78 protein-coding genes, 1 pseudogene and 1 riboswitch are annotated in these 91,868 nt (G+C 74.5%); of the genes and pseudogenes, 35 read left to right on the top strand and 44 right to left on the bottom strand.

The window, feature by feature from the left end; translation table 11 throughout:
- On the bottom strand, nucleotides 1-135 hold a 135-nt coding region (locus tag AC2TEW_RS31650; protein WP_484626776.1), incomplete at its 3' end, for an acyl-CoA dehydrogenase family protein.
- A gap of 115 nt (nucleotides 136-250) precedes the next feature.
- Between AC2TEW_RS31650 and AC2TEW_RS31645 the strand changes: the two genes are divergently transcribed.
- A complete protein-coding gene (locus tag AC2TEW_RS31645; protein WP_484626771.1) occupies nucleotides 251-991 on the top strand; it encodes a TetR family transcriptional regulator in 741 nt (246 codons plus the stop codon).
- A 163-nt stretch (nucleotides 992-1,154) separates the two neighbouring features.
- On the top strand, nucleotides 1,155-1,535 hold the full coding sequence (locus tag AC2TEW_RS31640) for a Zn-ribbon domain-containing OB-fold protein (protein ID WP_484626770.1): 381 nt from the start codon (nucleotides 1,155-1,157) through the stop codon (nucleotides 1,533-1,535).
- Between the two features lie 96 nt (nucleotides 1,536-1,631).
- Here AC2TEW_RS31640 and AC2TEW_RS31635 read toward each other — a convergent pair whose 3' ends face one another.
- Complete coding sequence (locus tag AC2TEW_RS31635; RefSeq protein WP_484626769.1) at nucleotides 1,632-2,123, bottom strand: hypothetical protein; 492 nt, start codon at nucleotides 2,121-2,123, stop codon at nucleotides 1,632-1,634.
- Nucleotides 2,124-2,315: 192 nt separating this feature from the next.
- On the opposite strand from AC2TEW_RS31635, the gene AC2TEW_RS31630 reads away from it, so the two are divergent.
- Nucleotides 2,316-2,651: a tetratricopeptide repeat protein gene (locus tag AC2TEW_RS31630; RefSeq protein ID WP_484626775.1), complete on the top strand. Its 336-nt coding sequence runs from the start codon at nucleotides 2,316-2,318 to the stop codon at nucleotides 2,649-2,651.
- 120 nt (nucleotides 2,652-2,771) lie between these two features.
- Here AC2TEW_RS31630 and AC2TEW_RS31625 read toward each other — a convergent pair whose 3' ends face one another.
- Nucleotides 2,772-5,867, bottom strand: a complete 3,096-nt coding sequence (locus AC2TEW_RS31625) for a putative bifunctional diguanylate cyclase/phosphodiesterase (RefSeq protein ID WP_484626768.1) — start codon at nucleotides 5,865-5,867, stop codon at nucleotides 2,772-2,774.
- A gap of 329 nt (nucleotides 5,868-6,196) precedes the next feature.
- Between AC2TEW_RS31625 and AC2TEW_RS31620 the strand changes: the two genes are divergently transcribed.
- Both AC2TEW_RS31620 and AC2TEW_RS31615 read left to right on the top strand, forming a co-directional pair.
- Complete coding sequence (locus tag AC2TEW_RS31620; RefSeq protein ID WP_484626767.1) at nucleotides 6,197-9,442, top strand: amino acid adenylation domain-containing protein; 3,246 nt, start codon at nucleotides 6,197-6,199, stop codon at nucleotides 9,440-9,442.
- Nucleotides 9,439-10,212 (top strand): leucyl/phenylalanyl-tRNA--protein transferase, encoded by a 774-nt coding sequence (locus AC2TEW_RS31615; protein WP_484626766.1) that lies wholly within the window; start codon nucleotides 9,439-9,441, stop codon nucleotides 10,210-10,212. Before AC2TEW_RS31620 ends, AC2TEW_RS31615 begins: the two co-directional genes overlap by 4 nt.
- Here AC2TEW_RS31615 and AC2TEW_RS31610 read toward each other — a convergent pair.
- From AC2TEW_RS31610 to AC2TEW_RS31590, 5 genes are all read right to left on the bottom strand, one after another.
- Nucleotides 10,134-11,504, bottom strand: a complete 1,371-nt coding sequence (locus AC2TEW_RS31610) for an MFS transporter (RefSeq protein ID WP_484626765.1) — start codon at nucleotides 11,502-11,504, stop codon at nucleotides 10,134-10,136. The genes AC2TEW_RS31615 and AC2TEW_RS31610 overlap by 79 nt on opposite strands.
- 86 nt (nucleotides 11,505-11,590) lie before the next feature.
- Nucleotides 11,591-12,793 carry a metallophosphoesterase gene (locus tag AC2TEW_RS31605; protein ID WP_484626764.1) on the bottom strand — a complete coding sequence of 401 codons (1,203 nt, stop codon included), beginning with the start codon at nucleotides 12,791-12,793 and terminating at the stop codon, nucleotides 11,591-11,593.
- 203 nt (nucleotides 12,794-12,996) lie between these two features.
- Complete coding sequence (locus AC2TEW_RS31600) at nucleotides 12,997-13,656, bottom strand: hypothetical protein (protein ID WP_484626763.1); 660 nt, start codon at nucleotides 13,654-13,656, stop codon at nucleotides 12,997-12,999.
- Nucleotides 13,657-13,726: 70 nt separating this feature from the next.
- A protein-coding gene (locus AC2TEW_RS31595; RefSeq protein WP_484626762.1) for an IS5 family transposase occupies nucleotides 13,727-14,601 on the bottom strand; the annotation gives its coding sequence in 2 pieces (ribosomal slippage) (nucleotides 13,727-14,211 and nucleotides 14,211-14,601; 876 coding nt in all).
- A gap of 146 nt (nucleotides 14,602-14,747) precedes the next feature.
- Entirely contained in the window at nucleotides 14,748-16,421 is a 1,674-nt protein-coding gene (locus tag AC2TEW_RS31590) for a hypothetical protein (RefSeq protein WP_484626761.1), read from the bottom strand.
- Nucleotides 16,422-16,988: 567 nt separating this feature from the next.
- Between AC2TEW_RS31590 and AC2TEW_RS31585 the strand changes: the two genes are divergently transcribed.
- From AC2TEW_RS31585 to AC2TEW_RS31575, 3 genes are all read left to right on the top strand, one after another.
- A complete protein-coding gene (locus AC2TEW_RS31585) occupies nucleotides 16,989-17,771 on the top strand; it encodes an aggregation-promoting factor C-terminal-like domain-containing protein (protein ID WP_484626760.1) in 783 nt (260 codons plus the stop codon).
- Between the two features lie 200 nt (nucleotides 17,772-17,971).
- Nucleotides 17,972-18,964 (top strand): glycosyltransferase family 2 protein, encoded by a 993-nt coding sequence (locus AC2TEW_RS31580; protein ID WP_484626759.1) that lies wholly within the window; start codon nucleotides 17,972-17,974, stop codon nucleotides 18,962-18,964.
- Between the two features lie 54 nt (nucleotides 18,965-19,018).
- A complete protein-coding gene (locus tag AC2TEW_RS31575; protein ID WP_484626758.1) occupies nucleotides 19,019-21,883 on the top strand; it encodes an FAD-binding and (Fe-S)-binding domain-containing protein in 2,865 nt (954 codons plus the stop codon).
- Nucleotides 21,884-21,982: 99 nt separating this feature from the next.
- Here the strand turns inward: AC2TEW_RS31575 and AC2TEW_RS31570 are convergent, their stop codons facing one another.
- Entirely contained in the window at nucleotides 21,983-23,176 is a 1,194-nt protein-coding gene (locus tag AC2TEW_RS31570; RefSeq protein ID WP_484626757.1) for a transglycosylase family protein, read from the bottom strand.
- Nucleotides 23,177-23,271: 95 nt separating this feature from the next.
- Nucleotides 23,272-24,612, bottom strand: coding sequence for a C40 family peptidase (locus tag AC2TEW_RS31565; protein WP_484626756.1), 1,341 nt, complete (start codon nucleotides 24,610-24,612; stop codon nucleotides 23,272-23,274).
- A 366-nt stretch (nucleotides 24,613-24,978) separates the two neighbouring features.
- On the opposite strand from AC2TEW_RS31565, the gene AC2TEW_RS31560 reads away from it, so the two are divergent.
- Both AC2TEW_RS31560 and AC2TEW_RS31555 read left to right on the top strand, forming a co-directional pair.
- Nucleotides 24,979-25,395, top strand: a complete 417-nt coding sequence (locus AC2TEW_RS31560) for a PaaI family thioesterase (RefSeq protein ID WP_484626755.1) — start codon at nucleotides 24,979-24,981, stop codon at nucleotides 25,393-25,395.
- Nucleotides 25,396-25,503: 108 nt separating this feature from the next.
- Nucleotides 25,504-26,409 carry an SGNH/GDSL hydrolase family protein gene (locus AC2TEW_RS31555; protein WP_484626754.1) on the top strand — a complete coding sequence of 302 codons (906 nt, stop codon included), beginning with the start codon at nucleotides 25,504-25,506 and terminating at the stop codon, nucleotides 26,407-26,409.
- 76 nt (nucleotides 26,410-26,485) lie between these two features.
- On the opposite strand, the gene AC2TEW_RS31550 is transcribed toward AC2TEW_RS31555, so the two are convergent.
- Nucleotides 26,486-26,908, bottom strand: a complete 423-nt coding sequence (locus AC2TEW_RS31550; RefSeq protein WP_484626753.1) for a CBS domain-containing protein — start codon at nucleotides 26,906-26,908, stop codon at nucleotides 26,486-26,488.
- Between the two features lie 126 nt (nucleotides 26,909-27,034).
- Nucleotides 27,035-28,045: a slipin family protein gene (locus tag AC2TEW_RS31545; protein ID WP_484626752.1), complete on the bottom strand. Its 1,011-nt coding sequence runs from the start codon at nucleotides 28,043-28,045 to the stop codon at nucleotides 27,035-27,037.
- 93 nt (nucleotides 28,046-28,138) lie between these two features.
- Between AC2TEW_RS31545 and AC2TEW_RS31540 the strand changes: the two genes are divergently transcribed.
- A complete protein-coding gene (locus AC2TEW_RS31540; RefSeq protein WP_484626751.1) occupies nucleotides 28,139-28,894 on the top strand; it encodes a uracil-DNA glycosylase in 756 nt (251 codons plus the stop codon).
- A gap of 192 nt (nucleotides 28,895-29,086) precedes the next feature.
- The gene (locus tag AC2TEW_RS31535; protein WP_484626750.1) at nucleotides 29,087-29,641 is read left to right on the top strand and encodes an SMI1/KNR4 family protein; all 555 of its coding nucleotides are present in this window, start codon (nucleotides 29,087-29,089) and stop codon (nucleotides 29,639-29,641) included.
- Nucleotides 29,642-29,733: 92 nt separating this feature from the next.
- Here AC2TEW_RS31535 and AC2TEW_RS31530 read toward each other — a convergent pair whose 3' ends face one another.
- The 4 genes from AC2TEW_RS31530 to AC2TEW_RS31515 form a co-directional block, all read right to left on the bottom strand.
- Nucleotides 29,734-30,033, bottom strand: a complete 300-nt coding sequence (locus AC2TEW_RS31530; protein WP_484626749.1) for a hypothetical protein — start codon at nucleotides 30,031-30,033, stop codon at nucleotides 29,734-29,736.
- Nucleotides 30,034-30,109: 76 nt separating this feature from the next.
- On the bottom strand, nucleotides 30,110-31,009 hold the full coding sequence (locus AC2TEW_RS31525) for a CHAD domain-containing protein (protein WP_484626748.1): 900 nt from the start codon (nucleotides 31,007-31,009) through the stop codon (nucleotides 30,110-30,112).
- Between the two features lie 48 nt (nucleotides 31,010-31,057).
- Nucleotides 31,058-31,444 (bottom strand): hypothetical protein, encoded by a 387-nt coding sequence (locus AC2TEW_RS31520; RefSeq protein ID WP_484626747.1) that lies wholly within the window; start codon nucleotides 31,442-31,444, stop codon nucleotides 31,058-31,060.
- Entirely contained in the window at nucleotides 31,441-32,094 is a 654-nt protein-coding gene (locus AC2TEW_RS31515; protein WP_484626746.1) for a hypothetical protein, read from the bottom strand. Before AC2TEW_RS31515 ends, AC2TEW_RS31520 begins: the two co-directional genes overlap by 4 nt.
- A 348-nt stretch (nucleotides 32,095-32,442) precedes the next feature.
- Between AC2TEW_RS31515 and AC2TEW_RS31510 the strand changes: the two genes are divergently transcribed.
- The 3 genes from AC2TEW_RS31510 to AC2TEW_RS31500 all read left to right on the top strand — a co-directional run bounded on the left by AC2TEW_RS31510 (nucleotide 32,443) and on the right by AC2TEW_RS31500 (nucleotide 34,675).
- Nucleotides 32,443-33,090, top strand: coding sequence for a hypothetical protein (locus AC2TEW_RS31510; protein WP_484626745.1), 648 nt, complete (start codon nucleotides 32,443-32,445; stop codon nucleotides 33,088-33,090).
- A gap of 117 nt (nucleotides 33,091-33,207) precedes the next feature.
- Nucleotides 33,208-34,014, top strand: coding sequence for a DsbA family protein (locus tag AC2TEW_RS31505; RefSeq protein WP_484626744.1), 807 nt, complete (start codon nucleotides 33,208-33,210; stop codon nucleotides 34,012-34,014).
- Between the two features lie 4 nt (nucleotides 34,015-34,018).
- Entirely contained in the window at nucleotides 34,019-34,675 is a 657-nt protein-coding gene (locus AC2TEW_RS31500) for a vitamin K epoxide reductase family protein (protein ID WP_484626743.1), read from the top strand.
- 53 nt (nucleotides 34,676-34,728) lie between these two features.
- Here the strand turns inward: AC2TEW_RS31500 and AC2TEW_RS31495 are convergent, their stop codons facing one another.
- Both AC2TEW_RS31495 and AC2TEW_RS31490 read right to left on the bottom strand, forming a co-directional pair.
- On the bottom strand, nucleotides 34,729-35,550 hold the full coding sequence (locus AC2TEW_RS31495; protein ID WP_484626774.1) for a chitosanase: 822 nt from the start codon (nucleotides 35,548-35,550) through the stop codon (nucleotides 34,729-34,731).
- A 471-nt stretch (nucleotides 35,551-36,021) separates the two neighbouring features.
- Nucleotides 36,022-36,795, bottom strand: a complete 774-nt coding sequence (locus AC2TEW_RS31490; RefSeq protein WP_484626742.1) for a ricin-type beta-trefoil lectin domain protein — start codon at nucleotides 36,793-36,795, stop codon at nucleotides 36,022-36,024.
- Nucleotides 36,796-37,003: 208 nt separating this feature from the next.
- Between AC2TEW_RS31490 and AC2TEW_RS31485 the strand changes: the two genes are divergently transcribed.
- The 4 genes from AC2TEW_RS31485 to AC2TEW_RS31470 all read left to right on the top strand — a co-directional run bounded on the left by AC2TEW_RS31485 (nucleotide 37,004) and on the right by AC2TEW_RS31470 (nucleotide 46,899).
- Nucleotides 37,004-40,153, top strand: a complete 3,150-nt coding sequence (locus AC2TEW_RS31485; RefSeq protein ID WP_484626741.1) for an AfsR/SARP family transcriptional regulator — start codon at nucleotides 37,004-37,006, stop codon at nucleotides 40,151-40,153.
- A gap of 365 nt (nucleotides 40,154-40,518) precedes the next feature.
- Nucleotides 40,519-41,832, top strand: coding sequence for an ATP-grasp domain-containing protein (locus tag AC2TEW_RS31480; RefSeq protein WP_484626740.1), 1,314 nt, complete (start codon nucleotides 40,519-40,521; stop codon nucleotides 41,830-41,832).
- Nucleotide 41,833: 1 nt separating this feature from the next.
- Nucleotides 41,834-43,081, top strand: a complete 1,248-nt coding sequence (locus tag AC2TEW_RS31475) for an MFS transporter (protein WP_484626739.1) — start codon at nucleotides 41,834-41,836, stop codon at nucleotides 43,079-43,081.
- A gap of 608 nt (nucleotides 43,082-43,689) precedes the next feature.
- Nucleotides 43,690-46,899 carry an ATP-binding protein gene (locus AC2TEW_RS31470; protein WP_484626738.1) on the top strand — a complete coding sequence of 1,070 codons (3,210 nt, stop codon included), beginning with the start codon at nucleotides 43,690-43,692 and terminating at the stop codon, nucleotides 46,897-46,899.
- A 61-nt stretch (nucleotides 46,900-46,960) separates the two neighbouring features.
- On the opposite strand, the gene AC2TEW_RS31465 is transcribed toward AC2TEW_RS31470, so the two are convergent.
- Nucleotides 46,961-48,325 carry an aminotransferase family protein gene (locus AC2TEW_RS31465; RefSeq protein WP_484626737.1) on the bottom strand — a complete coding sequence of 455 codons (1,365 nt, stop codon included), beginning with the start codon at nucleotides 48,323-48,325 and terminating at the stop codon, nucleotides 46,961-46,963.
- Nucleotides 48,326-48,557: 232 nt separating this feature from the next.
- Between AC2TEW_RS31465 and AC2TEW_RS31460 the strand changes: the two genes are divergently transcribed.
- Nucleotides 48,558-49,742 carry an LLM class flavin-dependent oxidoreductase gene (locus tag AC2TEW_RS31460; protein WP_484626736.1) on the top strand — a complete coding sequence of 395 codons (1,185 nt, stop codon included), beginning with the start codon at nucleotides 48,558-48,560 and terminating at the stop codon, nucleotides 49,740-49,742.
- Between the two features lie 82 nt (nucleotides 49,743-49,824).
- Nucleotides 49,825-50,820, top strand: a complete 996-nt coding sequence (locus tag AC2TEW_RS31455; protein WP_484626735.1) for an alpha/beta fold hydrolase — start codon at nucleotides 49,825-49,827, stop codon at nucleotides 50,818-50,820.
- A gap of 101 nt (nucleotides 50,821-50,921) precedes the next feature.
- On the opposite strand, the gene argJ is transcribed toward AC2TEW_RS31455, so the two are convergent.
- The 5 genes from argJ to AC2TEW_RS31430 form a co-directional block, all read right to left on the bottom strand.
- A complete protein-coding gene (argJ, locus tag AC2TEW_RS31450; RefSeq protein ID WP_484626734.1) occupies nucleotides 50,922-52,103 on the bottom strand; it encodes a bifunctional glutamate N-acetyltransferase/amino-acid acetyltransferase ArgJ in 1,182 nt (393 codons plus the stop codon).
- Between the two features lie 218 nt (nucleotides 52,104-52,321).
- Nucleotides 52,322-53,296, bottom strand: a complete 975-nt coding sequence (gene cs1, locus AC2TEW_RS31445; protein ID WP_484626733.1) for a clavaminate synthase Cs1 — start codon at nucleotides 53,294-53,296, stop codon at nucleotides 52,322-52,324.
- Nucleotides 53,293-54,243, bottom strand: coding sequence for an agmatinase (speB, locus tag AC2TEW_RS31440; RefSeq protein ID WP_484626732.1), 951 nt, complete (start codon nucleotides 54,241-54,243; stop codon nucleotides 53,293-53,295). Before speB ends, cs1 begins: the two co-directional genes overlap by 4 nt.
- 57 nt (nucleotides 54,244-54,300) lie before the next feature.
- Complete coding sequence (locus AC2TEW_RS31435; protein WP_484626731.1) at nucleotides 54,301-55,830, bottom strand: asparagine synthase-related protein; 1,530 nt, start codon at nucleotides 55,828-55,830, stop codon at nucleotides 54,301-54,303.
- Nucleotides 55,831-55,832: 2 nt separating this feature from the next.
- The gene (locus AC2TEW_RS31430; RefSeq protein ID WP_484626730.1) at nucleotides 55,833-57,548 is read right to left on the bottom strand and encodes a thiamine pyrophosphate-binding protein; all 1,716 of its coding nucleotides are present in this window, start codon (nucleotides 57,546-57,548) and stop codon (nucleotides 55,833-55,835) included.
- A gap of 570 nt (nucleotides 57,549-58,118) precedes the next feature.
- Between AC2TEW_RS31430 and AC2TEW_RS31425 the strand changes: the two genes are divergently transcribed.
- From AC2TEW_RS31425 to AC2TEW_RS31405, 5 genes are all read left to right on the top strand, one after another.
- Nucleotides 58,119-59,138 carry an aldo/keto reductase gene (locus AC2TEW_RS31425; RefSeq protein WP_484626729.1) on the top strand — a complete coding sequence of 340 codons (1,020 nt, stop codon included), beginning with the start codon at nucleotides 58,119-58,121 and terminating at the stop codon, nucleotides 59,136-59,138.
- Between the two features lie 208 nt (nucleotides 59,139-59,346).
- Nucleotides 59,347-59,802, top strand: coding sequence for a nuclear transport factor 2 family protein (locus AC2TEW_RS31420; protein WP_484626728.1), 456 nt, complete (start codon nucleotides 59,347-59,349; stop codon nucleotides 59,800-59,802).
- A gap of 97 nt (nucleotides 59,803-59,899) precedes the next feature.
- Nucleotides 59,900-61,099 (top strand): PLP-dependent aminotransferase family protein, encoded by a 1,200-nt coding sequence (locus AC2TEW_RS31415; RefSeq protein WP_484626727.1) that lies wholly within the window; start codon nucleotides 59,900-59,902, stop codon nucleotides 61,097-61,099.
- A 92-nt stretch (nucleotides 61,100-61,191) separates the two neighbouring features.
- Nucleotides 61,192-61,698 (top strand): flavin reductase family protein, encoded by a 507-nt coding sequence (locus AC2TEW_RS31410; protein WP_484626726.1) that lies wholly within the window; start codon nucleotides 61,192-61,194, stop codon nucleotides 61,696-61,698.
- Between the two features lie 317 nt (nucleotides 61,699-62,015).
- Nucleotides 62,016-64,121 (top strand): MMPL family transporter, encoded by a 2,106-nt coding sequence (locus AC2TEW_RS31405; RefSeq protein ID WP_484626725.1) that lies wholly within the window; start codon nucleotides 62,016-62,018, stop codon nucleotides 64,119-64,121.
- Between the two features lie 54 nt (nucleotides 64,122-64,175).
- Here the strand turns inward: AC2TEW_RS31405 and AC2TEW_RS31400 are convergent, their stop codons facing one another.
- Nucleotides 64,176-64,661 carry a GNAT family N-acetyltransferase gene (locus AC2TEW_RS31400; protein WP_484626724.1) on the bottom strand — a complete coding sequence of 162 codons (486 nt, stop codon included), beginning with the start codon at nucleotides 64,659-64,661 and terminating at the stop codon, nucleotides 64,176-64,178.
- A gap of 23 nt (nucleotides 64,662-64,684) precedes the next feature.
- Complete coding sequence (locus tag AC2TEW_RS31395; RefSeq protein ID WP_484626723.1) at nucleotides 64,685-65,089, bottom strand: ankyrin repeat domain-containing protein; 405 nt, start codon at nucleotides 65,087-65,089, stop codon at nucleotides 64,685-64,687.
- Nucleotides 65,090-65,389: 300 nt separating this feature from the next.
- Between AC2TEW_RS31395 and AC2TEW_RS31390 the strand changes: the two genes are divergently transcribed.
- The 3 genes from AC2TEW_RS31390 to AC2TEW_RS31380 all read left to right on the top strand — a co-directional run bounded on the left by AC2TEW_RS31390 (nucleotide 65,390) and on the right by AC2TEW_RS31380 (nucleotide 68,073).
- Nucleotides 65,390-65,584 (top strand): hypothetical protein, encoded by a 195-nt coding sequence (locus tag AC2TEW_RS31390; RefSeq protein ID WP_033817540.1) that lies wholly within the window; start codon nucleotides 65,390-65,392, stop codon nucleotides 65,582-65,584.
- Between the two features lie 119 nt (nucleotides 65,585-65,703).
- On the top strand, nucleotides 65,704-67,353 hold the full coding sequence (locus tag AC2TEW_RS31385) for an FtsK/SpoIIIE domain-containing protein (RefSeq protein ID WP_484626722.1): 1,650 nt from the start codon (nucleotides 65,704-65,706) through the stop codon (nucleotides 67,351-67,353).
- 345 nt (nucleotides 67,354-67,698) lie between these two features.
- Nucleotides 67,699-68,073 (top strand): RNA polymerase-binding protein RbpA, encoded by a 375-nt coding sequence (locus tag AC2TEW_RS31380; RefSeq protein WP_033821386.1) that lies wholly within the window; start codon nucleotides 67,699-67,701, stop codon nucleotides 68,071-68,073.
- Nucleotides 68,074-68,205: 132 nt separating this feature from the next.
- Here the strand turns inward: AC2TEW_RS31380 and fxsA are convergent, their stop codons facing one another.
- The 4 genes from fxsA to AC2TEW_RS31360 all read right to left on the bottom strand — a co-directional run bounded on the left by fxsA (nucleotide 68,206) and on the right by AC2TEW_RS31360 (nucleotide 72,698).
- Nucleotides 68,206-68,796: an FxsA family membrane protein gene (gene fxsA, locus AC2TEW_RS31375; RefSeq protein WP_484626721.1), complete on the bottom strand. Its 591-nt coding sequence runs from the start codon at nucleotides 68,794-68,796 to the stop codon at nucleotides 68,206-68,208.
- 39 nt (nucleotides 68,797-68,835) lie between these two features.
- A complete protein-coding gene (gene lnt, locus AC2TEW_RS31370) occupies nucleotides 68,836-70,485 on the bottom strand; it encodes an apolipoprotein N-acyltransferase (protein ID WP_484626773.1) in 1,650 nt (549 codons plus the stop codon).
- A gap of 137 nt (nucleotides 70,486-70,622) precedes the next feature.
- Nucleotides 70,623-72,227, bottom strand: a complete 1,605-nt coding sequence (locus AC2TEW_RS31365; protein WP_484626720.1) for an amidohydrolase — start codon at nucleotides 72,225-72,227, stop codon at nucleotides 70,623-70,625.
- A 30-nt stretch (nucleotides 72,228-72,257) separates the two neighbouring features.
- Nucleotides 72,258-72,698 carry an Lrp/AsnC family transcriptional regulator gene (locus AC2TEW_RS31360; RefSeq protein WP_199520361.1) on the bottom strand — a complete coding sequence of 147 codons (441 nt, stop codon included), beginning with the start codon at nucleotides 72,696-72,698 and terminating at the stop codon, nucleotides 72,258-72,260.
- 299 nt (nucleotides 72,699-72,997) lie between these two features.
- Here AC2TEW_RS31360 and AC2TEW_RS31355 point away from each other — a divergent pair, with 299 nt between their 5' ends.
- Entirely contained in the window at nucleotides 72,998-73,447 is a 450-nt protein-coding gene (locus tag AC2TEW_RS31355; RefSeq protein ID WP_484626719.1) for a hypothetical protein, read from the top strand.
- A 31-nt stretch (nucleotides 73,448-73,478) separates the two neighbouring features.
- Here the strand turns inward: AC2TEW_RS31355 and AC2TEW_RS31350 are convergent, their stop codons facing one another.
- Entirely contained in the window at nucleotides 73,479-74,642 is a 1,164-nt protein-coding gene (locus tag AC2TEW_RS31350) for an acyl-CoA dehydrogenase family protein (protein WP_484626718.1), read from the bottom strand.
- A gap of 219 nt (nucleotides 74,643-74,861) precedes the next feature.
- On the opposite strand from AC2TEW_RS31350, the gene AC2TEW_RS31345 reads away from it, so the two are divergent.
- Nucleotides 74,862-75,461, top strand: a complete 600-nt coding sequence (locus AC2TEW_RS31345) for a uridine kinase family protein (RefSeq protein WP_484626772.1) — start codon at nucleotides 74,862-74,864, stop codon at nucleotides 75,459-75,461.
- 318 nt (nucleotides 75,462-75,779) lie between these two features.
- Nucleotides 75,780-77,840, top strand: a complete 2,061-nt coding sequence (locus AC2TEW_RS31340) for an AAA family ATPase (RefSeq protein ID WP_484626717.1) — start codon at nucleotides 75,780-75,782, stop codon at nucleotides 77,838-77,840.
- Nucleotides 77,841-77,909: 69 nt separating this feature from the next.
- Here AC2TEW_RS31340 and AC2TEW_RS31335 read toward each other — a convergent pair whose 3' ends face one another.
- The 9 genes from AC2TEW_RS31335 to AC2TEW_RS31295 form a co-directional block, all read right to left on the bottom strand.
- The gene (locus AC2TEW_RS31335) at nucleotides 77,910-78,953 is read right to left on the bottom strand and encodes a hemolysin family protein (protein ID WP_484626716.1); all 1,044 of its coding nucleotides are present in this window, start codon (nucleotides 78,951-78,953) and stop codon (nucleotides 77,910-77,912) included.
- A complete protein-coding gene (locus AC2TEW_RS31330; RefSeq protein ID WP_484626715.1) occupies nucleotides 78,950-80,284 on the bottom strand; it encodes a hemolysin family protein in 1,335 nt (444 codons plus the stop codon). Before AC2TEW_RS31330 ends, AC2TEW_RS31335 begins: the two co-directional genes overlap by 4 nt.
- Before the next feature lie 204 nt (nucleotides 80,285-80,488).
- On the bottom strand, nucleotides 80,489-80,926 hold the full coding sequence (locus tag AC2TEW_RS31325; protein WP_484626714.1) for a PH domain-containing protein: 438 nt from the start codon (nucleotides 80,924-80,926) through the stop codon (nucleotides 80,489-80,491).
- A 77-nt stretch (nucleotides 80,927-81,003) separates the two neighbouring features.
- Nucleotides 81,004-81,852, bottom strand: coding sequence for an ATP phosphoribosyltransferase (gene hisG / locus AC2TEW_RS31320; protein WP_033823376.1), 849 nt, complete (start codon nucleotides 81,850-81,852; stop codon nucleotides 81,004-81,006).
- 54 nt (nucleotides 81,853-81,906) lie between these two features.
- Nucleotides 81,907-82,179, bottom strand: coding sequence for a phosphoribosyl-ATP diphosphatase (locus AC2TEW_RS31315; protein ID WP_484626713.1), 273 nt, complete (start codon nucleotides 82,177-82,179; stop codon nucleotides 81,907-81,909).
- 124 nt (nucleotides 82,180-82,303) lie between these two features.
- Nucleotides 82,304-82,789: a 6,7-dimethyl-8-ribityllumazine synthase gene (ribH, locus tag AC2TEW_RS31310; RefSeq protein ID WP_033823378.1), complete on the bottom strand. Its 486-nt coding sequence runs from the start codon at nucleotides 82,787-82,789 to the stop codon at nucleotides 82,304-82,306.
- A 67-nt stretch (nucleotides 82,790-82,856) separates the two neighbouring features.
- On the bottom strand, nucleotides 82,857-84,122 hold the full coding sequence (locus AC2TEW_RS31305) for a bifunctional 3,4-dihydroxy-2-butanone-4-phosphate synthase/GTP cyclohydrolase II (RefSeq protein WP_484626712.1): 1,266 nt from the start codon (nucleotides 84,120-84,122) through the stop codon (nucleotides 82,857-82,859).
- Nucleotides 84,119-84,772: a nicotinamide mononucleotide transporter family protein gene (locus AC2TEW_RS31300; RefSeq protein ID WP_484626711.1), complete on the bottom strand. Its 654-nt coding sequence runs from the start codon at nucleotides 84,770-84,772 to the stop codon at nucleotides 84,119-84,121. Before AC2TEW_RS31300 ends, AC2TEW_RS31305 begins: the two co-directional genes overlap by 4 nt.
- Nucleotides 84,769-85,431, bottom strand: coding sequence for a riboflavin synthase (locus tag AC2TEW_RS31295; protein WP_033823381.1), 663 nt, complete (start codon nucleotides 85,429-85,431; stop codon nucleotides 84,769-84,771). Before AC2TEW_RS31295 ends, AC2TEW_RS31300 begins: the two co-directional genes overlap by 4 nt.
- A gap of 170 nt (nucleotides 85,432-85,601) precedes the next feature.
- Nucleotides 85,602-85,729, bottom strand: a riboswitch (FMN riboswitch).
- A 185-nt stretch (nucleotides 85,730-85,914) separates the two neighbouring features.
- Here AC2TEW_RS31295 and AC2TEW_RS31290 point away from each other — a divergent pair.
- Entirely contained in the window at nucleotides 85,915-86,580 is a 666-nt protein-coding gene (locus AC2TEW_RS31290; protein ID WP_484626710.1) for an MSMEG_1061 family FMN-dependent PPOX-type flavoprotein, read from the top strand.
- A gap of 192 nt (nucleotides 86,581-86,772) precedes the next feature.
- Here AC2TEW_RS31290 and AC2TEW_RS31285 read toward each other — a convergent pair whose 3' ends face one another.
- Nucleotides 86,773-87,099 (bottom strand): hypothetical protein, encoded by a 327-nt coding sequence (locus AC2TEW_RS31285; RefSeq protein WP_484626709.1) that lies wholly within the window; start codon nucleotides 87,097-87,099, stop codon nucleotides 86,773-86,775.
- 498 nt (nucleotides 87,100-87,597) lie between these two features.
- On the opposite strand from AC2TEW_RS31285, the gene AC2TEW_RS31280 reads away from it, so the two are divergent.
- Both AC2TEW_RS31280 and AC2TEW_RS31275 read left to right on the top strand, forming a co-directional pair.
- Nucleotides 87,598-88,878, top strand: coding sequence for a glycosyltransferase (locus AC2TEW_RS31280; protein ID WP_484626708.1), 1,281 nt, complete (start codon nucleotides 87,598-87,600; stop codon nucleotides 88,876-88,878).
- 362 nt (nucleotides 88,879-89,240) lie between these two features.
- Nucleotides 89,241-89,624 (top strand): GNAT family N-acetyltransferase, encoded by a 384-nt coding sequence (locus tag AC2TEW_RS31275; protein WP_484626707.1) that lies wholly within the window; start codon nucleotides 89,241-89,243, stop codon nucleotides 89,622-89,624.
- A gap of 73 nt (nucleotides 89,625-89,697) precedes the next feature.
- Here AC2TEW_RS31275 and AC2TEW_RS31270 read toward each other — a convergent pair whose 3' ends face one another.
- The 3 genes and pseudogenes from AC2TEW_RS31270 to AC2TEW_RS31260 form a co-directional block, all read right to left on the bottom strand.
- Nucleotides 89,698-90,768 (bottom strand): S-adenosylmethionine:tRNA ribosyltransferase-isomerase, encoded by a 1,071-nt coding sequence (locus AC2TEW_RS31270; protein ID WP_484626706.1) that lies wholly within the window; start codon nucleotides 90,766-90,768, stop codon nucleotides 89,698-89,700.
- A gap of 1 nt (nucleotide 90,769) precedes the next feature.
- Nucleotides 90,770-91,549: an SDR family NAD(P)-dependent oxidoreductase gene (locus tag AC2TEW_RS31265; RefSeq protein WP_484626705.1), complete on the bottom strand. Its 780-nt coding sequence runs from the start codon at nucleotides 91,547-91,549 to the stop codon at nucleotides 90,770-90,772.
- A 219-nt stretch (nucleotides 91,550-91,768) separates the two neighbouring features.
- Nucleotides 91,769-91,868 (bottom strand): annotated as a pseudogene (locus AC2TEW_RS31260) (transglycosylase family protein); the annotation flags it as partial.

Genomic DNA, 91,868 nt, shown 5'->3' with positions numbered 1-91,868 from the left:
CTCCTGCGGGAACCGCCCCTGCTCGTCCACCTCCGCCGCGAACGGAGCGATCTTCGCCTCCGACAGCGCACGCACCGTCTCCCGGAGCATCTCGTGCTCCTCACTGAGCCGGAAGAGGTCGAAGTCCTGACTCATGATGGGACGCTCCTTAGAGGGGGTGGCACTCAGTACCCCTGATTATGCACACTCAGTGCCGTTCGGGCACCCTCCGGGCGCGGTCACCGGGCCGTCGCGGTGCTACCGTCCCCCCATGAGCGAGGCGCGGGAGCAGGAACAGGTCCAGGGCACGGGCACGGCGGCGGGAGGGCGGCCGACCACCCGGGACGCGCTGATCGAGGCGGCCTTCCGGCTCTTCCTGGAGCACGGGTTCGAGCAGACCACCATCGACGACATCACCGCGCAGGCCGGGGTCGGGCGGCGCTCGTTCTTCCGCTACTTCCCCTCCAAGGAGGACGTGGTCTTCCCGGACCACGAGGGCGCGCTGGCCGAGATGACCTCCTTCCTGGACGCCGCCCCCGACAGCGGCGACCCGGTGGTCCAGGTCTGCGACGCCGCCCGCCTGGTGCTGCGGATGTACGCGGCCAACCCGACCTTCTCGGTCGAGCGCTACCTGCTCACCCGCAAGGTGCCCAACCTGCGGATCCACGAGCTCTCCGTGGTCTGGCGGTACGAGCGCACACTCGCCGCGCACCTGCGGGCCCGCTACTCGGCCCGGTCCGACGGCGCACTGCGCGCGGACGTGGTCGCCGCCGCCGTGGTGGCGGCTCACAACCACGCGCTGCGCACCTGGCTGCGCACCGGCGGCGCGGGCAACGTGCGCGAAGCGGTCGACCTGGCACTGGAGTTCGTCATCGACACCTGGGGCGAACAGGCCGGCACCGGGGACGGGGACGGCGCCGGGCCGGCCGAGGACGTGGTGGTCCTGGTCGCCCGTCGCGGCACCCCGATGTGGCGGGTGGTGCAGGGGATCGAGAGCGCACTGGACGGCTGACCCGCCCCGGCAGGGGGGTGGAGAGGCCGAGGGCCGACCGGAGGGAACTCAGTGCCTTTACACGGGGCACTGAGTGCCATATCTTCCTGAGCAGCATCCGCAGGGAGGAGCCGGAGATGCCCGGAGTACGGAACCGCTCGGCGACGGTCCGCGGCGGTGCACGATGACGCCGTCCACCGCGTTCGCCCCCGCCGGTCCGCTCACCAGCCCCACCGAGGGTGAGCCGGCCCTGCACTACCACCGCTGCCGCTGGTGCCAGTCGGCGATGCCGGCCGGCGCCCTGCTCTGCACGGTCTGCGGCTCCGCCGACCTGACCACGGAGCTCAGCGCGGGCACCGGCAGCGTCCGGCGGCTGCTCCGGCCGACCCGCCGCGGCCTCTACCCGGGCCGCCCCTACCTGGTCGCCCTGGACGAGGGATTCACCGTCCAGGCCGGGGTGATCGGCGGCCTGCCCGGCGCGGTACCGGTCGGCGCCCGGGTCCGGCTCGCGATCCGGGACGACGAGGGACGGCTGCTCACCTTCCGGCTCTGCGCCACCTCGTGACGGACCCGCGGCCGGGCCCGGCGCGGCGCGCGACGGGTCCGGCTGCGGGTGCGGGTCGGGCTGCGGGGCCGGGTGCGACGGCTGTCGCGGGCGCCGCTACTGCAGGTCGATGACCAGGCCGTAGACCTCCTGGGCGACCCGGCAGTGCTCGCTGGGCGCGCAGTCGGCGACCGCCCGGCCGTCCGCCGCGTGGTCCAGGGTCAGCTCGTACTGGCCGGCCTCGGTGCGGTAGGTCGCGGTCGAGCGGCCCGTGTAGGCCACCGGGAACTGGGTGTTGGCCGGGACGCGGCCGAGGAAGGTGGCCGGGCCCGTGCTGGACTCCAGCATCGCGTCGCCCGGTGCCGTGTTGCGGATGAGCACCGCCTGGCCGACCGAGGGGACGACACCGAGGCCGGGGCCGGAGCCGTCGTTCGAGCCGACGGTGTTGTCGCGGCCGGCGTTGAAGATGTCGTCCCCGGCGACCTGGTTGTTGTCGCCGATCACGATGGTCCGGGTGGTGCCCGGTGCGTCGGCCGCGGCGATGCCGGGCAGACAGGACAGTCCGGTGACGGCGAGCAGGACCGCGGTGCGCCCGAAGGTTCGATTCATGCCATTCCTTTCCTCGGCTGTGTGATGGCGACAGTAGGTTCCGGCCGCTCGGCTCCGACGGACGTTCGGCCAGCCGGGGGCGTGTTGACGGCGGGGCCCGGCCGGGCCGGGAATGCCGAGAAGTAGGTGAATGTTCAACCGATCGCCCGACAACGCTCGACGAGAGGAGCCGGAGTGGACACCGGAGTGAACATGGTTGGCCGCGAGGAGAGCACGGCGGAGCGCTGGGCCCGCGCCGAGCTGTTCTTCGACTCCAAGCACTACGCGGAGGCCGCCCGGATCCTCACCGAGGTGGTCGACGAGGTACCGGGGCAGGTGGCGCCGCGGCTGCTGCTGGCGCGTGCGTACTACCACTCCGCCCAGCTGCGGCGGGCCGAGGAGCAGCTGCGCGAGGTCCTGGAGATCGACCCGGTCGAGCAGTACGCCCACCTGATGCTCGGCCGCACCCTCCAGCGCCAGGGCCGTGCCACGGAGGCGGCGACCTCCCTGCGGCTGGCAGCGGCGATGTCGGGCGACCCCACGGCCTGACACCCCGCGGGGGACCTGCGCGGAGCGGAAGGTACGGCGCCGTACCTCCGCCCCTCGCGCAGTTCCCCGCGCCCCGCAAGAACGCCCCTGAAGAACGCCCCCGCCCGAGGGCTCCGGGGATCAGGGCCTGCGGGTGGGGAGTTCGGCCGGGGCGGCGTCCTCCCGGACCAGGGCGCCCGCCTGTTCGACGGTGAGCGGGCGGGCGAACAGGTAGCCCTGGCCGAGCGGGCAGCCCATGGCCGCCAGCAGGTCACGCTGGGTGCTGTTCTCGATCCCTTCGGCGATCACCTGGACACCGAGCGTGTCGGCGATCCGGGTGATGCCCTCGACCAGGGCGAACTGCTGCTGGGAGAGCCCGAGACCGTCGATGAAGGACTTGTCGATCTTCAGGACGGAGATCGGGAACTCCCGCAGGTAGCTGAGCGAGGAGTACCCGGTGCCGAAGTCGTCGATGGCGATCCGCACCCCGAGCCCGCGCAGCGCCTCCATGTCGGTCCGGACCCGCTCGTCCCGCCGCATCAGCACGCTCTCGGTCAGCTCCAGGATCAGCGTCCCCGGCTGGATGCCGCTGGTCTCCACCACCTGGCGGACGATGTCGACGAACCCGGCGTCCCGGAACTGGCGGGCCGAGACGTTCACGCTGACCCGCAGCGGCCGCCGTCCGGCGCCGTCCCGGCGGGCCGAGGTGAGGCGCTGCCAGGCGGCGGCCTCGGCCGCGGCCCGCTCCAGTACCCAGGCGCCGAGCGGGACGATCTGGCCGCTCTCCTCGGCCAGCGAGATGAACTCCTCCGGCAGCACCATGCCGCGGCGTTCGTGCGGCCACCGCACCAGTGCCTCGAAGGCCACCAGCCCGCCGTCCGTCAGGTCGACGATCGGCTGGTAGTACAGCGCGAAGGCGGACTCGGCGATGGCGGTGTCCAGGCTCTCGTTCAGCTCGTGCCGTTCGACCAGGCCGACCTGCAGCGCCGGCTGGTACTGGCACCACTGCCGCTTGCCGGACGCCTTGGCGGAGTAGAGGGCGAGGTCGGCGTGGGTGAGCAGTTCGGCCGCGTCCACGCTGTCCTCGGTGGTGGCGACGCCGACGCTGGCCGCCACCCGGACGGTGCCGGAGCTGAGCCGGAACGGTTCCTCGAAGGCGTTCAGCACGGCGTCGGCGGTGGAGCCGACGTCCTCCGGTGACAGGGCGTCCTCGACCAGCACCGCGAACTCGTCGCCGCCGAGCCGGGCCGCGGTGTCGGAGGTGCGCAGCGCGGTGGAGACCCGCAGGGACACGGCGACCAGCAGTTCGTCGCCGACCGCGTGGCCCTGGGTGTCGTTGACCACCTTGAAGTCGTCCAGGTCGAGGAAGAGCACGCCCATCACGGTGCCGCGGCGTTCGCTGCGGGTGAGGGCGTGGCCGACCCGGTCCTGGAACAGCACCCGGTTGGCCAGGCCGGTGAGGGAGTCGTGGAAGGCCCGGTGGGTCAGTTCGCGTTCCATCTGCCGCTGGTCGGTGACGTCGCGCAGGGTCAGGACGAGGCCGCCGACGGTCGGGTCCTCGCGCAGGTCGTTCCAGCGCACCTCGACCTCGATGACGCTGCGGTCGCTGCGCAGCAGCCGCCAGTGCTCGCGCTGTTCGGACTGTTCCCTGGTGCGCATCCGGGCCAGGGCCTGGTTGAGCCGGCGGCTCTCCTCGGGCGGGATCAGCTCGTTGAGCCGGACGCCCTCGAGGTCGGTGTAGCCGAGCACGCGCTGGGCCGAGGAGCTGGCGTAGCGGATGCCGTCGTCGGGGTTGAGGATCAGGATCACGTCGGAGGCGCTCTGCACCAGGGTCCGGAAGTAGGCCTCGCTGTTGCGCTGGCTGATCTCGCGGGTCAGCATGACGCGTTCGACGGCCAGCGCGGACTGGGCGGCCAGGATGTCGAAGGTGCCCCAGAGCGAGGTGAGCTGGTGTTCGGTGCCGCCGACGATCAGGACGCCGATCAGCGGCTCGCCGATCGGCCGGTTGTCGAGGGCGAGCGGGCAGATCAGGGCGTTGGGCAGGCCGGCGAAGTGGCGTTCGAGGTCGGAGCCGAGCTCTTCGACCGGCAGCAGGCGGCTGCCCTGGAGTTCGCGGTCGGGTGGGATCCGCAGCACCATCTCGCTCTCGCCGTGCCGTACCCGCAGGCCGCCGTCGGCGCGTACGCCGAGCAGGGCGGAGCGGCCGGGGGCATGCGGCATCAGTGCGGTGGCGGCCGACCGGACCGCCTCGGAGACCTCGTCGAAGGTGACCGATCCGGTGAGTGATGCCCCGGTCACCCGCAGTGTCCGTTCGCGGGCGACGGCGTGCCGGTGCACCAGGACGACGGATCCGAGCCGGGCCAGCACCAGCAGGAACAGGACGGCGGAGAAGGCGCCGATCACGCCGGCGTGGCTGGCGTCGCCGCGGGAGAGGTCCACCAGCAGCATCGCGGGGGCGATCATCGAGGCGCCGGCCAGCAGGGCGAGGCGGCCGCCGGAGATGTCCGGCTGCTGGGTCGGGATCGGCCGGGTGAGTTCGACCATCGAGGGGTGCAGCGCGGCCGCTCCCCAGGCGCAGTAGAAGACGGCCCAGCCGAGGTCCACCGGGCTGCCGATGCGCCACGTGCCGTGCAGCTGGATCAGCCCGTACGCGACGTCGGCGACCAGCATGCCGAGCACGCCGACGGCCAGCAGCCACAGGGCCTTGCCCTTGCCGCCGCGTGGTACCAGCAGTCGCATCAGCATCGCCAGCACCAGGACGTCACCGAGCGGGTAGGCGATCGAGACGGCCTTCTGGAGCCAGGTGAGGTCGGGGTTGCGCTCGTACGGGACGATCAGGTAGATCCAGGCCAGCAGGGCCAGGCCGACGGTCAGGATGAGCGCGTCGATCATGGAGCCGCGGTCCTGCTGGGCGGTGCGCCAGCGGATGAAGCCGTAGATGCCCACCGCCGTCAGCAGGTATTCGGCGAGGTAGAACGCGTCGAACACGGACGGGAAGCCGTACTGGTGCAGGTACTCGGTCTGGATGACCTGCACCACCTCGCCCGCGGTGAAGCTGAGGTTGCCGGCCGCGAGGAGGTACCAGTACTGCGGGTGCGCCGGGCGGTTGAGCCGGGTGCCGATGACGATGGCCGCGACGCCGGAGAGGCCGATGCCGGTCCACCAGATGATCCGTTCGTCCGGATTCTGGTAGTAGACCAGCGTGAGCACGGCCATCCAGCCGAAGTAACAGGCCATCAGGCGTTGCCTTCGACGTGTCAACCGAGCTACCCCCTTCGCCCCGAGGCAGGAGTTGGGTGGGTCGATGCACGAGGAGTGGCCGCCGGCGACGCGGCGGCGGGGAGCACTGCGGCTCCGCGACAAATGCGTCTCAATGATACCCAGGGCCATTCGGGTGCCTATAGTCGAAAGTATCGGGGCCGGCCCGGGTCCGCACAGGACGGGCCGGACAGCACGCACGCGGCACCCGTACGCCGGTGCAGCAGCCTCACCGGCGCACTCCCGCCGGTGCCCTGGCGGAGCAACAACCGCCGCCTCCCTGTCACCGCACTGCGAGGTCATGGCCGGTGGACCAGCCGAACCGCTCCCAGCAGCCCCACTCCGGGCCGTTCAGGGTGCTCGCCAACGACGAGGCCGTCCACGCCCTGTGGCCCGACGACCTCCCCGTCCCCGCCGGGTGGCGCACCGTCGCCGGACCGGCCCCCGAACAGCAGTGCCTACGCTCGGTGGCCGAGCTGTGGACCGATCTGCGGCCGGCCGGCCGCCGGGCCGGCGGCGTCACCGTGCACGGGCTGCTGCGCCGGCAGGCCGCCCGGACGCCCGACGCGACCGCCGTGGTGGCGGAGGACGAACGGCTCAGCTACCGCGAGCTGGACCGCCGCTCCGACCGCCTGGCGCACGCGCTGCGCGACGGCGGGGTCACCGCCGACACCGTGGTGCCGGTCTGCCTGGAACGCAGCGCCGACATGGTCACCGCGCTGGTCGCGGTGCTCAAGGCCGGGGGCGCCTTCCTGCCGCTCGATCCGGCGCACCCCTCGCACCGCCTGCGGCGGCTGGTCTCGGACGCCGGCGCCACCCTCGCGGTGACCAGCGCCGAGCAGCGGGGGCGGCTCGGCCTGCCCGCGGTGCTGGCGTCGGACTACCGCGGCCCGGGCGGTTCCGTCTCGGCCCCGGCCGACACCACGGTGCCGGACGACCTCGCGTACGTGGTGTACACCTCCGGCACCACCGGCACCCCCAAGGGCGTCCCGGTCAGCCACCGCACCATGGCACTGACCGTCTCCCGGGCCGCCGAGGCGTACGGGCTCTCGCACCGGGACCGGGTGCTGCAGCTGGGCGCGCTCGGCTTCGACACCTCGCTGGAGCAGATCTTCGCGCCGCTGCTCAGCGGTTCGACGCTGGTCCTGGGCGGCCGGATCACCTGGGCGCCGATCGAACTCGCCAGCCGGATCCTGGAGCTGGGCATCACGGTGGCCGACCTGACCCCGGCGTACTGGCACCGGTTCCTGGACCTGATGACGGAGGGTGCCCGGCCGCCCGCCTCGCTCCGGCTGATGATCGTCGGCGGTGACACCGTGCACGCCGAGGACTGCCGGACCAGTCTGCACCGGCTGCCGGCCACCCAGCTGCTCAACGCGTACGGGCTGACCGAGGCCGGGATCACCTCCACCATCTGCGAGATCCTGCCCGGCATGCTCGCCGCCCCGGCGCACGCGCCGGTCCCGGTCGGGCGGCCGCTGCTCGGCACCTTCGTGCACGTGCTGGACCCGACCCTGCGGCCGGTGCCGCCGGGCCGCCGCGGCGAGGTCTTCCTCGGCGGCCAGGGCCTGGCCCGCGGGTACTGGCGCCAGCCCGAGCTGACCGCGGAGCGCTTCCTGCCGGAGCCGTACGCCGGGGACGCGGGCACCCGGATGTACCGGACCGGCGACTCGGCCCGCTGGCGCCCCGACGGCAACCTGGAGCTGCTCGGCCGCACCGACGACCAGGTCAAGGTGCGCGGCTTCCGGGTCGACCCGGCCGAGGTGGAGGCGCACCTGGCCGAACACCCGGCGGTCGGGCTGGTCACCGTGCTGGCGCCGGAGCACAACTCGGGTGCCAGGGCGCTGACCGCGTACTACACCCGGGGCGACGGCACCGGGCCGGACTTCCGGGAGTTCCTGGCCGACCGGCTGCCGGACTACCTGGTCCCGACCGCGTACGTCCCCGTCGAACGGATGCCGCTGACCCCGAACGGGAAGATCGACCGGCGCGAGCTGGCCAATGTCGGCCCCGCCGCGTCCGGACCCGGTGCCGTCCGCCCCGGCCAGCGCGGCGCCGGCGGCAACGGCGGGCGCGGCCGCGAGCAGGCCGCCGAGCACGGACTCGCCTACCTGTGGGCGCAGTTGCTCGACGTCGACACGGTGGCGATGGAGGACGACTTCTTCGAGCTGGGGGGCAATTCGCTGCTCGCGATGGAGATGCTGGCCCGGGCGCGGATCATGTTCGGCATCGGCGTGGACCGGATCCGGGACCTGACCCGGGCGCTGCTCACCGACCCGACCCTCGGCGCCTTCACCGCGGCCCTGCACACGGCCGGCCAGGGTCCGGCCGGGACGCTGGCCGGGCAGCGGATCGACTTCACCGGCGAGGCCGAACTCGGCTTCCCGGTCCGGCGTTCCGGCGAGCGGGCGGCCCGGCCCGAGCAGCCCGCGGAGATCCTGCTCACCGGCGCCACCGGGTTCTGCGGCGCCCATCTGCTGCACACCCTGCTGACCACCACCGACGCCACGGTGCACTGCCTGGTCCGGGCCCCCGACCAGGAGCACGCGCTGGAACGGATCCGGGCCGCCCACCAGCGCTTCCTGCGGCGCGACCTCGACCCGGCCCGGGTCCGGCCGCTGGTCGGCGACCTGGCCGAACCGCTGCTGGGGCTCAGCCGCACCCGCTTCGAGCAGCTGGCCGGCACCGTGGACGCCGTCCACCACCTCGGCGGGCAGGTCAACTTCCTCTACCCGTACCACCAGTTGAGGGCCGCCAACGTGGCCGGCACCCGGGAGGTGATCCGGCTGGCCGGGCACTCCCGGGCGGTCCCCGTGCACTACCTGTCGACCATGGCGGTGCTGGCCGGCTTCGGCGCGGCCGGTGTCCCCGAGGTCAGCGAGGACACCCCGCTGGACCATCCGGAACACCTCTCGGTCGGCTACGTGGAGAGCAAGTGGGTGGCGGAGGCGCTGCTGCACAACGCGGCGGCGGCCGGGCTGCCGGTGTCGGTCTACCGGGTCAACGACGTCACCGGCGACCTGGTGACCGGCACCATGAACCTGGGCACCGAACTGTGCGCGCTCATCAAGTACTTCACCGACAGCGGCGAAGTCCCGGAGGTCGAGCTGCAGTTGGACTTCGTCCCGGCCGACTCCTTCACCCGCGCGCTGGCCCACCTGGCGGGCAACTCCCCCGCCACCGGGCAGGTCTACCACCTGACCAACCCCAACCCGGCGATGCTCCCGGTGCTGGCCGAGCGGCTGCGCAGCCGCGGCCGCCGGGTCGAGGTGCTGCCGTACCACCGCTGGGTGCGCGGCCTGGTCTCGTACGCCTCCTCGCACCCGGAGCACCCGATCACCCCGTTCGTACCGCTGTTCGTCGACCGCGGCGAGGGGACCGCGATGTCGATCAGTGAGATGTACTTCCGGCCGACCTTCCCGCTGTTCTCCCGCGACCGGGCGGACCAGGAGCTGACCGGCAGCGGCATCGAGATCCCGCCGGTCGACGACCGCCTGCTGGACTTCTACCTGGACCGGCTGGAGGCCACCGGCTACCTGGAGCGCACGGCATGACCAGCCGGACCACCGACTGGTGGCACTCCGTGGCGGTGTCGGCCGCCCCCGCCGACGCGCCGGCCGCGTTCTGCGCCGACCTGGGGGCGCCCAGCCTGCTCGCCGCCTACCGGGCCGGACTGTTCCCGATGCCCGCACCCGACGAGTACGCCCGCTGGATGAACGAGGCCCTGTACGAGGACCGGGTCGCCACCGGGGCCATCGCGGTGCCCGGGCACGTCGGTGAGCTCCCCTACCAGGTGTCCTGGTGGTCGCCCGACCCCCGGCCGGTGATCCGGCCGGGCCACGCCAGGCTCGGCCGGCGGCTCGCCAGGCGGCTGCGCAACCGGCTCGACTGGGCGACCAGCGTCGACCGGGACTTCGGCCGGGTGGTCGCCCAGTGCGGCGCCGGCCGCGAGCCGCGCTGGCTCACCGAGGAGCTGCGGCGCGGGCTGCAGGAGCTGCACGAGCAGGGCTGGGCGCACAGCCTGGAGGTCTGGCAGGGGGCGGAACTGGTCGGCGGCGCGTTCGGTGTCCGGGCCGGGCCGGTGCTCAGCCTGGACTCGATGTTCCACCGGCTCCCGGACGCCTCCCGGGTCGCGGTCGCCGACCTGGCCGAGCGCTTCAGCACGGCGGGCGGGCTGCTGCTGGACGCCCAGTGGGACAGCCCGCACATCCGCACCCTGGGCGCCCGGCCGCTGCCCCGGGACGACTACCTGGACCTGCTGCGCTCCGGTCCGCAGGCCGGGCCGCCCTCCACCGAACTGCTCCCGGCCGCCCGGCTGGCCTGAGCCTGAACGGGCGCCGGGACCGGGGCCGGGGTGCCCGCCGCGGCCGAGGCCGGGGCCTGGGTGGTGGCCGGGGCCGAGGCCGGGGCCTGGGTGGTTGCCGCCGACCAGTCGGCCGGCGGGCGCTGCGACGGCAGGACGGCGGCCGCCACCAGCGGGACCAGCGCGGCCGCCGCGAACGCCGGGGTGTAGCCGCGCTCGGTGATCAGCGCGCCGACCAGCGGCGGGACCAGCACGATCGCGCCGTGCTGGCCGACCCCGTGGACGCCGAGCGCGCGGCCCGCCCAGAGCGGCCCGGCGTACTCGGCCACGGCGGTGTTGTGCAGGCCGTTGGTGCTCACCGTCAGACCGCAGGCCAGCAGCAGCGCACCGGTACCGACGGCCGAGTCCCAGGCCGAGCCCAGCGCCAGCAGCCCCAGGTCGGCGGCGGTGGCCAGGGCCAGCAGCCGGATCGGCCGCACCCGGCTGCCGGCCCGGTCGGACCACCAGCCCGCCAGCAGCCGCACCCCCGCGCCGGCCAGGTTGGCCACCGCCAGCACCGTGCCCGCCACCCCGGCCGGCCAGCCGCGCGCCTGGGTCAGGAAGACCAGCGCGAAGCCCGTCACCACGAACTGCGGCACGCACAGCAGCGCGGCCACCGCGTGCAGCCGCCACAGGTACCCGCCCCGGTACGGCGCCGCGGCGGACCCCGGTACGGCCCCGGCGGGCCGGGGCGGGTCCACCGCGAACACCGCGATGGCCAGCCCGGTGACCGCACACAGCGCGGCGCAGCACAGCAGGGCGCCGCCCACCCCGGCGGCCGCGGCGACCGTCGGCAGCGCGGCGGCGGCCAGTCCGGTGCCCAGCGGCTGGGAGGCCTGCCGGACGCCCATCGCGACGCCCCGCCGGTCGGGCGGGAACCAGCCGATCACCAGCCGGCCGGAGGCCGAGTTGACCGAGGCCCCCGCGGCTCCCGCCGCCACCAGCAGCACGCCCAGCGCCCGCACCCCGCCCGCGTCCGGGTCCGCCGCCACCACCGCCACCGCCAGCACCGCGGCGGCCGACAGCAGCCCGGCGGCCAGCGCGATCCGCTCGCCGAAGCGGTCCGCCACCGCTCCCCAGCCCACCAGCGACAGCAGGATCCCGAAGACCGGGCAGGAGACCAGCACCCCGGCCGCCGCCAGCGAGAGCCCGTACTCGCGCTGGAGCGCAGGGACGAGGAAGGGCAGCCCGTAGAGCACGGTGGTGCTGGCGGTCTGCCCGGCGGTGCCGAGTCCGAGCATGACCCAACTGCGGTGCCTCGCGTCCTGGTTCATGCCCGGACCCTAACAGCGCCGCCGCAATGTGAGACGAAACGTTTTGACCTGTGAGACGGCTGCTGCCGGTCGCCGTGGCCGGCGCGTCAGGCCCGGCCGGAGGCGAGCGTGACGACGGTGATGTCCGACGGCGCCCCGACCCGGACCGGCGGGCCCCAGGCACCGGCGCCGCGGGTCACGTACAGCTGGGTGTCGCCGTACCGCTCAAGCCCGGCGACGGTCGGATTGGCCAGCGCCGCCAGGTAGTTGCCGGGCCACAGCTGCCCGCCGTGGGTGTGGCCGGACAGCTGGAGGTCGACGCCGTGGCGGACGGTCTGATGGATGGTCACCGGCTGATGGGCCAGCAGCACGGCGGTCCGGGCGCGGTCGCGGTCGCCGAGCGCCTTCTCGTAGTCCGGGCCCTGGCCCTCGGCGGTGCCCTGGATGTCGTTGACCCCGGCCAGGTCGAACCAGGGCAGTTCGGTGCGGGCGTTCTCCAGCGGGTGGACACCCAGCTCGCGGACGAACTCCACCCAGGGCGCGGCGCCGGAGAAGTACTCGTGGTTGCCGGTGACGAAGAACGCGCCGTCCCGGGCCCGCAGCTGCGCCAGCGGCACGGCCGCCGGACCGAGCTCCGGCACCGTGCCGTCGACCAGGTCGCCGACCACGGCGATCAGGTCGGGCTGGGTGCGGTTGATGGTGTCCACGATCCGCTGGGTGTGCGAGCGGCCCAGGATCGGACCCAGGTGGATGTCGCTGACCACCGCGATGCGGTAACCGTGCGCCTGCCGCGGCAGCTTCGCCAGCGGCACCGTCACCTGCTTGACCGCCGGACCGCGCAGCACCCCGTACATCCCGGTACCCACCACCGCGGCGGCCGCACCACCGGCGGCGACGGCCACCGTCCGGGCCACCAGCAGCCGCCGGCCCGGGTCCGCCGGGCCGGCGGGCTCCGGCGGCTCCTGCGGCTGCTGCGGCTGCTCCGTCCGGCGGGCGGGCCGGGGCAGCCGGAGCAGCAGCGGCCGGACGGCCTCGCCCACCAGCAGCGCCAGCACCAGGTACAGCATCAGCGCCAGCCACAGGTACCCCGGCCAGGCGAACCACCGCTCCACGGCCAACGGCAGCTCCCGCCCGCCGACCAGCGCCACCACGCTCAGCACCGGCAGCAGCACGGCCGCCACCGTCCCGGCCCGCCGGTACCACCCGCCCGGTGCACTGACATCCCGTACCAGCCGCCGCCAGAGGTACCACTGCACGAGTCCGACGCCGCCGAGCGCAAGCAGCAGTCCGAGGACGAGAACGATCACCATCGGCCCAGTATCGACCCACCCCCACCGGCACAGGATCCCCCCGTGGGCACAGCCCCCTCAGGGGCGCGGGGAACTGCGCGAAACAGGAGCGACGGCGCCGCACCTCCCGTCCCCGCGCAGTTCCCCGCGCCCCCAAGAGAACGCCGCACCGCGGGTGCACCCGTCCACCCCCGGTCCTGTCTGGGGAGTGTTGCGAAAGTAGATCAGGAGCCGTAGTTGGCTCGGGCGGTTGTCTGGTCTGACCAGCCCTGCGACAAGGCGAGATGGCCGGAGCGGAGCGCGTCGCGCTGTTGGGTAACCCATTGCTCAACCTGATCTGCGGATTCCGCGACCGGCTGATCGGTGGTGTCGATCAGGTGGGTGCACCATCGTCGGTCGTCGGCCGTCCACCCGGTCCAGCGGTGCCAGGCCATACGGGGCCAGCTGTTGTCGATGATGACGTCGGGTCGGTATTGGGGATCCTCGGCGTGCTGGCGGTGCCAGGTGGCCCAGCCGAGGAAGGCGTCAACCGCCGGAGCGTCCCATCGGCCCGAGTCGCGCATGGTGAGCCTGCCGCGCCGGACCTCGTCGGACACGTCGACCAGACACACCGCGATGCCATCCAGCAACGGGGCGGAAGGGCTGGCCAGGACCTCTCCCATCGGGGACTGCCCGGTCAGCAGGAGGTCCACTCCACGGTCCTGGTACTCCAGCGCGCGACGCACCCACAGCTCGGTCATTCGGTTGCGCCACCGGCGATCGGCGCCTTCCGGTACGCCGAGCTCGTCGAAGTCGTGCACGGCGACCCGCTCCAGCCGCTCGCCCACGGAGTAGGCGAGCGTGGTCTTGCCCGAACAGCTGGAGCCGGTCAGTTTGAGCAGCATCTGACCAGGATGTCAGGCCAGTAGTGGTGTCCTCGAAAGGTTTTCTCCGGGACCTTCCCGGTCTGGCTTGTCACAGCCACTCGTTGATGGCCGCGACCAGCACGGTCGCCTCATAGCGAACGGCGAGCTTGTCATACCTCGTGGCCACGGCTCGGTGGCGTTTCAGGCGATTGATCCCGCGCTCCACCGCGTGTCGCTCCTTGTAGTCGTCCTTGTCGAACTTGGGCGGGCGCCCGCCACGGGAGCCGAGCTTCTTGCGGTTGCGGACCTGGTCAGCCTTCTCCGGGATCGTGCAGCCGATCCCGCGTCTGCGCAGGTAGGCCCGGTTAGCGCGGGGGCCGTAGGCTCTGTCCGCGCGGACCTTGTCCGGCTTGGTGCGCGGCCGGCCCGGGCCGGTGCGGGGTACCCGGATGCCCTCCAGGACCGGCTGGAACTGCGGGCTGTCGTGGCGCTGGCCGGCGGTGACAAGCAGCGACAGTGGCTTCTGCCCCTGCTCCACGGCTAGGTGGAGCTTGGTGGTCAGCCCGCCGCGCGATCGCCCGCGGCCGTGGTCGTCCGGTTCGGTGAAGACGCCGCCGGGAGGCTCTTTCTGTGAAGCCCTTTTTTACGTGCCCCTGCGGTGTGCTGGTGGGCTCGGGCGGTTGTGGAGTCCACGCTGACGTCCCACGTGATCAGGCCCTTGGCGTCGGCTATGGCCTGTAGTTGCACGAAGATGCGTTGCCAGGTGCCGTCTCGCTGCCAACGCCGAAACAGGTCGTAGGCCCGGTCCCAGGGCCCGTATCGCTCCGGCAGGTCGCGCCACGGTGCCCCGGTCCGGGTCCGCCACCGTATGCCGCCGATCAGCTGCCGCCGCGTCCACGTCGGCGGACGCCCAGGCTTCTTGCCCTGCGGTAACAACGGCTCCAGCCGAGCCCACTGGCCGTTCGTCAGATCTCCACGCCCCACGGCGAGTGATCATCCATGACCTTGATCGACTTTCGCAACACTCCCTAGAACTCCTCGATGGCCTGCCCGCCCGCGGCGGTGATGATCTCGTACAGGCGGGCCCGGTCCTCGTCCCGGAGGTGGTCGGTGGCGACGACCAGGCCGCCTTACCAGTCCTGCGCCCAGCACCAACCCCGGTCGGGCGGCCCGCACCGTACGACCTCGGCCACCGCAGCGCGGATCCGCCGCTGGGTCGCGTCGTGGTCGACGGTCCGGTAGCCGAGGTGCACGGAACGGGCCGGCCGGCCGGCGCCGCGGGCCGGGCCGTGGCTCAGCCGCAGTAGTTCGGCCTCCCGGCCCGCCGGGTCCAGGGTTTCGTGCAGGAGGCGGGTGACGGCGTGGGCGTCGTCCGCTTCCAGGGCGGCGGCGAGCGTGTACAGGGTTTCCCGGTCGGCCCCCGCGGGGGCGAAGTCGTCGGGCAACGGGGCGTTCCACCGGGGCGGGCAGACCGCGCGCAACAGGGCGACGGCCTCGGCGACGCCCACCGCGGCGAGCCGGCGGTCGGGGTCGGCGCCCAGGGTGAGCAGGTCGGCGAGCCGTCGGGCGCGGTCCGGTTCGTGCAGCAGCCGCAGTCCGGCCCGGCGGGCGGCCGTCCGGTTCCGGTCGGCCATCAGTTCGCGGGCGAGGCCGGCGGGCAGGCGGGCGGCGATCGGCCGCAGCGACCACGAGACTTCGCGGAGCACGGCGTCCGAGGGGTCCCGCAGGGCGGCCACCAGGCGGTCGACCGGGGTCCGGTCGAGTCCGCGCAGGCCGCGGACGGCGCGGGCCCGGATCCGGTGCGAGGGGTGGTCGAGCAGGGCGGTCAGCAGGTCGGCGTCGGCCCGGCCGCCGGTCTCGGCGAGGCCGTCGACGGCGCCGGGCTCCGGGTCGCCCCCGGTGACCGCCGCCCGGTAGTGGGCCTGGGCGTCGCGGCCGAGGCGGCGGGCGGCCTCCCGGGCGAGGGCGCGGATCAGCGGCTGCCGGTCGTCCAGATGGGCGGCGGCGTCTTCGGTGAGGCCGAGCCGGAGCAGCGCGGCGACGCCGGCCGTCCTGAGTTCGCGCCGGGGGTCGCCGGCGAGTTCGCGCAGCACGTCCGCGCCGGCCGGGTCGGTGTCGGCGGTCGCGGTGGCGCAGGCCAGCTCCGCGTACCGGCTGCGCAGTCCGGGCAGCCGTTCGGTCCGGGCCAGCCGGACCAGGGTGCCGAGGTCGAGGCGACGTCCTACGCGCCTGAGGACGAAGTGACGGACTGCGGGGTCGGGTATCCGGGACGGGCCGTCCAGGAAGGTCCCGGGCGGCAGCCGGTCGAGGGAGTCGGTGATCCGGTCGACGACGAAGCCGCCGTGCCCGCGGCGGGCGTACCGCAGTGCGGCGGGCGCGACGGCCGGCAGGTGCCGGAGCGGGTCGCGGGCCAGCAGGCCGGCGAGTCCGGTCCGGGCCAGGTCGCGGACGGGGCCCGCCCAGTCGCAGGCGCGCAGCGCCAGGACGGGCAGCAGCTCGGCCTCCGGTCCGGGCCGGTCGAGGATCCGCCGGACGGCGCGCTGCCGGGTGCGGCCGTCGGCGTCCATGGCGGCGAGCAGCAGCGCGGCGGGTGTCCCGGTGGCGGCGTCGTCCGTGGGCGTGGGCGCCTGGCCGGGCCGGCGGGCCCAGCGGTACCGGCGGAGCTGGGTGTCCACCAGGGCCAGCAGGTCCGGCCGGGCCGCCAGGGCGGGGACGAGGGCGCCGGGCGGCAGGTCCCTCAGCGGGCCGAGGGCGGGGCTGCCGGCCTCGGCGGTGGCGTGGACGGCGGCTTCCAGGTGATCCATTGCGTCATTCTGGGGCCCCGGGCCGCGCCGGGGAACCGGATTCCGGAGGTCGGGCGGCCGAGCGTGACCGGGCGGGCACGCTGTGCCGAGTGCGCCGGATGGTTCCTGTGAGGCCGCCCACAGCGGCTGCCGGCTCTACGGCCCTCCATAGTTGACGGCGGCGGCCGACTCGCGGCACGATGTCGGACCTGATCGGGCCGGCGCCCCGCTGCTGCCGCATCGGCCCTGGTCAGCCCGGAAATTCCGGTTCCGTGGAGCCGTCCGCGTTTGGCCGATATCACGAGCGGGTAAACCCCGTCGGCACACTGACGGCCCGCTCCGCCGACTGCCGTGACTACGACCGGCAGTAGTTTTCAGCTCGTTGCCGCCGCCGCGCGGGTCTGCCAAGAATGTGCCGTCGCCAGGCGGCGCGGCTCCCACCGGGCCGTGCCTTCCCGCCCGCCCCGCTCCACCGACGGGGTGCCACGGCCGTCCGGCACGGCGTGCGGACGGCCGGTCCCCCCGGACCTCCGTCTGCGCTGCCGCATGCCCGGCGCGGCCCCGCCCGACGGAAGAGGTCGCCCCTCCATGCAGTTCGTGCAGCGCCACAAGCACCGGCTCCCCCGGAACCGCCGCACCGCGATGATCAGCGGTGTCGCCACCCTCGCGGTGGCCGGCTCCGCCACCCTCGCGCTGGCGCTGCCGCAGGACGCCAAGGTCGCCGAGGCCGCCGCCCCGGTCACCGCTGCCGCCTCCCCCGACGCGCAGGTGCTCGCCGACCAGGCCGCCGCCGACGCCGCGAAGGCCCAGGCCGACCAGCAGGCGAAGGCCGACGCCGATGCCAAGGCCGCCGCGGACGCCGCGCAGGCCCAGGCGGACGCCGACGCCAAGGCGAAGGCCGACGCGGACGCCAAGGCCGCCGCCGACGCCGCCAAGGCCCAGGCGGACGCCGACGCGAAGGCCAAGGCGGACGCCGCGGCCAAGGCGAAGGCGGCCAAGGCGAAGGCCGATGCGGACGCCCGCGCCCAGGCCGAGGCCGCGTCCCGTTCGCAGGCGCGCAGCCCGCTGGCCGCGCCGGTGCCGACCGGCACCCCGCAGCAGATCGCGGCCCAGCTGGTGCCGGCCGGCCAGCTCCAGTGCTTCAGCAACATCGTCGAGCGCGAGAGCGGCTGGAACGTGACCGCGACCAACCCGTCCTCGGGTGCGTACGGCCTGATGCAGGCGCTGCCGGGCTCCAAGATGGCCTCGGTGGGCGCGGACTGGAGGACCAACCCGGTCACCCAGATCAAGTGGGGCCTGCAGTACATGAACGAGACCTACGGCAGCCCGTGCGCCGCGTGGGCGTTCTGGCAGGCCCACAACTGGTACTGATCCCACCGGCCGGTACCGGCCGGTAGTGACCGAACGGCAGCCGCGCCCCCTACCCCGGGGGCCGGTTGCCGTTCGGCGTACCGGCCGTAAGCACACGGTGAAGATTCCGCGCAGCTCTGTGCACCTATGCCCGCGATTGACCGGTTTCGCCGGAGTTCCCGGCTTTGCCGGGGCCGCGCCCGGCGCCCTAGCCTCCGCCCATGGCTTCACCGCTCATCACCGTCGTGCTGCCCGCCTTCGACCACAACCAGCAGCTCAAGGACTGTCTGGACGCACTGCTCGCGCAGTCCTTCACGGACTTCGAGGTGGTGCTGGTCGTCGACCGCTCCCCGCAGTGCCCGGAGCGGGTCGCCGACGCGTACGAGATCCGCGACCGGCGGGTGTCGGTGCTGCGCCTGGACGCGGCGGTCGGGATCGGCCGGGCCCGGAACGCGGGCGCCGCCGTCGCCACCGGGACGTACCTGCTCTTCCTGGACAGCGACCACCTGCCGGCCGAGGACGCGTTCCAGGCGATGGCCGACCGGCTGGCCGAGACCGGCGAGGTGGACCTGCTGCTGTTCGGCCACGACCGGGAGTACCGCGGCCGCCGGTGGCCGGGCGGGGCCGCCGCGCTGCTCGCCGCGGCCGGGCCCGGGGTCTTCGGCCCGCTGGACCACCCCGAACTGCTCAGCGCTCCCCCGCTGGTCTGGGACCGGCTGCTGCGCCGCGGCACCGTTCCGGTGTTCCCGGACGGCCACTACGAGGAGGTCCCGGCCGTCCACGAGGCGCTGCTCGGGGCCGGCCGGATCGCCGTGCTGGACCGCGAGTGCGTCACCATCCGGCGGCGGCACACCCTGCACCCGGCCGGCTCGCCCGGCAGCAGCCACTTCGACGTGTTCGACCAGTACGAGCAGAGCTTCGGGCTGCTCGACGGGCGGCCCGGCCACGAGGAGGTCCGCCCGCACCTGTTCACCCGGATGGTCCGGCACTACCTCTTCGTCTTCGACCTGGCCGGGTGCGTGCCGCGGGCCGAGCGCCCGCAGTTCTTCCACCGCGCGGCCGAGCACTACCGGCGTTTCCTCCCGGAGGGCTACCGCCGGCCGGACGGCCGCGAGGGCCTCAAGTTCTCCCTGCTGTCGAGCGGCGCCTACGCGGCCTTCGAGGTCGCCAAGCTGTCCCACCTGGCCCGCGGCGCGGTCGGCGGACGCCGCTGAGCCGTCGGCCGCCGGACTCCCCCGGCGGGGAGGCCGCGCTGCGATGATGGGCGGATGGATCCGGCCCGTGCCCTGTCCGCCGCCGTCCGCGGCGAGGTCCGCTTCGACCCCGCCGAACGCGCGGTCTACGGCTACGACGCCTCCAACTACCGCCACCCGCCGCTCGGGGTGGTCAAACCCCTCGACGCCGACGACGTCCGGGCCGCGCTCGCGGTGTGCCGGGAGTACGGCGTGCCGCTGGTCGCCCGCGGCGCCGGCACCAGCATCGGCGGCCAGGCGATCGGCCCCGGCGCCGTGGTGCTGGACCTGCGGCGCCACCTGAACCGGATCCACGCCCTGGACCCCGGCGCCCGCACCGCCCGCCTCGAGCCCGGCGTCGTCCTGGACGACCTCCAGCGCGCCGCCCGCCCGCACGGGCTGCGCTTCGGACCCGATCCGTCCACCCACAGCCGCTGCACCATCGGCGGCATGATCGGCAACGACTCCTGCGGCGCGCACTCGGTCGCCTGGGGCCGCACCAGCGACAACCTGGACTCGCTCGACCTGCTGCTCGCCGACGGCACCGAACTCACCGTCCACGGACCGCTCCCGCCCGAGCAGCGGCTGCGGCTGCGGCAGCGCCCCGGGCGCGAGGGCGAACTGCACCGCGCGCTGCAGGACCTGGCCGCCGGCCACCTCACCACCCTGCGCCGGTCCATGCCGCAGCTGCCGCGCCGCGGCTCCGGCTACCCGCTGGACGCGCTGCTGCCCGAGCGCGGCTACGACCTGGTCCGGGCGCTCACCGGCACCGAGGGCACCTGCGCGCTGGTGCTCGGCGCGACCGTGCGGCTGGTGGCCGAACCGCCCGCCCGCGCGCTGGTGCTGGCGGGGTACCCGGACGAGACGGCCGCCGCCGACGCCGTCCCCGCGCTGCTGCCGCTCGGCCCGCTGACCGTCGAGGGGATGGCCGCCGACCTGATCGCGGCGCTGCTCGCGGCCGGACCGCGGCCGCCCGCGCTGGACCGGCTGCCGGAGGGCGGCTGCTGGCTGTTCCTGGAGACCGGCGGCGCCACCGACGCCGAGGCGCTGGAGGCCGCCCGGGACCTGGCCGCGGCCGTCCGCCGGGTGCCGCGCACCGCCGCCACCGTGGTCACCGACCCGGGCGAGCAGCGGCAGCTGTGGGCCGTCCGGGAGGCCGGTGCGGGTATCGTCACCCGGCTGCCGGACGGCGGCGAGGCCTGGCCCGGCTGGGAGGACTCGGCCGTCCCCGTCGAACAACTCGGCTCCTACCTGCGGGAGTTGCGCGCCCTGCTGGCCCGGCACGGGCTGCGCGGCGTCCCGTACGGGCACTTCGGCGAGGGCTGCGTGCACCTGCGGATCGACTGGCCGCTGACCGATCCGGGACGGCTCGGCGGCTTCCGCGCCTTCCTGACCGAGGCAGCCGACCTGGTGGTGTCGCACGGCGGTTCGCTCTCCGGCGAGCACGGCGACGGCCAGGCCCGCGCCGAACTGCTGCCCCGGATGTACCCGCCGCAGGTGATCGACCTGTTCGGCCGGTTCAAGCGGATCTGGGACCCGGACAACCTGCTCAACCCCGGCACCCTGGTCGACCCGCGCCCGTTCGACGCCGACCTGCGCTTCCCCGGCCGCGACCTGCCGCTCGCCCTGCCGTACGAGCAGGACGGCGGCAGCCTGCTCACGGCGGTGCACCGCTGCGTCGGCGTCGCCAAGTGCGTCGACACCTCGAGCGGGGTGATGTGCCCCAGCTACATGGCCACCGGCGAGGAACGGCACTCCACCCGCGGTCGGGCCCGGCTGCTGGCCGAGATGCTGCGCGGCGAACTGGTCACCGACGGCTGGCGCTCCGCCGAGGTCCGGGAGGCACTCGACCTGTGCCTGGCGTGCAAGGGCTGCGCGAGCGACTGCCCGGTCCACGTCGACATGGCCACCTACAAGGCCGAGTTCCTGCACCAGCACTACCGGCACCGGCTGCGGCCGGCCGCGCACCTGTCGCTGGGCTGGCTGCCGCTGTGGCTGCGCGGCGCGGCCCTCGCACCGGGGCTCGCCAACCGGCTGCTGCGGCACCCGGCGGGCGGCGCCCTGCTGAAACGGCTCGGCGGGATCGACCCGCTGCGGGCGCTGCCGCCGCTGCCCGGACGGACCTTCGTCCGCTGGTTCCGCGACCACCGGGCCCGGCACCCGGAACCGGCCGGCGCACGGCCCGTCCTGCTCTGGCCGGACTCCATGGCCAACCTTCTGGATCCGGAGCCCGCCCGGGCCGCGGTCGAGGTCCTGGAGTCGCTGGGCTTCGCCGTCCGGCTGCCCGCCGGCCCGGTGTGCTGCGGACTCACCCTGGTCTCCACCGGCCAACTCTCGCTCGCCCGGCGGGTGATGCGCCGCAGCCTGCGCGCGATCGCGCCCGGGCTGCCGGTGGTCGGCCTCGACCCGAGCTGCACGGCGGCGCTGCGCGAGGAGTGGCCCCGGCTGCTGGGCCCGGAGGCCCGGCCGGCCGCCGCCCGGGTCCGCACCCTGGCCGAGCTGCTGGACGACGCCGGGGTCGACCTCCCGTACCTGGGCGGACGGGCCGTCACCCAGGTGCACTGCCACCAGCACGCCGTGCTCGGCACCGCCGCGGACCGGCGGATCGAGGCCAGGATCGGGCTGGCCAACGAGGTGCTGGACTCCGGCTGTTGCGGCCTGGCCGGCAACTTCGGCTTCGAACGCGGCCACTACGAGGTCTCGGTGGCCGCCGCCGAGCGGGTGCTGATGCCCGCCGTACGCGCCGCCGCCCCCGACACCCTGGTCCTCGCCGACGGCCTGAGCTGCCGCACCCAGATCGCCCAACTCGGCGACGGCCGAAGGGCCCTGCACCTGGCCGAGGTGCTCCGCCTCGCCCTGCGGCAGGACGCGGCCCGCCCGGACGGCCCGCCGGGGGCGTGAGCCGCCGCCCGTCCGGCCCCGGCATCCGCGCAGCGCGGCGCGGCGCCGGGCGGAGGGTGTCCGCCCGGCGCCGCGTACCGACCCCGGAGGAGGAGCGGTTCAGATCAGGTTGTGGACCGCGGCGAAGCCGGTGCCGGACCACATCGAGGTACCGGCGTTGCCGTTGACCTTGCCGTCACCGGTGCCCGGCCACATCAGCAGCTGACCGTCGGACAGCTTCCCGGCGATGTCCGCCTTGCCGTCACCGTTGTAGTCACCCGCCACCAGATCGCTCACCGCACCGAAACCCGTCCCCGGGAACATCGCGTAACCGCTGCCGCTCACCGAGCCGTCACCGTTACCCGCCCACATCAGCAGCTCACCGTCGGACAGCTTCCCGGCGACATCCGTCTTACCGTCACCGTTGAAGTCCGCCGCCACCATGTCACCCACCGCCGAGAAACCCGTCCCCGCGAACATCGCCTTCCCGGCATTGCCGTTGACCTTGCCGTCACCGGTGCCCGGCCACATCAGCAGCTGACCGTCCGACAGCTTCCCCGCAATGTCCACCTTGCCGTCACCGTCGAAATCACCCGCCAGCAGACCACTCACCGCACCGAAACCCGTCCCCGCGAACATCGCCGCACCGGCATTGCCGTTCACCTTGCCGTCACCGGTCCCCGGCCACATCAGCAGCTCACCGTCCGACAGCTTCCCCGCGACATCCGTCTTCCCGTCACCGTTGAAATCCGCCGCCACCATGTCACTCACCGCACCGAAACCGGTCCCCGGGAACATCGAGTTCCCACTGGAAGCATCCAGCGAACCCGCACCCGTACCCGTCCACAGCTGCAACTGACCGTCCGACAGCTTCCCCGCAATGTCCGTCTTCCCGTCACCGTTGAAATCCACCTTGGTGGCCGGGGCCGCGGGCGGGGTCACCGGGATGTCCGGCGTGCTCGTGTCGCCGGCGAGACCGGCCCGCTCGGAGCAGACCGGCCAGGCGCCCGGTCCCTGCGCCTTGAGCACCTTCTCCGCGATGGTGATCTGCTGGTACTTGGTGGCGAGGTCGGCCCGGGACGCGTACTGCGTACCGCCGTAGGCCGCCCAGGTGCTGCTGCTGAACTGCAGGCCGCCGTAGTAGCCGTTGCCGGTGTTGATGCTCCAGTTGCCGCCGCTCTCGCACTGGGCGACCTTGTCCCAGGTGGCTATCGAGGCCGCGGAGGCCTGACCGGCGGTGGCGGTGGTCGCAGCGGCCGCGGTGAGGGCGATCAGGGTCGCGAGGCGGGTGGCACGGGAGGGGCGGATCTTCACTTCGGTTCTCGTTTCTCAGGCATCGGCGGACTGCGGGTTCGGGGCAGAGGCGCCGGGGCCGCGCGGACTGCGGCGGGGCCCCGGCGGGGTCGGCATCAGATGAGGTTGTGGACCGCGGCGAAGCCGTTGCCGGACCACATCGAGGTACCGGCGTTGCCGTTGACCTTGCCGTCACCGGTGCCCGGCCACATCAGCAGCTGACCGTCCGACAGCTTCCCGGCGATGTCCGCCTTGCCGTCACCGTTGTAGTCACCCGCCACCAGATCGCTCACCGCACCGAAACCCGTCCCCGGGAACATCGCGTAACCGCTGCCGCTCACCGAGCCGTCACCGTTACCCGCCCACATCAGCAGCTCACCGTCGGACAGCTTCCCCGCGACATCCGTCTTACCGTCACCGTTGAAGTCCGCCGCCACCATGTCACTCACCGCCGAGAAGCCCGTCCCCGCGAACATCGCCTTCCCGGCGTTGCCGTTGACCTTGCCGTCACCGGTGCCCGGCCACATCAGCAGCTGACCGTCCGACAGCTTCCCCGCGATGTCGACCTTGCCGTCACCGTCGAAGTCACCCGCCAGCAGACCACTCACCGCACCGAAACCCGTCCCCGCGAACATCGCCGCACCGGCATTGCCGTTCACCTTGCCGTCACCGGTCCCCGGCCACATCAGCAGCTCACCGTCCGACAGCTTCCCCGCGACATCCGTCTTCCCGTCACCGTTGAAGTCCGCCGCCACCATGTCACTCACCGCACCGAAACCGGTCCCCGGGAACATCGAGTTCCCACTGGAAGCATCCAGCGAACCCGCACCCGTACCCGTCCACAGCTGCAACTGACCGTCCGACAGCTTCCCCGCAATGTCCGTCTTCCCGTCACCGTTGAAATCCACCAGGGAGACGTCGTTGACGACGTTCTTGTAGCGCAGCGCCTTATAGTCCCCGTTGGGGTGCGAGTCGAAGGTCGCAGCGTTGATCGACACGCCGGTGACGTGCTTCACCGGGGTGGAACCGAAGGAGTAGTAGGAGAACGTGGTGTGGGCGGCGTCGTCCCAGTGGTCGAAGAGGATGACGTGGTCGTAGAAGCTGTTGAGGATGTCACCGGGCTTCAGGTCCGCGCGGGAGATCTCGTAGGAGACCGAGGGCAGGCTCTGGGTGGTGAGAGAGCTGCCGAGGTGCCAGGCCATCGAGACGTAGCCCGAGCAGTCGGTGCGGTAGTCACGGCCCGAGGAGTCCGGGTAGTTGCCGGAGGCGTAGCCGATGTTCTTGCCCATCCAGGACTGTGCACGGGCGATGATCTCGCCCCGGGTGATCTTGCCGTCGACCGAGGAGGAGGCGGCGTGCGCGGCGGTGGCGGTGAAGGCCGTGGTGGCGATCGCGCCGGAGGCGGCGATGGAGGCGGCGAGCGCGATACGGACGAACTTGGAGACCTTCGAAGACATGGCGATACCCCTGAGCGGTGAACGGAAGTGAGTGGGTTCGGCCGACGCGGCCGCCCTGCAGGAGCAGCCGAACTCGGCGGCCACCGGGGGCTTCCGGCCGGTGTTCCCGGCCTGCCTCCCTGGCGGCGATCACTAGCTTCGTCGCAGCTCAACGGGGTTGGAAGGGGTAATCGATGGACGGAAAAGGCCCTGGCCGGATCCGTCCCGACGGGCCGTCCGGCAGCGGGCGCGTCCGGTCGCGGAGGGCCGTCCCGGCGGTCCGGGATCGCGGTGGGGCAGCCGGATCGACCGGCCGCGCGCCGGTCCACCGGGTGCGGCACCTCCGAACTCCGCACGCGGCGGCCACCGCAGCCCTACCATCGCGGCGTGACCACTGTGACCACCGCCGAGGCGGACAAGATCCTGGCCGACCACTTCGCGCCCTGGGTGCAGGCGCTCGGCCTGTCGGTGACCGAGACCGGGGACCGGCACGCGGTGCTGCGGCTGCCCTGGTCGGACCAACTGGCGCGGGAGGGCGGCGGGTTGTCCGGGCAGGCCCTGATGGCGGCGGCCGACACGGCGAGCGCGGTGGCGGTGTCGGCGGCCCGGGGCGGGTTCGGGCCGATGACCACCGTCCAGCAGTCGACCAGCTTCCAGCGCGCGGTGCTCGGCGCCGACGTGCTGGTCACCGCCCGGGTGACCAAGCTCGGCCGGCGGCTGGCGTTCGTCGACGTCATGCTCACCGCCGAGGGCGAGCCGGAACCCGCCGCGCAGGCCAGCGCGGTGTACGCCTTCCCGGGCTGAGCCGGGGGGCCGCGGCCGGGGGTGCGCGACCCCTGGGCAGCGGCGCTACCGCGCAGTAGCCTCACCGGGCCGAGCCCACCCCTCGGCCGGCCCACACGGGAGGTCCGCATGCGCTCAGCCCTGCCCGGAAGACTCCGACTCCTGCTCGCCGCAGTGGTGTTCACCGCCTCGGTGCTCGGCCTGACGGGCGCCTCCGCCGCCCAGGAAGCCCGGGCCGCCCGGTCCGCCCCGGCCGCGGACAGCCGCACGCCCACCCACTACCTCGCGCTCGGCGACTCGCTGGCCGCCGGCTACCAGTCGACCCCGGACGGCGGCCACGTGGTCGGGCGCGGCTACGCGCAGGACATCGCGAAGGTGCTCGGCGGGCGGGCGGCGGCCGCCGGGCAGGCGTTCGCGTTCACCGACCTCGGCTGCCCGGGCGAGTCCACCGCGACGATGACCGGCGGCGGCTGCCCGTACCCGCACCCGTACCCCGGCTCGCAGTTGGCCGAGGCCGAGACGTACCTCCGGGCGCACCACGACGACCGGGTGCTGGTCACCCTCGACATCGGCGCCAACGACATCGGCCACTGCACGGCCGGCGGGGCGATCGACGTGCGGTGCACGCTCGACGGCATCGCCACCGTCCGCAGCGGGCTCGCCACCGTGCTCGACCGGCTCCGGGCGGCCGCCGGACCGCACACCCGGATCCTCGGGATGAACCTCTACGACCCCTACCTGGCCGCCTGGCTGACGGGGGACCAGGGGCGGGCCACGGCGCTGCTCTCACTGCCGCTGGCCGGGCTGCTCAACGCCACCATCGGCGCCGTCGACGCGGCCCACGGCGTGCCGACGGCCGATGTCGCCCGCGCCTTCGACACCAACGCACTGCTGCCCCTGGTCCCGCTGAACGGCGCCCGGGTGCCGCTGGACGTGGCCCGGATCCTGCAGCTGACCAACATGGGCCGCGGGGACATCCACGCCAACGACGCCGGGTACCAGCTGATCGCGGACACCCTCCTGGCACGGCTCTGACACACCGCGCGGCGCCGGCCCTGGTCAGGGCCGGCGCCGCCGGGCGCCGCTCGTGGCCGCGCCGCTCGCCGCCGCGCTACTCGGCGCAGATCGTGCCGACGAACTCCGCCACCCTCCCCTGCGGCATCCCCCGCGCGATGTCGGCCTCGCTGATCATGCCGACCAGCTTGTGCTCGGGATGGTTGATCACCGGCAGCCGGCGGACCAGGTGCTGCTCCATGACCCGCAGGACCTGCTCGACGTCCTCGTCCTCCTCCACGGTCATCGGCCGGCCGACGGCGAGCTCGACCGCACGAACGGTGGACGGGTCACGGCCCTCGGCGACGCACTTGAGCACGATGTCGCGGTCGGTGAGGATGCCCAGCAGCTTCTGGTTCTCACCGCAGATCGGCAGTGCGCCGACCCCCCGGTCCCGCATGATCCGTGCGGCGTCGGCCAGGGTCTCGCCCTCCCCGATGCATTCGGCCCCCGGGTGCATGATCTCTCCGGCTGTGGTCATGGTCCGGCCTCCCGACGTCGCTGTACAGCCCTGTTACTCCATCCTGGGGCGGCCCGGCGGCCCACGCCACCGGGCCGGACCGGCCCCGGCCCGGCCCCCGGCACCCGCCCGCGCGGCGGAGGAAGGTCAGCCCTCCGCGGCGTCCGCGGGCCCGCCGGGGATCCGGTCGGCCGCCGACCGGACCGCCTTGAGCACCTGCGCCACCGGCTCCTCCTTCGCCAGGACCGCCGACGGCGGCTCCTCCCGCGCCAGCACCTCCTCGGCGGGCATCTCGGCCGCCAGCACACCGTCCACGTCCGGCAGCTCCAACTGCTCGACCGGACGGATCCGCGGCTCGGGCGACTGCGGGGGCCCGGCGGGCTTCGGGGTCTGCGCCTGGGCGCGCTCGGTGGAACTCTCCAGGAAGCGCAGCAGCTCGACCGGGAAGGGCAGCACCAGGGTCGAGTTCTTCTCCGCCGCCACCTCCACCACCGTCTGCAGCAGCCGCAGTTGGAGCGCCGCCGGGGTGGCGCTCATGATGGCCGCCGCCTCCGACAGCCGGGCGGAGGCCTGGAACTCGCCGTCCGCGGTGATGATCCGGGCCCGCCGCTCGCGCTCCGCCTCGGCCTGCCGGGACATCGAGCGCTTCATCGACTCCGGCAGCGCGACGTCCTTGATCTCCACCCGGTCGATCTGGACGCCCCAGCCCAGCGCCGGGCTGTCCAGCATCAGCTCCAGCCCCTGGTTGATCGGCTCGCGGTTGGCCAGCAGGTCGTCCAGCTCGCTCTTGCCGATGATCGAACGCAGCGAGGTCTGGGCCACCTGGGAGATCGCGAACGCGTAGTCCTGGACGTTGACGGTGGCCTTCACCGGGTCCTCGACCTTGAAGTAGACGACGGCGTCGACCCGCACCGTGACGTTGTCCCGGGTGATGCCCTCCTGGGCGGGCACCGGCATGGTCACGATCTGCACGTTGACCCGCTTCAGCCGGTCCGCCACCGGCATGATCATCACCAGCCCCGGGTCCCGGACCTCCTCCCGCACCCGCCCGAACCGGAACACCACCCCGCGCTGGAACTGCTGCACCGTCCGCACGCTCAGACCGGCCACCACGGCCAGTACCGCCAGCACCCCCAGAATCAACTCCACAACGAGCATCGCGTCACCTCGGGGCAGGACTGCCGGACCCACTGCCAACGCTACTCCGCCGACTCCCCGCGGCGGAGGCGCCGCCGAGCCTAGGATCTGGCCATGGAGCAGCACTGCCCCCACCCCGCCGGATCCGTCCGCTCCCTGGCCGAACTGGACGCGCTGGTCACCGGCTGCCGGGCCTGCCCGCGCCTGGTCGAGTGGCGGGAGGAGGCGGCCCGCGTCAAACGCCGGTCGTACCAGGACTGGGAGTACTGGGCGCGCCCGATCCCCGGCTTCGGACCGCCGGACGCCCCACTGGCCCTGGTCGGCCTGGCGCCCGCCGCGCACGGCGGCAACCGGACCGGCCGGATCTTCACCGGCGACCCGTCCGGCGACCTCCTCTACCAGGCCCTGTACGACCTGGGGCTGGCCTCCCAGCCGCACTCGGTGAGCCGCACCGACGGCCTCCGGCTGCGCGGCGTACGGATCACCGACCCGGTGCGCTGCGCCCCGCCCGACAACAAGCCGACGCCGGGCGAGCGTGACACCTGCCGCCCGTGGATCGCCCGGGAGCTGGAGCTGATGCGGCCGACCGTCCGGACGCTGGTGGCCCTGGGCGGCTTCGCCTGGCAGGCGGTCCTCCCGGCGCTGGGCGCCGCCGGCTGGCAGCTGCCCCGGCCCCGGCCGGTGTTCGGGCACGGCGCCCGGGTCGTCCTGCCGGCGGCGGACGGCGGCCCGCCCCTGGAGCTGTTCGGCTGCTACCACGTCAGCCCGCGCAACACCTACACCGGCCGCCTCACCCCGCAGATGCTCCGCGACCTGCTGACCACGGCAGCCACCTCCGCGGGCCTGAACCCCGACGGAGCCGGCCGCTGACACCACGCACAGCCCCCGGCCACCCGGGCCGAGGCCGCTCCCGCGGCGGCTCCGGCCTGCGGCGTTCGCGCGGGGACGCGCACGGGCCGAGCCGTCCAGGTGCCCGCCGGACGGCGGAGCACCGGACGCCTGTCGGCCGGTGGGGGCAAGATGCCACCCGGCAGCGTTCATGCGTCGGAGGGGGAAAGGGCTGTGGTGGCCACCGCACTGGAGAGGCTGAGGAAGCGGCTCGGCGAACCCGAGCACTGGGGGCGGGCGCGGCCCGAGCTGTGGTCGGCGTCGGAGGCACTGCTGGGACTGGCGCTGCCGACCGACTACAAGGCCTTCCTGGACCTCTACGGGTCTGGTGCCGTGGACGGTTACGTGCAGCTGGACCGGCCGGTGGACGGCAGCCGCGAGGAGGCGGAGCGCCTCTGGCACCTGCGAGGGTGGCGGACAGCGCAGGAGCGGGACCCCGAGTTCCACCCGTGGCCGTTCCACCCCGAGGAGGGCGGTCTGCTCGCGTGGGGCTGCGACGAGCACGGCAACTGGTACTTCTTCCTGACCCTGGAGCCGGATCCCGACGACTGGCGGATCATCGTCCGGGGTGAATCCGGGGAGTGGTTCGAGACCGCCGGGACCTTCACCGAGTTCCTGCTCCGCTGCTTCGAGCGGGTCGACCGCCCGCCGTTCATCGATCCGCACTGGCCGGGCAAGAACGCCCGGTACCACCAGGCGGATCGTTGTGACGAGGGAGGATTGCGGTGATCCGTCGGACGCAGCGCCGCAGCGGCCGCGGCCGTTCCCGCCCGTGGGCAACGCCCGTCGGCCGGCGCCGCGCCTGACCTCATACCGCGATCTCAGCTCTCCGAGGCACCCGGCGCCAGCGCCAGGCCCGCTGCCGCGAGGAAGTCCTCAAGGCCGATGACACCGCCGTCGGTACCGTCGTCCCATTCGACGAGGAGCCCCGAGCGTCCCTCGTTCCAGGACTCCGGCGTGTCGGCCTCGTCAGGCCCGGGGTGCCACTCGACGGAGCCCTCACCGTGCCGGTACCGGAGATACAGGTACTGGCCGTCGACCGTCCAGGCGTCCCACTGCGACGGGCAGGCAGCACACGTCCGCACGACCCGGATCAGTTTCCGACCCTCGCCCCTATCCATCCGGCGATCGTCGCGCAACGGCAGACCCGTGGCAATCGACTTCGGGCCATCGCCACCGGAGCGTCCAGCAGCAGCCCTAGCCGCCGAGGCCGTGCGGCCGGCGGCGGGCCTTGCGCCAGACCGCCGGGAACTCCTCGCGGGCCTGCTCCGCCGCGGCGAGCTGCCGCCCGTACAGCACGCCGTAGCCGAAGCCGCCGTCGGACAGGTCGCGCAGGGCGTGGCAGGCGACCACGGCGTCCTGGTGGCGGCCGAGCACGTCCTGGAGCGCCTTCATCCGGCGGGTGAAGCGGTCCGCCGCCGGTCCGGCCACCGGCACGGCGGTCTCGCCGGTGTAGCGGGCCCGCTTGGCCGCCTTGCGGGCCTCGTGCAGGGCGAGGTCGGTGTCGTCGCCGGGCCCGGCCCGGTCGACGGCCTGGACCCGGCGGGTGGTGCGGCGGTGTTCGCGGCGGACCGCCCGGGCGAGTTCGGGCCCGGCGGGACGGCGGGCCCGGCCGGGCGGCTGCGGACCGGTGGCCGCCGCGGCCAGCCCAGCGAGGGTGACCAGCAGCGCGGCGAACCGGGGACCGTCCACCGCCGCCAGTACCTCCGGGCGGGCCAGGCGGAGCTGCTCGCGCTCCCACTCGACGAGGTCCGCCACCACCTGGTCGCGGCCCGCGTCGGCGGGCAGTTCGCGGGCGTGCACCAGCAGCCGTTCGCCGAGCACCTCGCAGTCCCTGGCCCGGCCGAGCGCACCGCCCAGCCAGGCCAGCTCGGCCGCGGCCCCGCGGTCGTCGGGGAGCAGCCGCCGGAACACCCGCAGCGTGCTGCGCAGCCTGCGGCAGGTGATCCGCATCTGGTGCACCGCGTCCGGCTCGTCGGCCCGTACGGCGGCGGCCAGGTCGGCCAGGCGGGCGGTCTGCTCGGCGATCCGGGCGGCGAGGACCGCACCGGCGGTCCGTTCGGCCCGGTCCTCGTGGTGCGGCACGTGGTGCGGCACGGCGGCTCACCCCATCTCCTCGGACCGTCCAGCGTATGTCCGCCGGGCTCAGGGCCGGAGCTGGATCGCCGCCGACAGGGTGTACCCGACCAGCGCCCCGAAGAAGGAGACCGCCGCGACGTGCCGGCCGGTCAGGGGGAGCCCGGCCAGCGCGGGGTAGATCAGGACGGCGAGCCCGGCGCAGACGTCGGCCGCGTACAGGCCGACCGGTGGCAGCACGTGGGTGGTCCGGGCCGCCCAGCCGGTGGCCACCAGGAAGCCGGTGAGCAGGACGAAGCCGGACAGCAGTCCGGAGCCGATGGTGGAGAGCACCGGGTGCGGGTCCGGCGGTGGCTGTCCGTCGTCGGGGGCGGTCCGGAACCGGTGGCCGAGGGCCAGCGCGGTCAGGGCGACGAGCATGGCGACACCGGCTCCGGCGAAGGCGAACTGGTTCAACTGCGGCTCCGGGGGACGTGGACGGGGTGGACGAGGGCGGCGACGGCGGCCGGCAGCAGGACCGTGACCAGCAGGACGGCGGCCCACACCACCGGCTCCAGCCCCGCCGCGGACGGGACGGGCGGGGCGGCCGCGGCAGCGGACGGCGTCGTGGCCACCGCGGTGCCGGGCACCGCGGCCGGGACAGCGGGGACGGGCGGCGGCGGGTCCGTCCTGGCCACCGCGGGCAGCGGGGACGCGGGGGGCGGCAGAGCGACGGGGGTGACGGAGGTGACGGGCCCGACGGGCGCAGCGGGCGCAGCAGCGGTCGACGGGTCGGCCTTCGGGGCGGCGGGGGAGGCCGGAGCGCTCGGGGCCGACGCGCCCGGCGCCGGCGTGCTGGGTGCGGGGGTGCTCGGGGCGGGCGTGCTCGGGGCGGGCGGGTCGGACGGGCACGGGTCCCGGCCCGGCGGCGGCCACGGCCCGGACGGTCCCGGCAGGTGCGGCACGGACCACCCGGGCAGCTCCGGGAACGCGGGCAGCGTCGGGAAGGGCAGCGCGGGGAGGACGGGCAGCAGCACCGGTGGCAACGGCAGGGCCGACCCCGGATGGGGTACGGCCGGCCCCGGGTGGGGTACGAACGGCAGCGGCGTACCGGGCGAGTCGTCCATCCGGCGATTGTCGCCAGCGGCGAGGCGCGCCCGGGGCGGTTTGCCCGGCGCGCCACACCCACGGGTGACACCGCTCGAACGGGGCTGCCGCCGCGGACCCGGTGCGGGCGGGACACGGGCGGGACCCGGACCGGAGACTGGCCGAACCCGGACCGGACCCGGGCCGGAAGCGGGTGACGCTCGCCACAGCCACCGCCGCCGGTCCGGCCTGTTCCGGCGGGGCTCCGCGGCCGCGGATTCCGTGGCCCTCGGGGCCACCGGGCGGGCCGGGTGCCGTCAAGTGCCCGGTCCGGGCCCGCCGCAGGCGCCCTCCCGCCGGACCGGGTCGCCGTGACATACTCCAAAACCATGACCGAGAACCAGGCGACGAGGGCCCTGCGGGCCGCGGTGTTCACCGCGCTCGCCGTGCCACTCGCCGCCTTGGGCCAGGTCCTGCTGACCGGGCGGGCGCTGCCGCTCTCCCTGGTCGCCGCCACCTCGGTGGCCGTCTTCCTGCTCGCGATGGCGCTGTCGGGGACCCGCCGCGGCTTCGTACAGATCTCCGCCGTGCTGGTGCCGGTCGAGCTGCTGCTGAACACCGCCTTCAACCTCGGCCAGGACACCTGTGCCACCGCTGCCCCCGGCCACGGGATGGACCTGCTGGTCTGCGGCGGCGGTTCGGTGGACGGCAGTTCGCTGCTGACCGGCTGGGCCGGCCACTCCGGTGGCTGGGTCAAGCTGCTGGTGCTGCTGGTGCACGTGGCCGTCGCACTGGCCGCCGCCGCCTGGCTGCGGCTCGGCGACCGGGCGCTGACCGGCGTGGCCGAGGCGCTGCGCGCCGTCCGCGCGCTGCTGCCCGCCCCCTGGCGTGCCCTGCTGACCGCCACCCCGCTGCCCGCCTGCCCCGCCGCGTTGCGGCCGGTCCCGCAGGCCGAGCGGTCGCTGCTGCGCCCCGCGCAGCTGGTCCTCACCCCCGCGCCGCGGCGCGGTCCGCCGGCTCTGCTGCTCGCCGGCTGACGTCTCCTCCCGTCCTCCCGACGGAGGGTCCGGCCGGCCCCGCAGGCCACCCACCCCTCCCGCATGCCCGGCGCGCGTCCGCGCGGCATGCACCAGTCCAGGAGTCGACGGACCATCATGAGCAGCAACCAGCAGCCCCACCTTTCCCCCCGTGACCGCATGAAGCAGGCGAAGCAGCAGGAGGCCCGCAGCGAGGCCCTGCGCCGCCGGGTGATCGTCGCCGTGTCGGTGGTCGGTGCGATCGCCGTGGTCGGCGGCGGCGCCGCGCTGGCGATCGGCACCGCCGGCGGCAGCGGCTCGGACGACACCGCCGCGTCCGCGTCGGGCAGCACCCTGGTCGTCCCCGCCAACGCCTCCGGCCCGGACGGCACCGTCGTGGTGTACGGCAAGGCCGACGCCCCGCACACGCTGAAGGTGTACGAGGACTTCCGCTGCCCGATCTGCAAGAACTTCGAGGCCTCGGCGGGCAGCACCGTGCAGCAGCTGGCCGACGACGGCCAGTACAAGATCGAGTACCACCTGGCCGCGTTCCTGGACAGCAACCTGGGCGGCAAGGGCTCGCGGACCGCGCTGGCGGCGGCCGGTGCGGCGCTGAACGAGGGCGTCGACAAGTTCAAGCAGTTCCACGACGTGCTGTACGCCAACCAGCCGGACGAGCGCCAGGACGGTTTCGGCGACGTCAACCGGATCCTCGACCTGGCCGGCCAGGTGCCGGGGCTGAAGACCGAGGCGTTCACCAAGGCCGTCACCGAGGGCACCTACCGGCCGTGGGCGGCCAAGGTGGCGAGCGCGTTCAACGACAGCGGGGTCCAGGGCACCCCGACCGTCCAGCTGGACGGCAAGCAGCTGAACATCTTCGGCCAGAGCGGACCGCTGAACGGCGAGCAGTTCAAGGCGCTGGTCAAGCAGTCGATCGGCGGGTGACCCGATGACCGCCCCCGTCCCGCCCGCCCCGGCGCCCGCGCCGGTCCCGGCCGGCGCCTCCGCACCGTCCGGCGGCTCCGCACCGGTCGGCGCGAGCCGCCGGTTCGGCTGGCTGCTGGTGATCGGCGGCCTGCTGGGCCTCGCCGCCTCCGCCGTGCTGACCGTCGACAAGATCCGCCTGCTGAAGGATCCGTCCTACCGGCCCAGCTGCAACATCAACCCGATCATCAGCTGCGGCTCGATCATGCGCACCGAGCAGGCGGAGGCCTTCGGCTTCCCCAACTCGCTGATCGGCCTGGCCGCCTTCGGCGCCGTCGTGGCGGTCGGCGCGGGCCTGCTGGCGGGGGCCGCCTACCGGCGCTGGTTCTGGCTGGGTCTGCAGGCCGGGACGCTGTTCGGGCTCGGCTTCGTGGTCTGGCTGATCGACCAGGCGCTGTACGAGATCGGCGCGCTCTGCCCGTACTGCATGGTGGTCTGGGCCGTGGTGCTGCCGCTGTTCTGGTACACCACCCTGCACAACCTGCGCACCGGCGTGCTGCCCGCGCCCCGCTGGTGGCCGGCGGTCGCCCGCTGGCACTGGGTGGTCCCGGCGCTCTGGTACCTCGGGATCGCGCTGCTGGTGCTGAACAGGTTCTGGTACTACTGGCGCACGCTGATCTGAGCGGGCGGAGCGGGGGCGGTGGCCGGGGCCACCGCCCCCGCTGCTTCCGCGGGTCAGTGCGCGATGGTGTAGGCGTCGCCGTGGATGGTCCAGCGCAGCGGGGTGGCGAGGGCCAGGTTGCCGGCCTTGAGGAAGGCCGACTGGACGGAGTCCACCCGGTCGGTGTCGTGCTGCGCGGCGGCCATCACCGACCGGCGGGCGCTCAGGAACGCGGTCAGGTACGCGGTCTCGTCGCCGCCCTGGGACGGCGGCTTGGCCTTCGCCAGTGCGGCGGCGCGGATCCCGCCGAAGCTGCGCGGTCCGGTGCCGGGGCCGTGCATCACCAGCGCGTCGTAGTAGGCGAACTGCCCGAGCGCGTGCAGGCCGTCGGCCTTGGCCTGGCGGACCGCCGGGTCGAAGTAGACGCGGTCGCGTTCCTCGTCCTGGGCCCGCTGGAAGGCGGGGTCCTGGGCGGCGGCCCGCCAGTCGTCGGTGAAGGTGGGGTCGAGGCCCTCGTGCGAGTCGGTGCCGTCGACCTGCTGGAGTGCGGGCAGGTAGCGGACCAGGCGGTTGCCGGGGTTCAGGGTCTGGTAGTGCTTGACCAGCTGGAGCATGTCGTCGGTGGCCGAGGTGAAGCCGATCAGGCCGCCGGTGTAGCCGCGGCCGTCCTGGATGTCCTCGATGTACTTGTACTGGGCCCGCCAGTCGAGCGAGGAGTTCTCGGCGCTGGAGACCAGCTGCTGGGCGATGTCCTTCATCCGCGGGCTGTCCAGGCCGGGGCTCGCGTTCAGGGCGGCCGCGGCGGCCGCGGCCGAGGGGGCGGCGGTGCCGCTGACCGAGGCGGACGGGCTCGGCGAGGGCGTGGCGGTGGCGCTCGGGCCGGCCAGGGCCGAGATCTCGCCCTGGTCCACGGACCCGGCGGGGTCGGTGGCGGGGGCCGGCGCGGGCCGTGCGACGGCGGCGTCACCGGGGTGCGGACCGCCGCCGAGGGCGGCTGCCCCCGTCGCCGTGGCCGCCGCGGCGACGATCAGCAGGGCCACCGCGAGCCGCCGCGGTCTGCGGGTTCTCCGCGCCCTCCTCGTCCCCGAGGTCCCCGGCGTCCCCGGCGTCCCCGCCGTTCCCGCTGTCCCCGATCTTCGCGATGTCCCCCGAGTCCCCCGCGCGGCACGCCTGTGGCCCATGGCGCATGCTCTCCGAATCGTGGACGTCGACAACCGGCGAGCAGTCTACTGATGCTTTTCGGCCGGTCGTCCACGGTGCCGGACGTCCACGGTGCCGGACGGCGTCGGCCCCGGCGCCGCCGCCGCTCGGGCGGGGCGGCACCGGGGCCGGGGCCGGGGGCGGCCGTACGGTGGCCGGGGTCCCGGTCAGTCGACCGGCACCTCCCACATCTGGTTGGTGAGGCCGTTGCAGTCCCAGATGCCGAGCGGCGCCCGGTCCGCCGAGTTGAAGCCCAGGTTGTCCAGGCACTTGCCCGACTGCGGGTTCATCAGGCCGCCCGCGGGGGTGCCGACCCACTCCTGGTTGCCGCCGCCGTTGCAGGTGTAGAGCTGGACGATGGTGCCGTTGGTGGTGCCGTTGTGCTTGACGTCCAGGCACTTGCCGAGCGCGATGATCTTGTTGTCCGAGGAGATCCACCAGGTCTGGGCCGCGGTTCCGTTGCACGGGAAGATCTGCACCGGGGTGCCGTCCCGGTCGGAACCGTTGTTCACGTCGACGCACTTCCCGGAGAAGACACCGACGATCGGGCCGTGGCGGTAGGTCGGCTCCGGCGGGAGCGTCACGATCTCCGTGCCGCTGATGAAGGTGCCCGGGAGCGTGCACCGGGCCGAGGAGGTACCGGTGCCGGTGACGATGTTGCCGTAGATCGCATAGCCGGGGTCCGTGATGTCCCCCGAACGACAGGCCGCGCGTACGTACCACCGCGCCGTGGCGGCCATGGTGCAGGTGGCGTAGACGGACGATCCCTGCACCGTCGGCCTGCACCCGGCGGCCTGCGCCTGCGCCACCTGTTGCACCTGCCCGCCCGGCGCGCCCTGCGCCATCGCCGGTGCGCCACCCAGCAGCGCCAGGCACATCCCCATCAGTACCGTCAGCACCAGGCGCCGGAGCGCCGGCGGACCGGCCGTCCGTCCTCCCATGGAGTCCTCCCCTTCGTCGTCGCCGCGCCACCGTCCGTGGCCCGGTGCGCCCCATCCTGGGTGGGCCCCGTACACAGGAATGCATATGAGCTCATATGCATTTCGCGCCATACTGACGCCACGTCATGACGGCCAACTGCCCTCACCACATGGCCCAGTAGCCCCACTGGCCCCGCCAGCCCCGCAGCCCCGAGCCGAAGGAGAGCACGTGCAGCTTCGCGTCCTTGGTCCGCTGGAGACCCGCTCCGGCGAGCGTGTCCTGCCGCCGCCGCGCCGCCTGGCCAGGGTGTTCCTGGGGACCGTCGCGCTGCGCGCCAACACCGCCACCCCCGCGGACCTGCTCACCGAGGCGCTGTGGCCGGACGCCCCGCCCCGCTCGGCCGCCGCCAACCTGCGGCAGTACGCCGCCGATCTGCGCCGCCTGCTCGCCGCCGGCGCACCGCACGGACCGGCCCTGCGGTCGGCCGGCGGCTCGTACACCCTGACGGCCGGCCCGGACGGCCTGGACGCGCTCGCGTTCACCGCGCTGGCCTCGGACGGCCGCCGGGCGCTGGCGCAGGGCCGCGCCGACGCCGCCGCCGAGACCCTCGCCCGGGCGCTCGGCCTGTGGCGCGGCCCGGTCCTGGCCGGACTGCCGCTCCCCCCGGCGGTGCAGGAGCAGGCGCGGGCGCTGGAGGACGCCCGGATCGGTGCGCTGGAGGACCACGTGGACGCCCGGCTGGCCCTCGGCCGCCATGCCGACCTGGTCGGCGAACTGCACGGCCTGGTCCGGGAACACGGCTTACGCGAACGGCTGTGGTGCCAGCTGATCCTCGCGCTGTACCGCTGCGGGCGCCAGCACGACGCCCTGGACGCCTACCGGCGCCTGTACGGCCTGCTGGACGAGGAACTCGGGGTCTCCCCCGGCCCCGCCTGCCGGGAACTGCACCGGCGCGTCCTGCGCGGCGACCCCGCACTGGACCTGCCCCGCACCGGCCCGGCCCCGGCGGCCGGCCCGCAGGCGCCCTGGCAACTCCCGCCCGGACAGCAGCCGTTCGTGGGGCGCACCGCCGAACTGGCCGACCTCTCGAAGACCATGTCGGAGGTGGGCGCGTCCCCCGGTCCGGCGGTCGTGGTGGCCGTCACCGGCCCGGCGGGGGTCGGCAAGTCGGCCCTGGTGCTGCACTGGGCGCACCGCGCCCGCGAGCAGTTCCCGGACGGCTGCCTCTACGTCGACCTGCGCGGCTACGGCCCCGACCGGCCGCGCCGGCCCGACGACGTGCTGGCCGAGTTCCTGCCCGCGCTCGGCCTCGAGGTGCCAGGGGACGGCGCCGCGACGGCGGCCGCACTGGCCGGCCGGTTCCGTACCGCCGTCTCCGGGCGCCGGATGCTCGTCGTCCTCGACAACGCCTACTGCGCCGAGCAGGTCAGGCCGCTGCTGCCCGGCGACTCCTGCGGCGTCCTGGTCACCAGCCGGGAGAGTCTCGGCGGCCTGGTGGCCCGGGACGGCGCCCGCCGGATCACGCTGGACCTGCTTCCGCTCGACGACGCCGTCCGGCTGCTCGGGGACCTGGTCGGCGACCGCGAGGACGCGACCGGCAGCGCCCTGGCACCGCTCGCCGAGCGCTGCGCCCGGCTGCCGCTGGCGCTGCGCATCGCGGCCGAGCTCGCGGCGTTCCGCAGCGGCGCGGCGCTGACCGAGCTGACCGCCGAACTCGCCGACGAGCGAAGGCGGCTGGACCTCCTCGGCACCGCGCACGACCCGTTCACCGATCTGCGCTCGGTGCTGTCCTGGTCGAACCGGCACCTGCCGCCGCCGGCGGCGCGGGCGTTCCGGCTGCTGGGCCTGCACCCGGGGCGGCACGTCGACCACCACGCCCTCGCCGCCCTGACCGGCTCCACCCCGGCCGAGGCCCACCGCGTCCTGGACCAGCTGCTGCAGGCCCACCTGACCCAGTACCTGGGCCCCGGCCGCTACACCTCCCACGACCTGCTGCGCGACTACGCCAGGGAGCTGACGGCCCGCCACGACCTGCCCGCCGAGCGGCACGCGGCCCTGGAACGGCTGCTGGACCAGTCGGCCCACACCGTCGCGGCGGCCGTCCGGCTGCTCTACCCGTACGAGAGCGACCACCGCCCGGAGGTCCGGGTCCCGGCGGTGCCCGGGCCCGTGCTGGACCGGCCCGACCTGGCCCGCTCCTGGCTCGACGCGCAGGGCGCCAACCTGCTCGCGCTGGCCGCGGCCGCCGGGGACGGCGGCTGGCCCGACCGGCTCGCCACGCTGTCCGCGCTGCTCCACCGCCATCTGCACGTCACCGGCCGCTACCGGGAGGCGCACACGCTGCACGGCCTGGCCCTGGGGGCGGCGCGCACCGACCCGGAGCGGACGGCCGCGCTGCTGCAGCTCGGTGTCACCGAGTACCGGATGGCCCGCTACCCCGAGGCGCTGGAGCGGCTCACGGCCGGCCTCGAACTGGCCGTCGCACTCGGCGACCGGCGGGCCGAGAGCACCGCGCTGCACGGTCTCGCCCAGGTCCACGAGCGGCTGGGCCGGATGCCGGAGACCTTCGACCACCACCGGCGGGCCCTGACGATCCGCAGGGAGATCGGCGACCGGCCGGGCGAGGGGTCCTCGCTGGGCAACCTGGGCCTGGTCCACGAACGGCTCGGCCGGTACGCCCAGGCGCTGGACCACTACCAGCAGGCGCTGGGCATCCACCGCGCCACCGGCTTCCGCTCGGCGGAGGGCGACATGCTCAACAACATCGCCATCGTGCACCGCCAGTCCGGCCGCCTGGACGAGGCCGCCGCCAGCCTGGAGGCCGCGCTGCGGATCTACCAGGAGATCGGCGACCGCGGCGGGGCGGGCGCCGCGCTGAACAACCTCGGGCTGGTCGGGATCAACCGGCGCCGCTGGGCGGCCGCCGAGCAGTACCTGGAGCGGGCGCTGGAGGTGCACCGCGCGATCCGCAGTCCGGCGGCGGAGACCGAGACCCTCAACATCCTCGGCCTGCTGCACCTGGAGTCGGGCCGCCACGCCCAGGGCTCGGCCCACTTCCGCCAGGCCCTCGCGCTGGCCGAACGGCTCGGGGACCCCGGCAACCGGACCAACGCCCACCACGGCCTCGGCGAGACCCTGTTCGCCCTGGGCGAGGCCGGGCAGGCGCTCGAGCACCACCGCACCTCGCTGGAGCTGGCCCGGGGCACCGGCAGCCGTTCCGACCAGGCCCGCGCCCTGGCGGCCTCGGCCCGCTGCCTGGACCGCCTGGACCGGGCCGGGGAGGCGCGCGCCGACCGGCGGGCCGCGCTGGAGATCTACACCGAGCTGGGCCGGCCGGAGGCGGCCGGCCTGGCCGCCGCGCTCGACGGCCGGGCCTGAGGCCGTGTCTGACAATTCGCGTCGGATCAGCGCGCGGCGCTGGGCGCCCGGCTGGGCGTGCCGGCGGAGCGCCCTCGTACTGGGTCGTACTTGGGCGCTTCGCCGGTGCGTCCAGGCGGGATGCACGGCGTCGGGCGCCCGGCGGGAATTGTCAGACACGGCCCTAGGCCTCCGCCGCCGCGCGGGGCCGTGAACCGGGGCGTCAAACCGTTTGCAAGGATCCGCCAAGAGCGCTGGGGAAGGCTGCGTCGTGTTCCGCGCGGCCGCCCGGACGCGGCCCGCGAACCGGGCGGCGCCCGGGCGGCCGTGGCGGGTGCCCGGACGCCGGGCGCCCGCACGTCTACCACTCTCGTACGGAGATCCCTATGCGGCAGCGCCCGAAACTCGTCCTGGTCGGTCAGTTCTCCGCTCTTCCCTGGGTGTTCGAGGCCGCGGAGCGGGCGGGCGCCGACCTGATCCTGGTCCCCCGGGGGGACGACGACCCCGAGCGGGCCCGCAAGGCCGCCGGGGTGGTCGAGCTCCTGCCGCTGGACGTCGACGGGGATCCGGACGCCGCGCTGGCCGGCCTGGTGGAGCGGTTCGGCCGCGAGCCGTTCGACGGGATCATGGCCGGCAACGAGAAAGCCGTCCCCTTCGTCGCCCGCGCCGCCCGGGTGCTCGGGCTCACCGGGCTGACCGAGGAGGCGGCGGACGTGGTCAGGGACAAGCGCAGCATGCGCCGGCTGCTGCGCGCGGCCGGCCTCGCGGTCCCCGGGTTCGTGGCCGTCGGCCACCCGGACGACTGGGCGGACGCGGCGGGGCTGCGCTTCCCGGTCGTGGTCAAGCCGGCCAACGGCTACTCCAGCCTCGGGGTGATCCGGGTCGACTCCGCGGCGGCGCTGGAGCAGGCGGTGCGCACCACCTGGGCGCTGTGCGACGCCCACCTCGGCTACGAGGGCGGGGCGGCCGGCGGCACAGCGGTCGGCGGCGAGGTGGCCGGCGGCGGGGCGGCGGACGGGTGGGGGGTGCTGGTCGAGGAGTACCTGGACGGCCCCGAGATCTCCGCCGAGTCGCTGGTGCACCGCGGGCGGGTCCGGGTCTGCGCGATCAGCTACAAGGGGGAGCTGAGCGGGCCGTACTTCGAGGAGACCACGCTGCGGGCCCCCGCCCAGCTCCCGGCCGACGTGCTGGCGGCCGTCGAACGCGAGGTGGTCGGCGCGCACCGGGCCTTCGGCGTCACCGAGGGCACCACCCACACCGAGCTGCGGCTGGTCTCGGGCACCCGGCCGGTGCTGCTGGAGATGGGGGCGCGGATCGGCGGCGGCGGGTTCATGCACCACCTGGTGCACGTCAGCAGCGGGATCGACCTCGCGGCGGAGGCGGTCCGCATCCACCTCGGCCGGGAGCCCGAGTGCTGGACCGCAGAGCCGGTGGGCACCGGCCACGCGGCGGCGTACCTGGTGCCGGTCGGCGGCGGCGGCCGGATCGTCCGGGTGCACGGCCTGGACGAGGTGCGCGAGGAGCCCTGCGTGGACCACGTGGCGCAGACCGTCGGCCCGGGAGCGCTGCTGCGGCCGTACCCGGACTGGTCCGGCTACCCGGCGATCGTGCTCTCGCAGCACGCCTCGGACGCCGCGGCGGTGGAGTTCCGTGACCATCTCTCACGGACGCTCAGGGTCGAGTACGAAGCCCGGAGCTGAGGTGCCGGCCCGGCCGGCCGGGGCGCCGTGGGGGCTTCCCGGCCCGTTCTGGTGGCTCTGGGGCGGGACGCTGGTCACCTCCGCGGGCGGCTTCGTGGTGCCGTTCATGGCGATCTACCTCACCACGGTGCGCGGCTACTCGGTCTTCTTCACCGGGCTGACCCTGACCGTCTTCGGGGTGGGCAGCGGGATCGCCTCACTGTTCGGCGGCATCCTGGCGGACCGGGTCGGGCGGCGGGCGGTGCTGCTGGCCAGTGAGGTCCTCACCGTCACCGGCATGCTGGGGCTCGGCCTGACCGAGGGCCGGGCGCCGGTCCTGCTGTTCACCCTGACGGTGGGGGTGGGCCTGAACGCCACCCGCCCGGCGCGGGCGGCGGCCGTCGCGGACCTGGTCGCACCGGCAGACCTGCCACGGGCGTACTCGCTGATCTACTGGGCGACCAACCTGGGGTTCTCCGCGGCCGCCGTGACGGCGGGCCTCGCGGCCTCCCACGGCTTCCTGCTGCTGTTCCTGGTCAACGCGCTGGCCAATCTCCTCGCCGGGGTGGTGGTCTACCTGCGGGTGCCGGAGACCCGGCCGCGGCCGGGCCCGGGCCGGGCGGCGGACCCGGCCGCGGGGGCGGACCCGGCAGGAGCGGGGCCGGTGCGCCGGTCGCCGGCGTTCCCGGTCCTGCTGGGCACGGTGCTGCTGCTCGGGCTGCTCTTCCAGCAGCCGCTGGTGGTCCTGCCGTTGGCGATGACGGCGGACGGGCTGTCGCCCGCCGACTACGGCACGGCGATGATGATGAACGGCCTGGTCATCGCGGTGCTCCAGCTCCCGCTGACCCGGCTGGCGGGGCGGCTGCGGCCGGAGAACGCGCTGGCCGCCGCGACCCTGGTGACCGGCCTCGGGATGGGGCTGACCGCCCTCGTGCACGGCGTCGCCGGGTACGGGGCGAGCGTCGTGCTGTGGAGCCTCGGCGAGATCGTGGTCTGGCCGACCTGCATGGCCCTGGTGGCCGCGCTGTCGCCGCCGGGCCGTCAGGGCGGGTACCAGGGATGGTTCCTGTCGACCTGGAGCCTGTCGGTGGCGCTGGCGCCGGTGCTCAGCGGCCGGGTGGTCGAGTCCTCCGGCACCGCGCCGGTGTGGGCCGCCTGCCTGGGCCTGGCCGTGGTCTGCGCCGGCGGCCAGCTGCTGCTGGCCCGGCTGCGCGGGGACCGCCGGGCCGAGCCGGCGCCCGGCCGGGAGGAGGCCGCCACGGTCCCCTGACCGGACTCCCCCGTCCCCGCCGGCCTCCGCCGCGCCGTTGCCGCGACGGCCCGGCGGTCACTCCCGTGCCCGCGCGCGGTGCCGCGGCGCGGCCCTGTTCCCGTCACCCCGCGTAGCGGCCGGGGCGGGCCCGGATCCCTGTCCGATGGCGGGTGTTATGACCCCCCTCGTCCGGGGTAGCCTGGCAGCGTTCATGATTCACATGACAGTGACATGACCAGCCATGTGCTGTTCCGCCGCTTCCCACGCACGCGGATCACGGCTGGTCGCGCCAAGGGAGGCACCACCATTTCCACCCCACGCCGTCCTCGCCGCGCCACACCCAGACGCCTGGCCTGAAAGCGCCCGGCCAGCACCCCGTCGACGGCTCCCGCGCCCTCCCCAGCCCCCCAGCACCGCCGGCCCAGCAACCGTCGGTGACGGCAGGGAGCGGCCACCACACGGGACCGACGACCCTCCGAGGCCCCCGCCGTCCGTACCCCCGTACGGCGGGCCGCCGCGACATCCCCGGCCGTGTCCGGACATTACCTGAATCACGCCGTGACGCGGGCTCACCCCTGCGGCCACCGCGGATGCACCAGCTGTCTTGCTTGACGGGATGGGATGAGATGAGCCAAGTTGACCACGCCGCTGCCGATCTCGCCTTACGGAGCCCCGCGCCGATCCGGGTGCTGGGACAGATGTCGGTGCAGGCCGGCCGACGGGAACTGGACCTGGGCCCACCGAGGCAACGGGCGCTGCTGGCCCTCCTGCTGATCAACGCGGGCCGGGTGGTGTCGGTCTCCGGCATCGTCAACGCCATCTGGGGCTCCTCACCGCCCCAGGCGGTGGTCGGCACCCTCCAGTCGTACGTCTCGCGGCTGCGCAAGGCGATCGACAGCCACGCCCCCGTACCGCCCAAGGGCCGTCTGCTGGCGCTGCGTTACCAGGCCCCGGGCTACGTCCTGGAGGTCGACCGGGACTGCATCGACGCCAGCAGGTTCCAGTCCGCGGTCGAGTGCGGCCGCGAGCAGTTCGCCCGCGGCGACCTGGCCGCGGCCCGGAGCACCGCCGGCGACGCCCTCGGCCTGTGGCACGGCACCCCGTACGGGGAGCTGGCCGCGTACGACTTCGCCCAGCTGGAGTCCGCCCGGCTCGAACAGCTGCGCCTGGTCGGCCTGCAGACCTGGGCCGACGCGTGCCTCGGCCTCGGCCGCTACGACGAGGTGGTGCGCGAACTCGACGACGAGGTCCGGCGCAACCCGATGCTGGAACGCCTCGGCTGCCAGCTGATGCTGGCGCAGTACCACTGCGGCCAGCCCGCCGAGGCGCTGCTGACCTTCGAACGGATCCGGGCCCACCTCGCCGAGGAGCTCGGCGCCGACACCAGCAAGGAGCTCCAGGAGCTGCACGGCGCGATCCTGCGCCAGGACCTCGTCCACGCGGGACCGCCCGCCGCCCCCGCGGCCCGCCCCCGCCTGACCGTGGTGGCCGGCCTCGACACCCTGCGGCCGCCCGCCCCGGCGCCCGGACCGCCGCACCTCGTACCGGCCCAGGCACAGGGACCGGCACCGGCGGTCCGGCCGGCCCGTCAGCTGGTCGGCCGCGCCCGCGAACTGGAGACCCTGCGCACCCTCACCGCGCCGGGACGCCGCGGCCGGACCGTCCTGGTGATCGGCGAACAGGGTGTCGGCAAGACCCGGCTGCTCCAGGAGCTGGAGAGCGGACTGCCGGCCGCGGGCCTGGACGCCATCTGGGCACACTGCGCCGCCGGGCCCGAACTCCCGGACTACTGGCTGTGGAAGCGGGTCGTCCGCAAGCTCCGCCGCACCAGGTCCCACGAGCTCGGCTCGCTGCCCGAACCGGTGCTGGACGCACTCGACCTGGTGCGCCCGGACCGCTCCCCCGGCCCCGGCGGCGCCGAGACCACGCTCTCCCCCGCCCAGCACCTGGCCTTCCAGGACGCCGTCTGCCAGGCCCTGCTGACGGCCGCCCGCCGCCCGCTGGTGCTGTTCCTGGAGGACCTGCACCTCGCCGACACCCGCACCCTGGCCCTGCTGCAACTGCTCACCAAGGAGATCCGCGGCACCGACCTGCTGGTGGTGGCGACCGTCCGGGAGCACCGGCTCGCGCTGCGCCCCGAACTCCAGAGCGCGGTGGCCGACCTGCTCCAGGAGGTCGCCGCCGAGCACATGCACCTGAACGTGCTCTCGCTCGCCGAGACCAGGGCGTTGATCGACCGGACCGACGGCGAGCCGCTCTCCTGGGAGCTGGTGTCGGCCGCGCACCGCGCCACCGGCGGCAACCCGTACCTGCTCACCAAGTTGCGGCCGTCGGCCGGCGCCGCCGCGGACCCCGCCGAACTGACCGCCGCGATCTCGGTCGACCTGCGGCTGGTGCTGCGCTCGCGCCTGGCCGAGTGCCCGGAGGGCGTCACCCGGGTGCTGCAGACCTGCGCGGTGATCGGCCCGGCCGTGGACCGCCGGCTGCTCACCGACGTGCTGGCCGGGCTCGGCGAACCGCCGGGCCTGGTCAACGAGGCGCTGCACAGCGGACTGCTGACCCCGGACCCGGTCGACCCGCACGGCTTCCGGTTCGCCCAGGGCCTGGTACGGGACATGCTGCTGGCGGACCTCGACCCGGTCCACCGCGCCCGGCTGCACCACCGGGTGGCGGGCGCGCTGGCCGCCGGCGCGGTCGGCACGGCCCGCACCGACAGCGCCGGGACCATCGCCCACCACTGCGGCCGGGCCGCGCAGGAACTCGACCTGCGCGAGGCCGTGCAGCCCCTGGTGGGCCTCGGCGACCTAGCCGAGCGCCGGCTGCTGCACTCCGAGGCGTACGCCTGGCTGTCGCACGCCATCGACGTCCTGCGCGGCCAGCCCAGGGACCGGTCCGTCGCGGCCGAACTGGAGCTGCAGAAGCGGGTCGTCTGGCTGCTGTCGATGACCCTCGGGTACGGGTCGCCGGCGGTCGCGGATGCCTGCACCCGGGCGGAGGTGCTGCAGAAGACCCTCGACAACACCCGGCCGACCGCGCTGCTGGCCTCCCGCGTGATCATGCACCTGGCCGACGGCGACCTCCCCCGGGTGTCCGAACTGGTCGCCCTGCTCGAGGAGTTGGCCGAGCACGGCGGAGGTACCGAGGCCCGGACCGCCGCCTGCTACGGCAAGGGGGTGCTGCGCCACACCGCCGGCCGGCTGGCGGAGGCGGTCGCCGAACTGGAGTGCGGGCTCCCGCTGGTCGACGCACAGGGCGAGAAGGAGCGGCCGGACCGCTTCATGGGCCTGTCCCGCAGCGACCCCCGGATCAACTACCGGGTCCACCTGGCCGTCAGCCACGTCCTGCTGGGCGACCGGGCGGCCGCCGAACGCTACCGCGAGGAGCTGCTGCAGCTCTCCGAGTCCGACAGCTGCGACCGCCCGTGGGACCGCGCCTTCGCGCTCTACGCCGACGCGCTGCTGGCCGTGCTCGACGGGGACGTGGAACGGGCCTGGCAGGCCAGCACCGCAGGGGTCGACCTGACCGTGCGCTGCCAGCTCAGCCACTGGCAGTACATGCTCGCGGTCCTGCTCGGCTGGGCCGAGGTGCACCGCGGCCGCAGCGGCAGCGGGCTGCGGCGGATGCGCTGGGCACTGGACGCGGCGTCCCGCTCCGGCACGGTGTTCCGGCGGGCGCTGCACCTCGGTCTGCTGGCCGAGGCGGAGCAGCACGCCGGGATGCCGGAGCAGGCCCGTACCACGGTGGCGGCCATGGCCGACGAGATCGAACTGCGCGGCGAGGACGTGCTGCGGCGGCCGCAGTGGCCCTTCGCCGCGCTGCTCGCCGGGGCGCGGTAGGGCAGGTCCGGCGGCAGCGCGGCCGGGCCGCGCTGCCGCCGGGCACCGCCCGGCCGGCCGGTCAGCGCAGGTGTCCGCCGGGGTCCACCCGGGACAGCACCGACCGCAGGCCGTCGACGAGTTGGTCCGCGTCCTGCCGGGTGAACACCAGCGGCGGGTTGACCACCAGCGCGTACGGGTTGCTCCGCAGGATGATGCCGGCCTGCTCGCGCAGGGCGTCCGCCACCCCGGTGGTGCCGTGCGGCAGCGGTGTGCGGGCCTCCCGGTCGGCGGTCAGTTCGACGGCCAGCATCAGACCGACCCCGCGGACCTCGCCGACCACCGGAAGGTCCGTCAACTCCGCCAGCCGCTCGCGCAGATGGCCGCCGACGACGGTGGCGTTGGCGAGCAGCCCCTCGCGTTCGATGATGTCCAGGTTGGCCAGCGCGACGGCGCACGCGGTCGGGTGCCCGGTGTAGGTGTAGCCGGCCGGGAAGCCGTGCTCGCCGGTGACCGCGTCGGCGACCGGGTCGGTGACCAGCACGGCGCCGTGCGGGATGTACCCGGAGGTGAGGCCCTTGGCGGTGACCAGGAGGTCGGGCACCACCCCGAACTGCTCGCAGGCGAACCAGTGCCCGGTGCGGCCGTACCCGGTGATCACCTCGTCCAGGATCAGCAGGATGCCGTAGGAGCGCAGCAGTTCGGCGACGCGCGGCCAGTAGTCGGCGGGCGGGACGACCGCGCCGATGCCGCCCATCACCGGTTCGCCGATCATCGCGGCGATCCGCTCCGGGCCGATCCGCTCGATCGACTCGCGCAGTTCGGCCAGGCAGAACTCGGTGACGTCCGTCCCGGCGAACAGCTCCCGGCGGTACGGGTGCGGCGGGGTCAGGAAGTGCACGTTCGGCATGCTGGGGCCGAACCCGGTGTGGTAGACCGGGAATCCGGAGACGCCGCCGCTGCCGTAGCCGATGCCGTGGTAGCCCATGGTGCGCGCCAGGATCCAGGTGCGCTGCGGCTCGCCGCGCCGGTGGTGGTACAGCCGCGCCATCCGCAGCGCGATCTCGTTGCCCTCCGCGCCGCCGCTGGTGAAGTAGGTCCGGCGCAGCGGGTCCGGTGCCAGGCCGGCCAGCCGGGTGGCGAGTTCCACCGCGCGGTCGTTGCTGAGGGTGCCCCAGGTGTGGAAGTACTCCAGCCGGGTCATCTGGTCGGCGGCGGCCCGGGCGAGTTCGGCGCGGCCGTGGCCGACCTGGGTCACGCCGAGGACGGCGGAGGCGTCCAGGTAGGTGCGGCCGGTCTCGTCGGTGACCCGGCTGCCCCGGCCGGAGACCAGGACGGTGCGGTCCGTGCGGTGGGCCGGCAGCGTGGGGTGGATGAGCGTCGCGCGGTCCGCGGCCGCGAGCCCGGTGCCGGTCGCGCCGGGGGCGGTGCCAGTTGCTGGGTTCAAGGCGGGCTCCTTCGGGTCGGGTGAGGCCCGTCACCAGGCTGGCAGCGCCTCCTTGGCGCCCGTTGGACGTCCCGCTCCGCGCCGCCGTCCGGCGGGATCGGCGGGCCGCGGCCGGGGCGGGCCGGCCGACAGGCGGCGCGTCAAACGATTCGCAAGAAGCCGGTGCCACCGTCGACTCGCCCCTCCCCCGCAGCCGGCCGCGGCGTCGCGGCGCGGCACGAAAGGACCACCAGTGAAGTCCATCCTCTTCTACCTGCCGACCGTCGGCAGCCACGACCAGGTGCTCAAGGGCATGGCCGGGGTGAACCGGCAGAACTACCAGAACATGCTGTGGCAGCTCACCCAGCAGGCCAAGGCCGCCGACGAACTCGGCTACTGGGGGCTGTCGTTCACCGAGCACCACTTCCACGTCGAGGGCTTCGAGGTCTCCAACAACCCGATCATGCTGGGCCTGTACCTGGCCATGCAGACCAAGCACATCCGGGTCGGCCAGATGGCCAACGTGCTGCCGTTCCACAATCCGCTGCGGCTGGCCGAGGACCTGGCGATGCTCGACCACATGACCCGGGGGCGGACCTTCGTCGGGATCGCGCGCGGTTTCCAGAAGCGCTGGGCCGAGATCATGGGCCAGCCGTTCGGGGTCGGCGGGACGCTGTCCGACGCCGGCGCCAACGACGTGCGCAACCGGGCGCTGTTCGAGGAGCACTGGGAGATCCTGAAGAAGGCGTGGACCACCGAGACGTTCTCGCACGCGGGCGCCCAGTGGACGATCCCGCCGAAGGACCTGGAGTTCCCCTACGAGGCGGTGCGCAGCTTCGGCCGCGGCCTGGACGAGAACGGCGTGGTGCAGGAGGTCGGCATCGCCCCGAAGCCGTACCAGCACCCGCATCCGCCGGTGTTCCAGCCGTTCAGCTTCAGCGAGGACACCTTCCGGTTCTGTGCCCGGGAGGGTGTGGTGCCGATCCTGATGAACACCGACGACCGGATCGTGCGCCGCCTGATGGACCTCTACCAGGAGGAGGCGGAGGCGGCCGGGCACGGGCGGCTGCGGCGCGGCGAGCGGGTCGGGGTGATGAAGGACGTCCTGGTGGCCAGGGACGCCGACGAGGCGCACCACTGGGCGCAGCGCGGCGGCGGTTTCATCTTCGAGAACTGGTTCGGCCCGATGGGGTTCACCGAGAGCCTGCGCCACGTGGGTGAGACCGGCCCGATCGGTGCGGACTACCGGACCCTGGTCGAGCGGGGCCTCGAGTGGGTCGGCACCCCCGACGACATCAACCGCAAGATCGAGAAGCTGGTGACCCAGCACGACCCCGAGTACCTGCTGCAGTGCCAGTACTCCGGCCTGATCCCGCACGACGTGCAGATGCGCAGCCTGGAGCTCTGGGCGACCGAGATCGCGCCCAACTGGCTGTGAGCCCGGCGGCGGTCCGCCGCCCGGTACGACACCGACCGTCCGTCCGGCCCCCGCGGGGCCGTTCATCGCAGAGGAGAAGCCGGTGGACCACCGCGTCTTCGAACTGGACAGCCTCCCGCTGGCCGGCGGGGAGACCCTGCCGTCGGCCAGGATCGCCTACGCGGTCCACGGGGAACTCGACGCCGAGGGCCGCAACGCCGTGCTGTGCCCGTCCTTCTTCGGCGGCGACCACACCGCGTACGACTGGCTGATCGGCGACGGCAGACCGCTGGACACCGGCCGGTACTGCGTGGTCACCGTCGGCCTGTTCGGCAACGGTGCGTCGAGCTCGCCGAGCAACCATCCGCTGGGGGCGGCCTTCCCCCCGATCACCCCGCGGGACAACGTCAACGCCCAGTACCGGCTGCTCACCGAGGAGTTGGGGGTGACCGAGCTGGCGCTGGTGACCGGGTGGTCGATGGGTGCGGCGCACGCCTACCAGTGGGCGGTGTCGTACCCGGAGATGGTGCGCCGGATCGCGCCGGTCTGCGGGTCGGCGGTGACCAGTGAGCACAACCGGGTGTTCCTGGCGGCGCTGTCGGCCGCGCTGCGCGCCGACGGCGGCGGCGAGCGGGGCCGACGGGCCGCGGGCCGGGTCTTCGCCGGGTGGGCGGCCTCGCACCCGTTCTGGGCCGAGGGCGGCTACCGGGAGCTGGGCTTCGACTCCCGGGAGGCGTATCTCACCGGGTTCTGGGAGGAGTTCTTCGTCGCCGGGCCGTCCGCCGAGGATCTGCTGACCATGGTCGGGACCTGGGCGCTGGCCGATGTCGGGGCGACGCCCGGGTTCGGCGGCCGGGCGGAGGCCGCGCTGGGCTCGGTGACGGCCGAGGCCGTGCTGCTGCCGGGCGCCCGGGACCTGTGCTTCGCGGTGGAGGACGAGGCGAGGGCGGCCGCCCTGATGCCGCGGGCGGCGCTGCGGGTGATCCCGGGAGTGTGGGGCCATCTGGCCGGTGCGGGGGCGACCGCCGCGGACCGGGAGTTCATCGGCGACGCGATCGCGGCGCTGCTGGCCGGGCGGCCCGCGCCGGCCGGTGCCTGACACGGCGGGCCGGCGTCCGGCTGCGCGCTCGTACGGCTGCGCCCCCGGGAGGCTTCCCGGGGGCGCAGCCGTGCCAACCACCGGTTCGGCAGGCAGCGACGTCAGGTGGAGTAGTCGGCGTTGAGCCGGACGTAGCCCTCGGTGAGATCGCAGCCGTAGACGGTGAAGGAGCCGTCGGCGATGCCGAGGTCGATGCCGATGACCACCTCGCTGCCCTGCATCTGCTTGGCGACGGCGGCCCGCAGTTCGCCCTCGCCCTCGGCGCCGCGGCCGCCGGGCGGGTAGACCTCGACGTCGCCGAAGCGGATGGTGACCTTCTCCTGGTCGATGTCGGTGTCGTCGGCGCACTTGCCGATCGCCATCGCGACCCGGCCCCAGTTCGGGTCGCCGCCGTGCACGGCGGTCTTGACCAGCGGGGAGTTGACCACGGACTTGCCGATCCGCTTGGCCTGGGCGGTGTCGCGGGCGCCCGAGACCTGGACCTCGATCAGTTTGCCGGCGCCCTCGCCGTCGCTCGCGATGTCCTTGACCAGGGCGAGGGCCACCTCGTGCAGCGCCTGTTCGAAGGCGGCCGGGTCGACGGCGCCGGCCAGCCCGTTGGCGAACAGGGCCGCGGTGTCGCTGGTGGAGGTGTCGGTGTCGATGCTGACGGCGTTGAAGGTCCGGTCCATCACCCGGCGGAAGATCCGGTCCTGCTCCTCGGGGTCGAGCAGGGCGTCGGTGGCGAAGAAGGTCAGCAGGGTGGCCATGTCGGGCTCGATCATGCCGACGCCCTTGGCGATGCCGATCACCACGGCGTCGCCGACCCGGGCGCGGGCGGTCTTGGGCCGGGTGTCGGTGGTCATGATGGCCCGGGCGGCCCGGTCGAAGCCGCCCTCGGGGAGCGGGCCGGTGACCGTCCCGATGTGGTCGAGGATCCCGGCCATCGGGTACTGGCGGCCGATCACCCCGGTGGAGGCGATCAGCAGCTCGTCCTCGGCGAGGCCGAGCGCCCGTGCGGTGGCGGCGCGCACCTCGCGGGCGTTGGCCTCGCCCTGGGCGCCGGTGGCGACGTTGGCGTTGCGGGCCAGCACGACGACGCCCCGGGCGCTGCGGTCCGCGGCGGCGGCCCGGCTCAGGGTCACGCTGGGCCCGGCGAACCGGGAGCGGGTGAAGACCGCGCTCACCACCGCGGGTCCGGTGGAGAGCAGGACGGTGAAGTCGTCCCGCCCGTCGTCGCCCAGTCCGACCGGCGCGGTGTGCACCGCGAACCCCCGTGGCTCATCTGCTGCGATTTCGGTCATGGTCCATCGTCTCCCGAAAGGCCGAGTGCCCCGGCGTGCCGACACGCCGGGGCGGTGTCCGGTCGATCCCATCATGTGCCGCCTGCCGGGTCGAGTCCGCACCGGCCCGGAGCCCGTGCGACCGTCAATTCCCGTGTGCGGCAGGGCCTTACGGCCGAAGGGCCCGCAGGAGGCCGGCGAGCGGTCACTCCTGCGGGCCCGGCCCGGTGCCGCCGCGGTCAGGGGCGCGGGGTGAAGGCGACCACGTCGCCGGCCCGCTCGCCGCCGGACAGCTGGCCGCCGCGGTCGGTGCGGATGTACACCCGGTGCAGCCACCGGTCCTTGCCGTCCCAGCGCGGGGTGAACGGCGTACGGGCGTGGGTGGTGCGGAAGTTGTCGATGATCAGGACGTCCCCGGGGACCAGGTGCACCGCTTCGGTGACCTCGTCCAGCGCCTTGGAGAGCGCGCCGACCGCCTCGACGTCCCGGGGGTCCTCGGGCGCGAGCAGCTCGCGGTCGTAGCCGAGGTAGGGGTCGGCCGGGTCGCCGTAGAGCGGACGCACGTTGGCGATCGCCCCGGGGTCCTCCTCGCCGCCGCGGAAGGCCACGTCCACGCAGCAGGGCACGGGCCGGTCGTACAGGTGGGCCCGGTACTCGGCGGGCACCAGCGGCAGGGCCTTGCGGACCGAGCCGACCAGGGTGGCGGCCTTGCGCTCGTGGTCGGCCCGGGAGCAGGCCAGCATCACGTAGTTGGGCTGCAGCACGTGGTACGCCATCTCGGTGTGGAACTCCAGCAGCGTCTCGGAGGTCTCCGAGGACAGGTGGTGGGCGCCGGGCGAGGGGTACACGTCGTGGTACACGGTGGCGGAGCGCAGCTCCTGGTAGCCGGTGTGCAGGCCGAGCCGGCGGCCGACGATGCCGAGCATCGCCTCCATCACCAGCAGGGGGCGCTCGGCCGGCGCCGGGGTGCTGGTGGGGGTGGGCGGCAGGGTGTCGTCCGGCTCCACCGGCAGGCCGCGCAGCAGCAGGTACCCGTCGTTGCTGCCATGGGAGTTGAAGTCGTCCAGGGCCGCCGCCAGGGCGGCGGGCAGGTCGGTGGCGGCCGCGTGCGCGGCTTCGAGGAAGCCGGGCAGGTCCGCGCGCAGGACCCGGGGCAGCCGGGCGGCGAGGGCGCGCAGTTCGGCCGAGTGCTCGGAGCAGTCCAGGACGGTCACGGGGTGGTCCTCTCTCGGGTGTGGGCACGGGCGTACTGGTACAGGAGTTCGGCGCCGATCTCGGTGGCCAGGACGGAGGTGATGCCGCCGTGGTCGTACAGCGGCGAGACCTCCATGACGTCGAAGCCGACGGGCGACAGGTCCCCGACCCCGCGCAGCAGCGCCAGCACCTCGCGGGAGCTGGGCCCGCCGGGGGCGGGGGTGCCGGTGCCGGGGGCGAACGCCGGGTCGACGACGTCGATGTCGACCGAGACGTACACGGGTGCGTCCCCGACGCGTTCGCGCACCAGGCGCGCGGTCCCGGCGGGCCCGAGGTCGCAGAACTCGTCGGTGGTGACGATCCGCACGCCGTGGCCGCGGGCGTAGTCCAGTGAGTCGGGCTGCGGGTTGTGCCCCCTGATCCCGATCTGGACCATGCGCTGCGGGTCGACCAGCTTCTCCTCGATGGCGTGCCGGAACGGCGTGCCGTGGTGGAACTCGCCGCCGTAGAACGCCGGGTTGGTGTCGGAGTGGGCGTCCAGGTGCAGCACCGCGACCGGTCCGTGCTTGGCGGCGACGGCGCGCAGCGCGGCCAGCGTCAGCGAGTGGTCGCCGCCGAGCATCAGGAAGGCGGCGTTGTCGTCCAGCAGTGCGGTCAGCCGCTGCTGGGCGGTCTCCATCGCGATGTGCATGTTGAACGGGGTGAGGTCGATGTCGCCCGCGTCCACGCAGCTGATCAGGTCGAAGGTGCCCGGCCCGCGGTCGATGCCGACGCCGTGGATGAGCCCGGACTCGCCCCGGATCGCGCGGGGCCCGAAGCGGGCGCCCGGACGGTAGCTGGTGCCGCCGTCGTACGGTGCGCCGATGACCACGACGTCCCGGCCGTGCGGGTCGGGGTCGTGCGGCAGGCGCATGAACGTGGGGATCTGCGCGTAGCGGGGTGAGACCTTGATGTCGATGCGCTCCAAGCCTTCAGCGCTCCTTTCGGTGTCGGTTCGGTGGTCGACGCCCCCGGCCGCCGGGCGTCACCGGCGCGCCAGCGGTGCGTCGCGTCCCAGCCCGTCGGCGACCAGCTGGACGACCTCGGCGGCCGCCACCTCGTCCGGGTGCCGGCCGTCGACCACGACCCGGTCGAACAGCTGCTGGACGACCAGCTCCTTGGCGTGGTGGACGCGGTCCGCGGGCACCCCGGCGTCCGCGAGCAGGCGGCTGAAGGAGCTGGTGGTGCCGGACCCCTCGTGCACGCCGAGCTTGGGCCGGGTGACCGTCTCGTGCGGGAGCAGGTCCGCCATGGCCGCGCGCAGCACCCACTTGTCCTGGCCGTGCCGCCGTTTGAGCCCGGACTCCAGCGAGACCAGCAGGTCGAGCACCTCGCGGTCCCAGAACGGGTGGGTGGACCAGTGGCCGGCGATCCCGGACAGCACCGGCGTCATCTCGTTCAGGCCGTCGAAGGTGCCCATGTCGTGGGCGAGCGCGGTGTCCAGGGCCGGGAGCCGGTCCTCGCGGTGCATGCCGCCGAGCGGGATGTCCGCGCCGTAGCCGGTGAGGATGCGCCGGCCCGGTCCCTCCAGGCCCAGGTAGAGGGCGGTCAGCGGCAGCAGGTACTCGATGATGTCCGGGTCCAGCGACTCGGCGGCCCAGACCGCGTGCGGGAGGCGGCGCAGCAGGTCGTCGGTGTGGACGGTGATCTCCCGGTGGGCCGAGCCGAGGTGTTCGGCGACCACCCTGGCCTGCGGGAACTCGTCGGCCAGGTCGGTGCCCATCGACACGGTGTCGATCGGCCCGGACCGGTGGCCGGTGGCCAGCGCCGCGACGCTGGAGGAGTCGATGCCGCCGGAGAGCACCACCAGCGGGGTGTCCGGCCCGGTCCGGGCGCGGACCGCCCGGTCCAGCGCGCGCCGGACCGCCTCGGCCGCGTCCTGCTCCGGCATGATCCGGCGGGCCGGCGAGGGCGCCCAGGTGCGGTGGTCGGTGCAGCCCGCGGTGGCCACCTCGAGGTCCAGGACGGTGCCGGCCGGCACCTGGTGGGTGCCGGGCAGCCGGCGGACCCGGCGGGCGGCCGCGATCCGCCGTCCGACGGGGGCGGTGCGCAGCGCCTTCGCCTCGGTGGCGGCGAGGACCGTGCCGGGCACGGCGCTGACGTACAGCGGGACGGAGCCGGCGTGGTCGGTGGCGAGGACCGCCCGGCCCTCCCCGGCGACCAGGGCCGCGAAGCGCCCGTTGAGCAGCCGGAAGGCGTGCACGTCGTAGGTGTCGAAGAGGGCGAGCAGCAGGTCCGCGTCGGTGACCGGCCGGGAGCGCCCCGGGAGCAGGGTGAGCAGCTCGTCCTGGTTGTACAGCTCCCCGGCGAGCACCGCCGTGCGGCCCCGCGCGTGGGCGTGGGCGGCGTCGGGTGCGCCGGAGTGCAGCAGGACGGCGTCCAGGGTCAGGGCGCCGGGCCGCGCCCGCAGGGCGGCGCGGGATCCGGCGGCGGCGAAGTCCGCCTCGGGGGCCCGGCCGCCGCCGTGGCGGACGGCGGCCAGGAAGCCGGTGGCGGCGGGCAGTGTCCGCGCCATCGTCAGATGCTCAGCGCGCCGAAGCCGCCGGCCTGGAAGTCGTAGTTGACCGGTACCTCGATCAGGAACGGCCGGCCGAGTCCGGCACCCTTGCGCAGCGCGGCGAGCAGTTCCTCCCGGGTGGCCGCCTTGACGGCCTCCACGCCGTTGGCGCGGGCGAGTTCGGTGAAGTCGACGCCGGTGAACTTCACCGCCGGGTCGTGCGAGCGGTGGTGGCCGAGGTTCTGGTACAGCTCGATCAGGCCGTTGGTGTCGTTGTTGACGACGACGGTGACGATCGGCAGGTTGAGCCGGGCGATGGTCTCCAGGTCGGCGCTGTTGGAGTGGAAGCCGCCGTCGCCGGCGATCAGGAAGGTCGGCTGGCCGGGGCGGGCGAGCTGGGCGCCCATCGCCGCCGGGATGCCGTAGCCGAAGCTGGAGCAGCCGGCCGAGGTGAGGAAGCCGAACGGCTGGTCGGCGCGGGCGAACAGCACGCCGTAGTGCCGGAAGAAGCCGATGTCGGAGACGATGGTGCCCTCGCCCGGTTCGGCGGTCTCCGCCATCACGGTGTTCATCGAGTCGATGACCTGGTGGACCCGCATGCCGTCCTGGTAGTGCTCGGTGTCGGCGAGGAACTCGGCGATCCGCTCGCGCAGCGGCGTGATGTCGTGCGGGGTCTTCGCCGGGACGTCGGCGGTCTGCTCGTCCAGGTACTCCACGAAGGCGAGCACGTCGGTGACGACGTCGACGTCCGGCCGGTAGACCCGCGGGATCGGGTTGACGGTGGGCGACACCCGGACGGTGGTCTTGGCCCCGCCGCGCGCCCACATCGACGGGCGCAGGTCCTCCGCGTAGTCGTAGCCGACGGTGAGGACGACGTCGGCCGGGCCGAACAGGGTCTCCAGCGCCGGGAAGGACAGGATGCCGTCCATGTAGCCGGTGACGGCGCCGTAGTTCAGCTCGTGGCCGTGCGGCAGGACGCCCTTGGCGATGTAGGTGGTGATGACGGGGATGTTCAGCCGCTCGGCGAGGGCGCGGACCGCCGGGACGGCGCCGGAGCGGATCGCGGCGGCGCCGACCACCAGGACGGGGTGCTGCGCCGACGCGACCAGCTCCGCGGCCTGCCGGGCGGCGGCCTGCCAGCCGTCCTGCACCGCGCCGACCGGCTTGGCGGGGGTCCGGGCGGCGGGGTGGACCAGGGTGGTGTCGATGTCGCTGCCGAGCAGGTCGACGGGGAGCGAGATGAAGCTCGGGCCGACCGGCTCGGTCATCGCGGCGGCGACCGCGGAGTCCACCAGGTCGGTGATGTCGTCGGGGCGCTGGAGCTCGACCGCGTACTTGCTCATCGGGCGCATCACCGCGACCGAGTCGAGGCACTGGTGGGTGTCGTTGGGGAAGATGTCGTGCGACTCGGACTGGGCGGCCAGCGCGATCACCGGGGAGCGGTCGAGGACCGAGGTGGCGACGCCGGTCGACAGGTTGGTCATGCCGGGGCCCAGCGTGGCCCAGCATGCCTGCGGGCGGCCGGTGATCCGGGCCAGCACGTCGGCCGCCACCCCGGCGGTGAACTCGTGCCGGGTCAGCACGAAGTCGACACCGTCGACCTCGTCGAACAGGATCGAGGCGGCCTCCCGGCCGACCACGCCGAACACGGTCTGCACCCCGTGGTCGCGCAGCCGCTGCAGCAGCGCGTGGGCGGTCGTCGGGTTGGTGCTCGGGCTGGTGGACACGCGGGACATGGCAGCTCCTCGGCAACGGGATCTCGGTACGGCGCCGAAGACCCGGCGCCGGAACGCGGCGCGCCGCCGGGACTCGGCCGGCCGGCACGCTGCGCCTTCGACTCTGCGGCCCGGGCCTTGCAGGCACATGGACGATCGCCTTGAAGCTCCGGTGCGGGCCGCCGTCGGCGCCGGCCGACGGGTGGTCAGCGAATCGTCAAGCGCCCGGCAGGGCGGCCGTTGTGGGGGTCCGGCGGTGGCGGCTACGGTGCTGGGGCCGGTCTGCCGACCGGGCGCGGCCCGACAGACGGGTCCTGCCCGGTGCGCGGCTCCACCCGCCTGCGGCCGGAGGCTTCCCGGCCGCGCGCGAGGCACGGCGAGCCGGGCTCGGACTGCGGACACCGGGCCGCAGGCGGGTGGAGCCGTGCGCCGGTCCGACGGTGACCCACCGGCCGGGTCCCGGCCCGTGCGGCCGTCGGTGCCCGGCCCGCGCCCGGTACCGGGTCGGCCCACCCGGCGCCCGCCGCCGGCCCACGGCCCGCCGGGTCCGGGGCCCGGGTCCCCTTCTCATCCCTTCCACGGAGGTCAGCCATGCCGTCAGCCGTTCCCCCCGCCGTCCCCCCGTCCGCCGGCCTTCCGGTGCGTGAGCTGCGCGGTCTGCGCGTCCCGGCGCAGGGCCTGGGCTGCCTGCCGACGACCGTGTTCTACGGCCGGCCGGACGAGACCGAGGCGATCGCCACCATCCGGGCGGCCGTCGCGGCCGGCGTCACCCTGCTGGACACCGCCGACGTCCAGGGGCTGGGCGCCGGTGAGGAGTTGCTGGGCCGGGCGGTCGCGGGCCGCCGTGACGAGGTGGTGCTGGCGACCAAGTTCGGGATGGTCCGTTCGCCGGACGGCGCGTTCCTCGGGCTGCGGGGCGACCGGGCGTACGTCCGCGCCGCCTGTGAGCGCTCGCTGCGGCGGCTCGGGGTCGACCACATCGACCTCTACTACCAGCACTGGATCGACCCGGCCGTCCCGGTGGAGGAGACCGCGGCCGCCGTCGCCGAACTGGTCGCGGAGGGGAAGGTCCGCCATTTCGGCCTGTCCGAGCCGTCGGCCGCGAGCCTGCGGCGGGCCGACGCGGTGCACCCGGTGGCGGCGGTGCAGAGCGAGTGGAGCCTGTGGTCCCGTGATGTGGAGGCCGAGGTGGTGCCGGCCTGCCGGGAGCTGGGGATCGGCCTGGTGGCGTACGCGCCGCTCGGCCGCGGCTTCCTGACCGGTGCGATCCGCAGCACCGCGGACCTGGCCGCCGACGACTTCCGGCGTTCCCAGCCGCGGTTCAGCCCGGCCGGTCTGGCCGGGAACCAGCTGCTGCTGCGCCGGCTGCGGCCGGTCGCCGAGCGGCTCGGCCTGACGCTCGGCCAGTTGGCGCTGGCGTGGGTGCACCACCGGGGCGATGACGTGGTCGCCATCCCGGGCACCGGCCGCCGGGCGCACCTGGCCGAGAACCTGGCGGCGGCCGCGGTGGAGCTCACCGAGCAGGACCTGGCGGAGGTGGCCGAGGCCGCGGCCGTGCCGGTGCACGGCGAGCGGTACGCGCCGAACCTGCTGGCCATGACCGGGACCTGAGCCGCGGGCCCGGCCGGGGGGGGTGGAGCGGCGCTTGAGAAGCGCTGGACGGCCGGGCGCCAAGGATGGTCCAAGCCCGCGCTGCCACGGTGGGACGCGGCCCACGGCGGCCCGATCGACCGCCGCCGCGGCCGGGCCCGTCCTCCCGGCGGGCGCCATCCCCTCGGCGGGCCCAGGCCCGCGGGCAGAGACTCTCGGAGGACCCACCATGCCCTCGGCAGCGGCGGACATGACGGACGAACAGCGCAAGGCGCTCGTCACCGCCTATCTCAAGGCCTTCGACAACGGCGGCACCGGCCACGACGGCACCCAGGTGCTCGACTACTTCGCCGAGGACGCCGACTTCTTCTTCCCCAAGTGGGGCCTGGCGCACGGCAAACCGGCGATCGAGAAGATGTTCGGCGACCTCGGCGGTGCCATCAGGTCGGTCCAGCACCACTTCTGGACCTTCAACTGGATCCTCTCCGGGACGGACCTCCTCGCGGTGGAGGGCACCACCCACGGCGAGCACCGGGACGGCCCGTGGCGGGCCGGCCAGCCCGAGTGGGGCGCCGGCCGGTGGTGCGGCGTCTTCGAGGTCCGCGACTTCCGGATCCACCGCGCCTTCATCTACCTGGACCCCGACTACGCGGGCCGGGACACCGCCCGCTACCCCTGGCTCTGAGCCCGGACCAGCACCCCCGTACCCGGTATCCGCACCCCTCACCCCTCACCCCGTACCCCGCACCGCCACCCCGCCCGTACCCCGCCCGAGGAGCATCATGGACGTCCTGGCCGCCCTGGAACGCAAGCACAGCCTGAACCTGTTTCCGATCGAGAACCGGCTCTCGCCGAGAGCGGCCGCGGCGCTCGCCAGCGACGCGGTCAACCGCTACCCGTACTCCGAGACCGATGTCGCGGTCTACGGCGACGTCAGCGGCCTGAACGACGTGTACGACTACTGCGTCTCCCTCACCAAGGAGTTCTACGGCGCCCGGCACGCCTACGTGCAGTTCCTGTCCGGCCTGCACACCATGCACACCGTGCTCACCGCGGTGACGCCGCCCGGCGGGCGGGTGATGGTGCTGGCCCCCGACGACGGCGGCCACTACGCCACCGTGACGATCCTCCGCGGCTTCGGCTACCAGGTCGGGTTCGTGCCGTTCGACCGGCAGGCGCTGGAGATCGACTACGCCGCGCTGGCCGAGCGGACGGCCGAGCAGCGCGTCGACGTCATCTACCTGGACGCCTCCACGGTGCTGCGGATGCCCGACGCCCGGGCGCTGCGGGCGGCCGCCCCGGACGCGGTGCTCTGCCTGGACGCCTCGCACCTGCTCGGCCTGCTGCCCGCCGCGCCCGACACCCTGGTGCTCGACGGCGGCTTCGACAGCATCTCCGGCAGCACCCACAAGACGCTGCCCGGCCCGCAGAAGGGACTGCTGGTCACCAACAGCGACGCCATCGCCGAGCAGGTCGGCGCCCGGATCCCGTTCACCGCGTCCAGTTCCCACTCGGCGAGCGTCGGCAGCCTGGCGATCACCTTGGAGGAGCTGCTGCCGTACCGGGAGGAGTACCCGCGCCAGGTGATCGCCAACGCGCGTGAGCTGGGCCGGCAGCTGGCGGCGCGCGGCTTCGACGTGGCGGGCGGGAGGTTCGGCTTCACCGACACCCACCAGGTCTGGGTCCACCACCCCGAGGGCAACACCCCGCACGAGTGGGGGCGGCTGCTCACGGCGACCGACATCCGCACCACCACGGTGGTGCTGCCCAGCAGCGCCCGCTCCGGACTGCGGCTCGGCACCCAGGAGTTGACCCGCTGGGGGATGAAGGAGCACGACATGGCCACGGTGGCCGAGCTGCTGGAGCGGCTGCTGCTGCGCGGCGAGAAGTCCGCGTCGGTGGCCGCGGACGTCCAGGACCTCGCCCGGTCCTTCCCCGGGGTGGCGTTCGCCGGCCGGCCCGTGCCGCTGGCCGTGGCCTGACCCCTCGCGCGCACCCGCCGCGGGGACGCACCGCAGGTGCCACGGCCGTACGGCCCGTCCCCGCGGCGGCGCGGGACCGAAGGAGCGCAGCCATGCCCGACCCGACCCTGCGCGGAGCGCCGGTCCGCGCCGACCGCTTCCGCTCGGTGCTGAGCCACTACCCGACCGGGGTGGTGCTGGTCACCGCACCGGCGCGGGACCCGGCGCAGCCCCCGCCCGCGATGATCGTCGGAACCTTCACCTCGGTCTCGCTCGACCCGCGCCTGGTGGGCTTCCTGCCCGCCAAGTCCTCGACCAGCTGGCCGCGGATCCGCGCGGCCGGCCGGTTCTGCGTCAATGTGCTGGCCGCCGACCAGCAGCAGGTGTGCCGCGGCTTCGCGGCCCGCGACCCGGCCCGCTGGGAGGTGCCGTACCGGCTGACCCCGGCGGGCTGCCCCGCCCTGACCGACGCGCTCGCCTGGCTGGAGTGCGAGCCGGCGGGCGAGACGGACGCGGGCGACCACTGGTTCGTCACGGCCACCGTGCGGGACCTGGCGGTGCAGCGGACCGGGCCGCCGCTGGTCTTCCTGCGGGGCGGCTACGGCCGCTGCGTGCCGTGATCCTCGCGGCCGGCGCCGCCCCGCCGGCGTGTCGTCAGCCGCCGTCGTCCTCCTCGCTGCGGCTGCCCGCCCGGGCGGCGGCGAGGAACAGGACGAGGGCGGCGGCGGAGCCGCCGAGACCGATCAGCAACCAGAGCATGATCCTCCTTCTCCTGAGTTCTCGGCAGATCACCCGCCGGCCATGAGCCCGCGCCCGGACGGGGTCATTCGTGCCCGCCCGGCGCAGTGCCGGGCGGGCCGGGCTGCCGGGTCCCCGGGCCGGTGGCAGGCTGGACGAGCCGTTCGTCCGTGCCGCCCGACCCTCGTGGGGACAGCAGATGACTCCGTCCGGAAAGCTGGCCTCGCTCCCCTGCGGGCGCCGCAGCAAGTGGGTCGTGCTGGCCCTGTGGCTGATCCTGGTGGTGGTGGCCGGGCCGCTGGCCGGCAAGCTGATGGACGCCGAGGACAACGAGGCCTCCAGCTGGCTGCCGGGCAGCGCCGAGTCCACCCAGGTGCTGGACGAGCAGCGGACCTTCCAGCCGGTCGACACCGCGCAGGCCGTCGTCGTCTACCAGCGCACCGGCGGCATCACCCCCGCCGACCGGGCCGCGGCCGAGCGGGACGCCGTGCAGTTCGCCACCGTGCCGCACGTGGTCGGCAAGCCGGTCGGGCCCCAGCTGTCGGCCGACGGCCAGGCGATGCAGACCGTGGTGCCGGTCGCCGTCGGCAGCACCGGGTGGAACGACCTGCGCTCGGCCGTGGACGACATGCGGGCCATCGCCGCCGACGGCGCCGACGGGATGGTCACCCATGTCACCGGCCCGGCCGGGATCGGGGCGGACCAGGCGGCGGCGTTCGCCGGCATCGACGGCACCCTGCTGTTCGCCACCGTCGCGGTGGTGGTGATCCTGCTGCTGCTGACCTACCGCAGTCCGACGCTGTGGCTGCTTCCGCTGCTGTCGGCGGGCGTCGCGCTGTTCGTCGCCCAGGCGGTCATCTACCTGCTGGCGGAGCACGCCGGACTGACCGTCAACGCGCAGAGCGCCGGCATCCTGATCGTGCTGGTGCTCGGCGCGGGCACCGACTACGCCCTGCTGATCACCGCCAGGTACCGCGAGGAGCTGCGCCGCCACCAGGACCGGCACGAGGCGATGGCCTTCGCCCTGCACCGCGCCGGCCCGGCCATCCTGGCCAGCTCGGCGACGGTGGTGGCGTCGATGCTCTGCCTGCTGATCGCCGAGATGAACTCGACCCGCGGCCTCGGCCCGGTCTGCGCGATCGGCGTACTGGTGGCGCTGGCCGCCATGCTCACCCTGCTGCCGGCGCTGCTGGTGATCTGCGGCCGCTGGGTGTTCTGGCCGGTCAAGCCCGCGTACGGGACCGCGGAGCCGACCAGCACCGGGCGGTGGGCGCACGTCGGCGGCTGGATCGGGCGCCGGCCGCGCAAGGTCTGGATCGTCACCTCGCTGGCGCTGGGGGTGTGCTGCATCGGCCTGGTGTCGCTGAACGCCTCCGGGCTGTCCACCGCGGGCACCTTCACCGACAAGCCGGACTCGGTGGCGGGCCAGGAGGTGCTGGTCGCGCACTTCCCCGGCGGGACCGGCGCACCGCTGACGGTGATCAGCAACACCGTCCCGGCCGAGGCCGTGCGGGTGGCCGCCGCCACCACCCCGGGGATCTCGGCGACCACCCCGGTGGTCGTCCACGGCGATCTGGCGACCTTCCAGGCGGTGCTGGCCGACCCGCCGGACAGCCAGGCGGCGAAGGACACCGTCGACCGGGTCCGCACCTCGGTCCACGCGGTGCCGGGCGCCGATGCGAAGGTCGGCGGGAGCACCGCGATCGTGCTGGACGCCGGACGGGCCGCGTCCGCCGACAACCGGGCGATCATCCCGCTGGTGCTGGGGGTGGTGCTGGTGATCCTGGCGCTGCTGCTGCGGGCGGTGGTGGGGCCGCTGGTGCTGGTGGCGACGGTGGTGCTCTCGTACGCGGCGACGATGGGCATCAGCGCGTTCGTCTTCGCGCACGTCTTCCACTTCGACGGGCAGGACAACGCGTTCCCGCTGTTCGTGTTCGTGTTCCTGGTCGCGCTGGGGATCGACTACAACATCTTCCTGATGACCCGGGTCCGCGAGGAGGCCACCCACCGCGGCACCCGGGCGGGGGCGGTGGCGGGACTCGCCGCGACCGGCGGGGTGATCACCTCGGCCGGTCTGATCCTGGCCAGCACCTTCGCGGTGCTCGGCACCCTGCCGGTGGTGGGCTTCGCGGAGATCGGCTTCGCGGTGGCGCTGGGCGTCCTGCTGGACACCCTGGTGGTGCGGTCGGTCCTGGTCACCGCGCTCACCATCGACCTGGACCGGCACATGTGGTGGCCGAGTGCGCTCTCCCGGGCCGGGCGGCCGCCGGCCCCGGCCCCGCGGCCGGGCCTGGACCCGACCTGACCGACGGCCCGCGCCGGTCCCGGCCCGGGAGCCGCGCGGGCCGCCGACGGAGCGTCAGGAGGCGGCGTCCACCAGGGACTTGCCCATGCAGATGCTGTCCGGGTGGTCCTTGTAGTAGCCGAACTTGTCGATCGTCCGGTAGCCCTCGGAGGCGTACAGGGCGACCGCCTCGGGCTGCCTGTTCCCGGTCTCCAGCACCAGCCTGGTGCGGCCCGCCGCGACGGCGGCCAGCTCCAGGTGGCGCAGCACCCCGCGGGCGAGTCCGCGGCCGCGGGCGGTGGGCACCACGTACATCCGCTTGAGCTCGGCGTCGCCGGCGGCCAGGCCCTCCTCGTCGTTCTCGTTGACCCGCCAGCCGCCGCAGGCGACCGGCTCGTCGTCGAGGTAGACGACCACGAACAGGCCGTACGGCGGGTCGAAGTGGTCGGGGTGGATCGAGGTCTGGTCCATGTCGCCGTAGCGGCGGACGTACTCCTGCTGGACCTCGGCCGACAGCTTCGCGGCGTCCGGGTGGCCGAAGCCGGTGGTGCGAATCTCCATGGCAGCCAGCCTACGGGCGCGGGTCAGCGGTTCTCGAAGCGGGCCGCCAGGTCCTCCTTGCCGAACATCCGGGCGGTGTCCAGGGCGGAGGGGGTGCCCGCCTTCGGGTCGGCGCCGCCGGCCAGCAGGGCGTCGATGACGGCGGGCTCCCCCTTGAAGACGGCGCCGGCCAGCGGGGTCTGGCCGCGGTCGTTGACCCGGTCGGGGTCGGCGCCGTGCGCGATCAGCGTCCGAACGCTCTCGGCGTGGCCGTGGTACGCGGCCAGCATGACCAGGGTGTCGCCGCGGTCGTTGGCGAGGTCGGCGGGGGCGCCGGCGTCGAGGTAGGCGGCCAGCAGGGCGTGGTCGCCGGCGCGGGCGGCGTCGAACAGCCTGCCCGCCAGCGCGATGACGTCGGCGTCGGGCTGCTGCGGTGCGGAGTCGGTCATGGCGGACCTTTCGTGGAGACCGGCGGACGGTGCGCGTGGGGCTGCACAGGCACCGTAGCGGACGGCATCGGGGTGGATGTCAACGCGTCCGTTCGGGCGAATTTCGACAGGGCGGGGAGCGCCGCGCGGCAGGGCGGGGACGCCTGTTGCGCGGCCGGGCGGTGCAGGACGTACACAGCCGACCGGCCCGGACCGGCAAGATCCACCCATTTGCCACGTTCCATCATCTATTACTTTTTGTCACGATTAGGGCACTTTCTGTAACACCTGTCCCCCGCCACCTCTCCGAGGAGCAGACCCGTGATCCTCTCCATCTCCGGCATCGTCCTGTTCGGCACCATCGCCTTCCTCTTCTTCCGCCGGGACGGGCTGAAGATCTCCCATGCGCTGGTGTGCGCGCTCCTCGGCTTCTACATCGCCGGCTCCTCGATCGCCCCGAGCATCCAGGCCGGCGGCGCCAGCCTGGCCAGCCTCATCGGCGGCCTGAAGTTCTGAGCCCCCGCTCGACCCGACGGCCCGGCGCGGATCCCACCGCCCCGGGCCGTCCCCCGACCGCCGCCCGCACCGGCCGCCGTCCCGCCACCAGCCGTCCCACCCGCCCGGGGAGTCCCGCCATGTCCCTCACCCGCCACCTCAGCCGGGGTCGCGACTTCGCCCGCACGGCCGGCGACCACGCCGCCGACATGTTCGCCCCGCTCGCCCTGATCGGGCGCGGGCTGCGCCGCCACGCCGACTGGGCCAAGGGCCGCTGGGCGGCCACGCCCAAGGAGCGCCGGGGGCCGACGCTGTTCCTCACCCTGGCGGCGCTGATCGGCACCGCGCTGCTGCCGCACGGGCCGCTGTTCGCCGTGGTGGCGCTGATGGCCAGCGCCGCCTGGGTCGGCCGGCAGCCGAAGGCCGCCGCCGAGCCGGCCCCGGACGTCGCCGCCGTCAAGCTCGCCGCGCTCTACGCCGCGCTGACCCCGTACCTGGCCGGACCGGAGGAGCTGGGGTCGCCCTACCGCCCCGACGGCGAACTCAAGGACGTCTTCCACGGCTGGGAGTTCGACCCGCTGGGCCGGCTGACCTCGCTGGAGCTGTCCTACCCGGTCTGGTTCACCGACACCGAGCCGGCCGCCCGGGCCCGGATCGAGCAGGTGCTGCAGGGCAAGGCCGGACGGGGCCGGGAGTACCGCTTCGACTGGGACGAGGAGTCCAACCGGCTGCGGCTCACCGCGCTCGCGCCGCTGTCCACCGGGATCACGGCGCAGCCCTTCGTCACCTCCCCGGGCGAGATCGTGCTCGGGTTCACCGACAGCGACGGCAGCCACCGCACCATCCCGGTGGTCCAGGACGGCGTGACCGCCCAGCAGCCGCCGGTGGTCTGGCGGACCGGCCCGCGCTCGGCCGAACCGCACCTGCTGATCCTCGGCGGGGCCGGCACCGGCACCTCCTCGCTGCTGCGCTCGGTCGCCCTGCAGGCCCTGCCGTACGGCGACCTGGTGGTGATCGACGGGGCCGGCACCGGCGAACACGCCTGCCTGGTCAACCGGCCCGGCGTGCACACCGTGGAGACCAGCCTGCACGGTGCGCTGGCGGCGCTGGAGTGGGTGGCCAAGGAGACCGAGCGCCGGCTGACCGTGCTGAACGCCGCCCGGCACCACGGCATCGCGGCGCCCGAGGACGCCACCCGGCCGCTGTGGCTGATGCTCGACCACCCGACCGAGCTGTCCGAGCTGGCCCAGGCCGAGGGCCGGACCGACCCGCAGGACCTGCTGGAGACGCCGCTGCGGCACGGCCGGGCGGCGCGGGTGACGGTGGTGTTCGCGGACGACGTCGAGGCCAGGGACCGGGTCTCCGCCACCGTGCGCTCGACCTGCCGGGCCCGGGTGGTGCTCGGCCCGACCACCCCGGAGGCGGCCGCCGCCGCGCTCGGCGCGCCGCTGGACATCGCGCCCGCCGCCCGGACCCCGGTCGGCCGCGGCTACGCCCGGGTGGGTGCGGCCGCGCCGGTGCGCCTCCAGGTGCCCGCCACCGTGGACCCGCTGGACGAGGAGGTCTCGCCGCAGCTGCGGGACGCGGTGATCGCGCTGCTCCCGCACCGGGACACCCGGATCGAGGCGCCCGCGCCGTCCGCCGCCCCGGCCGCTCCCCCGGTGCCCGGCCACGCGCCCGCCGTGGCGGCGGACGGGCAGCCGGCCGACCCCGCGGCGGCCCCGCCGGCGCCGGCCGTGGTCGAGCTGGCCAAGGAGCCGCAGGCGGTCCGGCCGGACCCGGTGTGGTGAGTGACCGCCGAGGCGGCGGACGGGGCCGGCGGACGGGGCCGGCGGGCGGGGCCGGCCGGCGCGGCTCGACCCGCTCCGGACGTCATGACCAAGCGAGCATCAAGGACATGACGATAGGGTGTCCCGACGCCGATTCGACGGTCGCAATGTGCACAAGATCTGACACACAGGGTGATATCACCGCTGAGATGTGACAAATCGGGCGGCGATGGGTACAAACAGGGGCGGCACGACAGGCGACGCCCGTCCCGGGACGGGAATCTTCGTCGGCGGCCGAGCGTTGGACCGAACGACGAAGACAGCGACCACTAGTCCTGTGGGCCAGAAGCCCGGGAGGCACGATTCATGAGCGAGCGAGCTCTCCGCGGCACGCGACTCGGGGCGACCAGCTACGAGACCGACCGCGGCATCGACCTGGCTCCCCGCCAGACCGTCGAGTATGCATGTCAGAACGGACACCGGTTCGAGGTTCCCTTCTCCGTCGAGGCGGAGATCCCCTCGGTGTGGGAGTGCCGGTTCTGCGGCCAGGAGGCCATGCTGCTGGACGGCGATGAGCCGGAGGAGAAGAAGGTCAAGCCGACGCGTACCCATTGGGACATGCTGATGGAGCGTCGGACCAGGGAGGAGCTGGAGGAGGTGCTGGCCGAACGGCTGGCGGTCCTCAGGTCCGGCGGGATGAATCTCGCGATCCACCCGCGTGACACCCGCAAGAGCGCATAGCGGTACCGCACACCAGGAAGGGCCCCGGGCGATCTGCCCGGGGCCCTTCCTCATGCTCCTCATGCTCCTCGTGTCCTCATGCTCCTCGTGCGCTCGGTGATCGTGCCCGGACGGGCTCGGTGCCGGAGGGACTCAGTGGGTGAGCGGCGGGCGGTACGCGGTGTCGGGGCCACCGCTGCCCGGGGCGGGCGGGTCGACCACCTCGCCCTGGATCACCTTGCCGTCGGGCCGGTGGATCCGCAGCTGCTCCTGCAGCCGCAACGCGTCCGCGAAGCGGTCCGCCCCCACCGGAGCGGTGGAGTGCAGCGCCCGGCCGGCCAGCCGGCGGCCCAGCGCCCGCCACAGCGCGCGGGTCGGCGGGAACAGCAGGCTCAGGCCGAGCAGGTCGGACAGGAAGCCGGGCAGCATCAGCAGGACGCCCGCCAGCACGGTCATGCTGGTGCCGGTCTGCGGCTGCTCCGAGCGGGGGTTCTTGGTCTGCTCGACGGCGGCCGCGAACGCCCGGCGGCCGGCCCGCTTGATCAGCGAGCCGCCCGCGAACATCCCGGCGATCAGCAGCAGCAGGACCGCGGGCCAGCTCAGCACCCCGGCCACCACGGTCAGCAGCCAGATCTCCAGCACCAGCCAGGCGGCGACGGCGAGCGGCAGGAAACGCCGCACTCGGCCCCGCGGGGCCGGGCGGACCTGGTCAGTTGTCTGGGCCACGGTACGAATCCACTCCATCGCGGTGCTCCTCGCACCGCCGGCGGACTCCGGCCGTGGCTACGGCACCTGTGGGGTCAACGGCTCGGAGCCGGCCGATGTTCCACCCCGGCGGCGCCGGCGCAGACCGGTGGCCGCCGCGAAGCCGCAGGCCAGCAGGCCCGCCACGGCGAGCGCCCACTCGGGCGCGGCGCCCACCCGGTCGGCCACGGTGGTGCCGTCGCGCAGCGGCACCACGGCGTTCAGCACGGCCGGGGTCAGCTCCTCGGTCCGGGAGACCACCGAGCCGTCCGGGGCGATCACCGCGCTGATCCCGCTGGTGGCGGCGATCAGCACCGCGCGGCCGTGCTCGACCGCGCGCAGCCGGGACATCGCGAGCTGCTGCTCGGGCTGGCCGCTCTCGGCGTAGGTGGCGTTGTTGGTCTGGACGACCAGCACCCGGCCGCCGTCGTTGACGGTGTCGCGGACGATCTCGTCGTAGGCGACCTCGAAGCAGATCACGTCGCCGATCCGGGCCGGGCCGAGCTGCATCACGCCGTTGTGGGTGCCCGGGTAGAAGTCGCGGGCGACCCGCTGGAGGCGCTCGATCACCTGGGACAGCTCGGCGCGGAACGGCACGTACTCGCCGAACGGCACCGGGTGCTGCTTGGTGTAGGAGGCGCCGGGGCCGCTCACCGGGTCCCAGACGATGCCGTTGTTCTGCACGTGCTGGGCGTCCGGGCCGTCCACCAGGGCGCCGACCAGGGTCGGCACGCCGATGCTGCGGACCGCCTCGTCGATCCGGGCGTACGCCGCGGGGTCGGAGTAGGGGTCGAGGTCGGAGGAGTTCTCCGGCCAGATCACGATGTCGGGGCGCGGGGCGCGGCCCGCCGCGACGTCCGCGGCCAGCCGCTCGGTCTCGGCGGCGTGGTTGTTGAGCACCATCATCGGGCGGCCGAGGAAGTCCATCCCGGGCTTGGCCACGTTGCCCTGCACCAGCGCGACCTTGACGGTGTCGTCGGCGCCGGTGGGCACCGGCACCAGGTAGCCCGCCAGCAGCGCCGCCAGCGCGCCCACGGCGCCCGTGGCGGCCAGCGGGAAGGAGCGCCGGGGGCCGTGGCGCAGCCGCAGCGCGGCCCAGGCCAGCAGGGCGCCGGACAGCGCCACCGCGAAGGTCACCAGCGGGGCGCCGCCCAGCGCGGCCAGCGGGGTGAACGGGCTCGCCGTGTTGGCGAAGGCCAGCCGGCCCCACGGGAAGCCGCCGAGCGGCAGCCGGTCCCTGGCCCACTCCTGGGTGACCCACAGGCAGGCGGTCCACAGCGGCCAGCCGGGCAGCCGGGAGGTGAGCGCGAGCGCGCCGCCGAGCAGCGCCAGGAACAGCGCCTCCACCACCGACAGGCCGATGGTGGCGTCCCAGCCGATCACCCGCAGCCAGGACAGCAGCGCCAGGAAGAACGGCAGCCCGAACGCGAAGCCGGTCCAGGCGCCCTGCCGGACCGTGCGCCCCCGGGTCAGCAGCGAGAAGCCGGCCACCGCCAGGAAGGACAGCGGCCACAGGTCGTACGGCGGGAAGGAGGCCGCCAGCAGCAGGCCGGCGAGCACGGCGAGACCGGTCCGGGGCAGGCCCGCCCGGATCCGGGCGAGCCGCCCGGGCCGCTGCCGGGGCTGCCCGGCGTCGCCTGCCGCCCCGGCGTCCGCCGCCGGGTGCTCCTGCTGTACGGGCAGGGCCACCTGCGTACCGCCTCTCTCGTCGGGTCCGTCCTCGATCCGGCCGCCCACGATCGAGAGCCGTCCGAAGACGGTACCCCGCACCAGTATCCGCCCGGCTCACGGGGTGTCGCGGCTCACACCGGCCGGGTCCGGGCGGGTCACCGCACGTGCACCGTGCGGCCGCGGACCACGGTGCGCAGGCAGGTGGGCAGGGGTGCGCCCGGGGTGAGGTCGGGCAGGCCGGGGGTGCCGGAACGGGGGTCGGTGGACCAGCCGGCCACCCGGTCGTCGGGGGCCTGCACGACCAGGTCGGTGGCGTCCCAGACCGCGAAGCTGGCGACCGCGCCGGGCACCAGCACGCCGTCCTGGTCGCGGCCGAGCGCCCGCCAGCCGCCGCGGGTGTGGGCGGTGAAGGCCGCGCGGACCGAGATCCGGTGCTCCGGGGTGCGGTGGAAGGCGGCGGCCCGGACGGTGCCCCAGGGGTCGAGCGGGGTGACCGGCGCGTCGGAGCCGAAGGCGAGCGGGACGCCGGCCTTCAGCAGCGCGGCGAACGGGTTCAGGCCGGCCGCCCGCTCGGCGCCCAGGCGCTGGACGTACATGCCGTCGGGGCCGCCCCAGGCGGCGTCGAAGGCGGGCTGCACGGAGGCGGTCAGGCCGAGCTCGGTGAAGGCCGCGATGGCCTTGTCGTCGAGCGACTCGGCGTGCTCGACCCGGTGCCGGGCAGCCTTCACCCGGGCGGGGCCGACCCGGTCGGCGGCGGCCCGCACGCCGTCCAGGACGGCGGTCACCGCGGCGTCGCCGATCGCGTGGAAGCCGGCCTGCAGGCCCGCCTCGGTGCAGGCGGCGACGTGGTCGGCGATCTGCTCGGCGCTCAGGTAGGCGGCGCCGGTGTGCTCGGCGTCGGCGTAGGGGGTGTGCAGGCAGGCGGTGCGCGAGCCGAGCGCCCCGTCGACGAACAGGTCGCCGCCGGCGCCGACCGCACCGAGCCGCCGGGCGGTGTCGATGCCGCCGAGCTCGCCCCAGTAGCCGAAGACCTCGGGGCCGTCGGTGGCGGCGGCCAGCTCCAGCAGCGCCGCGAGGTCCTGCTCGGAGGAGATCTGCGGGCCGGCGCACTCGTGCAGGGCGCCGATGCCGAGCTCGGCGGCGCGCCGCAGGGTGGCCAGCTGGGCGGTGCGACGCTGGTCCGGTGTGAGGTGGGCCAGCGCGGCGGCCCGTACGGCGTGGTGGGCGTCGCGGCTGAGCGGGCCGTCGGGGTGGTGGCCGGGGAGGGCGGCCAGGTCCTCGGTGAGGGCGCGCAGCGCGGTGGAGGCGAGCGCGGAGTGCACGTCGGTGCGCGACAGGTACAGCGCGGCGCCGCCGGACGCCCGGTCGAGCTCGGCCTGGGTCGGCGGGCGGCCCTCGGGCCAGCCGGACTCGTCCCAGCCGTGGCCGATCAGCACGCCGCCGGCGGGGGCGCCGGCGGCGAAGCGGGTGATCCGCTCCAGTGCCTCGGCCAGGGTCGGGCAGCCGGTCAGGTCCAGGCCGGTGAGCGCCAGGCCGGTCGAGGTGGCGTGCACGTGGGCGTCGACGAAGGCCGGGGTGACCAGGGCACCGGCCAGCTCCACCACCTCGTCGGCGATGTCGGCGTAGGCCTCGGCCGCGCCGTCGCTGCCGACCCAGGCGACCTGCTCCCCCTCCACCAGCATGGCGGTGGCGAAGGGGTCGGCGGGGCTGTAGACGTTGCCGCCGCGCAGCAGCACGGTGCGGTTGGTGCGTTCGGTCATGGGCACAAGTCTGCACCCGACCGGTGCGCGTCAGAGCTTCGGGGGGCGCGCCTCGTACGGGGTGGACAGCACCACGGTGGTGCGGGTGGAGACGCCGGCGGCGGACCTGATCCGGGCCAGCAGGTCCTCCAGGTCGCCCGGTCCGGGGACCCTGACCTTGAGGATGTAGTTCTCGTCCCCGGCGACGCTGTGGCAGGCCTCGATCTCGGGCAGCTGGACCAGCCGGTCCGGGGTGTCGTCGGGGGCGCTGGGGTCGAACGGCTTGACGGAGATGAAGGCGGTCAACGCCAGGTTGACGGCCTGGGGGTCGACGATCGCCGTGTAGCCGCGGATCACCCCCCGCTGTTCGAGGCGGCGCACCCGCTGGTGCACCGCCGAGGTGGACAGGCCGGTGGCCTTGCCCAGGTCCGTGTAGCTCATCCGGCCGTCTTCGAGAAGCAGCTGGACGATGCGCTGGTCGAGATCCTCCACAAGGCGCAAACCTAGCGCCCCCGGGGGCCGTACGCCGACCCGGCGGCTCATCCGCCCGGCGCGCGGCGATCCGGCGCACCGCCCGCGGCCCGCCGGTCCCGGCGGGGGCGCCGCAGGCCCCCGCCCGGCCCCGTTACCGAACCGGCGCATTGCAGGGGGCACATGCCATCAGAATGTGGCGAAGGACACACCCCGTGCATCATCGTGCGCCGACCTGCAGGGTTATGACGGTCCGTCGGCGGGAAGTGCTGCTGTTGGCCCGGGCTTACCGAGGCCGGCCCGATCCGAGGGGGATCCCGATGCCTGCCACTGACCAACGCTCGTCGAGCGTCGAGGACGAACGCGCCGAGACCGGACGGCACGAGGACGACGGCTACGCCGAGTTCGGCCCGACCCCGGGGGCGGACCCGGGCGAGGCCGAGACCTGGGAGATCGTCCGGGTGCACTGCCCGTCCTGCGACCGCCCGATCGCGCTGGTGGGCGACGAGGACCGGCTGCCGCTGCACGCCGTCCTGCCGACCGCCTGGCACCCCTTCTCGCCGGCCGTCTGCGCGGGTTCCGGCTCGCCCGCCGACGACCTGGCCGAGTGCGACGCCGCCGAGCACGCCGGGCCCGGCCTGGACGAGCTGCTCGCCCTGCCCGCCGAGCTGGACTGGCGCACCCAGCCGTTCTCGCACGCCGGGCAGCGGCGCACCGTCGAGGACGCCCCGCCGGTGCCCGCCCAGCGTGGTGCCCGGGGACGGCGCTGACCGCTGCCGGCGCCGCTCCCCGGGCCCGCGGTCACCGGCCGGTCAGGTGCCGGCCGATGACCAGGCGCTGGACCTGGTTGGTGCCCTCGACGATCTGCAGCACCTTCGCCTCGCGCATGTAGCGCTCGGCCGGGTAGTCCTGGGTGTAGCCGTAGCCGCCGAGGACCTGCACCGCGTCGGTGGTGACCCGCATCGCGGCGTCGGTGCAGAACAGCTTGGCCATCGCCGCCTCCTTGGAGAAGGCCAGACCGGCGTCCTTGAGCCGGGCGGCGGCCAGGTACAGCGCCCGGCCGGCCTCGATCTGGGTGGCCATGTCGGCGAGCATGAAGGACAGCCCCTGGAAGTCGGCGATCGGCCGGCCGAACTGCTGCCGGGTGCCGGCGTAGTCGACGGCCAGGTCCAGCGCCGCCTGGGCCACGCCGATCGCGCAGGCCGCGATGCCGAGCCGGCCCGAGTCGAGGGCGGCCAGGGCGATCTGGAAGCCCTGGCCCTCCTCGCCGATCAGCCGCTCGCGGGCCACCCGGACGCCGTCGAAGTGCAGCTGTGCGGTCGGCGAGGACCGCATGCCCATCTTGTGCTCCGGCGGGGCCGCCGAGAGGCCGGCCGCGCCGCCCGGCACCAGCAGGCAGCTGATGCCGCGGGCGCCGTCCTCGCCGGTGCGCACCATGGAGCTGTAGAAGTCCGCGTGGCCGCCGTGGGTGATCCACGCCTTGGTGCCGCTGACCACGTACTCCTCGCCGTCCACCACCGCGCGGGTGCGCAGCGAGGCGGCGTCGGAGCCCGACTGCGGCTCGGAGAGGCAGTACGCGCCGAGCTGCTCGCCGCTGAGCATGCCGGGCAGCCAGCGGTCGCGCTGCTCGTCGGTGCCGAAGACGGCCAGGGCGTGGCAGGAGAGGGTGTGCACGCTGACGCCGAGGCCGACGGCCAGCCAGCCGGCCGCCAGCTCCTCCAGGACCTGGAGGTAGACCTCGTAGGGCTGGTCGCCGCCGCCGTACTGCTCGCCGTACGGCAGGGACAGCAGGCCGGCCCGGCCGAGGGTGCGGAACACCTCGCGCGGGAAGCGGTCACCGGCCTCGTCGGCGGCGGCGTGCGGGGCGACCTCGTTCTGTACCAGCTCGCGGGTGAGGCCGAGCAGCTCGCGGGCCTCCTCGCTGGGCAGCTGACGGTCCACGGGCTTGGCGGATACGGCGCTCATGGCTGCGTCTCCTCGATTCGGCGGGCCCTGGTGTGGCGGGCCCGGGGACGGGGCTGACGGGTCTGGGTGGACCGTCACCGGCCGAAGTGAACGGTCGTTCACAGGCGCGGCGATGCGAGTATGCCCGATATCGGCCCAGGCAGTCACCGTCGGCGGTCGAACGCCCATCGAACGGAGTCCTAGAGTGGCCAGGTGATTGACCCGGCCGACACTCGCGACATCTCCGACATACCGGAAATCCCGGACAGCCTGCCGGACCGGCTGGGCGCCCTGGCGCCCTCGCTCGGCCCGGTGCGGCTGGTCGCGGTGGACGGGCACGCCGGGTCCGGCAAGACCACCTTCGCGGCCCGGCTGGCCGCCGCGCTCGGCGGGGCGCCGGTGGTGCACCTGGACGACCTGGCGACCCACGAGGAGCCGTTCGGCTGGGTCGGACGGCTGCGGGCGCAGGTGCTGGCACCGCTGGCGGCCGGCCGGACCGCCGAGTACCGGGTCTACGACTGGACGCTGCGGCGCTTCACCTCCACCCGGCGGATCCCGGCGGCGCCGGTGGTCCTGCTGGAGGGGGTCGGCGCGGGACGGCGCGCGGTGCGCCCGGCGCTCGCCGCCCTGGTGTGGATGGAGCTGGACGCGGCCGCCGCCCGGCGCCGGGGCGAGCTGCGGGACGGTCCGGAACTGGCCGAGTTCTGGGCCGGCTGGGCCCGCGCGGAGCGGGCGCACTTCGCCGCCGACCCCAGCCGCCCGTACGCCGGCCTGCGGGTCGACGGGGTCACCGGACGGATCGTCCGGGGCACCGTCGGTGACCCCGCGCACGGCCCTTGACCTGGGACGTCGCCAGGACTTAGGTTCACTTCACGCGGGAGATAGTTGATCCCGCAACATTGGACTCGGCGCCTCCGGCCTGTTCCCCCGTGAGCCGGAGGCGCCGTGCTGTCCTCCCCCGCCGCCCCCGCCGGGGCCAACAGCCCGGCCACCCCTTGGATTTGAAGCGGTGCGGCACCCTTCCGGATCAGCCTCGCGCCGGTACGATTCCAGTCAGGCGCACAGGCGCTCCGGGGGTTGCGGACGGACGGGCGGGGGTTGCCTGCCGCTCGTCGACCGACTTGGCCTCGATGCACTCGGCGGGGGGCGTGAGTGGCGGTGGAGACGTCCGACTTCGGTTCCGGCGGCCCGGGGGCTGCCCGGCAGGCCGACCGCGCCTGGCTGCGCGCCACCGACGCCTACGCGGCCGGTTCCTACGCGCGCGCCGAGGAGGAGTTCCGCACCGCCGTCGAACTCGACCCGGCGATGGCCGACGCCTGGCTCGGCCTGCACGCGCTGCGCAGCGACACCTCCGGCGCGCTGCTCGCGATGTACCGCCACCAGGACCGGTTCGGGGAGCAGCGCAGACGCCACCGACGGCCGCTCAGCTCCTGGTACTGGCTGGGCTGGTGGGTGCAGCCGGTCCTCGAGGACACCCGCGACCTGCTGCTGGCGCACGCCTCGCACTGGCTCGACGGCCGGCACCTGGCCGAGCTGGACCGCGCGCTCGCCGAGTGCCCGCCGCCCGAGCAGGACCCCTCGGTCCGCTTCCTGCACGCCTGCCGCTCCTACCTGGTGAAGGACTGGGAGCAGCTGATCCGGGACACCGACCGGCTGCTGGACGACCCGGTGCTCGGCATCGAGGCCGGGCTGTTCGGCGGGATGGCCCGGGTCCGGCTCGACATGTGCGCCCAGGCCCAGGCCCCGCTGGCCGCGTCGCTGGCCCGCTGCCGCTCCGAGCAGCCGCAGCGCAAGGAGCTGCGGTACTGGCTGGCGCGGGCGTACGAGGGCGCCGGGCGCAGCGCCGCCGCGCTGCCGCTGTACCGTGCCGTGCACCGGGCCGATCCGGCGTTCATGGACACCTCCGCGCGGCTGGCCGCGATCGCCACCGACGGGGTGCTGGAGGGGCTGCTGCTCTCCGACGAGGACCGGGCGATGCTCGAACCGGCGCTGCCCGACTCCGAGTTCGACCCGGATCCGGATCCTGACCCCGGCGCCGGCCGCGGGCCCGGGCCCGGGCCGGGCGCCGGACCGCAGGAGGGCCCGGCGCCGGGCCAGGAGCCGGCCGAGGCCTCCGAGCCGTCCGGTCCCGGGGGGTTCGGCGTGGCCGCCCCGGCCGGCGGGGGCGGGCCGGGCGGCCGGTTCGGCTCCCCCGCTCCCGGGGGCGAGGCCGCGGGCGACGCCGCCGGCGAGCCTCCCTCCGCGGACCGCTCGGCGTGCGCCGCCGGTCCCGCGTCCGCGGCCGTGGTCGCCGGGCCGCAGGACCGGCCGGCGGCCGGCGCGGTGTACCCGCGCGGCGCGGGCGGGGCGGCGGGCGACGACGGCCAGTTGGCCGAGGCGCTCGCCGCACTCGAGCGGATGGTGGGCCTGGATCCGGTGAAGCGGCAGGTCAGGGCGTTGTCGGCGCAGCTGCGGATGGCCCGGCTGCGGGCCGACCAGGGGCTGCCGGTGCAGCCGCCGAAACGTCACTTCGTCTTCTCCGGGCCCTCCGGCACCGGCAAGACCACGGTCGCCCGGATCCTCGGCCGGGTCTTCCACGCGCTCGGCCTGCTCTCCGGCGACCACCTGGTCGAGGCGCAGCGGGCGGACCTGGTGGGCGAGTTCCTCGGCCAGACCGCGGTCAAGGCGAACGAGCTGATCGACTCGGCGCTGGACGGCGTGCTGTTCATCGACGAGGCCTACAGCCTGGCCAACTCGGGCTACACCAAGGGCGACGCGTACGGCGACGAGGCGCTGCAGGTGCTGCTCAAGCGCGCCGAGGACAACCGCGACCGGCTGGTGGTGATCCTGGCCGGCTACCCGGCCGGGATGAACCGGCTGCTGGCCGCCAACCCCGGCCTCAACTCCCGGTTCACCACCCGGGTCGACTTCCCCAGCTACCGGCCCGCCGAGCTGGCCGAGATCGGCCGCACGCTGGCCGCCGCCGACGGCGACGGCTGGGACCAGGACGCCGGCGAGGAGCTGGCCTCGATCTGCGCCCACGTGGTCGGCGAGGGCTGGATCGACGACCTCGGCAACGGCCGCTTCGTGCGGACCCTCTACGAGAAGTCCTGCGCCTACCGGGACCTGCGGCTGTCCGCGCAGGGCGGGCTGCCCAGCCGGGAGGACCTGGCGGCGCTGCGCCTGCCCGACCTGCTGCAGGCCTACGGCGAGCTGATCGACGGCCGCGGCGGCACCTGACCCCGGGCCCGGACGGCGACCGCCCCCGGCCTCGGCGGGCTCGGGGGCGGTCCGCGGGCGGCGGGGGTGTCAGGTGCGGGCCGCCGGGCGGTGGTCCGGGTCGTGGACCTCGCCGACCAGCTCCTCCAGGACGTCCTCCAGTGCGACCAGGCCCAGCTGGCGGCCGTCCGGGGCGGCCGCCACCGCGAGGTGCGCGGCGTCCCGGCGCATCGCCCCGAGCGCGTCGTCCAGGCGCATGGTGCCCGGGAGCACGGTGACCGGACGCCACAGCCGGGCGGGCACCGCCGCGTCCGGGTCCTCAACCTCCAGGCTGTCCTTGACGTGCAGGTACCCGCGGACGGTGCCGTCCGCGCCGACCACCGGGAAGCGCGAGAAGCCGGTCCGCACCGCGAGCCGCTCGATCTCCCGGCCGGTCACGTCGGTGCCGACCGAGACCAGCTGCTCGGGCGGCAGCAGGACCTCGGTGATCGGCCGGTCGCCGAGCTCCAGCGCGTCCTCCAGCCGCTCCTGGCGGCTGCGGTCCAGCAGGCCCGCGTCCCGGGAGTCGGTGAGCAGCAGGACCAGTTGCTCGGTGGTGAAGACCGACGCCACCTCGTCCCGGCCCTGCACCTTGAACAGCCGCAGCACCGCGTTGGCGAAGGCGTTCAGGAAGCGGATCACCGGGGCGATCCAGCGGGCCAGCCGGTCCAGCGGCGGGCCGAGCCACAGCGCGGCCTTCTCCGGGCCGGCCAGCGCGATGTTCTTGGGCACCATCTCGCCGACCACCATGTGCAGGAAGACCACCAGCGCCAGGGCCAGCGCGTAGCTGAGCGGGTGCATCAGCGACTCGGGCACGCCGATCGCGTGGAACGGCCCCTCCACCAGGTCGGCGATGGTCGGCTCGGCGAGCGCGCCGAGCAGCAGTGAGCAGACCGTGATGCCGAGTTGGGCGGCGGCCAGCATGGCGGAGACGTTGGACAGCGCGTGCAGCACGGTCCGGGCCCGCCGGTCGCCGGCCTCGGCGAGCGGTTCGATCTGGCTGCGCCGGACCGAGATGACCGCGAACTCGGCCCCGACGAAGAAGGCGTTGCCGAGCAGCAGCAGGATCGAGGCGGCCAGCAGGAGCACGGTCATCGGGTCTGGTCCTCGTCGTACCGGTCGTCGCGGGTGCGCCGGATCTCCACCCGGCTGGTGCGGTGCCGCTCCACGGCGAGCACGGTGAAGTGCCAGCCGGGCAGCTCGGCCTGCTCGCCGACCTCGGGGAGCTTGCCGAGCAGGTCGGCGAGCAGCCCGCCGAGGGTCTCGTACGGGCCCTCCGGGGCGTGCAGGCCGATGCTCTCCAGCTGGTCGGTCCTGGCCCGGCCGTCGGCCTCCCAGACGGGCAGGCCGTCGACGGCGGGCAGCGGGCGCAGCTCGGGGACGTCGGCGGGGTCGTGCTCGTCCTGCACCTCGCCGACCACCTCCTCGACGATGTCCTCGATGGTGACCACGCCGGCGGTGCCGCCGTACTCGTCGACCACGATGGCCATCGGCTGCTGGCGGCGCAGCAGGTCGAGCAGGCGCTCGGCGGGCAGCGTCCCGGGGACCAGCAGCGGGGTGACGGCGAGCGGGCCGACCCGGGTGGCGGCGCGGTGCTCGGCCGGGACGGCGAGCGCGTCCTTGAGCGTGACCGTGCCGCTGACCTCGTCCAGGCTGTGGCCGTAGACCGGGAACCGGGACAGGCCGGTGGCCCTGGTCAGGTTGATCACGTCGGCGGCGCTGGCGTCCTGCTGGAGGGCGGCGACAGCGACCCGGGGGGTCATCACGCTCTCCGCGGTCAGCTGGCCGAGGCCGAGCGTGCGCACGAAGAGGGTGGCGGACTCCTCGTCTATCGCGCCCTCGCGGGCCGAGTGCCGGGCCAGCGCGACCAGTTCGGCGGGCGTGCGGGCGTGGCCCAGCTCCTCCTGGGGCTCCAGGCCGATGGCCCGGACCAGCCGGTCGGCGGCGCCGTTCAGGACGGTGATCAGCGGCCGGCAGACGGTCGAGAAGGCCCGCTGGGGACCGACCACCGCGTAGGCGACCTGGACCGGCCGGGCGATCGCCCAGTTCTTCGGGACCAGCTCGCCGATCACCATCTGGACCACGGTGGCGAGCACCAGTCCGCCGATGACGGCGACGGTGGTCGCGGCGGAGGCGGGGATGCCCACGGCGGTCAGCACCGGGGAGAGCAGCTCGGAGAGCGCGGGCGCGGCGAGCATGCCGACCACCAGTGAGGTGACGGTGATGCCCAGCTGCGCGCCGGAGAGCTGGAAGGAGAGCTTGCGCAGGGCCTTCAGCAGGCCCTTGGCGCGGCGGTCGCCGCCGGCGGCGGCCCGTTCGACCTCACCGCGCTCGACGGTGACGAAGGCGAACTCGGCGGCCACGAAGAGGCCGTTGGCGAGGATGAGCAGCACGGCGGCCGCGAGCATGAGCCAGGCGGTGGTCACGGGGCCGCCTGCCTTCCGTGCGTGCGGGGCGAGGCGGCGCTGGTACTACCGGACGGATCGTCCATCGAGGGGAGGTGTCACTCCTCTGGTCGGGATGGGCTCGAAGGCGGCCGGGTGCTTTGCCCCGGCTTTACCAGCGTAGACGATACCCGAACGAGTGTAGGGATCTTGTTCGGTGGGGCCGCGGCGGCACGCCGGGAGCGCTCAGGAGGCCTGGTGGCCGTCGACCAGGTCGCGCAGGGTGCGGGCGGCCGCGATGGCCCGGTCCCGGCCGCCGCCGGCCTGGATGCCCACGGCCGCCAGCGCGGTGCCGTCGGCCAGGTCCAGCGTCACCCAGGGATCGCCCGCCCGGAAGTTGACCCGGACGATCTCCGCCCAGGCCAGCCGGCGGCTGCGGACGAAGTTGACCACGGTCACGCCCCCGGCGTCGGCCCGCACCCGCGGCCGGGCCAGCATCAGCGCGACACCGGCGAACAGCAGTCCGCTGACCACCATCGCCACCCGGTCGTTGAGGTGCCAGTTGGCGGGCAGCGCGAAGGCGATCACGGTGAAGACGATCACCAGCAGCACGGACATCGGCACCAGCACGGCCCGGGTGCGGCGGGGGGCCCAGGTGACGGGGAGGGCGTCGGCGGTGGACACGTCGTGGCTCCAGGGGGAACGGGCGGAGGCCGCCAGGCCCCCGCCCGCGTCGGGTCGGTCGGGTTGCTCGGAGGAGGTCAGAGGCGGCAGGCGTGGATGTTGGTCACCAGGATCGCCCGGGCGCCGATGCCCCACAGGTCGTCCATGATCCGCTGGGCCTCCTTGCGGAGCACCATCGAACGGACCGCCACCCAGCCCTCGGTGTGCAGCGGCGAGACGGTCGGCGACTCCAGCCCGGGGGTGAGGGCGACCGCCTCGCTCACCTTCTCGACCCGGATGTCGTAGTCCATCAGCACGTAGCGGCGGGCCACCAGCACGCCCTGGAGGCGGCGCATGAACTGCTCGACGCCCGCGTCCTCGCCCGCGCCCTTGGGGCGGATCACCACGGCGTCGGAGACCAGGATCGGCTCGCCGAACACCTCCAGGCCCGCGTTGCGCAGGCTGGTGCCGGTCTCCACCACGTCCGCGATCACGTCCGCGACACCGAGCTGCACCGCGGTCTCCACCGCGCCGTCCAGCTTGGTCACGGTCGCCTTGACGCCCTGCTCGGCCAGGTGCTGCTCGACCAGGCCGGTGTACGAGGTGGCGATCCGCAGGCCCTCCAGGCTCTGCACGTCCGTGACGTCCAGACCGACCGGCTTGGCGAACCGGAAGGTGGAGCCGCTGAAACCGAGCGACAGCACCTCCTCGGCGTCGGACGCGGAGTCCAGCAGCAGGTCGCGGCCGGTGATGCCGACGTCCAGCCGGCCGGAGCCGACGTAGACGGCGATGTCGCGGGGGCGCAGGAAGAAGAACTCCACCTGGTTGTCCGGGTCGACCAGCACCAGTTCCTTGGGGTCCTTGCGCTGCCGGTACCCGGCCTCATGGAGCATCTCCGCCGCGGGACCCGAGAGCGAACCCTTGTTGGGGACGGCGATGCGCAGCATGAGAGGCGGATTCCTTCGCTGGGAGGCGGTTCGGTACGGAGCTGGGGGTGCGGATCAGAGGTGGGCGTAGACGTCGTCGAGCGTCAGCCCGCGCGCGACCATCATCACCTGAAGGTGGTACAGGAGCTGGGAGATCTCCTCGGCCGTCCGCTCGTCGGACTCGTGCTCGGCGGCCATCCAGACCTCGGCGGCCTCCTCGACGACCTTCTTGCCGATCGCATGGACGCCCTGCTGGACGAGCTGCGCGGTACGGGAGGACGAGGGGTCGCCGGAGGCGGCCTTCTGCTGGAGCTCGGAGAAGAGCTCCTCGAATGTCTTGGAAGCCATGATGAACTCACCTTACGGCCTGCCGGCGAGGGGCCGGTAAACAGTTCCGCAACGTGGACAGTCCGCTGGACACCCCCGCGGGGCCCGCCGGCCGCGGTGGTCCGGGCCGGCGGGGTCGGGTACCTCAGTGCCAGGGCTCGGAGACCGCGCGCAGCGCGGCGACGGTGGCCAGCGCGGCGGTGACGGCCTCGTGGCCCTTGTCCTCGGCCGAGCCGGGCAGGCCCGCACGGTCCAGCGCCTGCTCCTCGTTGTCGCAGGTCAGGACGCCGAAGCCGACCGGGACGCCGGTCTGCACGGCGACCTCGGTGAGGCCGAGGGTGGCGGCCTGGCAGACGTAGTCGAAGTGCGGGGTGCCACCGCGGATCACCACGCCGAGGGCGACCACGGCGTCGTAGCCGCGGCCGGCCAGCTGCTTGGCGGCGACCGGCAGTTCGAAGGTGCCCGGGACGCGGACCACGGTGGGCTCGTCGATGCCGAGTTCCTTGAGCGCCCGGTGGGCGCCGTCCAGCAGGCCGTTCATGACCTGGTCGTGCCACTGCGCGGCGATCACCGCGACCCGCAGGTCGGCGCAGTTCTTCAGGGTCAGCTCGGGGGCTCCGTGGCCGCTCACGTCTCTACTTCCTGTTCGCTGGATGGGGTCGGGCGTGGTCGGGATGGGTCGGGATGGGGGGTGCGGGTCAGGCGCCGTCGTCGTCGAGCCAGGGCAGCTGGTGGCCCATCCGGTCCCGCTTGGTGCGCAGGTAGCCGAGGTTGTGCTCGCTGGTGCGGACCGCGAGCGGCAGCCGGCCCTTGACCTTCAGGCCGTGCTCGGTGAGCGCGGCGTGCTTGTCCGGGTTGTTGGTGAGCAGGGTCAGCGAGCGCACGCCGAGGTCGGCGAGCATCTGGGCGCCGATGCTGTAGTCCCGGCCGTCGGCGGGCAGCCCGAGTTCCAGGTTGGCGTCGACGGTGTCACGGCCCTGCTCCTGGAGCTCGTAGGCGCGCAGCTTGTGGGCCAGGCCGATGCCGCGGCCCTCGTGGCCGCGCAGGTACAGCACCACGCCGCGGCCGGCCTCGGCGATCTGCTGCAGCGAGGCCTGCAGCTGCGGGCCGCAGTCGCAGCGCAGCGAGCCGAACACGTCGCCGGTGAGGCACTCCGAGTGCAGCCGGACCAGGACGTCCTCGCCCTCGGGCAGCCGCCCCTCGGCGTCCAGTCCGCCGGCCACCAGGGCCAGGTGCTCGACGCCGTCGATGGTGCCGCGGTAGGCGACCGCGGTGAACTCGCCGTGCTCGGTGGGCAGCGCGGTGACCGCGGCCCGGTCCACGTGCAGCTCGGTGCGGCGGCGGTAGGCGATGAGGTCCTCGATCGAGATGATCGCCAGGCCGTGTTCGCGGGCGAAGGCCACCAGCTCGGGCAGCCGGGCCATGGTGCCGTCGTCGTTGACCACCTCGGCGATCGCGCCGGCGGGGGCGAGACCCGCCAGCCGGGCCAGGTCGACGGCGGCCTCGGTGTGGCCGGGGCGCACCAGCACCCCGCCCTCGACGGCGCGCAGCGGGAAGACGTGGCCGGGCCGGGTCAGGTCGCCCGGCTCGGTGGCGGCCGCGGCGAGCAGCCGGACGGTGCGAGCCCGGTCGGCGGCCGAGATGCCGGTGGAGACGCCGTCGCGGGCGTCCACCGAGACCGCGTACGCGGTGCCCTTGCGGTCCTCGTTGACCCGGGTCATGGGGGGCAGGTCGAGCCGGTCCAGCTCGTCGCCGGTCATCGGGACGCAGATCACGCCGGAGCTGTAGCGGATGGTGAAGGCCATCAGCTCGGGGGTGGCGGCCGAGGCGGCGAAGACGATGTCGCCCTCGTTCTCGCGGTCCTCGTCGTCCACCACGATCACCGGGCGGCCGAGGGCGATGTCGGCGATGGCTCGCTCGACCGGGTCGAGCACCGGCTCGTCGACGATCTGATCGGTGGTCATGCCGTCACTCCCTGGGGGACGTTGGTGCGCCCGGGGCGCGGGGCGCGGCTGCGCAGCCACCAGGAGCGCAGGCCGAGCAGCACCAGGACGAAGTAGATGCTGTAGGTGAGGCCGGAGAAGGCGTAGCCGCTGTTGAAGGCGAGCGGGACGCCGACCACGTCGACCGCGATCCAGGCGAACCAGAACTCGACCCAGCCGCGGGCCTGGGCATACATCGCGGCCAGCGTGCCGACGAAGATGTAGGCGTCGGCCCACGGGCTCCAGGACCAGGACGGGTTGGCGAAGTAGAGCCCGGCGAGGGCGAGCGTGCCGAGCGCCAGCGCGGCGGTGAGCGCGGCCCGTTCACGCCAGGAGGCGAACCGGACGGCGATCTCGCCGGAGCTCCGCCGTCCCTGCTGCCAGCGGGTCCAGCCCCAGGCGGCCGCGGCGATCACGATCACCTGCTTGCCGATCAGGCCGGGGTTGGGCGAGTCGCCGCCGAGGTAGGCGGTGATCAGCACCGCACCGGAGAGCAGCTGGACCGGCCAGCTCCACACCGAGCGGCGCCAGCCGAGCGCGAGGCCGGCGAAGCCGAGCAGGTTGCCCAGCATGTCGGACCAGATCACGTGCTGGCCGAAGGCGGTGAAGGCGGTGCCGCCGAGCCAGTTCACTTCGGCTCCCCGGCGATGGTGGCGGGCAGGGTGCGGGTCTCGAGCAGCCGCTCGACGTACTTGGCGAGGACGTCGACCTCGAGGTTGACCGGGTCGCCGACGGCCTTGGCGCCGAGCGTGGTCAGTTCGAGGGTGGCGGGGATCAGCGAGACGGTGAAGGAGTCGAGGGCGGCCTCGACCACGGTCAGGCTGACGCCGTCGACGGTGATCGAGCCCTTCTCGACCAGGTAGCGGGTGATGCCCTGGGGCAGCGAGAAGCGCAGCACCTCCCAGCGCGGGGTGCCGTCGGCGTCGAGGTCGCCGCTCTCGCGGGAGAGCAGGGTGCCGGTCGCGTCGACGTGGCCCTGGACCAGGTGGCCGCCGAGCCGGGCGCCGAGCGACATGGCGCGCTCCAGGTTCACCCGGGAGCCGGGCCGCAGCGCGCCGAGGCTGGAGCGGTGCAGCGTCTCGGCCATCACGTCGGCGCTGAACTCGCCGGTGCGGGCAGCCAGTTGCTCGGGCTTGTCGAGGACGGTCAGGCAGACGCCGTTGACCGCGATGGAGTCGCCGTGGCGGGCGTCCGAACAGACCACCGGGCCACGCAGACGGATACGCGAGGAGTCGCCGATCTCCTCGATGGAGACGACCTCGCCGAGCTCTTCGATGATGCCGGTGAACACCCGGGTTCTCCTCGCGCTTGGGGCGCGGACTCCGGGGCGGCACATGGGAGATGACGCGGACAGCCGGTACGGGCGGTGACACCCCGCGCCCGGCGCCGTCGCCGGACGGGAGCTCTCCCGTCGCACCTGTGCCACGGCTCGCGGGGCAAGCCGTGGTCCAACTGATCCGCCGCGCACGCCTCCCATCCGGACTTTAACCGTCGGTCCAGGAATTTCACCTGGTCAACCGGCCGCTGGCTGCGGACGGGTCGCGGACTGTAACCGCCGGTTCGGATTTTCACCGACCCCGGAGTGCGCTGAACGTCACTGCTACTACACCTGTCATTCTGCCACGGCCGCCGAGCGGGCAGCAGACCCCCGGCATGTGGCCTGCTTCACTCCGCCACCGTCCGGTCACGGGAATACCGGCGGCCCCGCGACGGCCGGGCGCCGCAGCCGAAATGCCTTCCCCCGCGGGCCCGCACCCGGCTAGGTTCCCGGTACGTGAACACACCGTCCGCGCCCCGCAGCCCCGTCTTCGCCGCACTCGCCTCCACCGCCGTCCGGGAGGTGACCGGGCTGCGCGAGCTGTACGAGGTACCGAGCGACCTGGTCCGGCGCAAGGAGGTCGACCGGATCCACGAGGCGGCACGGAGCGTGATCGGCCTCTCCCCCCTGGTGTTCCTGGCCAGCGCCGGCGCCGACGGACGCTGCGACGTGACCCCGCGCGGCGGCCCGCCCGGATTCGTCTCGGTGCTGGACGAGTACACGCTCGCCCTGCCCGACGCCACCGGCAACCGGCGGCTGGACTCGCTGCACAACATCGTGGAGACCGGGCGGGCCGGCCTGATCTTCGTCATCCCGGGCCGCGAGGCCACCCTGCGGGTCAACGGGCGGGCCTGCGTCTCCACCGACCCCCGGCTGCTGGAGCGGCTCACGCCGGTCGGCAGGCCGCCGCGCAGCGCGATCGTCGTCGAGGCCGAGGAGGTCTACGGGCACTGCCCCAAGGCACTCCTGCGCAGCTCCGCCTGGAAGCCCGAGCACTGGCCGGCCCCGGACGCCGCCCCGAGCTCCGCCGAGGTCACCCTCTCCCACCTGGGCGACCCGACGCTGACCCTGGCGGACATCCTCCGCTCGGAGGCGGAGTCGCTGCTGTACCGCTACGAGTGACGGCCCCGGCGCCGGGCCCTGGCGCCGCGTCAGGGTGCGGGCGCGGTCGACGGCTCACGACTGACGGCTCATGGCTCGCGGCTCGCGGCTCACGGCTCACGGCTCACGGCTCGTGGCTGACGGCACATCAAAAGCCGGGCGGACAGGAAGCCTCCCTGTCCGCCCGGCATTTCGCGCGATACGCGCGCAGTCTCAGTTCGCGGCGTCGGCCGGCGGCTGCACCGGGGCCGGGGCCTGCGCCCGGTTGCTGCGCTCGGTGAAGTTCTTGACGGCGGCGGCGATCAGCACGACCGGCAGAATGAACACCTTGAAGAAGATGAAGTAGCTGCCACCGTCGAAAATGACCCCGAGGTAGACGCCGTAGCCGAGGAATCCGATGCCGAAGAGGGCGTTCAGAGCCCGCATTCCGGCGCCCTGGCCCAGTCCGGCAGCGGCGATGCCGACGAGGGCCAGACCGCTGACGAACAGCAGGACGACGTACCAGGAGAACAGCGGATCGGCGGAGAAGTCGAGGTTCAAGAAGAATTCCCAGGTGAGGTGAGGTGGGGCGACGGTCCGCGACTTTAGCGGATCGATCTGACATCCGCTCCGTCGCGGCCCGGCACGGAAGAGAGCCCGCCGAACCGGGCGGGGGCCCGATCGCGTGGCGGCGCCAGAATGCCATGCGGACATCCGGGTTGACCACGGATTATCCACGCCGGTGGGTCGGCCGGGAAATCCCCGAATGCCTTTCAGCATCAATTCGGGCAATACCGGTCGAGAGGCCCATGAACGGGCCAAGCAGTTGCAAGGTCGGCCCAATGCCCCGAACGGCCGGGGTGCGGACCGCCGGTCCGGCGCGCTCCCCCGTACCGGTGAATCCCGGGCCGTACCTCGGACTCGCCGCCCGGCCGCCCGGCCGGCGTCAACTCCGCTGGCGGACGGCCGAGCAGGCGTCCCACGGCGGGCCGCCGCCGGCGCCCCGGGACGGGCCGCGGGCGCACAGGAGCGGACCGCCGGGCGGGGATACTCGGCCCTGTGCGCATTCTGATCGCGACCGCCGGTTCGCGCGGCGACGTGTCCCCGTTCCTCGGGCTCGGGAGCCGGCTGGCCGCCGCCGGGTTCACCGTCGCACTGGCCACCCACACCACCTTCGGGGACCAGGTCCGGTCAGCGGGGCTGGAGTTCCGGCCGCTGCCGGTCGACCCCCGGGCCGAGCTCGCCTCCGAGCACGGCCAGCGGCTGCTGCGGGCGGGCAGCGGCCCGGCGACGGTCGGGCGGCTGATCAGGATGACCCGGCGGTTCCTGCCCGAGCTGGCGTCGGGGGTGCTGGACGCCGTGCGGCAGGGCACCGACCTGGTGCTGCTCTCCGCGCCGACGGCGCCACTGGGGCAGGTGGCGGCCGAGGCGTACGGGGTGCCCAGCGCGGGGCTGTACCTCCAGCCGCTGCGGCCGACCGGCGCGTTCCCCCCGGTCGTCGGCGGCAGTGCCCGCTCGCTCGGGCGGCGGGGCAACCTGCTGGCGGGCCGGGCGGCCGACCTGGCAGTGGACCGGCTATACGCACCGACGGTCGCCGCCCTGCGCGCCCGTCTCGGGCTGCCGCCCGTCCCGCGCGGCCGGCGCCGACGGGCCCGCGAGGACTGGCCGGTCTTCCACGGCTTCTCCGCCTCCGTGGTCCCCCGGCCCGCGGACTGGACGGCCTCCGCCCGGATCAGCGGCTACTGGTGGCCCTACGACGACGGCGACTGGCAGCCACCCGCCCGGCTGGCCGAGTTCCTCGCCGCGGGGCCGCCGCCGGTGTACGTGGGCTTCGGCAGCCTGGTGGTGGCCGACGCGCAGCGGCTGGGACGGACCGTCGCCACCGCGCTGCGTGCGGCCCGGGTCCGCGCAGTGGTCCAACGCGGCTGGACGGGGCTCCGGTTGGACCAGCCCGACGTGCTCACGGTGGACGAGGTCCCGCACTCCTGGCTGTTCCCCCGGATGGCGGCGGTGGTGCACCACTCCGGCGCGGGCACCACCGGCGCCGGACTGCGTGCGGGCGTGCCCGCCGTGCCCGTACCCGCCCAGCTCGACGGGGCCTTCTGGGCGGCCCGGCTGACGGCTCTCCGGGTCAGTCCGGGGCCCGTCCCGCTGGCCCGGCTGACCCCCGGCCGGCTGGCGGACGCCCTGCACCGGGCGGTGCACGACCCCCTGTACCGGGCGCGCGCCCAGCAGTTGGCCGGCCGGCTGGCGGCCGAGGACGGCGCGGCGGACGTCCTGCGGTTCGCCCGGCGGATCGCCGACGGTGGCGGCGGACCGCGCCCGGCAGCGGCCGAATGACGACACCGGACGGGCCGGACGGCCGGGGCCGGGTGCGGCAGGCGGGCCGAGCGGGCGGACGGCAGGCGCACCGGCGGGCCGGACCGCCGGGGCCGGGCGGGCCGGGCCTTCCGCCGCGAGAGGCGGGCGACCGGCGACCGGCCGGGGACCGGGCTGCGGCCGCGGCCGTGCCCGACCCGGCTCCGCCGATCGCACCTGCCTCGCGGCTCGCGCTCCGGGCTGACGCCACGACCCCGGACTGACCCTGGAGATCTCCCGGGTGTCGGAGACGGCCGACGAGGTCGTCGCCGCGCTGCGGCAGCTCGTGTCGCAAGCTCGTGCCGCAACTGTCCTCCTCCGCGGCGCCGGTGAGCCGTGCGCCGGTGAGCTGTGCGGCGGTCGCCGAGGTGCTCGGCTGCCCGGCCGACGCCGTGCCGGCCGCGCGGCTGGACGGGCGGATCGTGGGCACCCTGACGCTGGTGGTGTTCCCGCTGCCGAGCGGCCTGCGGGCCTGGATCGAGGACGTGGTGGTGGACGCCTCCGCGCTCGGCCACGGGGCCGTCCGGGCGCTGACCCGTGACGCGCTCCGGCGAGCGGCCGAGCTGGGCCTGCGGACGGTCGACCTCACCTCGCGCCCGTCCCGGGTGGCGGCCGGCCGGCTGTACCGCTCGCTCGGTTTGGAGCCGCGCGATTCGAACGTCCTCAGGTACTCGGTGGACCCGGCCGGGGAGCCGCCCACCCCCGTGGGGCAGGTCCCCGGCCGGTGATCGGGGTGCCTCCGGGGCCGCCGAGGCCCGGCGGCCCGGTACGGCGCCGGCCGGCGCGGGGCGGATGGCCGGGTCAGTCCGGCAGCAGCAGGTTCACGTCGCCGAACTCATGCCAGAGGTAGCGGCCGGCCACCGCCTCGGCGTAGCAGCGCTCGAGCAGCGGCCGGCCGGCCACCGCCTCCAGCATCAGCAGGTGCGAGGCCTGCGGCTCGTGCCAGCCGGTGAGCAGGCCGTCCACCGCGCGGACCCCGCGCTCGGGCGTGATCACCAGTTCGGTCCAGCCCTCGGCCGGGTGGAGCCGCCCGGCCGGATCCGCCGCCGATTCGAGCGCCCGGACCACGGTGGTACCGACCGCGACCACCCGTCCGCCGCCGGAGCGGACGTGCTCCACCAGGCCGGCGGTGCTCGGCGGGACCCGGAACCGTTCGGCGTACGGCGGTTCGTGGGCCTCCGGCGAGGCGACCCCGGTGTGCAGCGTGACCGGCGCGACCAGGACCCCGCGGGCGGCCAGCCGGGCCACCGTGGCGGCGGTGAACGGCCTTGCCGCGCTGGGCATTTCGCTGCTGCCCGGCTCGGTCGCGAAGACCGTCTGGTAGGCCTCGATCGGCCAGTCCCGGTCGACGTAGCCGTAGCGGATCGCCCGGCCGTACCGGCCGAGGTACTCGATCGGCGGGCCCGGCAGGACCAGCCTGGCGTGCCACAGCCGGTGGGTGTGCGGGGCGGTGAGTTCCGCCGACGCGCCGCCCGGCAGGTCGACCCGCAGCCCGGCCCGGGCGGGCGAGCTGCCCGGCGGGTAGTACACGGCGGCGCCCGCGGTGGGGCGGCGCAGCTCGACCAGGTGGTGGCCGAGCGGGTCGGGGCGGGCGGTGGACAGGTGCAGGGCGACCTCCGTGCCGTCCGGGAGGCGGCCGGGCAGGGCGGCGGGCACGGTGGCCGAGTTGTTGACCACCAGCAGGTCGCCCGGGCGCAGCAGTTCGGGCAGTTCGTGGAAGTGCCGGTGTTCGGCGGCGAGGGTGTCGCGCCGGCCGACCAGCATCCTGATGCCGTCGCGGGCGAGGCCCCGCGCCTCCGCCGGTGCGTGGGCCGAGAGTTCGGGCGGGACGGTGACGGCGATGCGGCCGTCCGGTACGTGACCGACCGTCATCTCACTCACCGTCCGCGAGCAGGGCCGCGGCGCTGTAGCGGCCGGAGGCGGGACGGTCGCGCAGCAGGGCACGGAAGGCGGGGACGACGGTGGCGGGCAGCGGCCGGTCGGAGATGTCCTCGCCGGGGAAGGCCTCCTGGTGCATCCGGGTGCGCAGGTCGCCGGGGTCGACGGCCCAGACCCGCAGGTCCGGCTCCTCGCGGGCGAGTACGGCGGAGATCTGGTCGAGGGCGGCCTTGCTGGCGCCGTACGCGCCCCAGCCCGGGTACGGCTCGACGGCCGCGTCGGAGCTGATGTTGAGGACGGCGCCGCTCCGGACGCGCAGTTGGTGCAGCAGGAGCTGGGTGAGGACGGTCGGGCCGAGCACGTTGGCCTCGAAGGTCTCCAGCAGCCCGGGCCGGGGGTGCTCGGCGAGGGTGGGCAGCGGGGCGCCGTTCAGGTCGTAACCGGTGAGCGTGGAGGCGTTGTTGACCAGGAGGTCGGCGCCGCCGAGCGCGGCCGCGGCCTCGGCGAGGCGCACCCGGTGGTCGTCGTCGACGACGGAACCCGGCAGGGCCACCACCTCGGTGACGGCGGCGAGTTCGGTCTCCGCCTCGGCGAGGGCGGCGGGGTCGCGGGCGGTGATCACCAGGTGCCAGCCGTCGGCGGCGAGCGCGCGGGACAGTTCGCGGCCGAGGCCGCGGGAGGCGCCGGTGACGACGGCGACGGGTGCCCGGCCGGGCCGGCGGCCCTGCGGGGCGTGGTGGTGGAGGTGGTGCGGCTCGCGCTGCGTTTCGGTCATGCCCCGAGCCTGCCTCCCGGACCGTCCCCGGCAGATCGGGCGCCGGCCGCGAGCGCGGCGGGCCCTTCGGCGTAGGCCGCCCGGACCAGGACCACCGGACCAGGACCGGGACCGGCCCGGACCGGGAGCGGCTCGGGCCGGGGCCGGACGCGCCGGTGCCCCGCGCACCCCTGGGTGGGGGTGGGCGGGGCACCGGACGTGCGTCGTGCGTGGGCCTTACTTGGTGAGGCCGGCCTTGACGGAGCAGACCGGCCAGGCGCCGGGGCCCTGGGAGGCGAGGACCTTCTCGGCGACGTTGATCTGCTGGGCCTTGGTGGCG

This window comes from Kitasatospora sp. NEAU-CNBT7 (assembly GCF_057220535.1).
This window is presented reverse-complemented; position numbering and strand designations above follow the sequence as displayed.

What these genes read in the sequence shown, in the direction of transcription:
- AC2TEW_RS31365 (WP_484626720.1), bottom strand. Translation starts at nt 72,227, where the DNA reads ATGACCGAACGCACCAACCGCACCGTGCTGCTGCGCGGCGGCAACGTC.
- AC2TEW_RS31600 (WP_484626763.1), bottom strand. Translation starts at nt 13,656, where the DNA reads ATGCTGCTCAAACTGACCGGCTCCAGCTGTTCGGGCAAGACCACGCTC.
- AC2TEW_RS31335 (WP_484626716.1), bottom strand. Translation starts at nt 78,953, where the DNA reads ATGACCGTGCTCCTGCTGGCCGCCTCGATCCTGCTGCTGCTCGGCAAC.
- AC2TEW_RS31380 (WP_033821386.1), top strand. Translation starts at nt 67,699, where the DNA reads ATGAGCGAGCGAGCTCTCCGCGGCACGCGACTCGGGGCGACCAGCTAC.
- AC2TEW_RS31625 (WP_484626768.1), bottom strand. Translation starts at nt 5,867, where the DNA reads ATGGCCTGTTACTTCGGCTGGATGGCCGTGCTCACGCTGGTCTACTAC.
- AC2TEW_RS31305 (WP_484626712.1), bottom strand. Translation starts at nt 84,122, where the DNA reads ATGACCACCGATCAGATCGTCGACGAGCCGGTGCTCGACCCGGTCGAG.
- AC2TEW_RS31555 (WP_484626754.1), top strand. Translation starts at nt 25,504, where the DNA reads ATGCGCTCAGCCCTGCCCGGAAGACTCCGACTCCTGCTCGCCGCAGTG.
- AC2TEW_RS31350 (WP_484626718.1), bottom strand. Translation starts at nt 74,642, where the DNA reads ATGAGCGCCGTATCCGCCAAGCCCGTGGACCGTCAGCTGCCCAGCGAG.
- AC2TEW_RS31515 (WP_484626746.1), bottom strand. Translation starts at nt 32,094, where the DNA reads ATGGACGACTCGCCCGGTACGCCGCTGCCGTTCGTACCCCACCCGGGG.
- AC2TEW_RS31385 (WP_484626722.1), top strand. Translation starts at nt 65,704, where the DNA reads ATGTCCCTCACCCGCCACCTCAGCCGGGGTCGCGACTTCGCCCGCACG.
- AC2TEW_RS31500 (WP_484626743.1), top strand. Translation starts at nt 34,019, where the DNA reads ATGACCGCCCCCGTCCCGCCCGCCCCGGCGCCCGCGCCGGTCCCGGCC.
- argJ (WP_484626734.1), bottom strand. Translation starts at nt 52,103, where the DNA reads ATGACCGAAATCGCAGCAGATGAGCCACGGGGGTTCGCGGTGCACACC.
- AC2TEW_RS31645 (WP_484626771.1), top strand. Translation starts at nt 251, where the DNA reads ATGAGCGAGGCGCGGGAGCAGGAACAGGTCCAGGGCACGGGCACGGCG.
- AC2TEW_RS31630 (WP_484626775.1), top strand. Translation starts at nt 2,316, where the DNA reads ATGGTTGGCCGCGAGGAGAGCACGGCGGAGCGCTGGGCCCGCGCCGAG.
- hisG (WP_033823376.1), bottom strand. Translation starts at nt 81,852, where the DNA reads ATGCTGCGCATCGCCGTCCCCAACAAGGGTTCGCTCTCGGGTCCCGCG.
- AC2TEW_RS31405 (WP_484626725.1), top strand. Translation starts at nt 62,016, where the DNA reads ATGACTCCGTCCGGAAAGCTGGCCTCGCTCCCCTGCGGGCGCCGCAGC.
- AC2TEW_RS31585 (WP_484626760.1), top strand. Translation starts at nt 16,989, where the DNA reads ATGCAGTTCGTGCAGCGCCACAAGCACCGGCTCCCCCGGAACCGCCGC.
- AC2TEW_RS31590 (WP_484626761.1), bottom strand. Translation starts at nt 16,421, where the DNA reads ATGGATCACCTGGAAGCCGCCGTCCACGCCACCGCCGAGGCCGGCAGC.
- AC2TEW_RS31355 (WP_484626719.1), top strand. Translation starts at nt 72,998, where the DNA reads ATGCCTGCCACTGACCAACGCTCGTCGAGCGTCGAGGACGAACGCGCC.
- AC2TEW_RS31265 (WP_484626705.1), bottom strand. Translation starts at nt 91,549, where the DNA reads ATGACCGAAACGCAGCGCGAGCCGCACCACCTCCACCACCACGCCCCG.
- AC2TEW_RS31580 (WP_484626759.1), top strand. Translation starts at nt 17,972, where the DNA reads ATGGCTTCACCGCTCATCACCGTCGTGCTGCCCGCCTTCGACCACAAC.
- AC2TEW_RS31530 (WP_484626749.1), bottom strand. Translation starts at nt 30,033, where the DNA reads ATGGATAGGGGCGAGGGTCGGAAACTGATCCGGGTCGTGCGGACGTGT.
- AC2TEW_RS31640 (WP_484626770.1), top strand. Translation starts at nt 1,155, where the DNA reads ATGACGCCGTCCACCGCGTTCGCCCCCGCCGGTCCGCTCACCAGCCCC.
- AC2TEW_RS31635 (WP_484626769.1), bottom strand. Translation starts at nt 2,123, where the DNA reads ATGAATCGAACCTTCGGGCGCACCGCGGTCCTGCTCGCCGTCACCGGA.
- fxsA (WP_484626721.1), bottom strand. Translation starts at nt 68,796, where the DNA reads ATGGAGTGGATTCGTACCGTGGCCCAGACAACTGACCAGGTCCGCCCG.
- AC2TEW_RS31315 (WP_484626713.1), bottom strand. Translation starts at nt 82,179, where the DNA reads ATGGCTTCCAAGACATTCGAGGAGCTCTTCTCCGAGCTCCAGCAGAAG.
- AC2TEW_RS31480 (WP_484626740.1), top strand. Translation starts at nt 40,519, where the DNA reads ATGCGGCAGCGCCCGAAACTCGTCCTGGTCGGTCAGTTCTCCGCTCTT.
- AC2TEW_RS31430 (WP_484626730.1), bottom strand. Translation starts at nt 57,548, where the DNA reads ATGTCCCGCGTGTCCACCAGCCCGAGCACCAACCCGACGACCGCCCAC.
- AC2TEW_RS31545 (WP_484626752.1), bottom strand. Translation starts at nt 28,045, where the DNA reads ATGCTCGTTGTGGAGTTGATTCTGGGGGTGCTGGCGGTACTGGCCGTG.
- AC2TEW_RS31395 (WP_484626723.1), bottom strand. Translation starts at nt 65,089, where the DNA reads ATGACCGACTCCGCACCGCAGCAGCCCGACGCCGACGTCATCGCGCTG.
- AC2TEW_RS31610 (WP_484626765.1), bottom strand. Translation starts at nt 11,504, where the DNA reads ATGAACCAGGACGCGAGGCACCGCAGTTGGGTCATGCTCGGACTCGGC.
- AC2TEW_RS31575 (WP_484626758.1), top strand. Translation starts at nt 19,019, where the DNA reads ATGGATCCGGCCCGTGCCCTGTCCGCCGCCGTCCGCGGCGAGGTCCGC.
- AC2TEW_RS31540 (WP_484626751.1), top strand. Translation starts at nt 28,139, where the DNA reads ATGGAGCAGCACTGCCCCCACCCCGCCGGATCCGTCCGCTCCCTGGCC.
- AC2TEW_RS31550 (WP_484626753.1), bottom strand. Translation starts at nt 26,908, where the DNA reads ATGACCACAGCCGGAGAGATCATGCACCCGGGGGCCGAATGCATCGGG.
- AC2TEW_RS31415 (WP_484626727.1), top strand. Translation starts at nt 59,900, where the DNA reads ATGGACGTCCTGGCCGCCCTGGAACGCAAGCACAGCCTGAACCTGTTT.
- AC2TEW_RS31605 (WP_484626764.1), bottom strand. Translation starts at nt 12,793, where the DNA reads ATGGTGATCGTTCTCGTCCTCGGACTGCTGCTTGCGCTCGGCGGCGTC.
- AC2TEW_RS31505 (WP_484626744.1), top strand. Translation starts at nt 33,208, where the DNA reads ATGAGCAGCAACCAGCAGCCCCACCTTTCCCCCCGTGACCGCATGAAG.
- AC2TEW_RS31420 (WP_484626728.1), top strand. Translation starts at nt 59,347, where the DNA reads ATGCCCTCGGCAGCGGCGGACATGACGGACGAACAGCGCAAGGCGCTC.
- AC2TEW_RS31490 (WP_484626742.1), bottom strand. Translation starts at nt 36,795, where the DNA reads ATGGGAGGACGGACGGCCGGTCCGCCGGCGCTCCGGCGCCTGGTGCTG.
- AC2TEW_RS31410 (WP_484626726.1), top strand. Translation starts at nt 61,192, where the DNA reads ATGCCCGACCCGACCCTGCGCGGAGCGCCGGTCCGCGCCGACCGCTTC.
- AC2TEW_RS31615 (WP_484626766.1), top strand. Translation starts at nt 9,439, where the DNA reads ATGACCAGCCGGACCACCGACTGGTGGCACTCCGTGGCGGTGTCGGCC.
- AC2TEW_RS31400 (WP_484626724.1), bottom strand. Translation starts at nt 64,661, where the DNA reads ATGGAGATTCGCACCACCGGCTTCGGCCACCCGGACGCCGCGAAGCTG.
- AC2TEW_RS31270 (WP_484626706.1), bottom strand. Translation starts at nt 90,768, where the DNA reads ATGACGGTCGGTCACGTACCGGACGGCCGCATCGCCGTCACCGTCCCG.
- AC2TEW_RS31510 (WP_484626745.1), top strand. Translation starts at nt 32,443, where the DNA reads ATGACCGAGAACCAGGCGACGAGGGCCCTGCGGGCCGCGGTGTTCACC.
- AC2TEW_RS31425 (WP_484626729.1), top strand. Translation starts at nt 58,119, where the DNA reads ATGCCGTCAGCCGTTCCCCCCGCCGTCCCCCCGTCCGCCGGCCTTCCG.
- AC2TEW_RS31435 (WP_484626731.1), bottom strand. Translation starts at nt 55,830, where the DNA reads ATGGCGCGGACACTGCCCGCCGCCACCGGCTTCCTGGCCGCCGTCCGC.
- AC2TEW_RS31470 (WP_484626738.1), top strand. Translation starts at nt 43,690, where the DNA reads ATGAGCCAAGTTGACCACGCCGCTGCCGATCTCGCCTTACGGAGCCCC.
- AC2TEW_RS31565 (WP_484626756.1), bottom strand. Translation starts at nt 24,612, where the DNA reads ATGTCTTCGAAGGTCTCCAAGTTCGTCCGTATCGCGCTCGCCGCCTCC.